Origin of the sequence: Paenibacillus sp. FJAT-27812 (assembly GCF_001273905.1) — a bacterium.
In the GTDB taxonomy this organism is placed as follows: Bacteria; Bacillota; Bacilli; order Paenibacillales; family Paenibacillaceae; genus Pristimantibacillus.
In genome coordinates this window covers 3,885,306-4,000,648 of the sequence record NZ_LIGH01000001.1, presented here as the reverse complement: position 1 = coordinate 4,000,648, position 115,343 = coordinate 3,885,306, and the positions used below count along the sequence as shown (strand labels likewise).

The 115,343-nt window shown below is 49.8% G+C and carries 95 protein-coding genes, 1 tRNA gene, 1 pseudogene and 2 other annotated features (2 of these 99 cut by a window edge); of the genes and pseudogenes, 18 read left to right on the top strand and 79 right to left on the bottom strand.

The features are described 5' to 3' along the window. From obgE to ADU23_RS16720, 41 genes are all read right to left on the bottom strand, one after another. Positions 1–1,217, bottom strand: partial view of a GTPase ObgE gene (obgE, locus tag ADU23_RS16920; RefSeq protein WP_053374802.1) — the 5' portion only. It extends 109 nt beyond the left edge of the window; 1,217 of the gene's 1,326 nt are visible here — the first part of the coding sequence; it begins with the start codon at positions 1,215–1,217; the stop codon falls past the left edge of the window. A 13-nt stretch (positions 1,218–1,230) separates the two neighbouring features. After that, positions 1,231–1,953 (bottom strand): Spo0B domain-containing protein, encoded by a 723-nt coding sequence (locus ADU23_RS16915; RefSeq protein ID WP_053374801.1) that lies wholly within the window; start codon positions 1,951–1,953, stop codon positions 1,231–1,233. Positions 1,954–2,103: 150 nt separating this feature from the next. Next, on the bottom strand, positions 2,104–2,415 hold the full coding sequence (gene rpmA / locus ADU23_RS16910) for a 50S ribosomal protein L27 (protein WP_053374800.1): 312 nt from the start codon (positions 2,413–2,415) through the stop codon (positions 2,104–2,106). A gap of 128 nt (positions 2,416–2,543) precedes the next feature. Further along, complete coding sequence (locus ADU23_RS16905) at positions 2,544–2,882, bottom strand: ribosomal-processing cysteine protease Prp (protein ID WP_053374799.1); 339 nt, start codon at positions 2,880–2,882, stop codon at positions 2,544–2,546. An 11-nt stretch (positions 2,883–2,893) separates the two neighbouring features. Continuing rightward, positions 2,894–3,205 carry a 50S ribosomal protein L21 gene (gene rplU, locus ADU23_RS16900; protein ID WP_053374798.1) on the bottom strand — a complete coding sequence of 104 codons (312 nt, stop codon included), beginning with the start codon at positions 3,203–3,205 and terminating at the stop codon, positions 2,894–2,896. A 15-nt stretch (positions 3,206–3,220) separates the two neighbouring features. Continuing rightward, positions 3,221–3,310, bottom strand: a sequence feature (ribosomal protein L21 leader region). Positions 3,311–3,394: 84 nt separating this feature from the next. Next, positions 3,395–4,642 (bottom strand): Rne/Rng family ribonuclease, encoded by a 1,248-nt coding sequence (locus ADU23_RS16895; protein WP_053374797.1) that lies wholly within the window; start codon positions 4,640–4,642, stop codon positions 3,395–3,397. A gap of 37 nt (positions 4,643–4,679) precedes the next feature. Then, positions 4,680–5,561 (bottom strand): M50 family metallopeptidase, encoded by an 882-nt coding sequence (locus tag ADU23_RS16890; RefSeq protein WP_053374796.1) that lies wholly within the window; start codon positions 5,559–5,561, stop codon positions 4,680–4,682. Then, positions 5,554–6,471 (bottom strand): M23 family metallopeptidase, encoded by a 918-nt coding sequence (locus tag ADU23_RS16885; RefSeq protein WP_053374795.1) that lies wholly within the window; start codon positions 6,469–6,471, stop codon positions 5,554–5,556. The genes ADU23_RS16890 and ADU23_RS16885 overlap by 8 nt, the downstream gene beginning before the upstream one ends. Before the next feature lie 168 nt (positions 6,472–6,639). Further along, a complete protein-coding gene (locus tag ADU23_RS16880; protein WP_053374794.1) occupies positions 6,640–7,785 on the bottom strand; it encodes an FtsW/RodA/SpoVE family cell cycle protein in 1,146 nt (381 codons plus the stop codon). Positions 7,786–7,792: 7 nt separating this feature from the next. Continuing rightward, positions 7,793–8,584: a septum site-determining protein MinD gene (gene minD, locus ADU23_RS16875; RefSeq protein ID WP_053374793.1), complete on the bottom strand. Its 792-nt coding sequence runs from the start codon at positions 8,582–8,584 to the stop codon at positions 7,793–7,795. A gap of 3 nt (positions 8,585–8,587) precedes the next feature. Beyond that, on the bottom strand, positions 8,588–9,253 hold the full coding sequence (locus ADU23_RS16870) for a septum site-determining protein MinC (protein WP_053374792.1): 666 nt from the start codon (positions 9,251–9,253) through the stop codon (positions 8,588–8,590). 65 nt (positions 9,254–9,318) lie between these two features. Then, a complete protein-coding gene (mreD, locus tag ADU23_RS16865; protein ID WP_053374791.1) occupies positions 9,319–9,843 on the bottom strand; it encodes a rod shape-determining protein MreD in 525 nt (174 codons plus the stop codon). Then, the gene (mreC, locus tag ADU23_RS16860; protein ID WP_053377680.1) at positions 9,840–10,703 is read right to left on the bottom strand and encodes a rod shape-determining protein MreC; all 864 of its coding nucleotides are present in this window, start codon (positions 10,701–10,703) and stop codon (positions 9,840–9,842) included. Before mreC ends, mreD begins: the two co-directional genes overlap by 4 nt. A 58-nt stretch (positions 10,704–10,761) precedes the next feature. After that, positions 10,762–11,790, bottom strand: coding sequence for a rod shape-determining protein (locus tag ADU23_RS16855; protein ID WP_053374790.1), 1,029 nt, complete (start codon positions 11,788–11,790; stop codon positions 10,762–10,764). Positions 11,791–11,829: 39 nt separating this feature from the next. Continuing rightward, complete coding sequence (radC, locus tag ADU23_RS16850) at positions 11,830–12,519, bottom strand: RadC family protein (protein ID WP_053374789.1); 690 nt, start codon at positions 12,517–12,519, stop codon at positions 11,830–11,832. Positions 12,520–12,611: 92 nt separating this feature from the next. Then, complete coding sequence (locus ADU23_RS16845; RefSeq protein ID WP_053377679.1) at positions 12,612–13,241, bottom strand: Maf family protein; 630 nt, start codon at positions 13,239–13,241, stop codon at positions 12,612–12,614. Positions 13,242–13,295: 54 nt separating this feature from the next. Then, positions 13,296–13,538, bottom strand: coding sequence for a DUF4321 domain-containing protein (locus tag ADU23_RS16840; RefSeq protein ID WP_053374788.1), 243 nt, complete (start codon positions 13,536–13,538; stop codon positions 13,296–13,298). Positions 13,539–13,599: 61 nt separating this feature from the next. Then, a complete protein-coding gene (locus ADU23_RS16835) occupies positions 13,600–15,030 on the bottom strand; it encodes an SPOR domain-containing protein (RefSeq protein WP_053374787.1) in 1,431 nt (476 codons plus the stop codon). A 655-nt stretch (positions 15,031–15,685) separates the two neighbouring features. Then, positions 15,686–17,080 (bottom strand): UDP-N-acetylmuramate--L-alanine ligase, encoded by a 1,395-nt coding sequence (murC, locus tag ADU23_RS16830; RefSeq protein WP_053374786.1) that lies wholly within the window; start codon positions 17,078–17,080, stop codon positions 15,686–15,688. Positions 17,081–17,087: 7 nt separating this feature from the next. Further along, complete coding sequence (locus tag ADU23_RS16825; RefSeq protein WP_053374785.1) at positions 17,088–18,473, bottom strand: bifunctional folylpolyglutamate synthase/dihydrofolate synthase; 1,386 nt, start codon at positions 18,471–18,473, stop codon at positions 17,088–17,090. Positions 18,474–18,504: 31 nt separating this feature from the next. After that, a complete protein-coding gene (locus ADU23_RS16820; RefSeq protein ID WP_082198299.1) occupies positions 18,505–21,147 on the bottom strand; it encodes a valine--tRNA ligase in 2,643 nt (880 codons plus the stop codon). Between the two features lie 57 nt (positions 21,148–21,204). Further along, positions 21,205–21,445 (bottom strand) — a binding site (T-box leader). Positions 21,446–21,563: 118 nt separating this feature from the next. Then, positions 21,564–22,877, bottom strand: coding sequence for a LysM peptidoglycan-binding domain-containing protein (locus ADU23_RS16815; protein WP_053374783.1), 1,314 nt, complete (start codon positions 22,875–22,877; stop codon positions 21,564–21,566). Between the two features lie 86 nt (positions 22,878–22,963). After that, positions 22,964–23,971, bottom strand: a complete 1,008-nt coding sequence (locus tag ADU23_RS16810) for an RluA family pseudouridine synthase (protein WP_082311120.1) — start codon at positions 23,969–23,971, stop codon at positions 22,964–22,966. A 12-nt stretch (positions 23,972–23,983) separates the two neighbouring features. Next, entirely contained in the window at positions 23,984–25,285 is a 1,302-nt protein-coding gene (hemL, locus tag ADU23_RS16805; RefSeq protein ID WP_053374782.1) for a glutamate-1-semialdehyde 2,1-aminomutase, read from the bottom strand. A gap of 4 nt (positions 25,286–25,289) precedes the next feature. Continuing rightward, positions 25,290–26,288, bottom strand: a complete 999-nt coding sequence (hemB, locus tag ADU23_RS16800; RefSeq protein ID WP_053374781.1) for a porphobilinogen synthase — start codon at positions 26,286–26,288, stop codon at positions 25,290–25,292. A gap of 17 nt (positions 26,289–26,305) precedes the next feature. After that, complete coding sequence (gene cobA / locus ADU23_RS16795; RefSeq protein ID WP_231637424.1) at positions 26,306–27,859, bottom strand: uroporphyrinogen-III C-methyltransferase; 1,554 nt, start codon at positions 27,857–27,859, stop codon at positions 26,306–26,308. Positions 27,860–27,864: 5 nt separating this feature from the next. Beyond that, entirely contained in the window at positions 27,865–28,836 is a 972-nt protein-coding gene (hemC, locus tag ADU23_RS16790; protein WP_053374779.1) for a hydroxymethylbilane synthase, read from the bottom strand. Beyond that, entirely contained in the window at positions 28,836–29,480 is a 645-nt protein-coding gene (locus ADU23_RS16785; RefSeq protein ID WP_053374778.1) for a precorrin-2 dehydrogenase/sirohydrochlorin ferrochelatase family protein, read from the bottom strand. The genes hemC and ADU23_RS16785 overlap by 1 nt, the downstream gene beginning before the upstream one ends. 33 nt (positions 29,481–29,513) lie before the next feature. After that, positions 29,514–30,326: a cytochrome C assembly family protein gene (locus ADU23_RS16780; RefSeq protein ID WP_053374777.1), complete on the bottom strand. Its 813-nt coding sequence runs from the start codon at positions 30,324–30,326 to the stop codon at positions 29,514–29,516. A gap of 22 nt (positions 30,327–30,348) precedes the next feature. Beyond that, entirely contained in the window at positions 30,349–31,731 is a 1,383-nt protein-coding gene (gene hemA, locus ADU23_RS16775) for a glutamyl-tRNA reductase (protein WP_053374776.1), read from the bottom strand. A gap of 199 nt (positions 31,732–31,930) precedes the next feature. Next, complete coding sequence (gene speD / locus ADU23_RS16770; RefSeq protein WP_053374775.1) at positions 31,931–32,329, bottom strand: adenosylmethionine decarboxylase; 399 nt, start codon at positions 32,327–32,329, stop codon at positions 31,931–31,933. Between the two features lie 279 nt (positions 32,330–32,608). Further along, positions 32,609–33,259, bottom strand: a complete 651-nt coding sequence (locus ADU23_RS16765; RefSeq protein WP_053374774.1) for a YjgB family protein — start codon at positions 33,257–33,259, stop codon at positions 32,609–32,611. 170 nt (positions 33,260–33,429) lie between these two features. Next, positions 33,430–34,020 (bottom strand): non-ribosomal peptide synthetase module, encoded by a 591-nt coding sequence (locus tag ADU23_RS16760; RefSeq protein WP_053374773.1) that lies wholly within the window; start codon positions 34,018–34,020, stop codon positions 33,430–33,432. Between the two features lie 213 nt (positions 34,021–34,233). Continuing rightward, positions 34,234–34,821 (bottom strand): ribosome biogenesis GTP-binding protein YihA/YsxC, encoded by a 588-nt coding sequence (gene yihA, locus ADU23_RS16755; protein ID WP_053374772.1) that lies wholly within the window; start codon positions 34,819–34,821, stop codon positions 34,234–34,236. Further along, positions 34,818–37,187, bottom strand: a complete 2,370-nt coding sequence (lon, locus tag ADU23_RS16750) for an endopeptidase La (RefSeq protein WP_053374771.1) — start codon at positions 37,185–37,187, stop codon at positions 34,818–34,820. The genes yihA and lon overlap by 4 nt, the downstream gene beginning before the upstream one ends. A gap of 37 nt (positions 37,188–37,224) precedes the next feature. Then, positions 37,225–38,928 (bottom strand): ATP-dependent protease LonB, encoded by a 1,704-nt coding sequence (gene lonB / locus ADU23_RS16745; RefSeq protein ID WP_053374770.1) that lies wholly within the window; start codon positions 38,926–38,928, stop codon positions 37,225–37,227. A 289-nt stretch (positions 38,929–39,217) separates the two neighbouring features. Next, positions 39,218–40,327: a flavodoxin-dependent (E)-4-hydroxy-3-methylbut-2-enyl-diphosphate synthase gene (gene ispG / locus ADU23_RS16740; RefSeq protein WP_053374769.1), complete on the bottom strand. Its 1,110-nt coding sequence runs from the start codon at positions 40,325–40,327 to the stop codon at positions 39,218–39,220. A gap of 195 nt (positions 40,328–40,522) precedes the next feature. Next, positions 40,523–41,779, bottom strand: a complete 1,257-nt coding sequence (clpX, locus tag ADU23_RS16735) for an ATP-dependent protease ATP-binding subunit ClpX (protein WP_053374768.1) — start codon at positions 41,777–41,779, stop codon at positions 40,523–40,525. A 16-nt stretch (positions 41,780–41,795) separates the two neighbouring features. Then, positions 41,796–42,389 carry an ATP-dependent Clp endopeptidase proteolytic subunit ClpP gene (gene clpP / locus ADU23_RS16730; RefSeq protein WP_053374767.1) on the bottom strand — a complete coding sequence of 198 codons (594 nt, stop codon included), beginning with the start codon at positions 42,387–42,389 and terminating at the stop codon, positions 41,796–41,798. A 230-nt stretch (positions 42,390–42,619) separates the two neighbouring features. After that, a complete protein-coding gene (tig, locus tag ADU23_RS16725; RefSeq protein ID WP_053374766.1) occupies positions 42,620–43,909 on the bottom strand; it encodes a trigger factor in 1,290 nt (429 codons plus the stop codon). 88 nt (positions 43,910–43,997) lie between these two features. After that, positions 43,998–44,903, bottom strand: a complete 906-nt coding sequence (locus ADU23_RS16720; RefSeq protein WP_231637422.1) for a hypothetical protein — start codon at positions 44,901–44,903, stop codon at positions 43,998–44,000. 239 nt (positions 44,904–45,142) lie between these two features. Here ADU23_RS16720 and ADU23_RS16715 point away from each other — a divergent pair. Then, a tRNA-Arg gene (locus ADU23_RS16715) sits at positions 45,143–45,219 on the top strand. Between the two features lie 106 nt (positions 45,220–45,325). Here ADU23_RS16715 and ADU23_RS16710 read toward each other — a convergent pair. Further along, positions 45,326–45,790: an HPP family protein gene (locus ADU23_RS16710; protein ID WP_053374765.1), complete on the bottom strand. Its 465-nt coding sequence runs from the start codon at positions 45,788–45,790 to the stop codon at positions 45,326–45,328. A gap of 117 nt (positions 45,791–45,907) precedes the next feature. Between ADU23_RS16710 and ADU23_RS16705 the strand changes: the two genes are divergently transcribed. Beyond that, positions 45,908–46,801, top strand: a complete 894-nt coding sequence (locus tag ADU23_RS16705) for a LysR family transcriptional regulator (RefSeq protein ID WP_053374764.1) — start codon at positions 45,908–45,910, stop codon at positions 46,799–46,801. Between the two features lie 92 nt (positions 46,802–46,893). On the opposite strand, the gene ADU23_RS16700 is transcribed toward ADU23_RS16705, so the two are convergent. The 9 genes from ADU23_RS16700 to ADU23_RS16660 all read right to left on the bottom strand — a co-directional run bounded on the left by ADU23_RS16700 (position 46,894) and on the right by ADU23_RS16660 (position 57,027). Then, complete coding sequence (locus ADU23_RS16700) at positions 46,894–47,502, bottom strand: AAA family ATPase (protein WP_053374763.1); 609 nt, start codon at positions 47,500–47,502, stop codon at positions 46,894–46,896. A 134-nt stretch (positions 47,503–47,636) separates the two neighbouring features. After that, complete coding sequence (locus ADU23_RS16695) at positions 47,637–48,365, bottom strand: ThuA domain-containing protein (RefSeq protein ID WP_053374762.1); 729 nt, start codon at positions 48,363–48,365, stop codon at positions 47,637–47,639. Next, positions 48,366–49,466: a Gfo/Idh/MocA family protein gene (locus tag ADU23_RS16690; protein WP_063846028.1), complete on the bottom strand. Its 1,101-nt coding sequence runs from the start codon at positions 49,464–49,466 to the stop codon at positions 48,366–48,368. A gap of 32 nt (positions 49,467–49,498) precedes the next feature. Beyond that, positions 49,499–51,031, bottom strand: a complete 1,533-nt coding sequence (locus ADU23_RS16685) for an ABC transporter substrate-binding protein (RefSeq protein ID WP_053374761.1) — start codon at positions 51,029–51,031, stop codon at positions 49,499–49,501. A 64-nt stretch (positions 51,032–51,095) separates the two neighbouring features. Beyond that, entirely contained in the window at positions 51,096–51,983 is an 888-nt protein-coding gene (locus ADU23_RS16680) for a carbohydrate ABC transporter permease (RefSeq protein WP_053374760.1), read from the bottom strand. A gap of 18 nt (positions 51,984–52,001) precedes the next feature. Beyond that, on the bottom strand, positions 52,002–52,901 hold the full coding sequence (locus tag ADU23_RS16675) for an ABC transporter permease (RefSeq protein ID WP_053377677.1): 900 nt from the start codon (positions 52,899–52,901) through the stop codon (positions 52,002–52,004). 236 nt (positions 52,902–53,137) lie between these two features. Continuing rightward, positions 53,138–54,751 carry a response regulator transcription factor gene (locus tag ADU23_RS16670; protein WP_053374759.1) on the bottom strand — a complete coding sequence of 538 codons (1,614 nt, stop codon included), beginning with the start codon at positions 54,749–54,751 and terminating at the stop codon, positions 53,138–53,140. Positions 54,752–54,770: 19 nt separating this feature from the next. Then, positions 54,771–56,513: a cache domain-containing sensor histidine kinase gene (locus tag ADU23_RS16665; protein WP_053374758.1), complete on the bottom strand. Its 1,743-nt coding sequence runs from the start codon at positions 56,511–56,513 to the stop codon at positions 54,771–54,773. Between the two features lie 181 nt (positions 56,514–56,694). Then, positions 56,695–57,027, bottom strand: coding sequence for a hypothetical protein (locus ADU23_RS16660; RefSeq protein WP_053374757.1), 333 nt, complete (start codon positions 57,025–57,027; stop codon positions 56,695–56,697). Positions 57,028–57,167: 140 nt separating this feature from the next. Here ADU23_RS16660 and asnB point away from each other — a divergent pair, with 140 nt between their 5' ends. Next, a complete protein-coding gene (asnB, locus tag ADU23_RS16655) occupies positions 57,168–59,012 on the top strand; it encodes an asparagine synthase (glutamine-hydrolyzing) (RefSeq protein WP_053374756.1) in 1,845 nt (614 codons plus the stop codon). 76 nt (positions 59,013–59,088) lie between these two features. On the opposite strand, the gene rdgB is transcribed toward asnB, so the two are convergent. The 3 genes from rdgB to ADU23_RS16640 all read right to left on the bottom strand — a co-directional run bounded on the left by rdgB (position 59,089) and on the right by ADU23_RS16640 (position 61,748). Further along, complete coding sequence (gene rdgB, locus ADU23_RS16650) at positions 59,089–59,751, bottom strand: RdgB/HAM1 family non-canonical purine NTP pyrophosphatase (RefSeq protein WP_053374755.1); 663 nt, start codon at positions 59,749–59,751, stop codon at positions 59,089–59,091. 5 nt (positions 59,752–59,756) lie between these two features. Further along, positions 59,757–60,494 (bottom strand): ribonuclease PH, encoded by a 738-nt coding sequence (rph, locus tag ADU23_RS16645; protein ID WP_053374754.1) that lies wholly within the window; start codon positions 60,492–60,494, stop codon positions 59,757–59,759. 201 nt (positions 60,495–60,695) lie between these two features. Beyond that, positions 60,696–61,748 (bottom strand): GerMN domain-containing protein, encoded by a 1,053-nt coding sequence (locus ADU23_RS16640; RefSeq protein ID WP_053374753.1) that lies wholly within the window; start codon positions 61,746–61,748, stop codon positions 60,696–60,698. Positions 61,749–61,879: 131 nt separating this feature from the next. Between ADU23_RS16640 and ADU23_RS16635 the strand changes: the two genes are divergently transcribed. The 4 genes and pseudogenes from ADU23_RS16635 to ADU23_RS34240 form a co-directional block, all read left to right on the top strand. Further along, positions 61,880–62,419 (top strand): phosphatidylglycerophosphatase A family protein, encoded by a 540-nt coding sequence (locus tag ADU23_RS16635; RefSeq protein ID WP_053374752.1) that lies wholly within the window; start codon positions 61,880–61,882, stop codon positions 62,417–62,419. A 202-nt stretch (positions 62,420–62,621) separates the two neighbouring features. Continuing rightward, complete coding sequence (locus ADU23_RS16630; RefSeq protein ID WP_053374751.1) at positions 62,622–63,302, top strand: TIGR00266 family protein; 681 nt, start codon at positions 62,622–62,624, stop codon at positions 63,300–63,302. 190 nt (positions 63,303–63,492) lie between these two features. After that, positions 63,493–63,798, top strand: coding sequence for a transposase (locus tag ADU23_RS16625; RefSeq protein WP_053374750.1), 306 nt, complete (start codon positions 63,493–63,495; stop codon positions 63,796–63,798). Positions 63,799–63,809: 11 nt separating this feature from the next. Next, a pseudogene (locus ADU23_RS34240) lies at positions 63,810–64,665 on the top strand (transposase); the annotation flags it as partial. A 251-nt stretch (positions 64,666–64,916) separates the two neighbouring features. Here ADU23_RS34240 and glpX read toward each other — a convergent pair. The 5 genes from glpX to ADU23_RS16595 all read right to left on the bottom strand — a co-directional run bounded on the left by glpX (position 64,917) and on the right by ADU23_RS16595 (position 78,513). Then, positions 64,917–65,888, bottom strand: coding sequence for a class II fructose-bisphosphatase (gene glpX / locus ADU23_RS16615; RefSeq protein ID WP_053374748.1), 972 nt, complete (start codon positions 65,886–65,888; stop codon positions 64,917–64,919). 266 nt (positions 65,889–66,154) lie between these two features. Further along, complete coding sequence (locus ADU23_RS16610; protein ID WP_197286072.1) at positions 66,155–74,725, bottom strand: carbohydrate binding domain-containing protein; 8,571 nt, start codon at positions 74,723–74,725, stop codon at positions 66,155–66,157. Between the two features lie 171 nt (positions 74,726–74,896). After that, entirely contained in the window at positions 74,897–76,627 is a 1,731-nt protein-coding gene (locus tag ADU23_RS16605) for an extracellular solute-binding protein (RefSeq protein ID WP_053374746.1), read from the bottom strand. Positions 76,628–76,755: 128 nt separating this feature from the next. Then, positions 76,756–77,634, bottom strand: coding sequence for a carbohydrate ABC transporter permease (locus tag ADU23_RS16600; RefSeq protein WP_053374745.1), 879 nt, complete (start codon positions 77,632–77,634; stop codon positions 76,756–76,758). A gap of 24 nt (positions 77,635–77,658) precedes the next feature. Continuing rightward, entirely contained in the window at positions 77,659–78,513 is an 855-nt protein-coding gene (locus tag ADU23_RS16595) for an ABC transporter permease (RefSeq protein ID WP_053377676.1), read from the bottom strand. A gap of 268 nt (positions 78,514–78,781) precedes the next feature. Here ADU23_RS16595 and ADU23_RS16590 point away from each other — a divergent pair, with 268 nt between their 5' ends. Beyond that, positions 78,782–80,515, top strand: coding sequence for a sensor histidine kinase (locus ADU23_RS16590; RefSeq protein WP_053374744.1), 1,734 nt, complete (start codon positions 78,782–78,784; stop codon positions 80,513–80,515). Positions 80,516–80,539: 24 nt separating this feature from the next. Further along, entirely contained in the window at positions 80,540–82,153 is a 1,614-nt protein-coding gene (locus ADU23_RS16585) for a response regulator (protein WP_053374743.1), read from the top strand. On the opposite strand, the gene ADU23_RS16580 is transcribed toward ADU23_RS16585, so the two are convergent. Together ADU23_RS16580 and ADU23_RS16575 are read right to left on the bottom strand one after the other, a co-directional pair. Next, a complete protein-coding gene (locus ADU23_RS16580) occupies positions 82,150–83,175 on the bottom strand; it encodes an MBL fold metallo-hydrolase (protein WP_063846026.1) in 1,026 nt (341 codons plus the stop codon). The genes ADU23_RS16585 and ADU23_RS16580 overlap by 4 nt on opposite strands. Before the next feature lie 2 nt (positions 83,176–83,177). After that, positions 83,178–83,924 carry a class I SAM-dependent methyltransferase gene (locus ADU23_RS16575; RefSeq protein ID WP_053374742.1) on the bottom strand — a complete coding sequence of 249 codons (747 nt, stop codon included), beginning with the start codon at positions 83,922–83,924 and terminating at the stop codon, positions 83,178–83,180. Positions 83,925–84,109: 185 nt separating this feature from the next. Between ADU23_RS16575 and ADU23_RS16570 the strand changes: the two genes are divergently transcribed. Genes ADU23_RS16570 through ADU23_RS16560 form a run of 3 tightly spaced genes read left to right on the top strand, consistent with a single transcriptional unit; the run spans position 84,110 to position 87,629 of the window. After that, positions 84,110–85,441, top strand: coding sequence for a spore germination protein (locus tag ADU23_RS16570; protein WP_053374741.1), 1,332 nt, complete (start codon positions 84,110–84,112; stop codon positions 85,439–85,441). Beyond that, on the top strand, positions 85,438–86,538 hold the full coding sequence (locus tag ADU23_RS16565) for a GerAB/ArcD/ProY family transporter (RefSeq protein WP_053374740.1): 1,101 nt from the start codon (positions 85,438–85,440) through the stop codon (positions 86,536–86,538). The genes ADU23_RS16570 and ADU23_RS16565 overlap by 4 nt, the downstream gene beginning before the upstream one ends. After that, the gene (locus ADU23_RS16560) at positions 86,535–87,629 is read left to right on the top strand and encodes a Ger(x)C family spore germination protein (RefSeq protein ID WP_053374739.1); all 1,095 of its coding nucleotides are present in this window, start codon (positions 86,535–86,537) and stop codon (positions 87,627–87,629) included. Before ADU23_RS16565 ends, ADU23_RS16560 begins: the two co-directional genes overlap by 4 nt. 83 nt (positions 87,630–87,712) lie before the next feature. Here the strand turns inward: ADU23_RS16560 and fni are convergent, their stop codons facing one another. Beyond that, entirely contained in the window at positions 87,713–88,768 is a 1,056-nt protein-coding gene (fni, locus tag ADU23_RS16555) for a type 2 isopentenyl-diphosphate Delta-isomerase (protein WP_053374738.1), read from the bottom strand. Between the two features lie 393 nt (positions 88,769–89,161). Between fni and nagB the strand changes: the two genes are divergently transcribed. Further along, on the top strand, positions 89,162–89,887 hold the full coding sequence (gene nagB / locus ADU23_RS16550; RefSeq protein WP_053374737.1) for a glucosamine-6-phosphate deaminase: 726 nt from the start codon (positions 89,162–89,164) through the stop codon (positions 89,885–89,887). Next, positions 89,888–91,084: an N-acetylglucosamine-6-phosphate deacetylase gene (gene nagA, locus ADU23_RS16545; protein ID WP_053374736.1), complete on the top strand. Its 1,197-nt coding sequence runs from the start codon at positions 89,888–89,890 to the stop codon at positions 91,082–91,084. 96 nt (positions 91,085–91,180) lie between these two features. Here nagA and ADU23_RS16540 read toward each other — a convergent pair whose 3' ends face one another. From ADU23_RS16540 to citZ, 7 genes are all read right to left on the bottom strand, one after another. Then, entirely contained in the window at positions 91,181–91,963 is a 783-nt protein-coding gene (locus ADU23_RS16540; protein ID WP_053374735.1) for a DeoR/GlpR family DNA-binding transcription regulator, read from the bottom strand. A 2-nt stretch (positions 91,964–91,965) separates the two neighbouring features. Further along, complete coding sequence (locus tag ADU23_RS16535) at positions 91,966–92,922, bottom strand: sugar kinase (protein WP_053374734.1); 957 nt, start codon at positions 92,920–92,922, stop codon at positions 91,966–91,968. A gap of 43 nt (positions 92,923–92,965) precedes the next feature. Then, positions 92,966–93,394, bottom strand: a complete 429-nt coding sequence (locus tag ADU23_RS16530; protein ID WP_053374733.1) for a hypothetical protein — start codon at positions 93,392–93,394, stop codon at positions 92,966–92,968. 214 nt (positions 93,395–93,608) lie between these two features. Continuing rightward, on the bottom strand, positions 93,609–95,762 hold the full coding sequence (gene recQ / locus ADU23_RS16525; RefSeq protein ID WP_053374732.1) for a DNA helicase RecQ: 2,154 nt from the start codon (positions 95,760–95,762) through the stop codon (positions 93,609–93,611). A gap of 99 nt (positions 95,763–95,861) precedes the next feature. Beyond that, a complete protein-coding gene (gene mdh, locus ADU23_RS16520; protein WP_053374731.1) occupies positions 95,862–96,806 on the bottom strand; it encodes a malate dehydrogenase in 945 nt (314 codons plus the stop codon). Between the two features lie 435 nt (positions 96,807–97,241). Further along, on the bottom strand, positions 97,242–98,537 hold the full coding sequence (gene icd / locus ADU23_RS16510; protein WP_053374729.1) for an NADP-dependent isocitrate dehydrogenase: 1,296 nt from the start codon (positions 98,535–98,537) through the stop codon (positions 97,242–97,244). 128 nt (positions 98,538–98,665) lie between these two features. Then, on the bottom strand, positions 98,666–99,778 hold the full coding sequence (gene citZ / locus ADU23_RS16505) for a citrate synthase (RefSeq protein WP_053374728.1): 1,113 nt from the start codon (positions 99,776–99,778) through the stop codon (positions 98,666–98,668). 310 nt (positions 99,779–100,088) lie between these two features. On the opposite strand from citZ, the gene ADU23_RS16500 reads away from it, so the two are divergent. After that, positions 100,089–101,636, top strand: coding sequence for a Ppx/GppA phosphatase family protein (locus ADU23_RS16500; protein WP_053374727.1), 1,548 nt, complete (start codon positions 100,089–100,091; stop codon positions 101,634–101,636). On the opposite strand, the gene ppk1 is transcribed toward ADU23_RS16500, so the two are convergent. The 9 genes from ppk1 to ADU23_RS16455 all read right to left on the bottom strand — a co-directional run bounded on the left by ppk1 (position 101,608) and on the right by ADU23_RS16455 (position 113,524). Beyond that, on the bottom strand, positions 101,608–103,674 hold the full coding sequence (gene ppk1, locus ADU23_RS16495; RefSeq protein WP_053374726.1) for a polyphosphate kinase 1: 2,067 nt from the start codon (positions 103,672–103,674) through the stop codon (positions 101,608–101,610). The genes ADU23_RS16500 and ppk1 overlap by 29 nt on opposite strands. Positions 103,675–103,879: 205 nt before the next feature. Beyond that, the gene (locus tag ADU23_RS16490; RefSeq protein ID WP_053374725.1) at positions 103,880–104,272 is read right to left on the bottom strand and encodes an FxsA family protein; all 393 of its coding nucleotides are present in this window, start codon (positions 104,270–104,272) and stop codon (positions 103,880–103,882) included. A gap of 65 nt (positions 104,273–104,337) precedes the next feature. Then, positions 104,338–104,820 (bottom strand): acyl-CoA thioesterase, encoded by a 483-nt coding sequence (locus ADU23_RS16485; RefSeq protein ID WP_053374724.1) that lies wholly within the window; start codon positions 104,818–104,820, stop codon positions 104,338–104,340. Between the two features lie 128 nt (positions 104,821–104,948). Continuing rightward, positions 104,949–106,703 (bottom strand): pyruvate kinase, encoded by a 1,755-nt coding sequence (gene pyk / locus ADU23_RS16480; protein ID WP_053374723.1) that lies wholly within the window; start codon positions 106,701–106,703, stop codon positions 104,949–104,951. A gap of 93 nt (positions 106,704–106,796) precedes the next feature. After that, the gene (locus tag ADU23_RS16475) at positions 106,797–107,867 is read right to left on the bottom strand and encodes an acetyl-CoA carboxylase carboxyltransferase subunit alpha (RefSeq protein WP_053374722.1); all 1,071 of its coding nucleotides are present in this window, start codon (positions 107,865–107,867) and stop codon (positions 106,797–106,799) included. Continuing rightward, positions 107,857–108,726 carry an acetyl-CoA carboxylase, carboxyltransferase subunit beta gene (gene accD, locus ADU23_RS16470; RefSeq protein WP_053374721.1) on the bottom strand — a complete coding sequence of 290 codons (870 nt, stop codon included), beginning with the start codon at positions 108,724–108,726 and terminating at the stop codon, positions 107,857–107,859. The genes ADU23_RS16475 and accD overlap by 11 nt, the downstream gene beginning before the upstream one ends. Positions 108,727–108,766: 40 nt before the next feature. Next, the gene (locus ADU23_RS16465) at positions 108,767–108,958 is read right to left on the bottom strand and encodes a hypothetical protein (RefSeq protein ID WP_053374720.1); all 192 of its coding nucleotides are present in this window, start codon (positions 108,956–108,958) and stop codon (positions 108,767–108,769) included. A 95-nt stretch (positions 108,959–109,053) separates the two neighbouring features. Beyond that, entirely contained in the window at positions 109,054–109,545 is a 492-nt protein-coding gene (locus ADU23_RS16460; RefSeq protein ID WP_053374719.1) for a phosphatidylglycerophosphatase A family protein, read from the bottom strand. A 319-nt stretch (positions 109,546–109,864) separates the two neighbouring features. Beyond that, complete coding sequence (locus ADU23_RS16455) at positions 109,865–113,524, bottom strand: DNA polymerase III subunit alpha (RefSeq protein ID WP_053374718.1); 3,660 nt, start codon at positions 113,522–113,524, stop codon at positions 109,865–109,867. Positions 113,525–113,706: 182 nt separating this feature from the next. Here ADU23_RS16455 and ADU23_RS16450 point away from each other — a divergent pair, with 182 nt between their 5' ends. From ADU23_RS16450 to ADU23_RS16440, 3 genes are all read left to right on the top strand, one after another. Next, on the top strand, positions 113,707–114,033 hold the full coding sequence (locus ADU23_RS16450; protein ID WP_053374717.1) for a YtrH family sporulation protein: 327 nt from the start codon (positions 113,707–113,709) through the stop codon (positions 114,031–114,033). Positions 114,034–114,078: 45 nt separating this feature from the next. Beyond that, positions 114,079–114,552, top strand: coding sequence for a hypothetical protein (locus tag ADU23_RS16445; RefSeq protein ID WP_231637418.1), 474 nt, complete (start codon positions 114,079–114,081; stop codon positions 114,550–114,552). Between the two features lie 88 nt (positions 114,553–114,640). Then, positions 114,641–114,937, top strand: coding sequence for a YtpI family protein (locus ADU23_RS16440; RefSeq protein ID WP_053374715.1), 297 nt, complete (start codon positions 114,641–114,643; stop codon positions 114,935–114,937). A gap of 8 nt (positions 114,938–114,945) precedes the next feature. Here ADU23_RS16440 and ADU23_RS16435 read toward each other — a convergent pair whose 3' ends face one another. Next, positions 114,946–115,343, bottom strand: partial view of a DRTGG domain-containing protein gene (locus ADU23_RS16435; protein ID WP_053377674.1) — the end only. The gene runs 955 nt beyond the window's last position; only the last 398 of its 1,353 coding nucleotides appear in the window; its start codon lies off the right edge, out of view; the stop codon is at positions 114,946–114,948.

Here is a 115,343-nt window from a genome sequence, read left to right as displayed (position 1 = left end):
CCCATTTTGCGCATCGTACGCGCAAAGCGCATAACCGCATCATAGGAAGTCAAATTCATCCGCTTCATATATTTATCAATTCCTTCGCTGACGATAACGTAAACTTCATCTTCCTTATGAATCGTGAAGGTTGTTTCTTCACGCTTCTCATAAGTGTAGACCTTACGCTCAGCGACATCCTTAACGTCTTCGATCTCAACCTGCTCGGATACCGTATCAAGGACATCAGCCGCTTTGTACAGAAGCTCCTGAATACCTTGCTTCGTGAGCGAGGAAATAGGCAAAATCTCGTAATTGCGATCGCCGCTTACCTCTGCAAGCTGCTGCTTGAACAGCTCAAGCTGCTCCTCGGAATCCGGCATGTCCATTTTGTTTGCGGCAATAATTTGAGGACGGTCTGCCAGCTTCTCGTTGTAGAGAACCAGCTCCTCGTTGATTTTTACCCAATCTTCGAATGGATCGCGTCCTTCGGAAGCGGACATATCGATAACATGGATAATAACCCGAGTCCGTTCAACGTGGCGAAGAAACTCATGGCCGAGTCCAACGCCTTCATGCGCGCCTTCGATCAAGCCCGGCAAATCTGCCATTACGAAGCTGCGGCCATCTCCAACGTCAACAACGCCGAGATTTGGCGTAATCGTCGTGAAGTGATAAGCGCCAATTTTGGGCTTAGCCCCTGAAACGACAGATAGCAAGGTCGACTTGCCTACGCTTGGAAAGCCTACAAGACCAACATCCGCCATTACTTTAAGCTCAAGCACTACCCAGCGCTCTTGCCCTTCTTCACCATTCTCCGAAATATATGGAGCAGGGTTGTTTTGCGTTGCGAAGCGGATGTTGCCTCTTCCGCCTCTTCCGCCTTTTGCGATGACGATCTGCTGCCCGTGGCGCGTCATATCCGCGATGATTTCCTGCGTATCATCATCGACGATGACAGTGCCTGGCGGAATGCGAACGATCGTATCCTCCGCGCCAGCCCCGTGCATGCTTTTTACTTTTCCGCGCTCTCCGCGATTAGCCTTAAAATGCTTCTGATAGCGGAAATCCATCAATGTGCGAAGCCCTTCGTCAACTTGAAAAATCAAGTCGCCGCCGCGGCCGCCATCGCCGCCTGCTGGACCGCCTTGCTCTACGTATTTCTCGCGGCGAAACGATACGATACCATCGCCTCCGTCGCCGCCTTTTACAAATATCTTCGCTTTATCGACAAACATGTTGTGCCCCCGTTCATGCGCGCATTTCCGCCCTCAGCAGCACTTTTGCATACGGCTGCTCGAAGTTGATCGGCTGCATTGGCGCGCCTTCCAACTGCTGTTGTATTTTTTGCTTCCATTGCTGTTCGTTCATCAGCTCGCCATCATAATAGAAGGTTGCATACAGCGCTTCCTCATCTCTTGACAGCTCCAGCTTAAGAACGGCAGCATGACCATAGTTAGGCTTCGCCGCAAACCGATATGCGTTAATCGTATGAATGAGCGTTTCGGCTATTTGATCGGCATCTGCCGTTATTTCGTTTAAGTGAATATCGCCTTTTATATCCAGCTGCAGTTCCAGCGAGTTGGATATCGTACGAAACGATTGTATATAACTGATTAAGGATGGAACGCCAAGCTTGGATATGCTGCTCTCCACAGCCATCCGTTCACTTATTTTCTCCACATACTCAGCTGCTTTATCCAGCTTCTTGAGCCGAATGTAGCCAAACACCACTTGCAGATCGTTCATCCAGTCATGACGGTGATGATTGAGAGTCCGTATAGCAGAATTTTGCAACGATTGAATCGTTCGCGTAGTCCGCTCTGCATGCTCTTTCCGTTCCGTTCGTACAAAGTAAGTCGCAACAGCTATAAGCCAAACGAGAAAGACAGCAGTTAACCACACTTTAGCGGGCCAAATAAGTACAGCGGCACATGGCAATACAATCGTTGCCGCCGCGTAATATTTCGCCATTGTTAAGCGTCCCATCGATTAAACCTACTTTCTTCGTATTTCCTAGCTTATCCAGTATATCACGCGACAGTCCTACGGTCACCAGCCTTGACATAAAAAAGACCCGGCCAAGCGATGCAGGCCGGGTCTTGGTGCATATATAAGATTGTATTAAGCTTCTACTGCAGCAGCTACCGGAGCAAGAACAGCTGGATATACGCTCACTTTTTTGCGATCGCGTCCCCAACGTTCGAACTTCACTACGCCTTCTACTTTTGCATAAAGCGTATCGTCTTTCCCGATGCCTACGTTAGTACCTGGGTGAATTTTTGTTCCGCGTTGGCGAAACAAAATGCTTCCAGCGGATACGGTTTGACCGTCAGCACGTTTAGCGCCAAGGCGCTTCGACTGCGAGTCACGTCCGTTCTTCGTGGAACCAACACCTTTCTTCGAAGCGAAAAGCTGAAGATTCAGTTTCAACATAGTTATTCCCTCCTTCTTAAAGGTTTGTGGAGCAAACCTACTTCGTAAGCATAAGCTTTTAGGTTTGTGGAGCAAACCTGCTCGGAAGCATGAACATTAAGGTTTAAAAGAAAACCTACTTCAAAAGCTTACGCATTAAGAAGTTCATGAATGACGACATGCTTGCCGTATGATTTTGCGATAGTGTCAAGCATAACTGCCATCGATTCCAGCAGCAGCTGCATCCTGCTATCCGAAGCCTCGTCTGCGAGCGTCGGAATATCCGACGATAGCCAGCCGTTCTTCATCTTAGCGGGTAGCTCTTCTCCTGCCAAAGCTTCGATCGCGTTAACGGTACCGACCGAAATGGCCGATACGCCCGCGCAAACGATATCTTTGCCGGGCTTCGCATATTTAGCATGTCCTTCGACTGCAAAAGATACGATACGTCTGTCAGCGGCTCTTCGTACAAATGTAACGGTTATCATAGAAATTCCTCTTACGCTTGGATTTTCTCGATTGTTACTTTTGTGAACGGTTGACGATGACCTTGCTTACGACGATAGTTCTTTTTGGCTTTGTATTTGTAAACGATGATTTTTTGGCCTTTGCCTTGTTTCTCGACTTTGCCTGTTACTGTAGCGCCGGAAACAACCGGAGTTCCAGTTACAAGACCGTCACCTTTAGAAACCGCCAAAACACGATCAAACGTTACGCTCTCGCCTGCTTCAGAATCCAGTTTTTCGATGTAGATAACATCGCCTTCCTGAACTTTGTATTGCTTTCCGCCTGTTACGATGATTGCAAACATTGTTGGTGCACCTCCTTATTTTCGAAGACTCGCCTAATTCAGGTGGCCTGCCGCTTGCGCCGCAAACGCTTATTTACCCAATCGGAGCGGTACTTGTACATCTCATTCCTCACGAGGTACGAGACACACACCCAAAGAGTATACCACACTATGCAAGCTATATCAATTCTTCTACGAAGAAAAAATAATCTATTTAAGCAATTCGTTCCTTTTATTATGCGCTCCACAGCTCTCGCAGCGCTCCGTTAGCTGGCGGACCGCGTTCTCACGGGCTTTTTTTCGAGTCATCTCAATTAATCCGAGCTTCGTCCAGCCTAAAATCGTACATTTCGTTTGATCGTTGCGCGATCTCTCCGTCAGCCTTTGCATGACAAGCTCGCGATGTTCTTCCTGCTCCATATCGATAAAATCAATAATAATAATGCCGCCGACATCCCTTACCCGAAGCAATCTCGCAATCTCGTCCGCCGCTTCCATGTTCGTGCGAAATACCGTATCCTCAAGGCCGGAGGTGCCTGTAAACTTGCCTGTATTCACATCGATAACGGTAAGCGCCTCTGTCTCTTCCCATATGAGATAACCTCCGCTTACAAGCGGGATTTTTCGCTCGAACGCGCCCGTTACCTGCTCGGTCACCAGATACGCATCGAACAGAGACAAACCTTGCTTTTGCTTGTACGGCTTCAAGCGCTCGCGCAGCTGCGGGGTCATCTCATCCAGCAGTGCCGATGCTTCCTCGAACCTCGCCTCATCGTCGATCCATATTTCATCCATGTCGATCGTCAGCGTGTCGCGAACGGCGCGCCGCATTAGCCCTGCCTCTCGGTGCAGCTCGGACGGCGCATGCGCATGCTGGCTCCGCTCGGCAATGCCATGCCAGATTTCCCTCAGCTGCACGACGTCGGCAGACAAGGACAGCTCGCTTTCCCCTCCAGCCGCAGTGCGCAGTATAATGCCCTCCTCCTGCTCCCTGAGCTTCTCGCCGATCATTCGCAGGCGCGCTCGCTCGCCTTCCGTGCTGATTTTTTTGGAAACGCCCACATAATCAGCATTTGGCATATAGACTAGCCAGCGGCCGGGCAGCGTGAAATGCGTCGTCACGCGGGCGCCTTTGCCCCCCAAAGGCTCCTTCATCACCTGTACGATGAGCTCCTGCCCCGGCTTGATCAGCTCCTGAATAAGCGGCTTTTGCGCGGGCTGTTTTTCTAAATGCGGGTGAAGCAGCTCATCAATATACAAAAAAGCATTTTTGGTCAGCCCAACATCAACGAAAGCTGCCTGCATCCCAGGCAGCACATTCACGACTCGTCCTTTATAGACATTGCCAACCAAACTGCTTGCTTTTGTTTTCTCCATAAAAAATTCCACTAAGCGGCCATTTTCAAGTACAGCGGTTTGCAGCATCTCACCATGTACATGCATCAGCATTTGCTTCATTCCCGTTTATCACCTGCCAGTACGCTTTTCATCTATTTTAACTGAAAAGTTCCGACACTGCACGATTGGGATTTTTTTCGGACAAGCAGCCTTCGACAATTTTCTGTTCCGGCAGCACCTTTACTTCCTTGCTGCTTCCCTCTATCAAATAAATCAAATGGTATTGCTCCCTGCGAAACAACCTTGCAACGGAGAGAATCGACTGCTTGCCATTGACGATGATCGGGCTTGCGATATGCCCCCTTGTCAGCGCTTGAATCGATACGCGGTCGCGATACATGAGAAAACGGTAAAATAAAAAGGGAACGTTCCGATAATAAGTCCAATTGGTCATAATAAGAAATAGGCCAACGATGAGCAGATTAAGCTGAATGCCATCCTTATAGATTAGCCATGGGAGCAGCGCGCCAATAAGCATCATGACGCTAAATAACAGGCTGATTCGAGCTGACCATATGAGCATTTTATAATAATTGACGGTATAGCTCAGTGCTGCCTGAAGCAGCTTCCCGCCGTCAAGCGGATGAATAGGAAGCAGGTTAAATAAACCGATCATCAGGTTCGCCTTCCACACATACTCCGCCCACTCCGCGTCCCATATCCCCAGCTGTCCGCAGCCCCAAGCGGCAAGACCCATCCATACATTTTGCAGAGGGCCTGCAATCGCTACGATCGCTTCCTCCCTCGCAGGTACGCCCCCAGCCTCTTCCACCTCTACGACGCCGCCAAAAGGAAGCAGCTTTACTTCCCTTACCGTCCAGCCGAAGCTTAGCGCCATGACAACATGGCCGATTTCATGCACCAGCACGAGCAGGAACAACGTAAATAGCTCGGCAAAATATCCTGTCATGACCGATCCAAGCATTATGATGACAAAGAGCGGGTGGATCGACCATACGATGCCCTTCCATTTAATCAATCGGTATCACACCCACAGGATCGATATACAGCTCGTTTTGCTTCACTGCAAAATAAAGCAAGCTCGGCTGCGTGCCTTCCGCCTTCCGCAGATTGCCGATCGGATCACCCGCTTCTACCCAGTCATTCACCTGTACGTTCGTTTTCCCTAGCTGCCCATATATCGTTACGCGCTTGTTGGCATGTTGAATAATTACCGTTGAGCCCTTCTCGTTCTGATCGGTCATCAGCAGCACGCGGCCTGTCTCGGAAGCTACGACTTGCTCCTCGGATTTTCCTGCGAGCTCTATCCCGTTCAGCAGCTCGGCAAATGTGCGAACTAACAAGCCTCCTTGCAGCGGCGCTACGACTGGCAGCTTGACCGTGCCGTCTGCACCGACCGCGTCGGGTGTCTTGTCCTCAAAAATCGGAATAAAGGAAGGAGCGCCCGCGAACGTTTCCTTATACCAGGCGGCGGCAGCGGCAAAATCAATCTCGTCGGTAAGCGCCTGCTTGACCACGGCTTGTCCTTTTAGCGTATACTCCGTATCATATCGGAACATCGCCCATACTGCGCCAAATACCAATATAGCGATAACAAACTTCCATTTCAGCTCCTTGCGAAAAGGATGCTTGCCGCGTCCGAAGCGCGGATCTATTTTGTCCGTAAGGTCAGGCCCTTTAACATAACTTCTCTTATGGCTAAAACCGTTATCCTCGCCCCAGCTTGCCCAAGGATTCGGATTCGTTTTCCACACGACCTCAGGATCAAGCTCCATCTCTTCCCTCTCGTCCTGATGGAAATATTCATGCTTATAAGGGACAAGCGCTTCAGGGTCATGCTCCTTCATTTGGCCTGCTGTCGGTTGCCGATTTTGCTGGCTGTTCTTTTTCTGCTTATTGCGCTGGTTCATGTCATCCTTCATTTGCATCTCTAGTTCCTCCCCGCTTCCATCGTCGTTACGACAGCTTGTTCCTTAATAAATGGATATGTGGGGGATGAGACAAGTATGCGGGTATGCGGTATGATGGGCACAAAAAAAAGCCATCCTCATTTGGATGACCTTCCGTCTTGGAACCTTCTTCAACGCTCGCCTTATTTAATCGGCCAGCTCATATTTTTCTTGATGCGCCTTTATGCTGAACACGAGTCCGATAGACAGCATATTAAGCAGGAGAGAAGTTCCCCCGTAGCTTATAAACGGCAGCGTAATACCTGTGATCGGCATGATTCCAATCATCATCCCAATATTCTGGAACACTTGGAACACATACATGGATACAATTCCGATTACGATAAATGAGGCTCGCAAATCATAACATTTGAAAGCAATGATGATCATCCGATAAATAAGCAAGAAATACAGCAGCAGCAATATGGCGGCTCCTTGGAAGCCAAATTCCTCGCCGATGACGACAAAAATCGAATCAGAGTACGGATATGGAATGAAACCGCGATTTTTCATATCGCCCTGCATATATCCGTCGCCGTTTAAGCCGCCTGAGCCGATGGCGATTTGCGCATTATCCGATTGATGCTTATCGTCTGAATTGGCTAGATCCGGGTTAAGGAACGTGTTGATCCGCTTATGCCAGTGTCCCATTTCATGCTTGTTCAAGTAATCAAAGATTTCCTGATTGAAAGTATTAAATAAGGATACGAACAAAACTAATCCTACAACGACGACGCCAAGACCTGCAATAACATGCGAGTACTTCACATTCCCGATCCACAGCATCCCAAGTACGATAACGAGGTAAATGATTGCATTGCCTAGATCCGGTTGAATCATAACGAGCATGAACGGCAAAAAAGCGAATGCCGCTATCGGGATCAAATCCTGCGTTAACGTCAGCCGGTCGCCTTGGCGACGACCCATTAAGTGGGCGATTCCGATGATGAGTATGATTTTGACGATTTCTGCTGGTTGAAACGACATGCTCCCCAGCTGGAACCAGCCTCTCGCACCATTGATGACCGCGCCAAAAAAATAAACGAGAATCAGCATGGCAACGCCTACTCCGTAAAGAACGTGCCAGCTCTTCAGCACAATTCGGTAATCAAACAAGGTTGCCGCGATAGCGACGAAGAAGCCGATGCCGTAAAACAATAGCTGTTTTGTATCGGACCCTGAGTATTTCGGAAAATTTGCAGTGGCGCTATGGATAACAATTGTGCTGATAATCATGAGGAATATTAATATGATCAAGATTCCCCAATCCAGCTTTTTTAATTTGTTAAGCAAGTTGTAATCATCCTATTCCAAGGAACTTACGGAAACGCTTGAATGCTCCCGCCTTCTCATCGAGAAGCATGAGCGGAACCATATCGCCGAGTATGCGGCGCGCAATGTTCCGGTAGGCGATAGCGGCGCGCGAAGCCGGATTCATAACCGTCGGCTCTCCGCTGTTTGCAGCAGAAATTACTTTCTCATCATCAGGCACGATCCCAACCAGATCAACAGCTAAAACTTGACAAATTTCATCAATATCGAGCATCTCGCCGGTTTTCATCATATTTTGACGAATGCGGTTGATGATTAGCTTGCTAGGTATTTTCTCTTGCTCAAGCAAGCCGATGACACGGTCAGCATCACGCACTGCGGCGTTCTCAGGCGTCGTAATAACGATAGCCCGGTCAGCACCCGCAATCGCGTTGCGAAAGCCATGCTCGATTCCAGCGGGGCAATCGATAATGACATAGTCATGCTCCTTCTTAAGCTCCAAAATCATATTGCGAACCTGCTCAGGCGTTACGGAATCTTTATCCTTCGTCTGTGCGGCAGGCAGCATATATAGTTCGTCGAAGCGCTTGTCCTTCACGAGCGCTTGATTTAAACGGCAGCGGCCTTCGGCTACGTCTACCAGATCATAAATGATCCGGTTTTCCAGTCCCATAACCACGTCTAGATTGCGGAGTCCAATATCTGTATCAACCATACATACTTTCTTGCCAAGCAAAGCTAGCGCGGTACCCAGGTTTGCCGAGGTCGTCGTCTTGCCGACGCCGCCCTTTCCTGATGTCACAACAATCGCTTCTCCCATGTTCTACACTCCTTTAAACATTATAGGATTATGCCGTATGCGGAATAATTGCGCTAGCTTATCGATTTGCATTCGGCCATCGCTTAAGAAGGCGAATTCCATTGACGCGTCGCCGGTCATCCATTCCTCTGGCGGTCTGCTGATTACATCAGCAATACGAAGCTGTGTAGGCCGCATGAGCGATGTTGCAATAATCACATCTGTCCGCCCGCCTACGCCCGCATGAGCAGTGCCGCGCAAAGCCCCCAGCACATATATATCGCCCGTGCATATTAAAGTACCGCCTGGGTTCAAATCGCCGATTAAAAGTAAATCCCCATCATGCTCAAAGGTTTGGCCTGAGCGGATAATAGACGTGAGTACTTGCAGGTTAGGCTGCTGCCCTTGCTGTGAATCGACTTTAGGCGCTTCGGATTCAACGGATTGCACCATTAAATTCCCTTGCGACCTTATGACGTTTTTGATTCGATCCTTATCGTCATCCGTCACTTGCCTCGCGCCCAGCTTCACTTGAACATGAACAAGCGGGCCTGTGAGAAGCTGCTGATGCGTTTTTTCCAGCTTGTACTGCAGTTCGTCCAGAAGCGTCGCGAATTCACATTTATCGTCGAGAAGGAACACGAGACCTTCTTTTACGCCCTTAATTATAATATGCTGCTTATCGGTCACGTTCGTCCCTCCCCAACCTAATGGATTCTTGCTCCACCTAACAAATTCCTGCATGCATCCTTATTTTATTCCTCATCCTTCTCTGATTTCGCTTTTGACTGGCCTTCAAACAACTTTCTTACAGGCACGTAGCATGCGAGGGCAAACACCAGCTGAAGGAATAAACTAGGTAGGATGTAATCGATAAGTGCCCATGCGTAGCTCTCATTCGTAATCCGAAACACGCGGTAAATGAAATAAATAACGCTGTCATACAAGATGCAAGCAAAGCCGATAATCGAGATCGCCATCATGATCGTTGAACGGCGGCGCTCCAGTAGAACGCCCGTAAAATAACCCATTAAACCCATAATGAAAGCATTTATACCTAGCAAGTGGCCAAAATAGACAATGTCCTGCAGCAAACCGAAGCTTACTCCAAGCATTAGCGCTAAATGCCGTCTGCTGTAGAGTCCTGAGAAAATGACAATTACAAATACGAAGTGAGGAATGATCCGATGGCCGAAGCCAGCAGGAATGATCCATGGCATTACAGCTCCCTCCAAGATGAACAGGAGAACCATAAGCAGGATGATTCGGTTCATACTCATTGCTCGGTATCCTCCAATTCAGGAACTTGAACGACGAACACCTCAGTCAAATGATCAAAGCTCGCCGAGAGCTTAACCGATGCCGTATAGGTAAGGCCAAAATCGCCAAGCTGCTTCGATTCAACCGTTCCAACAATCAGTCCTCTTGGATAAACATTGCCATTACCCGATGTAATGACCGTATCTTGTATGTCCATTTTATCTTTCTCGGCAATCTTCGACATGATTACTCTGGATGATTCCTTGTTGTAGCTGCTTAAAATACCAAACGACTCTTCCTCGCGCCCCAAAATGGTAACGGCAATGGAATTGAACGTTGGCGATGCTTCATCAAGCTCTGTAATCGGTGTTACAGCTGCTGTAAGAGGCGTTACCGAACTAACAAGCCCGATCAAGCCATCGATGGTTGTTACTGCCATATTCGGCTTAATGCCATTTTTTGATCCCAAATTAATCGTTAACGTCCGATTGTTTGCATCGTTGCTGACGGATATGACCTGAGCGATCAAGTAATTATAATTATACATTTCCTTTTGCCGTTTCGTAAAAGACAGTTCTTCCTTGTACCTTTTGTTTTCATTCTCTATGAAGTTGTAGTTGACTTTATCCCGGGCATACGCCGCAGCCGTAATGCGAAGCTGCTCGTTCTCCTCATAAATGGTGCGCAAATTTCTAATATCCTCAAAGAAGCCCGCTATAGAACCAGCGGGCTTGTAAAACCATTGCTGCACAAACGCGGATGAATCTTTAAGAAACTTCTCCGGTAAAGACAATTCCTTGCGATCACTCAGTGAATAGCCGATGACCGCTATAAACAAAATAAACCCGATCATAAGCATAAACATGCGCTTATTTCGCATTAGCTTAAACAGCTCGATCACCTGCCCATTTCATATCCGTTTTCCCATTAAACGTTATTTAGCGTCTCGAACGAGATGAACTTCTAGCTTTGAACAAATGGATGTTGTCCAGTGAACGGCCTGTGCCGATCGCTACGCAGTCAAGCGGATTGTCCGCAACAATGACCGGCATGCCAGTCTCACGCTGCAGCAGCTTGTCCAAGTTGCGAAGCAAAGCGCCGCCGCCTGTCAGTACAATTCCCCGGTCCATAATGTCAGCAGAAAGCTCTGGCGGGCATTTCTCAAGCGTTACTTTAACGGCGTCAACAATGGCGTTAACCGTGTCTGCTAATGCTTCCGTGATCTCGTCAGATGTGATCGCAAGCGTCTTAGGCAAGCCCGATACGAGATCGCGGCCGCGAATTTCGATTGTTTCAGGACGGTCAAACGGCAGCGCAGAGCCGATTTCCATTTTCAGCTGCTCAGCAGTCCGCTCACCAATCATAAGATTGTATTGACGCTTGATGTACTGGATAACTGCTTCATCCATCTCATCGCCAGCTACTCGAATCGAACGTGCGGTAACGATACCGCCTAGCGAGATAACGGCAACCTCTGTCGTTCCGCCGCCGATATCAACAACCATGCTGCCTGTTGGCTCCCAAACCGGAAGATCAGCGCCAATAGCCGCCGCAAACGGTTCTTCGATCGTATAAGCCTCGCGTGCTCCCGCTTGCTTCGTCGCATCTTCAACCGCGCGTTTTTCAACCGCAGTAATGCCTGAAGGTACGCAAACCATAACATTTGGATGGCGCGGGAATAAAGAGCGCTGCTTCTGCGCTTGGCGAATGAAATATTTAATCATCGTTGCTGTCGTTTCGAAATCGGCGATAACGCCATCCTTCATTGGACGAACTGCTCGAATGTTGCCTGGCGTTCTACCGATCATCTTTTTGGCTTGCTCGCCTACTGCCTCGATTGTTTTTGTATCAGTACGAAGGGCAACCACAGACGGTTCCCTCACCACAATTCCTTTACCTTTAACGAATACAAGCGTATTAGCTGTTCCTAAGTCGATACCCAAATCTTTCGAAAAACCACCAAACATGTTCTTGCTCCCTTCTAATTGCCACATCACTTTATTATATTACATATAGCCTTGTTCCTTCAAACTAACGAACTGTCCGTCTCCGATAACTAAATGGTCAAGCAATTCTATTCCGACTAGCTGTCCGGCTTCAGCCAAACGCTCCGTTAATGCAATGTCCTCTGGACTTGGAGTAGGATCGCCGCTAGGGTGATTATGAACACAGATGATGGATGCGCTATTACGCTGAATAGCTGCACGAAATACTTCACGGGGATGTACGAGCGACGCATTGAGTGTCCCGACCGATAAGGTTTCACGAGCGATAATATGATTTTTGGTGTTTAGAAACAAACATACGAAGTGCTCCTTCTTCAAATACCGGAGCTCCTCCATCACATAATCAGCAGCATCCTGCGGCCTCTGAACGACAACCGCATCGCCAAGCCTGCTGCGAGTAATTCTTCTCCCAAGCTCTATGCCTGCGCGAAGCTGCAGCGCCTTGGCAGGACCAATGCCTCGTATAGCGGTCAACTCTTCCATGCTCATATCCATCAAATTGCGCAAACTTCCGCATTGCTTGAGCACAGCGCCCGCCAGATGTACGGCGGATTGGCTCTGTGTTCCTGTTCGCAGCAGTATGGCAAGCAATTCAGCATGGCTAAGAGCTTCTGCCCCATATTTCATCATGCGCTCTCTAGGACGTTCCTCATGGGGGACTTCACGCAAAATCATCGATCGCGATTCCATGTCCCAATTCCGCCTTTTCCAAAAAAATAGGGTTCAATGATATACTGCCTAATTCATGAAAAATAATCCGACGAATAGCTTTACGCTCACCGTTACATTACAGCAATGTCATAAGCAGCCAGCATGTCCGATAGCAGCGAAAGCGGCAAACCGACGACATTAAAATAACAGCCCTCGATTTGGTCAACAAGCGTTGATCCAAGGCCCTGAATGCCATAAGATCCTGCTTTGTCCCGCGGCTCGCCAGTAGCAACGTATCTTGCAATTTGCTCATCGCTCAATGATTTCATCTTCACTTTGGTCATCCGATGTGCAATCGATGCTTCTCCGCTTGGGGAGAGCACGCAGGCAATGCCTGTATACACCTCGTGAGTACGCCCTTGAAGCCGCCCTAGCATAACCTTCGCTTCCTCATCGTCAACCGGCTTGCCTAACACATCGCCATCTAGTACGACGATGGTGTCAGCACCAATTATTAGTGACGTCTCAACCGCCTGCTTTTGTTGCAGCATTTTTAATGCGGCATTAGCCTTGCGCAGGCTGAGCTGCTCTACGACTTGCTCCGGCGACCAGCTGGCCTCAATCGTTTCATCCGTATCAGTAGACAAAATATAAACCGGCAAAGAAAGGTCCAGCGATGCGACCAGTTCCTTCCGGCGCGGTGACGAAGAGGCCAGCACAAGCTGGCTTATCGCTTCGTTGCGTGATAGTTTTGATTCCATAAAATAATTGCTGCGCTCCTTCTTGCTTGTCTCCATTTTGCTTTGATCTTCGTTTTACATTTTACGGTACAGCCATATCGCAAGAATTGCACCAATCAAGCTGAACATGCTGATTTGTAGATGCAGCGACAGGTTGAAGCTGAGCACGTATAAATCAACAGCGGGAGACCATGTTGCTTCAATCGGTTTCGTCAAAAATGAGATGCCTGAGACTGGTGCGAGCCACCTCGCTACTAGAGCGCCGGCCAGCAATCCAATTATGATAAAAATGAGAAGAAACCAGCCGTTTTTCTTCATCTTTCAACGCCTCTCGCCATGAAATGACACCTACGTCCATTATACGCATGAACCTATTCGTTTACAATGCGCTGATGGAATCAAACCATTCTTTTTGGGAAATGATCGCCTTCATAAGCTGCGATTGAACCGACCATAAATAAGCGCGCGAAGGTTTTTTATCATATTCGATCATCGATTTTGCCGCTGTATTAATCGCTTGAGTAACCTTATCGAAATAGGCCTTGCCTGCCGCATCTTCTATACCTATTCGCATCGCTGCTGCATTTTCAGTCCATTTCTGATGTTCTGCCTGCCATGTCGCAGCGGCGGACTCGCTAAGCGAGGACAATGCGGGCTGCTCCAGCTGCGCGATTGTCAATTCATCCAACATTTGGACGATTTCTTTGGTCTTTGCGAAGAAGCTCTGCGCTGTGGCTTGCTCACCTTTAAAAGGCATTTTACCCGGAGTCGTTAAACTTACCTCCTTAATGTACAGATCCATATCAGGCATTTGCCCGCGGATCGTCTGTGCCTTTGCCTTATCCCCGCCCATGCCCGCATATACGCGGTAGTCGGATGCGCTTGTTAACGCAGCGCCGGCAAGTCCCTTCTCTGCCAACTGAGCCATTGCGGCGTCCCTGCCTTCCGTATTGCTGAAAACGCCAAACTGCAGCATAAAATACGTTTGGTCCAGTCCTTCGAGGCTGACCATCGCCAAATTCGGGTCCGGTTTTGCAGCGGGATTATTATCGGTAACAGGCTTCGTTCCTTCACCTTTGGTACCAGTACCTGCATTACCGGCTTTGTCGCCGGCTGCTTCACCTGTAATTTCATTGCCGGTAACAGGCAGCGATTGCGGCTTGCCGCCTGCTCCTCCGGGCCAAATGCTTGCCCCCGTAAATAAAGACAACAGCAAATAGCCGAACAACGCCCCCGTAGCGAGCGCTGCCGCAACCGACAAAAACACATTAAACCAAGAAGGCGCTCCTGATCTGCGCTTCATTCGCGTATAGTTCGGCTTATTTCTTCTTGGCTCGTCGTACTCTTCGTGCATATTGTCGTAGCGGTGAGCCTGCCCTCGAACAGCCTCCTCTTGAAAAAAGCGTTCCTCTTCGTCAACATCGTCTTCTTCCGGTTGAACAGGAGCCACGGGAGCCTCCATAACGATTGGCTTTGCGACTTTTAGTTTCTCTTTTGGCATAGGCTCTTTTGTATGGACAGTAGGGATAGGCCTAGTATCGGACTCTCTTATGAGCTGCTCCAAAGCACTGATATCCTCTTGGAACGGACTGTTCCAAGGGTTGATCTCGCTGCTGGCTTGCTGCTCCGTGTAAGGATAAAGCGGTATAACGTTCTTTTTAGCCGATTTATTGGCAGTGCTGTTATCGTTAGTTTGAGAGGAAGCGCTATTCGATGGAGCATCATCGTGGTCGTCAGCAGTGCGGTTCTCATTGTTAATAGACTGTCCGTTGCGGTCAAAACGATAAGTGATTCGGTTTTTTTGATTCATAACATTCACTCCTTGTCCCGTTCATCTAGTAATACTCTATGAGAGTTTTAAGAGATTTAGACCGGGAGGCTTTGAGGTTCATGCCCAACCTTTTAAAAGCGTTTTGAATCCTCTCAGCCCAAGGCTTCTTGGCTGCGTTTGAGTAAATGAGGAAAATATTAGATTAATTACATATTGTGGATAAAAAATCGATGAGCGGTCAAGCCTGTATCCAGACTCATCAGGAGTCATTCAGCGGTTCCCTGCAACACTAACCGAGTTTCGTACATTGCACTTTGTGCAATAGAAAGCTGACATAGCAGTCCGAATGAGAAGCTACGCTGTAAAAAATGCAGTGGAAATAGCCCTAAGGTAGAAACCGAGCGGACTGCGGCGATTTCTGTTGCAGAAACTGCAACGTAGCATTGAAATTAGCCGGTAGTGGACCCTTACATTGTACAAATTGCAGTAGAAATCCGGATACCTCCACTAAACGTGGAGTTTTGATCATAAGAGGATATGTGTTGAAAAAATAGTGTGGGGGCGATTGGGATGCGAGTTAGTTGAGCGGTATGGGTTACTTGAATTTTATCTAATTAGAACAGGCTGCTAATCCTATCGTTGCCCAATCAAAAAATGCCCGCCGATTCCAAAGGAACCAACAGGCATTTTGCACTTAGTGGGCTGCTTTGAGCGATTTGGCTAGCGAGTCCGCTACCTTCCAAATGTCGCCTGCTCCCATCGTGATGACAAGGTCGCCTGGTGCGACTCGTTCAGTCAAATAAGCGAGCACTTCCTCTTTCGTTGGGAAATACTCGGTGTTCGCGTTGCTGTTGCTCTTGATCAGCTCAACCAGCTTATGCGAGTTTACTCCTTCGATTTCAAGCTCGCCGGCAGGTGAGTAAATATCGGTGATGATCACCTGATCTGCCTCAGGAAATGCGCGGCTAAACTGATCGAATAAGAAAAACGTCCGCGTATAGCGCTGCGGCTGGAATACCGCAATAATGCGTTTCCCTGTCGCTTTAGCCGCGCTGATCGTCGCTCTGATCTCCGTCGGGTGATGGGCATAGTCATCAATGACCAAAATATCATTAACTTCTCCAAGCACCTGGAAGCGGCGTTTAGCGCCTCTAAACGACTGAATCGCCACCGCGATTTTATCGAAGGACAAGCCCGCTTCTAGACAAGTAATAATCGTGGCCATCGCATTATACACGTTATGGAGCCCCGGAACAGACAACTCCACATCGCCAAGCGACTCGCCGTTATGCGTCATTGCGAAGGATACCTTACGGTCGCCAAGCACAATGTTTTGAGCTTTATATTGCGCATCGCCGTCAATGCCGTAGGTGACAAGCTGCGATGCATCGAAATTGCCTTTGTACACTTGCGGTATCAGTTCGTTAACCGTCTCGTCATCCGCGCAAACAATTGCTTTGCCGCCCTCTTTCACCTGCTGCAAAAACTGGACGTAGGCAGCCTTCAGCTTGCCGAAATCGCCGTCATAATTTTCAAGATGATCCGGCTCGATATTCGTTACGATAGCTAGCGTCGGGTGGTAATGCAGGAACGACCCGTCACTCTCATCCGCTTCCGCAACGACATACTCGCCTTTACCCGCTTTAGCGTTAGTGCCTACATTAACGATCTCCCCGCCGATAATATAGGTAGGGTCCGCATCGCAGGATTCCATAACAAGCGCGATCATGGAAGACGTCGTCGTCTTGCCATGTGCGCCGGCTACTGCGATTCCTTTGCCTGCGTTCATCAATCTAGCCAACATTTGCGAACGATGCAAAACGGGAATGTTAAGCTCCTCTGCCGCTTTCCGTTCTACATTATCCTTTGAAAGCGCAGTCGAATAAACGACCAGGTCCGCTCCCTTTACATGCTCCGGCTGATGACCGATATAGATGCTGGCACCATTTGCAGCAAGCTTCTCTGTTAATTCTTGACGCGCGACATCGGATCCAGTCACCTTATAGCCCATTTCCAGCATGACGCGGGCAATGGCACTCATTCCGTAACCGCCGATTCCGATGAAATGAACGTGTTCTGCCGTATTCAAAGACGGTTCACCAACCTTTTTCAGAATCCGAGTTATACAAGATGCGGGAGCGAACGTCAGCTATTAAATAAAGCGTGCCTGTCACGACCCCAAGGTCTGTTTCCCCGGTTAACTGTTGTAGTTTTTGTAATGCATGTTGCCAATTCTGTTCTACTACCAGCTCGAAAGAGTACTCATCAGGCTGTTTTTCCCGCATTTCCTGTATTAACTCGGCCAAGGCGGGTGCTTCTTTTTTCATCCGAAAATCAGGCTCGGTCACAATAAGCGTATCCACTATTGGTAGTATATGCTTAAGAACATCCTGATGATTCTTATTCTCCAGCATACCCATCATAAGATGCAAACGATCATACTTATACGTTGTTTTTAACGCATCGGCAAGCGATTCTGCACCTTCCGGGTTGTGGGCGCCATCGATCAGTATCCGAGGTTCCTTGGAAACCATTTCGAGACGGCCCGGCCAAGCCGCAGTCCGCAGCCCTTCCGCCAAAATGTCGTCCTCCACCACAAGCGCATTGTATTGACGCAGCACCTCTAGCGTCATTACCGCCACAGCAGCGTTCATCCGTTGATGAGCCCCGTTAAGCGTAATCGTAAGCGGCTCAATGCTCCGGAACAAATTGTTGAAAGCGAAGGTTTGCTCATCCTCACGAACCGACAGCGCCGTTTCATGGAACTGCTCGCCGAGCAAATACAACGTACTTTTCTTCTCGGCTGCGACTCTTTTAATTACCTCGATCGCTTCAGGCTGGGTTACCGCGCTGACTACCGGAATGCCTGCTTTAATAATGCCAGCCTTCTCGCTGGCAACGGCAGCGATCGTGTCGCCAAGCCGGTCCATATGATCATGGCCGATATTCGTAATGACGGAGACGACCGGATGCACGATATTCGTAACGTCAAGCCGGCCGCCAAGTCCTGTCTCCCACACGACATAATCGGGATAAGTAACCTTCGCGTAAAAAAGAATGGCAAGCGCCGTAGACACCTCGAACATCGTCGGCGAACCAAGCTCCGTCTCTGCAATGGCTTCGACATGAGGCTTGAGATCATTGGCGAGCTTTAACAGCGTCTCTTCTTCAATATCGATCCCGTTGTACTGAAACCGGTTCGTAAACTTGGTGATATAAGGCGATGTAAAGGTTCCTACATCATACCCGGCACGAAGCAGCACGCTTGTTAAATAAGCGGAAGTGGACCCTTTGCCATTCGTTCCGGCAATATGAATAAATTTCAATCTGCGATGTGGATGATCAAGCATCTCCATCAGCTTCTCGACCCGGTCAAGACCAGGTCGGATGCCAAAGGGAATAAGCCCCGTAATCCAATCTACCGCTTCTTTATAGGATTGCAGCGGCCCTGCCGGCCGCTGCTCTATATTATGCTCTGTCATACTATTCGAACCTTCTTCCGTTTTTGCAGCGTTATCCGCGCAATTCCGCAATTCTAGCTAGCACCTTATCGCGTTTTTCTGCATAATCATTCATTTTGGCGCGTTCCTCATCGATAACCTTAGCCGGCGCTTTCGCTACGAAGCCCTCGTTGCCAAGCTTCTTCTCAACCCGCTCAACCTCGGTATTCAAATGCTGATGTTCCTTCTCCAGCCTTGCAATCTCCTGAGCGATATCGATTAAGCCTGCAAGCGGCAAATAAAGCTCAGCGCCTGTTAGGATAGCCGTCATCGCTTTGTCAGGCGCGCTGATATGCAAGCCTGTTTCAAGCATGGACGTACCGCAGAAACGTTTAATGAATTCTTCGTTGCGAAGCAGGATCGCCGCTTCAGCCTCGCCTGACGGCTTGATAAGCATTTCGATCTTTTTGCTCATCGGCACATTCACTTCCGCACGGATATTGCGTACCGCACGAATCATTTCCATAAGAAGCTCCATCTCTTTGACAGCTTCCGGCGCTTCGAGCGCTGTGTCGTATACCGGCCATTCAGCGAGCGTAATCGTCTCGCCTACATGCGGCAAATGCTGCCAGATCTCTTCGCTGATATATGGCATGAATGGGTGGATGAGGCGCTGCGTCCGGTCAAGCACATACGCCAGAACGGATTGCGTTGCTTTTTTCGCTGTTTCATCCGTGCTGTATAGGCTGAGCTTAGCGAACTCGATATACCAGTCGCATAGATCATCCCAAATGAAATTATACAATAAACGTCCGGTTTCACCGAACTCGTAGCTGTCGATTAGACGGGTTACGTCACGAACCGTTTCGTTCAGGCGATGCAAAATCCAGCGATCCGCCGTTCCCAAGTTAACGGTAATATCAATGTCCTTCGCTTCCACGCCTTCCAAATTCATAAGCGCAAAACGCGAGGCATTCCAAATTTTATTAGCGAAGTTGCGTGCTTGCTCCACCTTCTCCCAGCGGAAACGCAAATCCTGTCCAGGCGTGCTGCTGGTAGAGATCATGTAACGCATCGCATCAGCGCCGTATTTCTCAATCACTTCAAGCGGATCAACGCCGTTGCCCTTCGACTTGGACATTTTTTGTCCTTCGGAGTCGCGAACGAGGCCGTGGATCAGCACGTCCTTAAATGGCGACTGCTCCGTAAACTCAAGCGCCGTAAAGATCATCCGCGCAACCCAGAAGTAAATGATATCGTATCCCGTAACGAGCACATCAGTTGGGTAGAAACGCTTCAGGTCCTCGGTCTGATCCGGCCAGCCAAGCGTTGAGAACGGCCATAGCGCGGAGCTGAACCAAGTATCAAGCACGTCATTGTCTTGGCTCAGGTGGTCTCCTGCCATATCCTCGCGGGATACATGCATCTCGCCTGTCGCCTCGTCATACCAAGCCGGAATACGGTGGCCCCACCACAATTGACGGGAAATACACCAGTCGCGAACGTTCTCGATCCAGTGCAAATAGATTTTCTCAAAGCGCTCCGGTACAAAATTCACGCCTTTGCCTGCTTTTTGAGCAGCAATTGCCGCTTCAGCCAGCGGCTTCATCGCAACGAACCACTGCGTGGACAAGTAAGGCTCTACAACGGCGCCGCTGCGCTCGCTGTGTCCAACCTGATGCACATGATCTTCTATTTCAATGCAAACGCCTTGCTCTTGCAAATCCTTAACAAGCTGCTTGCGGCAATCGAAGCGGTCGAGGCCTTGATAAGGGCCTGCTTCAGCATTCATCTTGCCTGTCTCGTCCATGACGATAATTTGCGGAAGGCTGTGGCGCTCGCCAACCTCGAAGTCGTTCGGATCATGCGCAGGCGTTATTTTTACAGCGCCTGAACCAAATTCCTTGTCTACGTATTCGTCTGCAATAATCGGAATTTCGCGGCCGACAATCGGAAGCACGATCAATTGTCCGATCAAGTGCTTATAGCGTTCATCCTCAGGATGAACGGCTACCGCCGAATCGCCCAGCATCGTCTCCGGACGAGTCGTTGCGACCGTAATGAAGCCGGAGCCGTCCTTAAGCGGATATTGCAAATGGTACAAATGACCGTTAACTTCTTTATGCTCTACTTCAATATCGGAAAGTGCTGTGCGCGCAGCAGGGTCCCAGTTAATGATTTTTTTGCCGCGGTAGATAAGCCCCTTCTCATAGAGACGAACAAACACCTCACGAACAGCCTTGGATAGGCCCTCATCCAGCGTGAACCGCTCTCTTGAGTAATCAAGGGAAAGACCCATTTTCGCCCATTGCTCGCGAATCGTGTTCGCATACTCTTCCTTCCACTCCCATACCTTCTCAAGGAAAGCTTCCCGCCCCAAATCATAACGAGAGACTCCTTGCTCACGAAGCTTCTGCTCTACTCTTGTCTGAGTTGCGATGCCCGCGTGGTCTGATCCAGGCAGCCAAAGCGCGTCATAACCTTGCATACGCTTCGTTCTAATCAAAATATCCTGTAAGGTAAAATCTAACGCATGCCCGATATGAAGCATTCCGGTCACGTTAGGAGGCGGGATAACAATGGTATACGGCTGAGCGTCCGGGCGTTTGCCCGCCTCGAAAAATTGGCCCTGCATCCAGTAATCGTACCATTTCTGCTCGGCTGCCTTGGGATCATAGGTTGTCGGCATTGCAGTTGTCGTTTGATTTTCTGACATTCGTTCCATCCTCCATAAATCGATCTACAAAAACAAAAAAAACCTTCCGCCCTTATCATAAAGGACGAAAGGTTTAGCTTCCGTGGTACCACCTTTGTTCCATGCGAACAAGATCCGCATGACACTCAAACAGATAACGGCTGCGGCCGGCCTGACTTCGGTAGAGCACAGGTTGCTCATACTTGACTCAGGCAACTCCGGGGCGACTCGTAGCAGTCACTTCCTGCAGAACCTCTCAGCGTAACGGTTCCACTCTCTGAAGGCTTTGCTGCGTACTATTCCCCTTCAACGTCGTTATAACGCATATATGTTTAATCATACCTTTGTTGCGCCGCCGAGTCAACCAAACTTGCATAACAAATGCCCCTATTGCTCAAAATAATGAGCAATAGGGGCATTTTTGTCATAATTAACCATCAAGGAATGTAAATCAGTTGCCCTTCGGACACGCTGGAATCATCCAATCGGTTATAGATGATGATTTCTCTCGGGTTCAAGCTGTAACGGGAGGCAATAACGTCAAGCGTCTCATCCCTCTGCACGATGCACATCCGAATTCTACGGAATTCCGTATCCTCCGAACGTTTGCCGAGAAATAAGTTTTTCCACTCGATCTCATCGCCTGACGCTTGTACTCTTGCAACCTCATCCGCCCGCTGCTGGGCCACAACCTCTTCAGCCGCCTGACGAGCCGCTTGCTCCCGTCTGCTCGTCTGAAGCAGCGTAAGAATGCCCACATCAGGAGCCAATCCGCTTCCCTCTTGAGGCTGGGGCTGCTTGCCCCCAACTGCGATGCGCAGCTCCGGTTTTTCCTGATCTGGCTCCTGCCTCTGCGGCGGCAAAGCATCCGGAATGAATGATTGCGGCTCCTGTGCTTCAAACTCCTCGCGCTCCTGCTCCAAAGGCTGCTGCGAGCTTTGGAACGGCGATTGATCCTGATCCGGTTCAGATGGGGAATTCGCAAACGATTCAGAATTCGCAAGCCAGCTCTCATGGCTCGCTTGCTGGGAGGATAACGTGATTTCACGCTCTTCCGCTTGGAATTCCTCTTGTTCTTCGGATGGCTGCGCTTCGGTTGCGAACAGCTGCGACGATGACCATCCCGTATCATGAGATACCGATGAGATCATAACCGTAGGCTCCGATTCATTCGGCTGCTCTGATTCATCCGATACATCCGGCCGCTGCTTGAAGGAAAACTCCTCTTGCGCAGCAATGTCATTTTCCTCCGGTATGTACGGCTGCTCGTTGGAAGGAATGCTCTGATTGTTTAGAAACTCAATCGCACGTTCCTCATAGGCATCCCTCTGATGGACGACAGTGAACGGTTCTTCCCGCCAGAGCTCCTCTTGCTCCTGAACAGGCTGAGCGGAGATGCCTCTTAAGGAAAGGACGCCTGTAATGTTTAATGTGCGGGCAGACAATAAGTCGACGTCAAAATTATCAATATCAATCGAAATATCGTCCAGCCGAGAGATGCGGTTCATCGGCAGCGTTATTTCGACCGGTATCCAGTGCTCGAGCGTCAGCGAATTTTCAGGATCATTTTGACTCCTATAAATTCCGCTCAGAAGCAGCTGTCCTCGAAGCACGGCATGGTCCCCCTGATCGATGACTTGGATACGGGGAACAAGCTCAATTTCCTCCAGCTCGTCAATTGCCGCTACATCATCGGGCAAATGGACGCGCTCGTACACGTCAAAGCGTAATCCGTTCGTTTGATCCGACACGCTAAAGTCCTCCCCTCTCATACTGAATGCTTGGGCTAACGTTACATTCACTACTTATCTATATGGGGTGTTGGGCAGGAGCATGACTATCTTTTTGAACGGGAATGTATGTTTTCCGAAAGCTGTTCGAGCCATTGCGGCCAAGGCGCGAGCGCTTCAACGAGCGTGTCATTCCATGGGTGGGGAAAAACGAGCTTCTCCCCATGAAGCGCTTGATGCCCGAGCAGACGCGCATCGCCTCCGTACAAGCCGTCGCCAACAAGCGAATGTCCGATATAGCTCATATGAACGCGTATTTGATGGGTTCGTCCGGTCTCAAGCTTCACGCGAAGCAGCGACAGCTGTGCGCTCGCATCAACCGTCTCGTAGTGCGTAATAGCCTGTTCGCCGCTCTCCGATACGCGGCGTTTCGCACGATGATGCCGATCCTTGCCTATCGGGAGATCGATCGTTCCCGATGGCTTGGACAGCCGTCCATGTACGATGGCAATATATTGCCTGTCGATCGCTTTGGCTCGCATCGCCTCATCCAGCTTCCACTGCGCCAAATCATTTTTCGCATAAAGCACAGGACCGGAAGTGTCATCATCGAGTCTGTGGATATGGCGGACGGTAAGCGGATCGCGCTGGCTCAGCAGATGCCTGGCCGCGGCTTCATCCAAAGTGCCTGTTTGCCCGGCAAACGATTCATGCACGGCCATTCCCGCTGGCTTGTGAAGCACCATGCAAAAATCATCCTCATAGAGAACAGCAGGAGCCTCCACATAAGACGGCTGAGAAGCTTTGCGATACAGCGCGTCTTCTTTCGGATCTACCGGCGGAAAAGCGAGCAGTTGAAGCTTATCCCCGTTCCACTGGATGCCTCCAATCGAAAACAGCCTGTTGATCCACTTTTGCGGAAATAAAGAACGGGCCAGCAGCCACTGCCGCACTGCATGCGGATGGCTGCCAGCCCGCGGCTGTGCAAGCTCCGGCGTATGTGCCGGGTCTTTTTCCGAATCGGGATCAACGGCTGCAGAAACGATAGGCAAGCCCAGAGCTAACCAATCCAGCTCCAGCCACTGTCCATTCCGTTTTGCTTGCCCATTGATCATCATATTTTCCTCCTACAATCGGCTAAACGCAATATCATGCGCTTCAATCGTTGCGTCAATATCCTCATTCGTATGAACCGCTGAGACGAACATCCCCTCGAACTGGGAAGGTGCAACGCTAACGCCTAAATCAAGCATCGATGCAAAATACTTCTTAAACCGTTCGAGATCGGATGTTTTGGCTGTATCGTAGTTAATAACGAACGTGTCGGTAAAGAAAGGACAAACCATTGATCCTACCCGGTTGATCGTGCTTGCAACGCCATGCTTGCGGGCATTGCCTTCAAAGCCGAGCTGCAGTCTAACCGCTTGGCGTTCAAGCTGCTCATAGACCTCATGCGTCAGCAGCTTCAGCGTCGTGTAGCCTGCCGCCATTGCCAGCGGATTGCCGGACAATGTTCCAGCTTGGTATATCGGCCCGCTCGGCGCAATCAGCTCCATCAGCTCGCGTTTGCCGCCGTACGCGCCTACTGGCAAGCCTCCGCCGATTACTTTGCCGAAGCACGTAAGATCCGGCTTAATATCATATAGGCCCTGCGCACAGCTATAGCCGACGCGGAAGCCCGTCATCACCTCGTCAAAAATAAGCACGGTGCCGTATTCTGTCGTTACATCGCGCAGTCCCTGCAGAAAACCAGGCAGCGGCGGTACGACGCCCATATTGCCGGCAACCGGCTCAACGATGACGCAAGCAATCTCCTCGCCAAACTTCTCGAACGCTATCTTCACCGATTCGATATCGTTATAAGGCACCGTAATGGTGTGTGTAGCCACATGCTCCGGCACGCCAGGGCTGTCAGGCAAACCTAACGTTGCCACACCCGAGCCTGCTTTGATGAGCAAGCTGTCGGCATGACCATGATACGAGCCCTCGAATTTCAAAATTTTGTTGCGCTTCGTATATCCCCGCGCTAGGCGCAAAGCGCTCATCGTCGCTTCCGTGCCGGAATTGACCATACGAACAACGTCAACCGAAGGAACACGCTCGCAGACAAGCTCAGCCATCAACGTTTCAAGCTCTGTCGGAGCGCCAAAGCTCGTCCCTTTCTCAGCCGTCCGTTTAATGGCTTCAATAACCTCAGGATGGGCATGTCCCATAATGAGCGGACCCCACGATGCTACATAATCTATATAGCTGTTGCCGTCGATATCATAAATGCGGCTGCCTTCTCCCCGCTCCATATATACGGGATTAAGGCCAACCGATTTGAACGCTCTAACCGGACTGTTCACTCCGCCTGGAATAACCTGCTTCGCTCTCGCGAAAGCAGCTACCGAGCGTGCGTCATTTCTAAGGTTCGACTGATCACTCATCTGCTTACCCCTCTCCTCTTAACCAACGAGCCGCATCCTTTGCGTGGTACGTGATAATAAGATCAGCGCCAGCGCGTTTCATTCCCGTTAAGGTCTCAAGCACGATCAGCTTCTCGTTAATCCAACCATTTGCTGCAGCAGCCTTCACCATCGAGTATTCGGCGCTTACGTTATATGCAGCTACCGGCAGATTGTATTTATCCTTCAGCAAACGCAAGATGTCTAGATAAGCGAGCGCAGGCTTCACCATAAGCATATCAGCGCCCTCAGCAATGTCTGATTCCGCTTCGCGCAGCGCCTCGCGCACATTCGCCGGGTCCATTTGATACGTCTTGCGATCGCCGAACTGCGGCGCTGAATGGACGGCATCACGGAATGGCCCATAATAAGCAGAAGCAAATTTCACCGAATAGGAAAGAATCGGAATATCGCTATAGCCCGCATCGTCCAGTCCTTCGCGAATGGCAAGCACGAAGCCGTCCATCATATTGGAAGGGGCAATAATGTCTGCTCCCGCCTCCGCTTGCGACACGGCCGTCTGTACAAGCAAATCCAAGGAGGAATCGTTGTCGATTTCCGCAACGCCGGTTGCCTCATGGACATGCACGACGCCGCAATGGCCGTGGTCGGTGAATTGGCATAAGCAGGTATCCGCTATAACAACAAGCTCTGGCGCCCATTCCTTGACGGCACGAATCGCCTGCTGAACGATCCCGTTCGCGTCATATGCTGAAGTCCCAATCGCATCCTTTGTCTCTGGAATTCCGAAGAGAAGCACCGACTGAATGCCCAGCGAAACGACCTCGCGAATTTCTTCCTCCAGAAGATCCATTGATAAATGGTAGATGCCCGGCATCGACGGAATCTCATTTCTCACATTCTGACCGTGAGTAACGAAGATCGGATATATAAAATCATTCACGCTAAGAACGGTCTCCCTTACCATGCTCCGAAGAGCGGCCGTTCTGCGTAATCTGCGATTTCTAACTGTTGGAAAAGTCATAGCTGATCATTCCTCCCTTACTGTGATAGCTTGTTGCTTTGCTGATATTGGACCATTGCCTGAAGCAATCCATCGAGCGTTGAATCCTCTGGCTCGATGGCAACCTTCAAGCCCGCTTCAATTGCCGTCTGTGTTGTAATCGGACCTATGCTCGCAATCGGAATATCCGACAGCAGCTCCACAGGATCAGTTACGCCTTTGCGTCTTAATACTTCCAGGAGGTTCGTCACCGTGGACGAGCTTGTGAACGTAATCAAATGGATCTCTTTCTCACGAATCCATTCAAGCGCAAGCTCCTCCTGCTGGTCTGCGAGCACCGTTTCATATACATCTATTTCCGTAGGAATTAGTCCCATAGCCTTCAGCTCGCGCGGCAGCACTTCACGCGCAAGATCGCCTCGCGGCAGCAGGACGCGCTCACCGGCTCTGAGCTGCGGCCCAAGATGCTCAAGCAGCCCTTCCGCATGGAACTTAGCCGGCAGTTCCTCTACCACCAAACCGCGCTTTGCAAGCGCCTCTGCCGTCTTAGGACCGACCGCTGCAATTTTGGCGTCAACAAATCTTCTCATATCAATTCGGAATTTACGAAGCCATCCGAAAAAATAATCTACGCCATTCACGCTAGTGAACATAAGCCATTGATAGTGCTCCGCCTGCTCAAGCTGCTTCCGCAGCGACTCGATCGCTGCCGGGTCAGATGGCTCCACCGTCTCAATGACGGGAAACTCACAGGGCTCTCCGCCGAGCAGTTCAATCTGGTCCGCAAGCTCGCTTGCTTGGGACCTTGCGCGAGTAACAAGCACCCGCATGCCAAATAGCGGCTTATTCTCATACCATCTCAGCTTCTCTCGCTGCAGCACGACCTCGCCGACAACGATAACGGCTGGAGGCTGGAAATTCGCTTCTTTTACAATTCGCTCAATCGTCTCCAGCGTGCCGACAACCGTCCGCTGCTCAACCCTGGTTCCCCAGCGAATAAGGGCAACCGGCGTTTCAGGAGGCTTGCCGTGCTTAATGAGCTGATCCGCTATATATCCGATCTTGGCAACGCCCATCAGAAAAATAAGGGTGCCCGTTGCGTTCGTTACTTTATCCCAATGAATGGAGCGATCAAGCTTGTCCGGACTCTCATGACCCGTAATGATGGATAAGGATGAGGCTAAGTCGCGGTGCGTGACCGGAATGCCCGCATAAGCAGGAACGGCAATCGCCGAAGTTATGCCGGGTACGATTTCGAACTCTATTCCGTTGTCATAGAGCAATTCCGCCTCTTCGCCAACACGTCCAAAAATCGTCGGGTCGCCGCCCTTCAGCCGAGTAACCGTCTTTCCCTGCAGCGCCAAGTCAACAAGAAGCTGATTGATCTCCTCTTGCTTCATCGTATGGCGATCCGGTAGCTTGCCGACATAAATCCTCTCCGTCCCCGGCTTCAAATGCCGAAGCAATCTGGGGCTGGCCAACCGATCGTAGACGACAACCTCACATTCCTCTAAACATTCCAGTCCGCGCACGGTAATCAGCTTCGGATCTCCCGGTCCGGCGCCAACCAAATAAACCTTCCCCTTGTCCAAGCCTTTCATCCCCCAATTTCGGCTAAAATGCGGTCTGCGCCACGTTCGATGAGCGCAGCTGCTACATCCCGTCCAAGCTGCTCAGGGTCCGTTCCCTGCTTCACTTCCTTCAGCAGCGTTGTGCCGTCAGGGGAACCGACCATTCCCGTCATTACGAGGTGGCGTTTGCCGTTTTGGCCTCCGTCTTCTTCGCCGAGAACGCAATAAGCGCCAATCGGCACTTGGCAGCCACCGTTCAGCGTACCCAGGAAGCTGCGCTCCGCACGAACGGTCAGCTCCGTCTCATTATCGTTAATCAAAGACAGCAATTCCCTAACCTGCTCGTCATCCTCGCGGCATTCAATGCCAAGCGCGCCTTGTCCTACAGCAGGCAGACATACATCCACAGGAATGTTCGAGGAGATGTGATCCTGCCAGCCCATCCGCGTAAGGCCTGCGGCAGCGAGCACAACGGCGTCAAATCCCTCGGTTTCGAGCTTGCGCATGCGTGAATCAATGTTGCCGCGAATGGATTCCAGCTGAAGATCGGGTCTTGCGTTTTTGAGCTGGCTGGAGCGGCGCAGGCTGCTAGTGCCTACCCGGGCGCCGCGTGGCAAATCATCCAAGCTGCTTCCTTCACGCATAACCAAGCAATCTCTTGGGTCAACACGTTTTGGAATAGCGCCGTTAATTAGCCCTTCAGGAAGCGCGTAAGGCATGTCCTTCATGCTGTGAACAGCCATGTCGATTTCGCCGTCAACGAGCGCTTGTTCAATTTCTTTAACGAACAGTCCCTTGCCGCCCACCTTGGACAAAGTGACATCAAGAATACGGTCACCCTTCGTTACGATCTTTTTCACTTCGAACGCATAATCGAACCCATGCTTCTCGCTGATCCGCTTTAGCTCCTCAATCACTTGTCCGGTTTGCGTCAACGCGAGCGCGCTTTGCCTTGTTCCAACAACGATGACTCGTTGTCCCTCATTAGTCGTTGCCATTATGTAAGCCCCCTGTCTATCCGATGAAGCAGGCTTTGCAGCCATTCATCGATGTCAAAGCTGGTTCTCCTCTGCTGCACAGCCTCTTCGGCTGCAAGCTTCAAAACGGTCTGCCTATCCTGCTCATCAAGTATCCTGCTTCGCACAAGCTCGCGCAGGCGCCTAAGCCGGGCTGTTATTTCTTCATACTCTGGTCCATACTGCGCTTCCAGTTCCAGCCTGATCTGCTGCGACAATGCCGGACTTGCGCCCGATGCCGTAACGGCAAGCAATAAATCGCCTCTTCGCAAGGTGGAGGGAGAGATAAATGAGCTGCTGCTTGCTTCATCGGCCGCGTTTACCAAAAGGCCAAGCCGTTCCCCAGCAGCAGATACCTCTGCATTCACCCCGGAATCATTGGTTGCGGCAAAAACAAGCCATGCTCCCTGCAAATCAGCCTCGTTATACGCGCGCTGAAAGGCCCGAATCTTACCTTCAGAGGCCCAGCCAGCTATTTTCGGAGTGAACGAGGGGCTTATCACCCATATCTCGTCAGCCCCCGCTTCCAGAAGGCCGCGCAGCTTTCGCTGAGCGATACTTCCGCCTCCGATGACAACGCAGCGTTTGCCTCGTAGCTGCAAGACGACCGGATAAAATCCATTCATCTGGGCTGTGCCTCCCGCCGCCTCGTTCCTTCGCTAGTGAAAGGAAGAAAAATAATTAGAAAATAAATTCAAAAGCAGCAAGCCAAACGAAAATATATACAAACGGGCTAATTGAAGCCCCGGCCTTCTCAGCATCGCTCTCTGATACACATAAATGGCATACATAATCAACGTTCCAAATGAAGACAGCACCTTCCAGTCCAGCAGCAGCTCGGCTCGTCCTTCTACGAGCAAGGAAGTAACCGCAATCGCAAGCGACATTGCAAGCAGCGGAACCCCGATAATAATCGCCCGATCGCCATACCGCTCAATCGTGTCCAAGCTCGGCAGTCTGCGCACAAAGTTCGTCCACCGTTTTCGTTTCAATTGATTATGCAAAAACATATACATGCCAGCGAATAAAGCGCCTAACGTCAGCGCCGCATAAGCGCACAAAATAAGACTGATATGAATATATAATAGCTCTCTCGTCGTTTCCCAAACCGCCAGCGACTCACCATTCCCTGGGCTGCTGTAGAGGTTGAGCGCTAAAACCGCAAAGCCGATTACATTTACAAAAAATACGATAAAATCAATTTTTATAAATCGATTGATAACTAACGATATGGTGACGAGCAACCAGGAAAAACACAGCCAGTATTCAAACGCCGTTATTTCGGTCATCTGCAGATGGGACACGATGCGAGCAACCAAATAACCAGTCTGCAATACCCAAACAAAAATAAGCAGCCCTGTACCCATCCGCTTTGCTCTCCGACTTGCATTCATAAAGTCGGAGAAATAAAACAGGAGGCTCAGGGCGTAAATATAAAGTATCGCATCATATAAAAAGTTTTGCGTCACCATAGTTCCTCCACGTTGCGGCCCTCTATCTTGTAATAGGTGCTAATACCGCCGCGGCTGCATGGGGTTGAACGATTTTCTTTTTTTCTGCAGCGACAGCAGCTGTTGCCGTTTCAAGCTCGGCTTGACGCGTCTTCGTAAGCTCGTCTTCGAGCGCAAACAGTTTGACGAACATATCCATCGCTTCATCCGCTCGTTTCTCGCCGGCCATTTCTTTGATTCGCAAAATCGGGTCCTGCATCATCTGGTTAACGATGCTTTTCGTTAGCTTGCGGATTACTTTGAGCTCATGCTCGCCAAGGTCCGGCAGCTTGTTCGTCAAGCTGTTCATCGTTTCCTCATGGATGCCTGCCGCTTTCGTTTGCAGAGATCTAATAAGCGGAACCACACCAAGCGTTTTATACCATTGCTCGAACAGATCGATCTCCTCGGTGATCATGGCTTCGATTTTGGCGGCTTCTTGGCGGCGATGCTCGAGATTACTCTCTACAATGCCTTCCAAGTCGTCAATATCGTACAAGAACACATTTTCAACCGCTGCAATCGACGGGTCCAAATCACGCGGAACCGCGATGTCAATCATAAAGAGCGGTTTTGCCTTGCGGCGCTGCATCGCTGCTGCCACCTGCTGGCGTGTCAGCACGTAACCGTCCGACCCTGTCGAGCTAATGATAATGTCCGCTTCATGCAGCCGATCAGCCGCTTCTTCCATCGACCAGGCGCAGCCGTTAAACTTATCCGCCAGCTTGGCTGCCCGTTCATAAGTACGGTTTACCACAACTACTCGGTCTGCGCCATTAGCGTACAAATGCTTAGCTGTAAGCTCGCTTGTCTCACCCGCACCGATAACCATCACTGTTTTTTTGTTGAATTGGCCGAAAATACGTTTTCCCAGCTCAACCGCAGCGTAGCTGACGGAAACGGCCGATTCGCCGATCGTTGTCTCGGAATGGGCACGCTTGGCCATTGTAACAGCTTGCTTAAACAGCATGTTAAATACGGTGCCTGTCGTTTTTTGCTGCTGGGCGAGAAGAAATGCATGTTTGACTTGTCCCAATATTTGAGTTTCGCCAATAACCATCGAATCCAGTCCGCTTGTCACATGGAACAGATGATCGATCGCCTTCTCGTCCTCATACATATATAAATGATTCGTAAATTGCTGCCTAGGCAATTTGAACCACTTTTCCATAAAGCTGCGAATGTGATGCCCACATAGATGGTGCCTGTCTACAACTGCATATAGCTCCGTACGATTGCAGGTCGCTACTATGACACATTCCATTATGCTTTGTGTCTGAATGAGCTGTAACAATGCCTCCGGCAAATCCCGTTCCGCGAAAGCAAACTGTTCTCTGACTTCTACGGGAGCCGTTCGATAATTCAGTCCTACTGCGATAATGTGCATGCGCGGTCACCTGCCTCCTTCTCTAGTGCGTCTTAGCCATTGATGTCAACGATTATTATAGCATAGTTGATCATTCAGATAATGTTCATTTATGAATAATATTTGAAAAGTACACACTCATTATTCCCTTTTCATGCAAAGAAATAACCATGGATGAAATCCATGGTTATTTCGCTATGATCGATAAGTTTTAAAGCTCTTAAACGAGCTCAGTTTGTTTCATTTTCGGTTCTTCTACTTGCAGTTCGCCCATACCGCGTACAAGCTTCTTCGCATAAGTCGCTTTTGGCTTCAATACAGCGAGCATGTAGTCGATCGCAAGCTGAGGATCTACAGTTTCACCGCAGGTATAACAGTCTAGCGCGGCAAAGCCTCTCTCTGGATACGTATGAATCGAGAGGTGACTCTCCGACAGCATCACGAGTACAGTTGCGCCTTGAGGATCGAATTGTTTTGCTTGAACGGACAATACAGTAGCACCACATGCTTCAGCAGCCTCTACCATGTGTGATTGCAAAAATTCAGCGCTGTTCAGTAGATCAAAGTCTACACCCCAAGTATCAACAGCAACGTGTCTTCCGAAAGTTGAGTATTCCATCTTTCGGTTCCCCCTTCCTAGGAATAAAATGTTTGAAAAATTTCATCCGCTAGGACCTACGTCATTCACTTCTCGAGGGATTAATCTCTCGCAACATAACTATGTCCTGAGTGAATCCTGGTTCCTATTATTATCTTCAACAATCTTTTCAACGAGAATAAAAATAACATCTATCCGAGATAATTGCAATACTTTTTTTCTAACGGTTTGGAAAAGCGTATGCGCCAGCTCCGTTTTCAATGTATGAAAGGCGAGCTTATCCCGCTACAGCAGCAGCGCTTAACCTGCCATATTATTTTTTGTGTCCGCCGGGCTGTATACCGAGATATGATCCACTTTGCCCGTTGCTTCCGGAATGATGAATTTCAGCTGATACTGTTTGTTAACTTGATACGTATAGATTTCATCCGTCCCGTTAACCGTCTTCTCCTCTGCCGAGCCTAGCGCAATCTCCATGTCCTTAAGTGTAATGGCATGAAGCTCGTCCGCATATGATCTTACATCAAAAACAATCATGCCCTTGTTGTAGCCAAAGGCAAAACCTTTGTCTTTGTAGGTGGCATAGATTCCTTTGCCTGCTGAATCACTGGAATCCGCTTTTCCCCACTTTGCCTCGATATCATCGAATAATGTTTCATGAGCCGCGTAGCTGCTGCCTGGAACCTTGCCTACCTTGGCTGAATCGTATATCGAGCTAATTAATTCACTAACCTTGGTGCCTCCGACTTCTTGGCCGGCATTGCCGCTGCCAGCCGTTTCACTTGGCTGCTGGGAAGGCTTTGGGCTTGGCTGCTCAGAAGGAGCCTCCGTTGCTGGCGGCGGAGTGGGGTCTGCGCTCGTTTCGTTATTACTGCAGGCAGTCAATGATAAGGCAATCGCAAAGGAAATGCCGACTGCGAATTGTTTGAATCGTTTGGTTTGGTTCAGCATAGTCAATCTCCTCTTTATGTCTAGTTTCAATGCAGCATCTAAATCACCATACCCTATTACTAACTGCCAAAGAGCAAAATATGTTGCACTTTTCACCAATGTCACATATTAGGAATAAAAAAAAGAGAAGCCGCAGCAGCGGCCTCCCTATTCGTCTTAAGCTTACGTCATTACGCTTCTAGTGCGAAGAGCTTGCGCGTCAAATCCGTCAAACGCTCATCGATCTTGCTAATTTCTGCCGTGTCCTTCGTTTGGTTGCGAAGATCGAGCAGCTCGTTGACTGCATTGCCCAGAAGGCCGATCTCTCGCTCAATTAGACGACTGCGGAACACCCGCTCTAATTGCCCTAACGTATCCTTAAACTCGAATACGACACGCTCGCCGGTCTTAGAGCTTTCAACAATTTGGTGAACGGAACCATTCTTATAATGATAGATCATCGTATAATGACTGTAGATTCGGTTGACGATCGCGTTGCCGCGGAAAACAGATACTGCTTTTCGCATGGCATTGGTCAGCCTCGGTTGAACAAGACGGCAAGATAGTACGCACACATAATAGTCTTGTTGACGTTCAAAGGTCAGTCGGACTTCTTCCCTCCCTGCTACATCTTCGAGAACGAGCTCCTGATTTCCATTATCGAGCACAAGCACCTGAAGGTGAATTTGCTGCTCTTCAAACAAACGGATAAACTCAGCCATCTCTTCATTCGTCAATTGCAGTTTGGCATTTACATACTCTGTGGCTAGCCGCTTAGCCATAAAAATCTCCTCAATTCTTTGAACTTGCACGGTTTGGTCTTTGTACTCTGGTCTTGTTGCTTAAGTATATTATACGTGATCTGAACATTTTATTCCTGTCGTCCATCCCCGATATTCTCGCATATTCCACAATATAACGGTAGAATTCACGAGGAATGCCGACTTTTTCACTGTATCCTCTGCTTTATATCATAACTTGCTGCACTTGCTACCTCATGTAGCAATCGCTTCGTTGATGATATCCCAAAGCTGCTCGCGACCAAGCCCTAATTCTGAGGAAAATAAGACGACGGAATCGCGCGGATCTGCTTCTAGCGTCTTCTTGATCATCTTGATATGCTTGTCCCATTTAGACTTCGGAATTTTATCCGCCTTCGTTGCGACGATGCAGGTCGGTATTTCATAATGCTTCAGCCATTTGTACATTTGCTGATCCTGCTGCGACGGCTCGTGGCGAATATCGATAACGAGCAGCTGCAGCTTAAGCGGCTCACGATCGCGAATGTAGCGTTCGATCATTTCGCCAAACTGCACGCGCTGCGTCTTTGATACCTTGGCATAGCCGTAGCCCGGAAAATCGACCAAATAGATCAAGTCATTAACCCGGTAGTAGTTGAGCTGCTGCGTTTTGCCTGGCTGCGAGCTCGTACGCGCTAAGTTTTTGCGTAAAATCAGTTTGTTAATCAATGAAGATTTTCCGACATTCGAACGCCCTGCCAGAGCAATCTCTGGCAAGGCGTCCTCTGGGTATTGATGGGGTTTTACCGCACTGATGACGAACTGGGCTTGTGTAATTTTCATAAAATCGATGTACCTGCCTTCTCCTCCGTTTGAATCGGAAGCAACGCATGCTGCAGCACTTCATCCATATGACTGACAGGAAAAAATTGCATATCATTGCGCACGCTATCGGGAATATCCCGTAGATCCCGTTCATTTTCTTTCGGCAACAGCACCTTGCGAATGCCTGCGCGATGCGCGGCAAGCGATTTTTCTTTCAAACCGCCAATCGGAAGCACACGGCCTCTGAGCGTTATTTCGCCTGTCATCGCTACTTCCTTGTTCACATAACGATTCGTAAGGGCGGAAATAAGCGCTGTTGCAATGGTAATGCCCGCAGACGGACCATCCTTAGGAATGGCTCCTTCTGGAATATGGATATGAATATCGTTCTTCTCATGGAAGCTTGGGTCTATGCCCAGCTCGATCGCTTTCGAGCGCGTATAGCTGAACGCGGCTTGCGCGGATTCTTTCATGACATCACCTAGTTTACCAGTTAACGTTAGTTTTCCGCTACCCGGCATTACCGTAACTTCGATGACGAGCGTATCTCCGCCAACCTCTGTCCACGCAAGACCCGTAACCGCACCGATTTGGTTCTCGCTCTCGGCGAGCCCGTAACGGAATTTGGCCGGTCCAAGCCACTCCTTCAGCAGATCGCTCGTAACCTCAAGCGGTTCAGGCGTTTCCTCCTGCTCTTTGGATACAAAATGCTTCGCTGCCTTCCGGCACACGGCTGCAATTTGCTGCTCCAAGTTCCGAACGCCGGATTCCCGCGTATACTCACGAACCAGCTGCAGCAGCACCTCTTCCGAAATAACGAGCTGCTCCTCGGTCAGGCCATGCTCCTTCTTCTGCTTCGGCAGCAAATAACGGTTCCCGATCTGCAGCTTCTCCAGCTCCGTGTAGCCCGGAATGTACAAGACCTCCATCCGGTCAAGCAGCGGACGAGGAATATTGTGCATCGCATTAGCCGTCGTCACGAACATGACATTGGACAAGTTGAAAGGCACCTCGACAAAATGGTCGCTGAACGTATTGTTTTGTTCCGGGTCAAGCACCTCTAGCAGCGCAGAAGCCGGATCGCCGCGAAAGTCCATCGCCATCTTGTCAATCTCATCGAGCAAGAACACGGGATTAAGCGAGCCCGCAGTCTTCATGCCTTGAATGATTCTTCCCGGCATAGCGCCGACATAAGTGCGGCGGTGACCGCGAATTTCCGCTTCGTCACGCACGCCGCCAAGCGAGATGCGAACGAATTTGCGGCCAAGCGACTTGGCGATGGAACGGGCAAGCGACGTTTTACCGACGCCCGGAGGACCGACTAAGCAAAGGATCGGACCCTTTAATTGCTTAACAAGCTGCTGTACCGCCAAATACTCGAGCACACGCTCCTTAGGCTTCTCCAAGCCGTAATGATCATCATTAAGAATCGCTTCTGCCTTGCTGAGGCTTAGATCATCATCCGTCGTTTTGTTCCAAGGCAAAGAAAGCAGCCAATCGATATAATTGCGAATAACGCCGCCCTCTGCAGAGGTAGACGGCATTTTTTCGAGTCGATCGATTTCCTTCTCGATCTTCTCCTTCACCAGCTCCGGCACGCCCGCTTCAGCCAGCTGCGACCGAAGCTCCTCTACCTCGCCTGCGCGGCCTTCCTTCTCGCCAAGCTCCTTCTGGATCGCCTTCATCTGCTCGCGCAAATAATATTCCTTCTGCGTCTTCTCCATTTGCTTCTTGACGCGTTGGTTTATTTTGCGCTCGAGCTCAAGCACCTCGCGCTCGTTGTTCAAAATATCAAGCAGCCGCTCGAGGCGCTCGCCGACATCGACCGTCTCAAGAATGTCTTGTTTATCCTTGATCTTGAGCGATAAATGGCTTGTAATGACATCCGCAAGCCGGCCCGGATCATCGATATCGGATACGGCCGCATACGTCTCCGGCGTAACCTTTTTCGATAATGAAATATAGTGCTCGAATTGATTCAATACGGAGCGCATAAGGGCATCCACTTCTGGATCATCCGTCTCCTGCTCCGGCAATTCCCGAACCGACACCTCATAAAACTCGTCATTCGGCAAATAGTCCAAAATCTCCGCGCGCGTAACGCCTTCCACGAGCACGCGGATTGTCCCGTTAGGCAGCTTAAGCATCTGCCTTACTTTCGCGATGGTGCCGACTTTATAAATATCTTCCTCCGTCGGCTCCTCAATGTTCACTTCAGACTGTGAACAAAGCAATATCATATGATCTTCGACCATCGAACGCTCAAGCGCCCGAACCGATTTGTCCCTACCCACATCAAGGTGAAGCACCATGCTGGGATAAACGAGTAGCCCTCTTAGCGGAAGCAAGGGCAGCCGACGACCTTTCGATTTACTAGGTCCCACACCAGCACCTCCAAATGTTAACGTCTAACCTAGTTTATCATTCTACGGAATCAGCCTGCAAATAAGGAACGGCAGAAGCGATAAAAAGATCCGTCCCAAGCGGAGCATCGACCCGTACAGGGGATACTTCGGCATCCGGGAACACATATTTAAACACTTCTTCCACCTTTTCAACCGGAATGACCTTAAGGCCTTCCAAATCTGCAAATATCGCTTGCCAGTTCTCCCTAGGGATTATAACTGTTTTTGCGCCTGCTTGGAATGCTGCCTCAACTTTAGCTAATACTCCGCCGACGGGCTTCACGTTTCCATGGATGCCAACTTCGCCTGTCATCGCCAGCTTATTGTCGATCGGAATGCCTTTAATCGCCGACGTAATGGCAGTTGCCATCGCAATTCCGGCAGACGGTCCATCGATTGGCGTACCGCCAGGAAAGTTGATATGCAAATCAAAATCCTGCGGATTTAGGCCAATGCGCCGCAAAACGGTAATCACATTTTCCACAGAACCTTTTGCCATGCTTTTTCTTCTAAGCGTCCGTGATCCGCCGCCGAGCTCTTCCTCATCAACGACGCCGGTAATGGTGAACTGGCCCTTGCCTGCAGCTGCAGGAATGGCGCTCACTTCGATTTCGAGCAGCGTTCCCATATTCGGTCCATATACGGCAAGGCCGTTTACGAAGCCGATTTGGGGCGCCTCCGGTACCTTGCGGTCTGGACGCGGCGGAATTTGGCTGCTATTGACCACCCACTCGATATCTCCCGCCGAGATGCTGTCGCGTTTCTCGGATAACGCTACTCCCGCAGCCAGCTGAATAACGTTAACCGCTTCGCGTCCGTTTGTCGCGTACCGCTTCACTACATCGATCGCTTCAGGGCAAGGCGGAAAACCGATTTTTTTGACCGCGTTTTCGGCTACCAGTGCAATTTCATCCGCAAGCAGCGGACGGAAAAAGACCTCCATGCAGCGGGAACGGATCGCAGGCGGAATCTCCTGCGGCGAACGCGTGGTCGCGCCCACAAGGCGGAAGTCGGCCGGCAGCCCATTTTGGAAAATATCATGAATGTACACCGGTATATTCGAATCCTCCGAATTATAATAAGCGCTCTCCAGAAATACTTTACGATCCTCCAGCACTTTTAACAATTTATTCATTTGAACCGGATGCAATTCACCAATTTCATCAATAAACAAAATTCCGCCATGCGCCTTCGTTACAGCGCCCGGCTTTGGCTGCGGAATGCCCGCTACGCCCATCGCCCCCGCCCCCTGATAAATGGGGTCATGCACAGAGCCGATAAGCGGATCGGCAATTCCGCGCTCGTCAAAACGGGCGGTAGTCGCATCGATTTCCGTAAACTTCGCTTCGGGCAGAAACGGCGAGGAAGGATTTTTTTTCGCTTCCTCCAGAACGACGCGTGCCGCAGCCGTCTTCCCGACGCCCGGCGGTCCATAGATAATGACATGCTGAGGGTTTGCGCTGCACAGCGCCGCCTTTAAGGCGCGCAGGCCGTCACGCTGCCCCACGATATCCTGCATCGCTTGCGGTCTTGTCTTCTCCGCTAGAGGCTTCGTTAGCGAAACGCTCCTCAGCTTCCGGAGCTTATCCATCTCCTTGCGCGATTCTCGGTCAACGGCCGAGCGGTTCGTCTTCTGATTACGCAGCAAGTTCCAGAAATACAAGCCAATTACAACAGCAAAAAACACTTGAATCAACATCAATACAACACTTAAACTCATTAGCAATCCGCTCCTCTCAAGCGCAAACGGCTGATGCCGTCTTAGTAGTAAGCTTATATTCAAATAAGCAACCTATCCGTAATAAGCATGCGTATTTGATAGTATTGCCCCTACGAAGTGGTAATAACCGTTAACGCCGTTATTTTTCGCGCGATCGCAAAATTAGCACGGCAAGCCCAGAGAGGTCGTCGGGTCAAATTGTTTTTGAGCAACTTTTTAGCGCATTTATTGCAAAAAAAAGAGACTTATTCGCGTCATTAGATGACGTAAATAAGCCTCTTAATCGGGATTAAGCCGGCGCATGATGCTTCCGACCTGGAATTTCGCCAGTCGCTTCAAACACGCGTACGATTTCGTCGATTTCCTTCTTCAGCTCGTTTAGCAGCTCAGCCTCAGGCACCTTGCGAATCAGCTCTCCGTAACGGAAAAGCATGCCTTCGCCTCTTGCTCCCGCAATGCCGATATCCGCTTCGCGCGCCTCGCCGGGACCGTTAACCGCACAGCCTAACACAGATACTTTAATCGGTACTTTAATTTTTGAAATATAGTCCTCTACCTCATTGGCGATTGAAAACAAATCGATATCCAATCGGCCGCAGGTCGGACAGGATACAAGCGTTGCAGCATTCGTAATGAGTCCGAAAGTTTTGAGCAGCTCGCGAGCTACCTTAACCTCTTCAACGGTGTCCGCGCTGAGGCTGATTCTAAGCGTGTTGCCGATACCAAGCGCCAGCAGCGCACCGATACCTGCCGAGCTCTTGATCGTGCCCGTATGCAGTGTACCCGCTTCCGTAATGCCAAGGTGAAGCGGATATTTGATTACCTTAGCGGCCATGGAGTAGGCAGCGATCGCCATCGGCACATCGGACGCTTTCAACGAAACGATAATATCGTGGAAATCAAGCTCTTCCAAAATACCGATATGGAAAAGCGCGCTCTCTACCATCGCTTCAGGAGTCGGGTAACCGTACTTCTCAAGCAGATGATTTTCCAGCGAACCGGCGTTAACGCCTATCCGAATTGGAATGCCTTTTTCCTTGCATGCCTTTACGACCGCCTCTACCCGTTCCCGGCGGCCGATGTTGCCCGGATTAATCCGAACCTTGTCGATGCCGTTCTCGATAGCAAGCAGCGCCAAACGATAATCAAAATGAATGTCCGCAACAAGCGGAATATGAATCCGTTTCTTAATCTCTTTAATCGCTTCTGCCGCTTCCTTGTTATTGACGGTAACGCGGACAAGCTGGCAGCCCGCTTCCTCAAGTCCCAATATTTCAGCGACAGTCGCTTCTACGTCAGCAGTCTTGGTCGTACACATGCTCTGAATAATCACTTCGTTGCTGCCGCCAATCGTTAGATTGCCGACCTTAACCGGTACCGTATCTTGACGTAAGTACATAAGCTTATCTCTCCCATGAACGGCAAAGTCCACCCTTTGACTGGCGGCAAAAAGCCGCACGGCTGGGTGGAAACAATGACGGTAGTCAAGCGTAAACGACTTTAGCCGTCAAGTGGCGGCTAAAGCTCGTTTCGCGGTGAAATATAAGCTAAGTTATAAGCCTAAACTTATAGCTTCTTATATTCGAACGCTAGATTACGCGCTCTCTTCTTTTTTCTTAGTCTTCTTAGCCGTAAGTTCCGGCATAATTTTTTCTTGAACGGTTTGTTCCGTGATGAGGCAAGTGCTTAGGTCATCGCGTGATGGCACCTCGTACATGACTTCCAGCATGATGCTCTCGATAATCGCTCGCAAGCCGCGGGCGCCAGTGTTGCGCTTGATCGCTTCCTTCGCGATTGCATCAAGGGCAGCCGGTTCGAAATCAAGCTTCACGTTGTCCATTTCAAGCAGCTTTTGATACTGCTTCACGAGGGCATTTTTTGGTTCGGACAAAATCCGAACGAGTGCCGGCTCATCAAGCGGCTCAAGCGTAGAAATGATCGGAAGACGACCGACAAACTCCGGAATAAGACCGAATTTGAGCAGATCCTCAGGCAATACCATCGTTAGGTATTCGCCTGCTTTAAGATCCTTCTGCAATTCGCCTGTGGAGCTGAAGCCGATCACTTTCTTGCCGATACGACGTTTGATCAAAGACTCCAGCCCGTCGAACGCGCCGCCGCAAATGAACAAAATGTTCGTTGTATCGATTTGGATAAACTCTTGATGAGGATGCTTGCGACCACCTTGCGGCGGAACGGATGCAACCGTACCCTCCAAAATTTTCAGAAGCGCTTGTTGAACGCCCTCGCCCGACACGTCGCGCGTAATGGATGGGTTTTCGGATTTGCGTGCCACTTTATCGATTTCATCGATATAGATGATGCCGCGTTCCGCTTTTTCCACATCATAGTCGGCAGCCTGAATGAGCTTAAGCAAAATGTTCTCGACGTCCTCGCCGACATAACCCGCTTCCGTAAGCGAAGTTGCGTCTGCAATGGCAAAAGGAACGTTCAAAATTTTAGCCATCGTTTGCGCAAGCAGCGTTTTACCGGAGCCCGTAGGACCCAGCAGCAAAATGTTGCTCTTCTGCAATTCGACGTCTTCAATTTTGCTTCCGGAATTAATCCGTTTGTAATGGTTGTATACCGCTACAGACAACGATTTTTTGGCAAACTCTTGGCCGATGACATAAGAATCCAGAATAGCCCGGATATCTTTCGGTTTCGGAATATCTTTAAGATCAAGCTCTTCCTCATTGCCGAGTTCTTCCTCAACAATTTCGGTACACAACTCGATGCACTCATCGCATATATAGACGCCGGGACCGGCAACCAATTTACGTACTTGATCCTGCGACTTGCCGCAGAACGAACATTTCAACTGGCCTTTTTCGTCGTTGAATTTAAACATGTAATCACCCCTTCGATTAAATCGTCGATACCGGTGCTGTAATCACCTTGTCAATCAAACCGTAGGCAAGAGCCTCTTCCGCGCTCATGAAATTGTCACGGTCGGTATCGCGGTCGATTTTCTCATAAGGCTGTCCGGTGCGATCTACATAAATTTGATTCAGCTTTTGTTTTGTTTTCAAAATCCAATCCGCATGAATTTTGATATCAGAAGCTTGACCGCGAACGCCGCCAAGCGGCTGGTGAATCATCACTTCTGCGTTTGGAAGCGCAAAACGCTTGCCCTTCGCGCCCGCCGTAAGAAGAAGCGAGCCCATGCTTGCTGCCATGCCCATGCAAATCGTGGACACCTCAGGCTTAATATATTGCATCGTATCAAATATACCCATTCCTGCAGTCACGGAGCCGCCGGGAGAGTTAATGTACAGATGAATGTCTTTCTCTGGATCGTCGGCCGCCAGAAACAGCAGCTGTGCAATGATGGAGTTTGCTACATCATCATCGATTGCGCTCCCAAGGAAAATAATGCGGTCCTTCAGCAAACGGGAGTAAATATCGTAAGAACGTTCCCCGCGATTTGTTTGTTCGACTACGATCGGTACCAGATTCATGCGACCAACCTCTTTTCGTTTATGACTTTGGTTACTTACTTATTGTAACACGTCATCGTAATGATGTCATTTTTCCAATACTACAGTATACGACGACGGCCGTTCGATATGTACGGAGATTAGCCTCCATGGGCAGCACAATTTCATATGTAGGGTCAAAATAAGGCACGTACCAATGACGTGCCTTACCTTGAGACAAACCGTTTATTTAATTTTGCTTATGTGATCTATTAAACCGTTTTGCTGTTATCAAGCAAGAACTTGATTGTTTTGCGAAGAGAAATATCTTCTTGGATGCTGCCTAGGTTGCCGTTTTTCTCGAAAATGTCGCGAAGCTCTTCGGAAGGACGGTTGTAAGCTTTGGACAGCTTCTCAAGCTCTTCGTTCAGATCCTCATCGTTTGCAGTAATGCCTTCTGCTTTAGCGATTGCATCAAGCACAAGGTTGTTGCGAACGCGCTTCTCAGCATCGCTTTTCATTTGCTCGCGAAGAACGGATTCGTTTTGGCCGGAGAACTGGAAGTAAAGCTCCATGTTCATGCCTTGCGCTTTAAGACGGTTTTCGAAATCCTTGATCATGTAATCCGTTTCCGTAACGATCATCGCTTCAGGGATTTCAACATCAGCAGCTGCAGTAGCTTTGTCAATAACAGCTAGCTCACGTGCTTGCTCGCCTTCTTGATCCTTGCGCTCTTTCAGTTTGCTTGTGAGATCCTGCTTGTACTCTTCAAGCGTGTCGAACTCGCTAACGTCTTTAGCAAACTCATCGTCAAGAGCCGGAAGGCTTTTGCGTTTGATTTCATGCAATTTCACTTTGAACACAGCAGGCTTGCCTGCAAGGTGCTCAGCGTGGTAGCTCTCGGGGAACGTTACTTCAACGTCCTTGAAATCGCCGATTTGCATGCCAACCACTTGATCTTCGAAGCCTGGGATGAAGGAATTCGAGCCTAGCTCAAGCGAATAACGCTCGCCTGCTCCGCCTTCGAATGCTTCGCCGTCTACATAGCCGTCGAAGTCAAGAACGGTGATGTCGCCGTTTTCTGCAGCGCCTTCTTCAACAACAGAAAGCTCGGCATGACGCTGTTGCAGACGCTCAAGCTCAGCCGCAACTTCCTCTTCCGTAACTTCGGAAACAACCGCTTCAACTTCCAAGCCTTTGTATTCGCCAAGCGTTACTTCTGGCTTAACGATAACTTTTGCTTTGAATTTGAATGTTTCGCCTTTTGCGAATTGCTCAACATCGATCTCAGGACGGTCAACCGGCTCAAGATTATGTTCTTTTACTGCATCGGAATAAGCGTCTGGCAGCAGGATGTCAATAGCATCCTGGTACAGGCTTTCAATTCCAAAACGGGATTCGAAAATGCCGCGCGGCACTTTACCTTTACGGAATCCAGGTACGTTTACTTTTTGAACCACTTTTTTGAACGCTTGATCAAGAGCACCCGCTACCTTCTCCGCTTCAACCTCCACGTCGATCGATACGATGTTCTTGTCTATTTTTTCCCAAGTTGCTTTCATTTTATGCCTTCCCCTCCGAAAATGCTCATGCATCAGTAGTAGTCACGTTTCATAAACCATTCTATTATAAACAAGCTGGGCCAGATTATCAAGACTCTGGTTCATCTTCCCCCGATTGCTGAAGCACCGCAACCTGCCGCAGTGCCTTGCATGCTTGCTCATAACGGAATCTCAAACCTTCGGTAATGCCGTATGTATCACGAATATCGTCATCGTTCGCCGAGCCGTAAACCGTAAGAAGCAGCGTTAAATGCAGCGCAGCCGCAAAATAATCGACCGTATCCTCGTCTTCTCTCAGCATCCAATGATAAGCAGCCGTACCATACAAAAATTGCAAACTTTCCTTCCAAAGCTCTCTGGCAAAATGCGGCAATGTTGGATCATCAACCTCGGCAACCTGCTCCGTCCGCTCTAAAATCCGAATAACCGGCGATGGAAAATCGTCCATCGATAGTGGCGTAACATCCAGCTCGAATTCCACGGTCTCCCCTAATCTCTCGATTGTCAGCGACCCTGTTGCTCCTCGCTTTCGCAAGCATTGAAGCGCCTTAAATTGAACGACCGGGTGAACCGGCTCAGTTGCAAGCCATGTCTTGATCGATTCGTCCATATCCGGAGATTGAATATAGGCAGCGCGTTCAAGGGCAAGAATCTGCTGATCGATCATTGGATGATTTTGCATGATGTAGAGCACTTGGTTGATATAAGCCTCGTCTTGGTCGGGAGGGTTCAGAAGCTGCTCGCGCATGGTCGCCTCATCCTCTTCCTTCTCTCGCTTGGCTAATACATAAACTGAGCCTTCTTCACCAATGCCGTCTTCAGGGAAAGCCATGTCGAGCCATATCAGAAGACTGTCCCACTCTTCATAATGACGCGCATCCTCGCCTTGGCATTGCAGCAAAAAGCGCAGCAACTCCTTGGCCTCCCCGTATTGCTCCGCTTCTAGCATACGGGTTAACTGTACCTGATAATGGTCCAGCATGCTAGGGAACAAGTAAACGTTATCCTTGTTGTCGCCTTGTGTGTCATTGGGAGTTGTAATGATAACACCGCCTTATGGTCATGCCGTTTGTTCATTCGTTCAATCTTGCGTACGATTATAACATGTACGGGCAAAAGAAAAAACAAATGTAGCATCAAGGGAGCGCATAAAGCAAATATTAGAATAAATTACCGATGATTTAAAAAATGTGCTTGCAATAAAATAATAACATGTGGTATATTATTGCTTGTGTCCCGGTAGCTCAGCTGGATAGAGCAACGCCCTTCTAAGGCGTCGGTCGGGAGTTCGAATCTCTTCCGGGACGCCATTCAATTAAATAATCAAACGCACAAACCCTCCAAATACTGCAAAGTGTTGGAGGGTTTTTTATGGTTAAAACAAAAATAAGGCTGCTCCCCGGAGCAGCCTTATTTTCATTGTCTCGCGGCGGCCGGCTTAGCCGCCAGCATCCTGCGGTAAACATAAGCGGCTAGCGCGATGATGACCGCTCCCAGCAGTACCGGCGTGATCAAAAACGACCAGCTTGCCCCGCTTATAATGACGACGAGCGGATCAGCGCCTGCGGGTGGATGGAGGGTTTTCGTATATTGCATCAGAAGGATCGCTAGCCCGACGGAGAGAGCCAGAGACCATGTCGACGTCCCGAATAGTTGGAGCATCGCAAGGCCTACTCCCGTGCTTATGAGATGCCCTCCTACAATGCTCCTTGGCTTCGCAAGCGGGCTCTCCGGCAAAGCGAAAGCAATCACGCAGCTTGCGCCAAAAGGAGCCATCAGCAGCGTTACGGACGCCGCATCGCCCATGAGCAGCAGCAGCGCAATCACTGCCGTTCCTCCTACGGCTGCCGCCAGAGGCTTCCAGCTTATTTTTCTCAACATATTGTGCACCTCGTTTCACTTGATTCGATTTCATGCTAACATAAGGCTACCTATTTGAATATTGAATGTTTTCGATGATATCTATTTCAATTATCGATACCAAAGGAGGCCCGCGATATGCTCGAATCATGGGAAGGACGTTTCTTCATTACTTTTGCTGCCGTGCTGGAGGAAAAAAGCTTTAGCCGGGCAGCGGAGCGCCTTGGTTATGTGCAATCGACCGTAACCGCGCATGTACGGCATTTGGAGCTGACCAGCGGGAAGAAGCTGTTTCACCGATTGCCGCGCGGCGTTGAGCCGACGGAAGCCGGCTTGCAGCTCGCGCCTTTTGCCTACCAGTTCATCCAGCTCGGACAGTCGCTGCAGGACGCGCTTACGGATACGGACAGCCCTTCCGGCATCGTCCGGCTAGGCGCACTCGAATCGTTTGCGGTGTCGCATCTGCCATTTTTTCTAACAGGCTTTCTTAAGCAGTTCACGAAGATCAAGCTTCATTTGACGCCGGGGCTTATGCATGAGGTTGCCGATCAGGTAGCCAATCACCGCGCCGACCTCGGAATCGTCCCTAAGCCGCCTGAACGCGATGACCTTCTATTTACTCCGCTGCTCGAAGAGAAGCTGGCGCTGGTCTGTGCCCCTGCCCTCCGCGAGCGCTTCGAGCAGCAGGGCTGGCGGTCATTATACGATTCTGCCTTCATCAGCTTTGGAGAGCAGTGCATCTACCACGCATACGGCCGCGATGTGCTGCGTGACGCCGATGTGGAGCTTGCCGATCAATTGTCCTTTCCGAGCGTCGAGCTGATTAAGCAGACCGTCAGCTGCGGCATGGGAATCGCTTTCGTGCCCGAATCCAACGTCGCGCGGGAAATTGCCGCAGGCGCGCTGCTCTCGCTCCCCTACGATAGGGAGCTTACGCTTACGCATGGCGTCATTACGCACAAATCTCGCGAGCCAAAAGCGGCAGACAAGGCGCTCATCCAACATTTAAAAGCTTATTTTGCAGCGAATTGAACGAACTCCAGGCTTCTCGTGCACAAAAAGGCGGCTTCACCGGTTAATAACCGCATGAAGCCGCCTTTACGATTTTCACACAAAAAAAAGCATTAAACCGACAAGGTCGTCTGCTTTTCGTTTACAAATTGGAATAAGTGCTCTGCTTTCTCATCCGTCAGCTCTTCGCTGTTGTCAAATACGAGAACCGAACTGCTTGGAATGTCCCAATTGATTTGCGGCACGAATTCAATCCGCTTCTCAAAGTCGCCCCAATTGTTCAGCTTCCACTGATCGCGCTCGGTTTGACGGCCGACGATACGGTTCTTTTGCAGCTCCATATCAAGAAGCGTGACAACAACCACCTTAACGTCAACTTCCTGCTTCGTTCGACCAGCTGCTGCAAGCACATCCTCGATCCATTGCTTGTTCTTCAGCTCTGCCGTAAAGGGAGAAATCATAAACACGTTTTGTCCAGCCGCAAGATTTTCAATGCAGACATCCTTCGCCGTGTCGTATTCCAAATCACGCAAATGCTTTTTATAATACTCGGAATCCCGATCTCGTTTATCAAAGCCATTCATCTCCAAGATCGCCTCTACAAACCTTCCGCCAATCGTATCGCGATCAAGGAAAGCTGCTGAAATGCGATCCGCTAGCCTTCTAGCTACTGTCGTCTTGCCTGTGCCTGCTACACCCACGAAAAAAACCAACTTTTGCAAACGGAAAACCCTCCACTATTTTTTTGTAGAAGTATATCATTTTTTTTGATATTTTGATAGAATCGCCCTTTACTATTTGTCGAAAAAAAGGACTGCTCCAAGGTCTATAACCTTGAAGCCAGCCCTTAAAAACATTACCGCCTTACAATCTCTTCCAACGGAATGGGTATTTGCCCATAATTCGGCTTAGCTCCTCTTTCCGCACCGCACCACTGCACGGCGTTCGCTATGACGCGCATCACATCCCCATTATGATAGGTCGGATAGGTTTCATGGCCTGGCCGGAAATAGAATACTTTGCCTTGGCCTCTATAGTAAGTGCATCCGCTGCGGAACACTTCCCCGCCCTCAAACCAGCTAACGAACACAAGCTCATCTGGGACCGGGATGTCAAAATGCTCGCCGTACATCTCTTCCTGCTCCAGCTCAATATATTCGCCGATCCCGGCAGCAATCGGATGCGCAGGGTTTACGACCCAAAGCCGCTCCTTCTCATCCGCCTCCCGCCATTTCAATGCGCAGCTGGTGCCCATCAGCCTTTTAAATATTTTTGAATAATGGCCGGAATGAAGCACGATTAGCCCCATCCCCTGCAGGACGCGCTCATGCACCCTCTCGACAATTCGGTCATCCACCTCGTCATGCGCCATATGTCCCCACCAAATCAGCACATCGGTACGGTTCAAGGTGTGCTCGTCAAGCCCATGCTCCGGCTCATCGAGCGTCGCCGCTCTCGTATCGTAACCAAAGCCTGCCAAAGCGCTTGCAAGTACGGCATGGATGCCTTCGGGATATATCGCCTTTGCTTTATCGTTTGTCTGCTCATGCCGGTATTCATTCCAAATCGTAACGCGGGTTTTCATCTATCTGTCTCCTTCTGCTGCTGCTTGCTCATGAGAACGAAAGCGTGCCAAGGATATCGCCTGCTTGCTGATCGCAGCTTGATAAATCGCTTCCAATACCTCTTGATTGGCAAAGCCGTCTTCGATCGTCGGCAGCCCCTCACGCCCATTGCCGCGCACCCCATCGAAAAAATCCTCCAGCTGGGCCAGTTCGTACTCGGCAGGCACTCTTTGCACCTCCGTCACGATTGAAGCAGCATTCTCTTCATTGGGATGAATCCAAGTCAGCTCACTCCCCCGCTCACAGCCGATTGATATCGTTCCCAGCTCGCCGTAAATTTGGAGCTCCAGTTGGTTGCCAGAGCCATAGGCATTTCTAGATGTTTGAAATACCCCTGTAACCTGCGAATCAAGCGTCGCCAGAAATCCGGTAAAATCGTCGACGTCCACCGTTCCCATTTCACCTGTAACAGGATCGCGCCGGCTTGGAATAAAGGTTTTCAATTGCGCCATTACTTCATCAAATTCTCCGATCATATAGCGTGCCGCATCAACCATATGAGAGCCAAGATCGGCGAGTGCGCCCGTTCCTGTTATTTCGCTCCGATAGCGCCAATTCATCGGCGTATCGTATACCGGCACGCCCCATGATTGCAAATACTGGACGAATACATGCCTGATTTGCCCGATCTTCCCTTGCTTAATCAGATCACGGGCATAGCGGAACGATGGCACATAACGATAGGAGAAACCAACCATAGATGGAATGGGATTTTCGACATACAGCTGATGCAATTCATGCGCTTCCTCGAAGGTACGCGTGAAGGGCTTCTCCGTCATAATTGGCTTGCTGTGCAGCAAGCAGCATTTCACGATTTCGTAATGAGCGTCATTTGGCGTAATGGACAGGACGGCATCCACCTCAGCGCATGTTATCAAATCAGCATAATGGGCGAATCTGCGATCAAGCGGAATGCCCAGCTTGTCGCCGGTTCGGTTCACCGCCTCGCCCAAGGAATCGCAAAGGGCAGTAATCCGTATCCCTTCGAGCCTCGCTATACCCTCCATATGCATGTTAGCCATGCCGCCAAGCCCAATAATGCCGACTTTTATTTCTTTCATTGGTTATCACTCCATTTCCGTCGCTCCGGCGCTTATTTATTTGTTTTAGCCCATTCGTCCAGCTGTTTTTGCTTCTCTGCGACGATTTTATCCATCCCTGCCGCTTTCATCTTCTCGATGTAAACGGGAATTTGCTCTTCCGGATCAACAGAGCCGGTAACGATGACGTTTTTAAATTCCTTCTCCACGTTGCTTGTCGCCGCAATTTCCGTTTTGACAGGCTCAGCGTTAAAGGTAAAACCTAAGGCACGCGATTTCTCGGCGCTCTCGTTATAATCCTTATACGCCTGCCATTTGTTCGGATCTTCGTTTGCCCAGATATGAATTAAGGGAAGGTTGCCCAGCATCCAGTTTCTGGTTGGCGGATAACCCGAGCTGCTGCCGTCTACGCCCTCCGGAAAATCAATGATATTATCCGATTTTTTGACATAATGCGTGCCTTCGATTCCGTTAATAAGCAAATTCATGAGCTCGCTGTCCGAGAACAAAAGATTAACGAACATCATGGCGCGCTCTGGATTTTTGGACGTCCGCGAGATGGCAAGCACCGCGCTGGTCGCATCCGTTGTGCTGGTAAATGGCGACATGAGCTGAATCTCTACCAATTCCGTTCCCTGCGAACGGGAATTTTCCAAATTGGAGCCTGGCTTGAACGAGCCGGTTTGCGCAAATGCTTTACCCGAGCCGAGTGCCTTGCCGACGTCCTGCAGCGTAGCCGCATCTTTATTGATATAGCCAGCCAAAAACCATTTGCGCATCAGCTTGGCATATTCCATATACTTGGGATCTTCGATTTTGCTAATCACGTTAAGCCCTTCGCCGGTACGGGCCAGCTCTCCGGGTCCATCGCCAAGCAGGTCATAATAGCCGTAATCGAGAATAGCCGCAGAAGGAGAAGCTCCGCCGTTCACGATAAACGGGGTAACGCCCGGTTCATTGTCTTTGATCGTTTTGAGCAGCGGCTCAAGATCCGAAAGCTCCTTCACCTTCGATAGGTCGAACTTATATTTATCAACCAGGTCCTTGCGCAAAATCAATCCTTTGTCAGCCGCAAACTCCTTGTTGGCGACCATGCCGTACAATTTGCCGTCTACTTTGGCCGCATTGACGATTTCCGGATCAATCGTGTCGAGGAAGGCGCCGCCGTACTCTTTTACCAGACTATCCAAAGGAATGAACTGGCCTTTGCCTACCTGCTGCGAGAAGCCGTTCCAGCCTGCGGAGAATATGAGATCGAACGCTTCATTCGACGTAAACATCAGGTTCGTTTTATCTCCCCATGCGCTCCAATCGATCGAACGGATTTCAAGCGTCGCATTGATCTTTTCTTTTAGGATGACATTTACTTTATCCAGTACGAGCTGCTCGTCCTTAGGCTGCGAGCCTGGGAGCACGAGAACGATTTTGTACGGATCAAGCTTTTTCTCCCCAGTTGCACCGGAGTTCGTCGCTTCGCCTTTATTGCTGTTTGAAGTAGGCGCATTCGAGCTGCCGCAGCCAGAGGAAATAAGTGAAATCACGAGCACCATAAGCAGCCAAACGTAATTGCCCTTTCTTTGTTTCATTGTGATACCCCTCCCGTATTTATATTGATGATAGCTATACTAAACTGGGCCGTTAGCTCCAGCATTAGCCTTTTACAGCGCCAACCGTCATCCCCTGCACAATATAACGTTGGAAAAAGGGATACGCGAGCACAATCGGCCCAAGCCCGACGACTGCCATTGCCATCCTGACCGTTTCCGTCGGAACGCTCGCCAGCAACTGCGATTGAAGCGAGCCGGTTGTCTGATTCAGCACCACTTGAATGTCCGTTAACGTTTTGTTGAGCAAATACTGGATGCTGTACATATCGATGTCATTAATATAGATTAAGCTGTTGTACCAATCGTTCCAGTAGGCAAGCGTCATAAACAAACCAATGGTCGCCATGACGGGAAGGGACAGCCGCAGCACGATTTGAAAAAATATGCGCAGCTCGCCAGCTCCGTCCATCGAGGCTGATTCAATGACCTCCGGCGGAATCGTCGTGGTGAAGAACGTTCGCATAATGAGCACGTTAAAGCCGCCGATGAGCAGATTAGGCACGATTAAAGCGAGCAGCGTGTTATTGATATTCAACAGATTCGTATAAACCAGATACCAAGGCACTAGCCCGCCATTGAAGAGCATCGTGAAAAACACGTAGAAGGTCAGCACCTTCCGCAGCGGAAAGTCTTTGCGCGAGATGGGATAAGCAAACAGCGCTGTTAGCAATAGTCCGCAAAACGTGCCTGCAACCGTCACGAATATAGTCACAGCGTAAGCGTTAACGATCGTCGAGGAATCATAGAACAGGTACGTGTATGCGCTAAAATCGATGATCTCAGGGAAGAAAGAGTAGCCGTTGCGCAGCAATGATTTTTCTTCCGTAATCGACACCATGAATATTAGCAGCAAAGGAAAAACCGTCGCCGCGATGTACAGCACAAAAAACAAATGGATCAAAAACTGCGGGCTCCTTTTTAATAAAAGCATAGCCTTGTTCCCCCTAGCCTAAAATAACGCGTGATCGCTGTTTATTTTTCTAACGATGTAATTCACGCCGAAGATGAGCAAGAAACCAAGCACCGATTGATACAAGCCTGCCGCCGAAGCCATTCCGACATCTCCCATTTGCATCAAAGCCCTGTACACATAGGTGTCAATAACATCCGTAGCAGACATCAATGCTCCCGAATTCATAGGAACCTGATAGAACAAACCAAAATCCGCGTTAAAAATTTTGCCCACCTGCAGCAGCGTCATAATCATGACGACTGGAATGATGAGGGGAAACGTAATCAAGCGTACCTGCTGCCACTTGCTCGCTCCGTCAAGCGTTGCCGCTTCATAATACTCGGCGTCTATGCCTACGATCGCCGCCAAATAGATGATGCTGAAATACCCGACGCTTTTCCACACATTCACGATTGTCAAAATATACGGCCAATACTTGGGCTCGCTATACCACGTAATGCCGTCCAAGCCTAGCGGCTCAAGAATGAGCTTGTTCACGAATCCATACTCCACGCTAAGAAAGCTGAACACCAGATAGCTGACAATGACCGCAGAGAGCAGATAAGGGAGCAAAATAATGCTTTGGTAAAAGCGTGACATCAGCTTTTTCTTAAGCTCATTGAGCAGAATCGCAACGCCGACGCCCAGTATGACGTTGATTACAATAAAGAGAGCATTGTAGAGCACGGTATTGCGCGTGATGAGATAAGCTCGATCCGTCTGAAACAGAAACTCGAAATTTTTAAAGCCGACCCAATCGCTCCCGAGTATGCCCTTTGCGTAATTCAAATCCTTAAATGCGATAATGACGCCAAACATCGGCAAATAATTGTTGATCAAAAAATACAAAATGCCCGGCACCGTCATCAGCAGCAAAACCCGATGTTTTCTCAGCATCCTCCAGAAGGCTGTTCTGCTGCCGTTTCCTGTCTTTGCGGCTTTCAATATGCATCGCTCCAAGTCGTTAGTGTTCTATGAAGCAATCATATCTGGTTCCGCGGATGCGACCTACCTCTTAAATGACTTGCTCGATACGGATTGTGACATTTAATCATACATACAAAAAAAAGAGCCCGCGCTTAGCACATGACTCTCGGTTAAAGCTGAAACGGAAGCCTGCATGTAACCTCCATTTATTGGTTTTTGGAAAACTGCTTGCGGTACTCCTGCGGATTAAGCCCATAATATTTGCGGTACAGCTTGGAGAAATGCGAAAAGTTCGTGTAATGAAACATTTTAGCGATATTGCTTACCGTTTCGCCCGAGTTTAGCAGCAGCTCGTTCACCTTTTTCATTTTTTGCTGAATCATATAGTCAGACAGGCTCATTCCGCTCTCCTTGCGGAACAGCCTTGATAAATAAGCAGGGTTAATATGGACGCTTGCCGCCAAGCTCTCGCGGGACATTTCATCGAATAGATGCGTTTCAATCAATCGCTTGACCTTCTCCACAATCGTCGATTCTTTCTCTATGCTCGAAAAATGGTCGCATACCGCTTCGATAAGCCGCATCGTCCATGCCCGCAAATGAACAAGCGACTTGGTTGCCGTAGCCGAATCTAACGTTACGCCGTTTCCCAGCACCGCATGTGCAGGCACGCCGCGCTTCTGAAGCACATAATAGACGGTTTGCAGCAGCCCATGGTAAATGATGGTCAGCGTCTCTCCTTTTATCCCCGCGTCCGTCCCCAGCTTGTCGAACATGTCTGATGCGATTTTTTGCAATTGATCATCCTTAGCCTGCTCCAGCAGCTCCGCCCATTCAAAAAAAGCAGGCAGTTGGACCTCTTTGCTGGACAACGTCTGTTCCTTATAAAAAAGAACCGCCTGGCTCGCCGTAACATTGTTCAGCTCCATTTGGATCAGCGCGTTGTAAGACTGCGACAACGCGGAGAGAGACGACCATTCGCCGATATAACAGGATACCTTGCAATATAAATAGACGGAGCACGCTTCGATATAGGCTTGGCATCTTTTCTTTATTTGGTCAAAGGATCGCGCATGCTCCTTCGTTCCCTCGTCAAAAAACAGAGCAAACAGCACGCCGTTGCCGTCACGTATCACTTGGCCAGGCTCATTCTGAAGCAACAGCTCCTCGGCTGTCTTGCGCACCGCATACTCCATTACTTCCTCATCCCGCATGCTAAAGGGCTTCTCCCACTTCTCTAAGCTAATTAATAGGGGAAGAACGCTGTAACCCGCCTTAACCGGCATGTCATTAGCTGCTAGCGCCCGTTCAATATGCGAGGGCAAGGGAACGATGCGCTGCCACATCAAATCCTGCCAAAAACGTTCGTAAAGCACCGTTTTGTTCGATTCCCACATTTTGAAGTATTTCTGATAAATCTCGTTTTGCTGCTTATCTCTTTTCGCTTCGAGCTGCTGGTCCAGCGCTTTGCTTACCGTCATTTTTAGGACGTCAAAATCGACCGGCTTCAGCAAATAGTCAAAGCTGCCGAGATGAATCGCTTTTTGCGCATAAGCGAAGTCCGCGTGGCAGGTCAAAAAGATGATGGGCACGGAGGGAAAGTTTTCCCTTGCCCACTCTGCCAGCTCGATCCCGCTCTGCCCAGGCATTTCAATATCGCAAAGAATGACATCCACCTCTGTCTGAGCCAGCTGCAATTTCGCCTGGTCGACATTAAACGCCTCGTAAATGGCCGTGATTCCGAGGCCGCTCCAATCCACGCCAGATTTAATCCCTTCAACAGCAAACCATTCGTCATCGACGATTAACAATTGAAACATCGTTTAGCTCAGCTCCTTCTCACTCGGAAAGTGTCCGGAATGGTATCGTTAGTTTGATGCAGGTCCCTTTTGGCTCGCCGGTGCTCATCGTAAGCTCCGCAGCATCCCCATATTGCAGCTTTAGCCGCTGGCGCACATTCCAAATGCCGAGACTCCCCTCGCCGGAATAAAGATACGAATGCGTATCGTTCAGCTCCGCAAGCTTCTCCTCCGCGATCCCTCTTCCGTTATCGCAAATAATGATCTCATAAGAGCTTATCGGCTCCGCGTCCTTGCTCCCCCATCCCAGATGAACCTTTATTTGGAACGGCTCTGCCCCCATCTCGAAGCCGTGCTTGATCGCATTTTCCACAAAGGGCTGGATCAGCAGCGGTGGTATTGCCGCCTGCTCTAATCCATGCTCCATCGTCAGCTCAAACTTCAAATAGTTCGGAAAACGAAGCTGCTGAATTTCCAAATAGCTTTCGATATGCTCCAGCTCATTAGACACGCTTACAAAGCCGACATTCGTTCGGGTAACGAATCTGAAGTATTTGGAAATATGCGTAGACATCCGTTTAATTAAATCATTTTTGTTCAACTCGGCCAGATTGTAAATAATATTGATCGCATTCAGTAAAAAATGAGGGTTGATTTGCGCTTGCAAATGTTTTAATTCGGCCTGCTGCGTTCGAATCTGCTCTTCGTAGACGTTTATTTTCAGATCCTGAATTTCAGCCGCCATATCGTTAAACGTATCGTTTATTATCGAAAATTCCTTTGATTTCTCATCGCCCAGCCGCGCTTTCAGCTCTCCCCGTTTGATTTGTCTCATCCCTTTAATTAAATCGCTCATCGGCTTCAAAAGGGTCGTCCGCAAAAACAGCAAGTAAATCGCAAGAACGGCTGCTCCTGCTATTGGGATGAGATAAATAAGGCGCTGAAAGTAAGGCAGCTGCTGCAATAGCTTCGATTCCGGCACGAGTACGGACAAGTAGACGTCTGAGAAAAGCGACTTGGTCGCAACGAGGATGTAATCCGCGTCCCCTGCCAGTTCTTTGTAAGGCTCATTGGCTGCCGGCAGCAATAGCCTATTGCCTTGCGCGATCTCTCCAGCCCCCGTGTCGGTCAAAATCGTTCCGTCGTCCGAAGCAAACATCGCTTGTCCGTTTTCCCCGATATCCAAATAAAGAAAAGGGACCATTAATCGGTTCATATCGATCCACATGCCCATGACAAGGCCGTACTCAGTCTTAACCAGCCTGACAATCGCCGATTGGCCATCATACTGGATAACCTTCCACTTTTTCTCCGCAAGCGATGTTTCGTCCTGCTTAGAGAGAAAGTCGCGCAAAGCTGCGCTGGCATGCTCATAATCCGTAAAGTCCCCGCCTTCAAACGCGGTACTAAGGAGCTCATCGTCATTGGGCGAATAAATAAAGATCATATTCACATGATCGAAGCCGCTCATGTCGGCAACCATCTGATTTTGATTCCGTACTTTAGCGAAAAAATAGTTAGCGCTTTCATGTGTGGCAGTCGAGTAAGTCCGCAAATCCGAATTTTTGGCAATATAATTGTAAATATAATTTTCGCCATCCTCAAGGGTCCGGTCAATCTCACCCATATACATGGAAAGCATATTTTTTGTCGATTGGCCTACCTGATTGCGAACGACGTCCATCGCATAATAATTGATAAATATAAGCAGGCAAAACAACGGCACGGTTACCGCCAAAAAACCGACGGTTAATTTAAACTGCAATGAGGCTTTATTTTTCATAGATGGTCTGCCCTTCTCAGTGACATCGTGAACGGGAGCTCTTTTTGTTGTAGAAGTATATCATTTATTTAGGCAATTTAATAGAATGAACACCATTGAAATCGGCGGATTTTTCAGCATGAAAAAAAGGATGCGCCAGCAGCAGCTTCGCTTCCGGCACACCCTCTTCTTATGGCAAAAATTATAGCAGCTGCATCGACTCGATGTGCCGCTTCGTCGCATCCGTGCCATGCTCATACAACTGCTTATAAATGCGTTGAATCAATTCATCATAGCCGCCGTTTATTTCGCTATCGCTTGCAGACCCGTAAGGGTGATGGGAGAAATGAAACATCTCCGCTTCGTCCATGCTGGACAGCTCATCCATGAGTTCCCTAAGCCGCGTATGCTCTTCCTCGTTCACGATAATCTCGAGCTCATATGCTGCCGCCTGCGGGTCCTCTAATATTTGTCCCGCCTGTACCGACACATAATAGGGCTTGCGTTCCTCGCTGCCTGTCTCCCGTTCATCCATGAATTGCATGCTCCTTCCTGCCTCATTAACTTTTACAGACACCTCTAGCATCCCCCGTCGGACAGACATTTTATCCCTTTTTCCGCATATAACTGATATTATCGCTACTTTGAGACCAGCAAAAGAGAGGAATGAGATCGATGTGTGGAATTACCGGCTGGATCGATTGGAACCGTGATCTGACTAAGCAAAGTGAGAGCTTAGAGAAGATGACTGACACCCTTGCACCGCGCGGTCCCGACGCTTCCGGCACGTGGATATCAGCGCACTGCGCTTTAGGGCATCGACGTTTATCCGTCATTGACCCGGAGAATGGCGCACAGCCGATGATCCGCCATACCGGTGATGACAAATATGTCGTCGTCTATAACGGCGAATTGTATAATGCGCCTGAGCTCCGCAAGGAATTGGAAAGCAGAGGCAGAATGTTTACCACAAGCTGTGACACGGAAGTGCTGCTGGTCGCATTTATGGAGTGGGGCAAAGCATGCGTGGAGCGGTTTAACGGCATATTTGCGTTTGCCATTTGGGATGTAGCCCAGCAGGAGCTGTTCCTTGCGCGTGACCGGCTTGGCGTTAAGCCGCTTTTCTACAGCACGCAGGACGGTTTATTTATTTTTGGCTCGGAGCAAAAATGTATATTGGCCCACCCGGCGGTAAAGCCTGAGGTCGGCGCAGAGGGACTTGCAGAGATATTCATACTTGGCCCCGCGCGTACTCCGGGCCATGGCGTATATAAGCAAATTAGCGAGCTAAGGCCTGGCCGCTGCATGACGGTCAATCACGCAGGCATCAAGACGGTTACCTATTGGCAGCTTGAAAGCAGTCCGCATCCGCATGATGTTGCAGGAACGGCGGAGCATGTGCGAGAGCTGCTCAAGGATACGGTTGAGCGCCAGCTCGTCTCCGACGTGCCGGTGTGCACGCTGCTCTCCGGCGGACTTGATTCCAGCGCGCTGACGACGCTTGCGGTCAACTATTACAATGAAAACGGGCAAGGCAATGTCCATACGTATTCGGTCGACTATACCGACAACGACAAGCATTTTAAGGCGCATGCCTTCCAGCCCAATAGCGACGCCCCGTGGATTGAGAGAATGACGACGCATCTTGGCACGATCCATCATCCGATCCAGTTCGATACGCCTGAGCTGGTTGGCGCCTTAAAGGCCGCTACCTTCGCACGCGATCTGCCCGGCATGGCTGATGTTGATGCTTCGCTGCTGCTCTTCTGCCATGAAATCAAGAAAGACGCTACCGTAGCAATATCAGGCGAGGCGGCAGATGAAATATTTGGCGGCTATCCATGGTTTCATCGCGAGGAGGCGCTGAGTGCGAACACCTTCCCGTGGTCGCTTGCCTCCGCGATGCGCGCCGATTTGCTTGCCCCTGACGTTGCCGCTTGGATCAAACCGCTTGATTACATTTGCGACCGATACGCGCAAGCGATAGCCGAGGTTCCGCATCTGGATGGCGAAACCGAGCAGCTCCGCAAAATGCGGCAAATGTCTTATTTGAACATTACCCGCTTCATGCCAACGCTGCTCGACCGCAAGGATCGAATGAGCATGGCTGCCGGTCTAGAGGTTCGGGTCCCGTTCTGCGATCACCGGCTTGTGGAGTATGTTTGGAACATTCCGTGGGAGATCAAAAGCTCCGGCGACAGGGAGAAGGGCATTTTGCGCAAAGCGCTGCGCGGCGTTCTTCCTGAAGACGTATTAACCCGCAAAAAAAGCCCCTATCCAAAAACGCATAACCCGAATTATTTAGCCGCCGTCAAAGGGCTGCTGCTTGACGTGCTGGACGATCCTAACTCCCCGCTGCTTCCGCTGATCAATGTGCAGAAGGTGAGGGAGCTCGCAGAATCGGATTCAGCAAAATCAAACATTCCTTGGTTCGGCCAGCTCATGTCCGGCCCGCAGCTCTTCGCCTACTTGTATCAAGTGAATTTATGGCTCAAGCAATACAAAGTCGTAATTGGCTGATAGGCACAACAAAACAGCCCCATCTGACAGAGCCGGTTCATTCGGCTTGCTGCAGATGGGGCTTCTTTATTTTTTATTAGGCTTGCGCAAGCAGCGGAAGCAGCTGTCTAAGCGCTTCGCCGCGGTGACTGATCTGCTGCTTCTCTTCCTTCGTCAGCTCAGCCATTCCGCGGTTTAGCTCTGGCAGCCAAAAGAACGGATCATAACCAAAGCCGCCGGCGCCATGCGGAATATCTGTAATAACGCCGTCTACCGTGCCTTCTGCTTCCACGAATTCGCCGGTTGCCGGGTCATACAGCGCTAATGCGCATACGAATTGGGCTTTGCTCAGCAACTGCGAACCGTCAGGCAGCTTGCCTAGATGCTGCAGCTCCTTCTTTTCAAACAGACGCCCCAGCTCCTCGATCAGCTTCGCGTTGTTATCGCCGTCGGTCGCATCTTCGCCCGCGTAGCGAGCCGAGAAGACGCCTGGATCACCGCCTAACGCGAAGACGCGCAGCCCGGAATCATCCGCCAGCACGGGAACGCCCAGCGCATCGCCCGTCGTCTTCGCTTTAATTCGCGCATTCGCAGCAAACGTATCGCCGTCTTCCACGATATCTGGAATTTGCGGATAGTCGAGCAGGCTTGCCGTTTCTTTGCCAAGCTTTTGGAGCGCGTGCGCGAACTCCTTCACTTTGCCTGCATTTTTGGTTGCAACTACAATAACCTCATGCGATAAAATGGAGTGCTTCGCCATGGACGTTAACCTCCGATTCGAGCTGCCAAAGGTCCCAGCACATCACGCTGCTTGCTGATCAGCTCCGCAATGCCCTCTTCCCCAAGTGCAAGCAATTGGTTAAGCTCTTCCCTTGAGAAAGGAGCTTCCTCGCCAGTCCCCTGCACCTCAACAAATTTGCCGCTGCCCGTCATAACAACGTTCATATCGACCTTTGCTTTGGAATCCTCTTCATAGTTCAGATCGAGCAATGCCCGCTCCTGAATAACGCCTACGCTTACCGATGCCAGAAAATCAGTAATCGGGTATTTCGCGAACTGCACTCTCTCGGAAAGCTTATTGATCGCAATCGAAAGCGCGATGAACGCCCCGGTAATTGAAGTCGTGCGCGTGCCGCCATCCGCTTGGATAACGTCGCAATCGAGCGTGATTGTCCGCTCTCCAAGCGCCTGCAAATCAACAACCGAACGCAGTGCACGCCCGATCAAGCGTTGAATTTCCATCGTCCGTCCGGTTAGTTTGCCTTTTGCCGCTTCGCGAATGTTGCGCGAGTGGGTAGCGCGCGGAAGCATGGCGTACTCAGCTGTAATCCAGCCCTTGCCTTGTCCCTTCATAAAAGGCGGCACACGGTCCTCAAGGCTTGCCGTACAAATAACCTTCGTATCTCCTACCTCGATAAGGACCGAGCCCTCAGCGTATTTATTGACACCTGTCGTTATGGTTACCGGCCGAAGCTGGTTCGGTTGCCGACCGTCGTTTCTCATGCTAATTTCCTCCTGAGTCCTGCGTTGTATGATTCGTATACAAAACCTTTGCTTAATTGAAGCCAATCGATCCCATCCTACAATCCTTCCTATTTTAACAAAGTAGGCAACGAATTGCATCCGCTGCGCCTGAAAAAGAAAAAAGAGGCTGCTCAAAGGAATTTCCTTTGGAGCAGCCTCTTCATTGCAACGGGTCCAGCATTACGATTTAATGGCATTCACGTGATGCGGTCTGCCTACTGGCTGGCTATAGGATTGGTCAGCCATGTCTACGACGTTGGATTCCCCGTTTACCTTGATTTGAACGGTTGTTGCTTTCGAATTTTCGGTGACGGATAGCACGAGCGCCTGAAGCATTTCAGTCGGCAGCTTTTCTCCATCCTTATACGCCTCATCCTGCAAATCAACCGTGACGACATCGCCTTCCTGCACGACGTTTTTGACTTGAACATCCGGCAAAATGACGCTTGTCAGCTCTTTTTTGTTAAGCGGTCCTGAGATGAGCTGCTCTAGCGCTGCTTGCGTAGGCGAGGCTGAGCGAGCGACTAAGCGGGTAACCGGTACGTAATATTGTTCCTCGTTTAAAGTCTGAGCCGAGAAGTATAGCGTAACAGGCGTAGATTGCGCGTAGTTCACGCCCTCAGCCGCCTCGATATTGATGCCAACCGCCCGCGTCAGCTTATCGTCAAGCGGGTAACCGTCAACCGGCATTTCCGGAAGCTTCGCGCCTTGATACCAGATTTCTACCCCTTCAATCCCTGGCATAGCCGTAAGCGTCCAAGTGATGGCTTCCACGATCGTCCGCTCGTCTTTAGCATTGTAATTGGTGAACGGCTCGGAAAAATCGACGATAGCAAGCTTTTGTTCCTTATCGTATTTGTAGGACTTAATTTGCGTGCCTTGCGGGATAACCGCTCGGAAATCCTCTGGCAGTTGATTCGCGTAAGCGCCGTTCTCCACCATCATTTCTAGCGCCTTCTGCCCGGCTGCCTCGTTCGCGCCAAGTGTTGTTTGAAGCGAGATTGGTGCCAAATAACCATTGCGGTCCTCGAGATAAACCGTCATTTGCGATTCATCGCCAACGCCTACTGCCTGTCCGGTTTCTGCGCCCTCTACCCCTTCTTTCTGCTCGATCTGCGGCGGATCGATTGGCTTGCTTGTCTCTTGCGAGAACAGGCCGCAGCCTGCGGTTAACATAGGCAGAACCAAAACTCCAGAAAGTACAGCACCCCTAATCCATCTTTTTTGAATCATATTGACCTTTCCTCCCTAATCAAGTTTTGCCTGGCGGCTTTGTACAACTCCTTATTTGTAGTACTATGTATACGAGCCCTTCCCTGTTTTAGACCAGTTTTGTCCATAAAATCCTAAGGGGGAACAAAAACATGTCCAATCCCGAAATTTATAGCCTCAATAGCCGCAAAGTGGCTGACGCTACAGACGAATGGCTCATCAAGCGCGGAGTAACAAAACTTGCAATCGCCGAGCTTGTGCATTTTCTGCAAAAGGACTATTTCCCCGGCTTGACGCCTGAGGATTGCATTGTGCATGTGGATGCTGTCTTGTCAAAGCGCGAGGTACAAAATGCCGTATTGACCGGTATTCAGCTCGATATCCTCGCCGAGGAGGGCAAGCTGATGCCACCGCTGCAGGATATGATTAAGCATGACGAGAGCCTTTATGGCTGCGATGAAATTTTGGCGCTGTCGATTGTCAATGTTTATGGAAGCATCGGCTTTACGAATTTTGGATATGTCGACAAGCTGAAGCCGGGCATTTTGGTTAGGCTGAACGATAAAAACAGCGGCGAGATCCACACGTTCCTAGACGATATCGTCGGAGCGATCGCTGCGTCAGCAGCCAGCCGGATGGCACACCGCAGACAAGCCGAGCGCGAAGGCGCGACGCAGCCTCCGCTGGATTAAATATAGTTTAACCGCGGGGTAGGTCGAAAAGGTCGACTTTGCTAATGAGACGTCTTCAGGCCTACCCTTAGAGGGCAGGGTTTTGCTTACGCAAAACCTTTCCTTTTACTCCTACCAAGCTGGGTTTTACTCGCGTAAAACCTTTAGGCATATTCTTACGAAGCAGGATTTTGCTAACGCAAAACCTTTAGGAGGATAACTTATGAATTACGATATTTTTTATAAAGGCTCCTTTGCCATGTTGAAGGTAAGGCTGAACCCGGGCGAGAGCGTGAAAGCTGAAATGGGCGCAATGGTATCCATGTCGCCAACGATCGACCTAAAAGGTACGACTGACGGCGGATTCATGCGAGGACTCGGCAGGATGCTGAGCGGGGAAACCTTCTTTTTCCAAGAAATGACGGCGAATCGAGGACAAGGCGAGGTTCACCTTGCTCCTCCTTCCCTCGGCGATATTGAGGCGATTGAGCTCGATGGATCTTATAAGCTATACGTTCAGAAAGACGGCTTCTTGGCTGGCACCAGCGGCATAGAGGTTAACACAAAAATGCAAAACCTAGGCAAGGGACTCCTGTCCGGCGAAGGTTTCTTTATCGTAGAAATCAGCGGCAAAGGCACCGTGTTCCTTTCCTCCTATGGAGCGATACATGCGCTAAACCTGAGTGCTGGCGAAGAAGTCATCGTCGATAACGGCCACTTGGTCGCCTGGCCTGGTTACATGAATTATACGATTGAAAAAGCGTCGAAGGGCTGGCTGTCCAGCATTACGAGCGGCGAGGGACTTGTATGCCGCTTCCGCGGCGAAGGCGTAGTCCTAATCCAGTCCCGCAACCCGGCAAGCTTCGGCACCTGGGTAAAAAAGTTCATTCCCGGCGGCAGCTAGCCGCTGAATCTTCTTGATCCGGAGCAGCAGCGTCCACGCACTCATACTACCACTATCAACAAGCTGCTTTCAGCAAACTTAGCAGGAAAAACTCCAGCTAATTTTGCTACTTTCTCTTTAGCCCCCTAATTCCATTGGAGTCCGAATTGGAATCCATAGTACACTATGTATATGGATGAGGTGAGGGATAATGAGGAGAAAAAGACAAAGTGAAGCGTACAAAATGAAGGTAGTTGAGGAGGCCCTGCAAKGGGGCAACTTTAGTCATACAGCGAGAAAGCATGATCTGAATCCCGAATCGGTAAGGGTCTGGGTGAGAGAATACCGTGACTCATTAGCAGTTGAGAAGAAGGATATTGCTGAAGGACCACTCCCAGAAGAAGATTATGAGTTAAAGTACAACAGAGCTATGAAGCTTTTAGGTGAAAAGGAARTCGAACTAGAGATCTTGCGTGAGCTCTTAAAAAAGCCCAACCMCGCTTATCCGAAAAGATAGCCATTGCCAACATGTTTATTAAGCGGGGATACGAGRCATCATGGGTACTCTCTATCGTTGGGSTCGCAGCATCAACATACTACGACCGAAAAAAAAGGACGGACAACCAGAAGTCTTCAAACACAAAAGCATTGGCTACAGAGCCAACTCAAAAACGTGGTCGTCCCATCCMAGGCTATTCCTACACGAAGGCTGGAGAAAAGGTTTGTGACGCACAAATYGAAGAATGGCTGCTGGAGCTCATTGCAGGCGAGGAACATATTTACGGCTACGAAAAACTAGCTGTGAGCCTTTGGAATCAACACGACCTGGTCATCAACGACAAGAAAGTATATCGGCTCTGTAAAGAWCTAGATATCCTGCAGCCGCAGAGKGTCAGCCGTCCCAAGTATCCACGAAAGCTCGCAGCTAATCATGAGATTCATGCACCGAACCAGTTATGGCAATGCGATATTAAATATGGTCATATTGCTGGACTAGATCGATTCTTTTTTATCTTAAGCTACATTGATGTATTTGACCGATCCATTGTGGCACAATACMGTGGTCCAACCTGTGAAGGGAAGCATGTCGTRCAAGCTCTTAAGGAGGCACTGAAGACACGCAAGCTTGATCCTAAGAAAGATGGAAAAGGACCTATCATCCGAACGGATAACGGCCCACAGTATATCARTAACGTGTTTGGTGATGCCTGCGAGGAGTTCCATATTCATCACGAGAGGATCCCGCCAAAATCGCCGAATATGAATGCTTACATTGAATCCTATCATAGCCAGTTAGAGCGAGATCTTTTGCAAAAAAATGAGTTTGAAACGTTTGCAGATGCCTACGAAGCGATAGACCGATACTTAGACTTTTATAACAACCNTTTTGAATTCTGGAGCATTTACTCGAAATAAAGTGCAAGCGTAAGAACCGACTATTGAATTCCAATTAAAACTCCAAAATTAAGGGGTCAAACCGATTTTCCTGTTAATAACAAGTTCGTCTATAAATATCTACTTTTGAAGCAATGTGCCAACTGTTCAGCGATAAAAATACGATGCTGCCTTGGCCCCCTCTCTCCCATATAAGACTTTTCAGACATATCAGGCGCTATGAGCAAACCCTGCGTTTGCTTATTTATTTTCGTTCAGGAACGTTTTGTTCGGTAAATAGTGAAGGGCGCGGACGAAGCGTACGGTTTTGGTCTTGGCCCGCATGACGATGGAATGTGTCTCCGCCCGTTGGTCGGGGAAATATTGCACCCCGCCCAAAAACTCGCCTGGCGTAACGCCGGTTGCCGCAAAATAAACGTCCCCCGTCCCGATCATATCCTCCATGGTCAGCACGCGGTACGGATCGTCAATTCCCATCTGCACACATCTGTTGTATTCATTGCCGTCTGCCGGCATCAAGCGAGCCTGCAGCTCTCCGCCTAGACATTTTAGCGCAGCTGCCGCGATCACGCCCTCCGGCGCGCCTCCCGAGCCTACATATAAATCGATGCCCGCCTCGGGAAAAGCCGGTGCCATCGCACCCGCAACGTCGCCATCCGATAGGAACTTAATGCGAACGCCCACCTTGCGCAGCACCTTCACGATTGACTCATGACGCGTCCGGTCCAAAATCATAACCGTTAAATCCGAAACCTTCTTATTTAAAGCGTCAGCCGCTTTACGAAGCGTCACGTCCATAGGGTCCGTAATCGATAGCTTGCCAACTAGCGCTGGGCCAAATGCCAGCTTTTCCATGTACATGTCCGGGGCATGCAGCAGCTGGCCTTTCCCTGCGACTGCGAGAACGGACATCGCGTTGTTTAATCCTTTTGCAACAATTTCCGTTCCTTCCAAAGGATCAACCGCAACGTCCACCTCCGGCCCGTTCAGGCTGCCTACTTCTTCTCCAATGTATAACATTGGCGCTTCATCCATTTCACCCTCGCCTATGACGACCGTTCCCCGAATGGACACCGAATCAAACATATAGCGCATCGCCGACGTTGCCGCTCCATCCGCACTATTCTTATCGCCTCTTCCCATCCATGGTGCGGATGCCAATGCCGCCAATTCCGTTACTCTTACTAGCTCTAATGCCAATTCTCTCTCCATGATCCAGTCTCCCTTTGCTCTCAAATGACGGAATAGATCATTAGCATACAGGTTCAAGTCATTTCCGTTATTTAATATGTATCATATATTTATTTATGTCGCAATATATATTTAATATCCTTCATTAAATCATCATTATTATCATTCCCCATTCCATTATGCATTCGATAAGCAGGAAAATGAACGACAAAAGAGCGTAGCTCACAGGATTGACCTGCAAGGTACGCTCTTTTAGCGATACTCACTAGACGTTCGAAAGGGTTTGGTTATTCATAAATCTCGATTTCAAAAAGCGACGGACCATACGGCGGAAGACCCTTATCCGTAACTAAAATACGTACATATCTTGCGTGGGCACTGCTCGGCAGAGTGATGGCTTCCTCCTGCTTCCCCGCCGCATTTAATGTACGGTTGAGCGAATGCACCGTCTGCCAATCCGCGCTTTCAGCCGATAAATCACTGCCAGGCGCAGCTACTTGAATATCAAGCGCTTTTCCATATGCGGTTTCCCATGTCAAAATGATTTTGCTGATGGAATAGGCGCTATTCAAATCAATATAGAACCACTCTGGCGAATAAGGAGCCGTGTTGTTTGCGGCCCAATTCGCTTCCCATCTTGTGTCTTTATTGCCATCAGTTAGCAAGCTAGACGGAAATACCACGTTATAGCTTGATGCAACGGTCTCTTTGTTAAGCGCCACATTCAACGAGACCGGGTCTGTACCGGGATCTGTACCCGGATCCGTACCGCCTCCGGTACCACCGCCGCCGCCGTTGCCGCCACCGCTAACCCATGAGCCGTAGACCTCAAACTCCCATAAGGAATAACCGTAGGCTGTGCCTCTCGCCGTTCCGTACATCCGAATATGCCTTGCCTCTTGCCCACTTAACGTAATATTGTCGAGCCCGCCATTGCCTGCGGCTTCGGTAAACACTTCTATCCAGTCACTGTCGCCAGGGGCTTCCGCAGAAGAGATCTGCAGCTTGTAGCCTTTGCCAAACGCTCCCTCCCAGTTAAGGACGGCGCTCTCCAGCTTGTATATGCCTCCCAGATCGATCGCTATCCACTGCGGATCAGACGCAGCAGTCTCCCACCTTGTGCTGCCCGCACCGTCAACTGCGTTTGCCGCAGGCTGCGAGACTGATGATGCGGTTGCGGTCTTATGAAGCGCCACGTTCGCGGCAGCCGTCTTCACCTGCTGCTGCACTTCGCTGATGCCGTAGCCTGCTGCCGTAATTGCAATCGCGTAGGTTTTGATTTCGGCAAATAATGCCGCATCCAGCTTGATTTTACCCGCTTCCACCGTATAGCTGCTGCTCTGAACCACTACGCCGTCAATCGTAAGCTGGCCAATCGAGTTACGCCATGCTGGCTGATCGGCAAACGTAAGCTCAATCGGCTGCCCTACCTTGTTATCTGTCGCATCGGCTGTCAGCACTGGCGGAGCCGCCACTTCACGAATCGCGACATTGTCGATGTAGATCGCATGCTCGCCATCCGGTGTCGCAAAATTGCCGTTCACGACGTTGCCAAGCAGGAACTTCAGCGTCAAATTAAGATTGCTCTTCGGCAGCAAGCTGGTCTTATACGTTGTAGATTGTTCTCCCGACAAGTTAAACAGTACCGCTTGAGCGTTGTACCCCGTTAGCTCCACGCCAATCGGACGGTTAACCGTTGACCATGCGTTAAAGCTAAGCTCATAGGCTTTGCCTGCTTCTAGCTTGATCCCGCTTTGATTAAACTGCGTGGACCAGCCGACGGGGACATTCCAAGTAGGGTGCATCCCGCCGTGATAAAAGATATCGATTTGGGCTACTCCGTTTTTGGCTTCATATTTGGAATCTCCTCCATCGCCGAACCAGTGCTCCCAGCTTGCTGCGCCATTGTACATCCCGCCGTTCAACACCAGATTGCCGTCACCCGGTAGCATTAATTGCTTGATGCTCGCATCTGCGAAGCCGGCAGCCTTCACTTGAATGGCGTACAGCTGATCGATCGCAAAAACATCCGCAGCGATCGTTATACTGCCGGGCTGAACCGAATACTGCCCTGCCGTCAATGCTGCACCATTCACTTGGACGGCTTCAATCGCTGTTCTCCATGCTTCATGGTCGGTAAACTTAATTTCAACCGATTCGCCTACATGTTTATCCACCGATTCCTTGATCAAGGTCGGCGGACGATCCACCGGCGCATATTGAACCTCCAGCACCACGTTGTCAATAAACACATCATGGGCACCGGAAGGGCTCTGAGCTGTTTTTCCAAGCAGAAACTTCAGTGTAGTCATCTCGTCAGCCGTCACATGAAAATTGTATTCAAAATGCTTCATTGCAGGCGTCAATACGATCGGCCCTGAATAGAATCGTCTCGCATACGAAATGTTTTCGAGTGCAACCTCAATATCGCGCGTAACAGAGGCGCTTGCGTCAAACGAAACCACGTAGGTCATTCCTTTGGACAATTGAATGTTTGGCTGATTCAACATGACGTTCCAGTTGTCTGCGCCTACATTCGTTACGGTTACTTTAGCCGCGCCACCGGCTTCGCTGAATGCGGCAGCTCCCCCTTGCGTGAACGGCTCCCATCCCGACAAGCCGGCTGCAAAATCACCGTTGCTGAGCGGGAACAATTGGATGCCCGTGTAATCCACATTCAGGTTGCTTGTGCGAATAAGCTTTACGTTGTCGAGCTGGACTGAAGCATCATTGCCGCCTAGCAAAAATACGAGCTGCCCTTCGATATCGCTAACGCCATTTGGCATCGTAAAGATCATATTATGCTTCTCGTACGCCGTGCCTAACGCGATCGTTTGTCCCGCATAGGTTACAGCACCATCCTTGCTCTTAAACTGTACGGCGATATCACGTGAACTTGAAGCTTTTGCATCAAACGTGAATGCATACGTATCCCTTTGCAGCAGGTTAATGCCCTGCTGCTGCACCACAATATCCGAAGCTTCTGCCCCTCCGCTTGCGATCAGGGCATCCAATTCACGGATGCTAGGGTGTACACTAACCGTTGCGCTCGCTGCATCCGATACGAATGTATTCCAGTATTGCAGTCGATCCATCGTACCCACATCAAATCCGCCATTATAAATGTGGTTTCCGTTATTCAGCGGAGCCTTCGCGCCATTTGGCTCGCTCACCATATCAACCGGCTCCAGGCGGACGCCGCCGATCCATACATCATTCGCATTCGAGCCTGCATTAAACTCTATCCGTGCGGCAGCATTTGTTTTGGAGCTCATCAGAAAACGATATTCATAATGACCGACCTGCTCCTTCAAGCCTGCTTCAAAATTATCCGAATAAACCGCCCATCCGCTATTTGCATCGCCGCCTAGCTTAACGCTGATGCTTCTTGGCGCAGACGCCTTCGCATCAAAGCTGAGCTTATACGCTTGCCCCTTGACCAGCGTAACGTATTGAACGAGCTGCAAAGCATGCGGCGCATTGCCGCCGTTTGAAATATCGATTTTCGCAAATGGAGCGCCATCCGCTTCTACAACCGATACGACGCCAGCGCCTCCAAAATCAGCGCCATGCAGGAAGTTCCAATAAACCGGATCAACTTCCGGGCTCGCTAGCGTAACATCCTTGATGCCCTTCGCATAAGCCGTGTCATAGATAAAGCTGCCATTCACAGCATTCTTTCCATTCGCGGGAAAAGCATCCTTCGCAAGCGTCGTATCAACAGGCTCCTTATACGCTCTGCCTGTCAGCTCATAAGCACGGACGTAATCGATCTCCATCGTCGCTGGAAGCAAAGACGCATCGGGCTTGCGGCCGCCGTCATAATTGCCCCCAACCGCCATGTTCAGGATAATATAAAATTCCTTATCGAACGGGGCAGGGTACGCATATTTATCAGGCTGATCCGCTCCCCAGCTGTTCCAATCGGTGATCGTTTGATACAAATTCCCATCTACGTACCAACGCAGCTCCCCCGGCTCCCACTCTAAGGAATAGGAATGATAACCCGTTATATCCTCGCCCTCCGGAAAATGATACTGCGAGCCTGTCGCCTTGTTGTTCGGAGCATTTTTGCCAAAATGAATCGTTCCATCGACTTCGCCCGGAAGCCTGCCGCGCGCCTCCATAATGTCGATTTCGCCGGACGAAGCCCAGCCGCCATATTCACTGTCCTTCGGCATCATCCAAAATGCCGGCCATAACCCTTCGCCCTCGGGAAGCTTCATTCGCGCTTCGAATTTTCCGTAAGCCTTGCTAAAGGTTGGGCTGGTCCATAAGCGTCCTGATGTATAGGGCTTGCCGCCAAAACCGTCATTTTTTGCTTCGATTAACAATTGCCCATTCTCAACCTTAACATTCTCTTTCCGGTAAAATTGCTGCTCGTTATTGCCCCAATCGGCTACGCCATAGTCGCTGCCGTTGCCAAGCTGGTATCCCCATTTATCTAGATTGACGCCGTTCGAGTCTAAGTTGTCCCCGCTGCCGTCAAATTCATCGGACCAGACTAGACTCCACATCACCTCTTGCTGGATGTCTTGGATAACCTGCGCGTTCTCATGCCCCGCCGCTTTAATCAATATGCTATATGCTTTCGCAGAAGCGAATTGCGACTTATCAATCGTCAGCTTTCCTGCAGCAAGCACATACGCACTCTCCGGCAGTATACGGCCATCTACGATGACAGCCGTTACCGCATTTCTCCAAGCTTCATTATCAGCAAAGCTGATGTCGATATCCAGACCTAATGCATTGTCAGAAGCATCCGGGGACAGCACCGGAGGCGAAGTCAGCGTAATGTTGTTCCCGCTGCGCGCCTTCTCGCCTGCTGCTTCTTTTGCCCCTTTGAGCTCTACACGAACATTATCTACAAACACATCATGCGGAACGTTCACCGTTCCCTCCTGGTTGCCCAGCAACAGCTTAAAGGAGGCGGCATCATCCCGATCCATCGTAAATTGGTAGCTGTACGTTTTTGTCACATCATCAAGCTGCACCTTCTCGTTCAAAAAGCGGGAGTAAGAGCTGTTCTCGACAATCGCCTCAATCGTCCGCGGCGTGCTCGCTCTTGCCGCGAATGTAACGATATACGTATTGCCTCTAGCTAGAGCAAACGCTCCTTGCTGCAAAATAATGTCCCAAGCGTTCAAGCCTGTGTGTGCAATAGAAGCTTTTGCGGCACCCTGATCTGCAGAAATTACGGCGCTGGACGGCCCATCATAAACGCCCTGTATGTGCGTGCTCCAATCCTGCATTCCCTCATCAAAATACCCATTTTTGAGCAGGAACGCTTTGCTGCGCGCATCCTTCAGCTCTACTCGAATATTATCGACAAATACATCATGCGCGCCGATTACAGCCGCACCGTCGAGCTTGCCTAGCAGCAGCTTGAACGAAGCGGTAATGTCTCCTTGCGCCTGCAACTCGTAGCTGAACGTCTGCTTCGCTTGCGTCAGCTGTACTTTATCCGATAACAATCGGTTATTTCCTTGATCAATCACGATTTCCATGCCGCGATTTGCCGAGGATCTTACGTCAAGAGAAACGGTATACGTCTTCCCTCTAAAAAGGTTAAAATCCGTCTGCATCAGCATAACGTCCCACGGGTTGTTGCCTTCGCTGGCAATCGCCATCTTCAGCTCCCCATCCTGAGCCGTAAAAGCTGCGCTTGAGCCCCATCCGTCATATCGGCCTTGCACATGCTCGGTCCAACTGGCCTTGCCATTTGAAAAGTCGCCATTTTTCAACGGAAATTGATCCGCAAGCGCTAATTCGCCTACGCGTACCATAGCGATATCATCCAAATAAACATCACCCTGCTGCCCGCCCAGCAAAAAGGCTAAAATGCCGTTTACATCCTTTGGATGCTCCATCGTAAACAAGACCGTATAGTCCTTCATTTCCGCAGTCAGATCGATTTGCTGCGGAGCAGCATAAGGAGTTCCATCCTGTTTAAACAATGCTGCCTGTATCGTTCTCGCAGCCGCTGCTTTTGCCTTAAACGTTATTTTATAATCGTTGCCTTCGATCAAATTAATGCCGGGCTGCTCCAGCTTAATGTCGCCAGGCGCATCTCCGCCATCGCTAACGGCTGCATGAAATTGCCGATGAACGGGATCAACAGACGCAAGCGCTGTTCCGCCTGCCGCGTTAAAATGCCAATACGTCAACCGGTCGATTCTGCCAAGATCAAAACCGCCATTATAAACGTGATTGCCGTTTATCGGCTCCTTTGGCGTATTTTCTTGATACGGATCAGGCGATACCGTCTCCAGCACCTTCACATTGCCAATCCATACCGGGCTCGTGTTAAGACCCATGTTGAACTCAAGACGAGCGAGCGTGTCGGTATTGTCCTTCATTTGGAAAATCAACTCATACGACTGCACCGAGTCTGACAGCTTCGCTTCCAAGCTATCCGAATACGTCGGCCAGCTGCGGCCTTCGCCTCCGCCAAATTTAACCGTCATATTTCGGTTGGCGCTGGACTTCGCGTCAAAGGACAGCTTATACCATCTGCCTTTGCCAAGCGTGACATTTTGGATAAGCTGCACGGCGTGCGCCGCATTGCCTCCTGACGAAATATCTGCCTTGGCGTATTTTGCGCCATTAACCGTATCGACCGAAATCGAGCCGCTGCCTTGGAAGGTGCCGATGCGCACGAAATTCCAAAACTCGCTGTTCAACGTTTGATTAGAATCCGTAACGGATTTAAATGGCTCATTAAAGCTTGAATCATAAATGAAATTGCCGGCAATCGGTTTCTTGTATTGCTCCGGATAAGGCTCCGAGACAATGATTGGCTCAACCGGCGTCTTATAAGGCCTGCCTGTCAGCTCATAAACGCGAACGTAATCGACTTCCATTTTGCCCGGCAGGAGCGAAGGGTCCGGTACGCGACCACCATCATAGCTGCCTCCAACCGCTAAGTTCAAAATCATATAAAAAGGTTTATCGAATGGAGCAGGGTACGCATATTTCGCAGCCTGATCGACGCCCCAGCTATCCCAGTTGTCCAGCTTCTGATACAATTCGCCATCGACGTACCACCGGATCTCACCCGGCTCCCATTCTACGCCGTAAGTGTGGAAATCCGTAATATCCGTATCTTCGCCAAACTCATATGCCGCGCCGGTCATCTTGTTGTTTGGCCAGTTTTTCCCGTAATGGATCGTACCGCCGACCTCTTGCGGCAATCGGCCGCGCGCCTCCATAATGTCGAGCTCGCCAGATGCCGCCCAAACGCCGTACTCGCTGTCCTTTGGCATCATCCAGAACGCAGGCCATATGCCTTCGCCGACCGGCAGCTTCATCCTTGCTTCAAATTTGCCGAACGTTTTATTGAAGGTTGGCTGCGTATAAAGTCTTCCTGATGTGTACGTTTTGCCGCCGAAGCCGTCATCTTTTGCCGTAATCGTCAATTTCCCGTCCGATACTGAAATGTTCTCGGCTCGGTAATATTGCTTCTCGTTATTTCCCCAGCCGTCAAGGCCATACTGCGAGCCCGTTCCAAGCTGATAACCCCATTTATCAAGGTTTACCCCGTTAAAATCAACATTTTCGCCGCTGCCGTCAAATTCGTCATTCCAAACCAGCTCCCAATCATCCTCAGGAGCGGGCGTTGGTGCTGTTGTTGGTGCGGGTGTTGGTTCATCCGTCGGTTGAGGAGTTGCCGTTGGTGCGGGCGTTGGTGTAGCCGTCGAGCCGCCTCCGCTATCTCCGCCGCCTCCGCTGCTCTGTCCAGGCGTCGTAGGCTGACCGGACGTAACCTCGCCTTTCTGAACAGAAGCTCCGCTGCCTTTCTCAAGTTTCTTGTCGTTAATGATGATGTCACCGCTCTCATTATGAATCTTAGCGATCGTGCCCTTCGCCTTCAGCTTCGTGCCTGCTGCTTTCTCCATAATCGTCAGCTCTGCGACATTCGCGTCTCCTTCTATTTCAAGCTGAGCTCCGGATTGTACGACAACCTGATCCACAGCTGCTGTCCCTGATAGAACGACGCGAACAGTGCCTCCTGCTTTGTTCACAACCAGCCTGCCAAGCTTCGTATTGATAAAATGAATGCTGTTAACGCCGCCGCCATTAACATAAACCGAACCTTTTACATCAACATCGGTTAAAAAAACATCGCCTTCCCCAATGCCTTGGGTCAGAAACAAATCATGATCGATTACCGCTTTGTTTATTTTAACGTCCGCCGCATTTACGATCGCATTTCCCGCAACACGAAGGTTGCTGTAGCTGCCTGCCGCATTAACGACCTCTGTCGCTAACCTGTCCAACAGCGCAATCGCTTCGGCTCTCGTTATCGCTTTAAGCGGTCGCACGGTCTGATCCGGGTAGCCCTTTATGTACTCGCCGGCCAATAGCTGCTCAAGCGGCGCTTTCGCGTACGCCTGCACCTGATCATTATCCTTGAACGCTGCTAACAGCTGACTATTCACCGCTTGCAGCTTGAACAGCTCCGCTGTTATTTTCGCCGCTTCCTGCCTCGTAATCGGTGAATCCGGCTTAAACGTTCCGTCCGGATAACCTGTTAAGTAACCCGCCTCCTTCACTGCACCGATATCATTGTAGTACCAGGCGCCCTCCCGGACATCCGTAAAGGTATTTGTTTCTGCTGCATTTAAGCGAAACACCGCATTCACAAGCCTCGTAAATTCAGCTCGCGTAACGGGACGGTCCGGCTGAATGCTGCCGTCGGGGTATCCTCCCAGCATTCCTTTAGAGATCCACTTTTGCAGCGATTTCTCGCCCCAATGGGCTGCGTCGCCATCCGTTGATACTTCAGCGCTTACGGCCGGCAAGCTGCTCATCAGCATCATGAGCACCAGTACAATTGAAATAAACCGTTTATTCATGCGTCTCCTACTTCCTTCCCAAATGGATTCCATTCGAATGATAACGCTTACTTATTCCCTCAAAAAAACAGCCTGCTCCTTACAGCTCATGATGAAACTGCAACGTGACAGGCTGCTTGCTTAGTCTGTTCAGGGGCTTCCTTTACAAGAGGCCCCTTCCGATAAAAGTGTTTATTTAACGCTGTTGTACCAATCGTTAACTTCCTTCGTAATTTGCTCGCCGCCTGATTTTTTCCAATTGTCAACCATCGTATCGAACGTATCTACCGGCTGTTGGCCGTATACGATCTTATTGAACGTTTCGTTAAGCAGCTTGTTCAGAAGCTCGTTTTTACTTTGCATCGTTTCAGTCAATGGACCCATATAGTAGTTTTTCATACGGATATCTTTTTGGTCCATAACAACCTTCATCGCATCGGTATTCTCTTTCAGGCGAGTATTAAATTCTTGCTTCTCGTAAGGCGTTACCGGCTCTGCGCCGTCAGCAAGCTTAACATGCGTTTCTGCATATAAAGTTGGGATACGAGCGCCTTCAAAAGTCAGCGTGTAGAATAGCGGCGGTGCTGTTTGATCCTTAAGGCCTGGGAACAGATCCGGATATTTCCCGATATCTGCTGTAATCGAACCGTCAGGAAGCGTTGCATAGTCATAGCCTTCTGCGAAGCCCTTCTCGAATTCGCTGCCTGGCTGCGGGTTCGCCATATTATCGAAGAACCAGTTATAGTAGTGTACAATCGCTTCTGGGTTTTTTGCTTTTTTGTTTACGAATACATAACCGTTAGCCGGCGGGTTGCCGCCTGCGGAGCCGATTTTGCCATCTGGACCGGCAGGAACCGGATAAGCTTTGTATTTTGCGGCAGGAACGTTGTTAAGCAGATCCGGGAATGGCCATGCTGGAAGCCAGTTAGGTCCAAACATAATGCCCGCTTCGCCTTTTGTAAACAGCTCGGAGCCAGTTGTTTCATCAAGCAATGCAGAATCTTGCGAAATGTAGCCTTTATCGAGCCATTCCTTCAATTTGGACAATGCGTTTTTGGCAGCAGGATTGATAGAGCCATGCTCGAGCGTTCCATCTGCTGTCAAATTCCATTGACCAGGCATCGTGCCGTGAGCGCCAAAGATGAAGCCGATGTCCGTCATCCAGTTAGCGAATCCGTTTTTGAAGCCGGTTGCAAGTCCAAGCGTGTTCGGCTTGCCGTCGCCATCCGGATCATTTTTCACGAATGCATCCATAACCGTTTCCATCTCTGCAAGCGTCGTTGGCGCTTTCAGATTAAGCTTTTGCAGCCAATCCTCACGAATCCACATCACATGGTCCGCATTGTAAGCGTAATCTAGAATCGGCAATGCCATTTTCTCGCCATTACGGGTAATCGGCAGCCAGATCGTTGGATCAAGATCCAAGCCCGCTTTGTAAGTATCATTCGCATATTTGTCGACCAAATCGCCAACCGGCATAAATTGTCCGGAGTCGATCAACATATTCACCGTTTCCATATCGCCGCGGTAAGTAACGACATCCGGCATTTCCTCGCCCGATGACAACATGAGGCGCAGCTTTGTTTTGTAGGCGTCGTTCGTATTTGTTACAACCCAGTTGTACTTGATATCGATGCCAAGTCTTTCTTTGACCAGGCGGGTATGCACGTTGTCTTCAATCGATTCGCCTTCTTTGAAGATGGAGCCGTTTTGGTTAAGTCCCCAAACCGTCGTTAAAGTAACTGGTGTAGCGTACTTCCCATTCTCAAAGCCGTCGGTGCTTCCCTCAACCTTGGCTGGCTCGTTGCTCGCTTTGTTTGTTGCGCCCGCATTGTTTGTTCCCTTGTTAGCACTATTGCCGGAACAAGCTGCGATTGCGAGCATAAATGATAGTACCAATAAGACCGAAAGCCATTTCTTCATGCCTTTACCCCCGTAAGTTATATTTTGTTATTAATTACGATATTTGTCATACCGCTTGTTTCCAATCATACAGCCCGGCTTCAAGCACCGAAAGACCATTATTTTGTTATTGATGCCTTTTTCTTGCGCTATTCCTTTACGGCTCCCATTATAATGCCTTTTACGAAATATCGCTGTAAAAATGGGTATACAAGCAGGATCGGCAGCGTTCCGATGAAGATTTGCGCAGATTTTACAGTACGCTGGGAAATATGCTTCAGCTCATTGACGTCGGGATTTATTTTATTAAAATCCTGCTGTACAATAATCGTTTGCAAAAAGGTTGATAATGGGTATTTTCTATAATCTGTAATATATAACAGACCATCAAACCATGAATTCCAGTGTGTAACCATTGTAAATAATGATATTGTGGCGAGCGCAGGCATCGATATGGGCAAAAAGATACTCCAAAGCGTTCGGAATTGCCCCGCTCCATCCATCAGCGACGCCTCCTCCAGCTCCTTAGGCACTGCCCGGAAGAAGTTCATAAGCAGCACCATATTAAATACGTTGATCGCCCCCGGAAGAACGAGCGCCCATATCGAGTTCATCAAATCCAAATTGCGGATAAGCATGTACGAAGGGACAATGCCTCCGCTGAACAGCATCGTAAAGAGGAAGTACCAGGTATAGACCGAACGGCTTTTAAACACCCGTCCATCCTTGGATAACGCGTAGCCTGCAAGAATCATCAGCGACATGCCGACGATTGTGCCAAGCGCCGTACGCTGAAGCCCAACGAGCAGCGCATTATGAAAGTTATCGTTATTAAGCGTTTTCGCATAAGCGTCAAAGTTGAACCCGATCGGCCACAGCTTGACCAGATTGGCGTTAGCCGGCGAGCTTGCGCTTAAGCTAACCGCGAGAATATGGACGAGCGGAATAACGCAGGACACGCAAATGACGGCAAGCAAAATATAATTAAAAACCGAAAAGACTTTATACCCTGATGTTTTGTGATACATGCTCTCTCTCCTTCCTCCGTTCCCCTAGAAAATTCGGTATCCAGCGTATTTGTAAGCCATTCGGTAAGAGAACACGATCATAACCAAACCGATAATGGATTTGAACAATCCGACTGCCGTTCCGAAGCTGTATTGCCCATTCAAGATCGCAGTGCGATAAACGAACGTATCGATGATATCGCCCTTATCGTAGACAAGCGCATTGTATAGGTTGAAAATTTGATCGAAGCCGCCGTTCAAAATATTGCCGAGCGACAGCGTCCCTACCACAACGGCAATCGGTATCATCGAAGGCACCGTAATGTGCAGCGTCTGCTTCCAGCGCGTTGCCCCGTCTACCTCCGCCGCCTCGTAAAGAGAAGGATTCACGCCGGAGAGGGCAGCTAGAAACACGATCGTGTTAAAGCCGAAGTTCTGCCAAATATCGCTGACGACTACGGTGAAGCGGAACCAATTGCCATCGCCAAGCCAAAATACCGACTCCAGCCCAAGGCTGTTGAGCAGCTGATTCACGATTCCTTTGCTGCCGAGCATATCGGTCAGGATCGCGCCGAGAATGACCCATGATATAAAGTGCGGCAAGTATACGAGCGTTTGAACGACACGCTTGAACAGCATTTTGCGAATCTCATTTAGCAAAATCGCAAACGTAAACGGCACCACTAATCCGAATACGATTTTTAGACCGGATATAATTAAGGTGTTCAGGATGACCTGCTTGCTGTCCGGATACTCGAACATAAAGCGGAAATGCTCCAGCCCAACGAGCTTCGAGTGAAAAATGCCGTTATAGGGCTTAAAATCCTGAAACGCCATAATTAATCCGCTCATCGGCACATAGGCGAATATGAACGTAATAATGGCTGCTGGCAGCAGCATGAGATGCAAGGGCCAAGTGCGGCTAAATATTTCTCTTGATCCATTATCCTTTTTTCGTGTTTGTTTTGTTTCTTCCTGCAGCGGTTTTTTTAGCGCACTTTCCACTGTTCTGCCCCTTTCCAAACAAAATTTGATTTGTGTTTTATCAGCTCTCCTGTATGATTAATTTTATCAGCAGTCTCTCCTGTTCTATAGACCACGATCTTTGGAAGCATGCCATTTTGTAGACTTATGTATCATTATTTTCACAAAAAGAGAGGATTCCAGCATGCGCTTACGAGAAAACACGTTTGCCAAAATGATCACGCTAATCGTTCTTTTACTCATCCCGATCATCGTTTTGTATACGCTTTCTATTCGGACGAGCATCGGCGTCATCAAGGAAGAAATGACGTCTCTCAAGCAGAAGGACATTACGTTTCTTGCCAGTGAAATCGACAAGAGCGTGACTACGCTCTCAACGCTTGGCTCGCTGCTCAGCGAGGATATTCATATTCAGCAGCTGCAAAATTTGCATCTTATTGAAAGCGCCTACCAGCGCAATGACGAGAAGCTGCGCATTCTCGAGCGGCTGCGGCTGCTTAACGTCGCGCAGCGCTGGGATACGCAGTATAGCATCACGGCTCCGGCCAGCAAGCAGCTCGTTTCTACGAATACATACCTGTCCTACGATCTCGATTCGATCAAAAAAATATTTACGCCCTCTTGGAAATACGAAGAGATGACGATCCAGAGCATGAAACAAAACCGGTTCGTCCGCCATATCGTCAAGCCCAAAAGCAAAACGACCAATTTAGATAAAGCCGGCATCATCGTCGAAATCTCTTTTCCGGAGGAGCATTTGATCAAAGATTTGGACACGTTTAAATTAGCCGGCAAGGGTGATCCCTTTCTCGTGCATGCGGATGGGCGCACCATTAAAAACCGGACATCAGACAAAGAAATGACGGACAGCATCAAGGCGCTGATCCAGCAAAAGACGGTCCAAGAGGCATCCAACCAGATCGTCACGATCAGCGGCAATGATTTTCTCGTCACCTCCGCCCATGTCAAAACGCTGGATTGGTATTTGGTTGACTATGTGCCGATTGCGAATGTGCTGAAGCCTATCGTCAAAAGCCAAAATTTATTTTACGGCTCCGTCGGATTGCTGCTTATCATGAGCCTCCTTGCCGGATATTTGCTTTACCGCAACGTCCAGCGCCCAATCGGCCTGCTGATCCGCAGCGTCAAGCGGCTTCAAGAAGGCAATTATTCGACCCGGATAACCGCTAATCCAAGAAATGAATTTACGTATTTATTTCAGCGCTTCAATGATATGGCCGCCAATACCGAGCAGCTTATACAGAAGGTTTATGTCGAGGAGCTTAGGCGGCGCGAGGCGAACGTGAAGCAGCTGCAATCGCAAATCAACCCGCATTTTTTATACAATTGCTTCGCGCTTATCCGAAGTCTTGCAAGGCTTGGCAAGAAGGAATCCGTCATGCGGCTCGCTATGCATTTATCTACCTACTACCGTTATACGACGCGGGTCGAGAAGCTGACGGCTACCGTTAAGGAGGAGCTGCAGCTCGTTGAAAGCTATTTGGAAATCCAGCAATTCCACATTCAGCATCTCTCTTATCGCATTGAGGTTCCCGAGGTGATGCAGCATTCTCAAATTCCGCGCCTGCTGCTTCAGCCTATTATCGAAAATGCCGTTTTGCACGGAATTGAACGCTTTGACGGTGACGGCCTGATTACGATTTCCGGCGAGAGCAATGACCGCTATCATACGATTATTGTGGAGGATAACGGTATTGGAATGACGGAGGAAGAGCTGCGGAAGCTGGAGAAAAAAATTATGAATCCGCCCGACGATACGAGCGGCTGCGCGCTTTGGAACATCCGTCAGCGCATGCTGTTCCAGTTCGGCCCGGAAGCTTCGATCAGCTTCCGCATTCGAGCCGAGGGCGGGGTCGCCGTTTATCTCACTTGGCCCCACGAAAATTACTCCACCTAGATTAAAATATAGGAGCTGTTCATCATGTATCAATTGTTAATCGTAGACGATCAACCTGATCTCGTAGAGGATTTGGCAAGCAATTTGCCTTGGGGTACGGTCGGCATCGCTTCGGTCTATCAAGCGCATTCCGGGCAGGAGGCGCTGGAGATCATGAACGCCACCCCGATCGATATCGTCATTACGGACATCCATATGCCTGGACTGTCCGGTCTTGATTTGATCGAGCAAATTCGGGCTTCGTGGAGCAATGTGAAATGCATATTATTGTCCGGCTACAATGATTTTGAATACGCCCAAAAAGCGCTTCAGCATCAAGCCAGCGATTACTTGCTAAAGCCCGCCGAGGATGAGGAGCTGCTGCTTGCGGTCAAGAAGGCCGCCTCGCAGCTGGAGGAGCACTGGAATGAAATCAGCTCGCATCAAAGCGCGCTAACCTCCTTGAAAGATAATTTGCCTATTTTGCGAAATCATCTGCTGCTCTCCCTTCTGCAAGGCCAAGCCTATAGCGAGGCTAAGCTTAAGGAGCGGCTCGACATGCTCGATCTTTCCTTTCGGCAGCGCGAGCCATACGGCTTGATGCTGCTGCGCATGGAGGATTATTTTGACGAGCAGACCGAACGGGACGGCGCCTTGCTTGAATATGCGGTGTGCAATATCGCGGAGGAAATCTTCTCGGAAGAATACCGGCTCTGGCATACGAAGGATGAGCATGGCTATTTTGTTTTTCTCATTATGAGCAAAGAGAGCAGCCGCCATGAGCAATCGCAGCTTTTGCATCTTATTGAGCAAAAAGCGGCTCAGTTTCAGCATTACGTGAAGCTTTACTTAAAGGGAACGGTATCGCTTGTCCTTACGAAGCAGGATTCATTCCCGCTCGAGATGCGCGAGACTTACGATTTCTCGCTCGTCAGCTTTAGGCACCGGATTGGCAGCGAGCGCGGTTTTCTGTTGACCTTGACGGAGGAAGCGCAGCACGGGGAAGCGAATTCTCTCTCCCATTTGTACAATCCGCCGCTGCTTATTCATTTGCTCGAGGCTGGACAATGGGACGTAATCGCGGAGAAGCTGGCACTTGTCTTTGAAGAGCTAGAGGTGAAATGGGGCGAATCGCATGAGCATATATTGGAGACTTACTTCATGATTGCAAGCTCGCTTAGCTTCTCGATTCACAAAAACAAGCTTTGGATGGCAGATATTATGGGCGCCGAGTTCAACCAGCTGCTGAGCGGCCCCCACTTTCATACGATTAAGCAGCTCCGCTCTTGGACGACGGCTGTGCTTGATGCCTACCGAAGCCATATGAGCAGCAAGGTGCAGCATTCTCGTTCGACTACGGTTCAGAAGGTTCAGGAATATGTTGCAAGCCATTTGGAGGACGCATCGCTGCAATCGATCGCCTCCCATGTTTTTTTGAATCCGTCCTATTTGTCGAAGATTTACAAGCTGGAGACAGGCGAGGGCATCAGCGATTATTTATCCCGTTTAAAAATGGAGACGGCAGCGCATATGCTCCGTACGACACCGGACAAAATTTACGAAATTGCGGCTAAGGTCGGTTATTTGAAAACGAGCTATTTCATCAAGGTGTTCAAGGATCGTTATGGGATTACGCCGCAGGAGTTCCGCGACCGCTAAGGCGTGAGCGCCGCGTAACGATAGATGCCATCCACGGCAGCGGAAGCGATTCTAGCTTTCCGCTCCAAATGAACCAAATGAGCAAGCGTCTCCGACATCGCGAATCGCAATTGGTGGGCGTTGCCGCTGAGCCGACTGCCGAATAATGCCTCGCACATGCCATAAGCGGAGCGGGGCTCTTCGGCTAGCATGGCCGCCATCTTGTCCAGCCTGCGAACGTGATGCTGCTGCAGCTCCACGATCCTTCCGCCAAAATCAGGGAATGGGTCACGATGCCCCGGGAACGCAAGCTTAACCTCAAATGACCTTAGCTCCTCCAAGCTGTTCATAAAATCCGCTAACGGATCGCCATCCTCGCCAGGCACGACGCTTACGTTCGGCGTAATATGAGGCAGCACCTGATCGCCGCACAGCATCCATTGCCGCTCCTTCTGATAGAAGCAGACCTGCCCTCTCGCATGTCCGGGCGCGTCGATTAAGAGCCAGCTTCGTCCGCCGAGCATGATATTGCTTCCAGCCTCGAAATAGGTTACCTCGGGCTGCGGCGATACCATGCTCACAAACGTTTCCAAATTTTCCGCAATAGCCTCCCTCAGCTCCGCCGGCATACCGTGCTCAGCGTACAGCGTTAGCAGCTGCTGGGAGAAATCGCTAGTGTCTCCCCATAACCGCAGCGCATAGGCATGCGCTTCACGGGTCATAAACACAGGAGCACCGCTTCTTTCCTGCACGTAACCAGCTAGTCCGTAATGATCGGGATGCTGATGCGTCAGGACTATCCGCGTAATGGCGTTCCACTGCAAGCCCTGCTGCTGCAGAACCTCCTCCCACACCTGAATGGCTTCATCGGTCCGCAGGCCTGGATCAATTAGCGTGAAGCCTCGATCATCAGGAATCAGGTAACTATTCACCCATTTCAGCGAGAACGGGACGGGCACCTTAACCTGCAGCCATCCCTCCTGCCAGCCTATTGTATGCAAAGCTTGTTCCGTCAAGCTTGTTATGCTATTGTGCTTTGTCATTATCATTTCGCCCTTCCTGCCATAATCATGCGTGGGGAGGTTGCCGAATCGTAAGCTGACCCATTGTAATTGCCGTACAGCTGCTCCATGTCAAGGCCGCAAGCCGCAAGATGCTTATCGAACCAACCGAGATCGTACAGCCTTACACGCTCCAAATACTGCCTTGGCTCGTCATTCGACTGGGAACTGGACACCGTAATCTCTTTTTGCACCCACCCGTCGCGAATGGATCGAACCTCTTCTATAAGTACGCCGCACTCCTCATCCCTTCGCTCCGAATAAGGCACTAATGTTTGTTCCACATAAGTAGGATTAAGGAAATCAATCAGAAACGAGCCGCCGGTGCGCAGCACTCTCCGGATATGCCTTATAACGCTCACATTGTCCTCTTCCGCAGTAAAGTAACCGAAGGAAGTAAATAAATTGACCGTTGCATCAAAGCAGCCTTCCTCGAACGGCAGCTCGCGCATATCGCCCTGCACCCACTTTACAAGCCCGCTCCCGTCGTGGCGGTCGGCTTCCTCCAGCAAAATAGGCGACAAATCCATCCCCGTCACCGTGTAGCCGAAGTCAGCGAGCGCAAGCGCATGCCTGCCCATTCCGCAGCCAATATCCAGCACGTTGGCACCCTCTTTCAGCTTCAGCCATGCGATCATTTTACGAACCTCTTTATTTGCATCCTCATAATTGCGATGTTTATAAACGAGCATATAATCGGAGCCAAAGCTCTGTTCGTACCATGGTTTCATATATTGCTCTCCTTCGTCATGAACATGCGCCTAGCAAAAATAGATATTGGATTAATTGTACTTGAATTCCATCCCGCTCGCAAAACAGTTTCACTCAGGCATAGTTTTTGGCTTTTAGTGCAAACTATGGAAGTTCATCCGGTTGGTCGGCCGATTTTGATCATCTTAAAGAAGGGGGTATCGCCATGATAGAACGCATTCGCTTATTGTTCGCCGAAGCAATCGATATCAAGCTGGAAACGTTGCAAAATAGCGAAATGACCATTGAGATCGCTTATATTGCACCTCTATGCGAAGAAAAGAAAATAAGCGATTTCATCATCGTCCCTTTCACGAAAGAGGAATATTCGTTCCAGAATCAATTAAACACGAACCCCGATTACCGGGTAATAGAGGACGTCGCAAGATGGCAGGAGCTTCTGCTTCGCGGCAATGTGCTGATTGAAGCGAATTGCACCATTTACTCGTTCGAGGTTGCCCGCATCATCAGCATTGAAAACCCGCAAACGCAGGTAGAGAGCGCCATTCAAGGTCCTCAGCTCGCGCTGAGTGAAAATATAAATATTTCGCTCAACCTGGTCCGCAGCATGTATCCGTCTCCGGATCTGTCCGTAGAGGAGCATACGATTGGCTCTTTGTCCAAGACGCCCGTGTTCGCCCTGTACGATCAGCGCCGGGTCGATCCTACCGTGCTCGAAAGCCTTCGTACGAAACTCACGACAATTAATGTGGAAATGCTCCAAGCGGCTGGGGATTTGGAGAAGCTACTCGTCGGCAAACGCAAGCATTTGTTTCCTACGCTTCTTATTACGGAACGTCCAGACCGAATAACCAAAGCGTTGTCCAAAGGTAAAATCATTATTCTCCTAAAAGGAAATATGTTCGCAATCATTTTGCCTGCTACCTTTTTCGATTTCATGCATGCGATGGAGGATGATTACGACGCGTATTGGATGACCCGTTTTCTTATCTTTCTAAGATACGCCTCCATTGTGCTGACGATCACGCTGCCGGCGCTCTATATCTCGGTCGTCTCCTACAACCCGGAGCTTTTTCGCGTGCAGCTTGCCTTCTCCATTGCGGGCAGCCGCTCTGCCGTTCCATACCCCTCGTTTGTTGAAGTGTTTATTATGCTCTTCATGATCGAGACGCTCATTGAGGCCAGCATCCGCTTGCCGCGTTACATAGGTTCTACAGCTACAACCGTAGGAGGGCTTATTCTCGGACAAGCTGCGCAGCAGGCTGGGCTCGTGAGCAGCATCATGATCATCGTGACCTCGGTCGTTGCGATATCCAATTTCGTCATTCCCGTAAATTCGCTTTCGTTTGCAGTCCGTTTTTTGAAATATCCGCTCATCGCCGTCTCCATTTTTTTTGGCATCACAGGCGTTGCGGTCGGTATGTTCATCTATCTCACTTATCTTTGCAATCTTAGAAGCTTCGGAAAACCGTATATGCGTATATTCGGAAAATTAAGGCCATTAGAAGGCGATGTCGGGCAGGTGAAAATCAAGTGAATCGGTATGTCTTTTACAATTTCATACTCGTCAGCTTCATTAACTTGATGCTGTTCGTTCCGCATATTTTAATTCAGGCCCGTTATAACGGTGCTGTAGCTTCTATCCCTGTCGGCATTGTCATCGGCACGATTTTGGTCTATATGTACACGAGCGCCATGGCTAGGTTTCCCGGCAAAGGCTTGCCGGAAATATTAAAGCAGCATTGCCCTAAGTGGCTCGTCGTCATCTCCATGTACTCTTTTGCCATGATGTGGTGGATGGGAACGACGATCGTTGTTATCGCCTACGCCATGGTCATCAATCGGTTCTTTAATCCCGATGCGAACACGATCGTTATTTTGGTTATGCTAATTCTTGCGTGCGGCTACGCGGCGACCCGTTCCACGCTCTCCGTCATATTTGTCATCGAGATCGGGCTTATCGTCAATGCGCCGATCATTATCTTTATTTTGTTCAAGGCGGTGAGGAGTCCTCAATTAAATTGGGATGCCATTCGAGTCGTCGCCAATTACGTCACCCATATGCCCACCTTGACCTCCGTTGCGGCTGCTTCTTTTATTTTTACCGGATATATTAATCTATCCATATTTAATAGGCTCTTTTCGCCAAACTTCCGCTTCAAATTCCGCTGGATATACCCGGTCTTCGGTAGCGTAATTTTGCTTATTACGTTTTTTGTCCCGATCGGATTTCACGGTACGGAAGGCGTTAACCAATATATTTATATTTGGAGCGTTACCGCCGACTCCATGCTCATGCAGTATGGGTTCATTGAGCGCGTATTGTTTCTTTTTCTTATTGTTTTTTTAAATTTGACGCTCATTTATACGATGGCCGGCTGGCATCAAGCGATGGAATTTATTAAAAGCTGCTTCAAAAATTATAAGCCGGAAATCGACAGTCCAAAAACGCCGGCATCCAACTACGTGATCGCCAGCATTTTCGCAGCGCTTACGATCCTTTATCTTGTGCTGACTAACGAGAAGATGAATGTGTTTATTACAACTTATTGGCTTGCGCTACGCATGTTTGTTGAAGCCCTTATCGTTGTATGGGTATTCATCTTGAGTCGAAAGGGGTCCAAAGCGGCATGAGCAGCGCAATTCGAGCTATCCTGACGATTGCCGTATTTGGTTTGCTTATCAGCGGATGCGGCTTCAAGGACATCGACAAACGTTTTTTTGTCGTCGCGCTTGGCATTGATTTATCCGAAAACGAAAAAAAACCGTATCGCCTCACGCTTCAGCTTGCCGTACCCTCGCCGAAAATCGAGCCGGGCGCATCGAAAACGCAAATAGAAACGATTGATACCCAAAGTGTTGCCGAGGGCGTCCGAATGATGAAAGCCTATGTAGACAAAGAGCTCGATTTCGGGCATTGCAAAGTATTCCTTATAGGCGAGAAGCTGGCACGGCAAGACTATCAGAACCTGCTGGAATGGATGACAAGAAGAAGGGATATCCAAAGCGTAGCTGATATCGCAATAGGCAAACCGGACGCTGAGAGCCTGCTTAAAGTGAAGCCGGTCTCCGAGCGCTATCCAGGCAATACGCTGTTTCTTAGCTTCGGCTCCGACGGCACCGAATCATCCTACACTTACGTGGAATCGTTATCGGATTTCTCAAGGCGGGCCTCGGAGCAGGGACTCGACCCGTTGATGCCTGTTATCGCCAAAGATAAACGGGAAAGCTACGTAATCAATCGGACGGCGCTGCTGAATAAGAAACGGGTTAAGCTCATGCTCACTCCTGCGGAATCCCAGCTCTACAATCAGCTAGCCAGCGATTTCACAAAGTCATCCATGCATGGCATGTTTCAAGGAATGGATCTTGTCGTTGCTCTGACAGAAATTCACTCTAAGTATCGCATCGGGAAGCATGATGGCGAAGAAACGGTTATGATGGATATCAAAATGAAGGTTGTATTCGAGGAAGCTCCAAAAGGGATTTACAATGATCAATGGAGACCCATCGAAAAAAAGCTAAGCGAGGAATATGCCAAATCCTGCGTGGCCCTTCTGCGAAAAATCCAAAAGGCAGGCGTTGATCCCGTTGGATTTGGGCTTCGTTATCGCGCCACCCATCCCGGCAAGGATGCATGGAAACAATGGCAGAAGATTTATCCAACGATCAAATTCGTTGTACATGCGAACATCATAATTGAAGGCACCGGGCTCATCAAATAAAGCAATAAGATCAAGTCCCCATTCTGCATAACAAAGGGTTGTCTTCGTGGTCACAAGACCTGCGAAGACAACCCTTTTTCGCTTTATTTAAGAACCAGTCTATTCGTTTGACGCAGCGCTTGAATTGATCCTGCTCCGATGCCGAACATCGCCGTCCGCAGTTCAAATTCGATCCGCTCAAATTGCTGAAGCAGCTGCTCTTGCGATACTTGATTGGTGCCGTTAGCGGCTTGCGGCAGCAGCACTCGTCCAAAGCCCGCTAGGTTAGCTCCCAGCGCGATAGCCTTTGCTGCATCAACGCCGGTTCGAAGGCCGCCGCTTGCAATGATATTCGCATGCGGCAGCCGATCGCGAATTTCTATGATGCTCTCTGCCGTTGGTATTCCCCAATCTGCGAAAGCCTCTGCTGCCTGCCTTCTCATCTCGTCTTGCGAGCGAAACTTTTCTACCTGGCTCCAAGAAGTGCCGCCAGCTCCAGCCGCATCAATGAAGGCAACTCCGACACCGGCAAGCGCTTCCGCCGTATCGGCATCGATTCCCCATCCGACCTCTTTAATGCCAACCGGCACCTGCAAGTATTTGCAAACCTGTTCGATCGACTGCAGCAAATTGCGGAAATCCGTATCACCCTCCGGCTGGAACACCTCCTGCATGCTGTTTAGATGCAGAACGAGCGCGTCCGCCTCCGCAATATCGACCGCTTTGCGGCAAGAGTCCACGCCAAACCCATAATTAAGCTGAACCGCGCCAATATTGGCGATAACAGGCACGGTAGGCGCATCCTTACGGATGGAGAAAGAGGCCGCAAGCTGCTCATTTTCAATAGCGGCGCGCATCGAGCCAAGGCCGATTGCCCAGCCTCTTGCCTCTGCAACCACAGCCAAGCGGCGATTAATCGCACCTGCTTCATCCGTTCCTCCCGTCATGGAGCTGACGAGCAGCGGAGCACCGAGCTTTTTGCCAAACCATTCCGTATCCAGCCTTACCTCGCTGAAGGAAACCTCAGGCAGCGCATTATGCTTAAAGCGGTATTGCTCCAACCCCGTTTGTATGCCAACGCTGTTTACTTGCTCCTGCAGGCAAATGCGTATATGCTCCCCCTTGCGCTTTGCGGTTGCTGCTTGCTGATCTACTGTCATGCTTGTTCCTCCCAAGCGCGAACGGCTAACGCCTTTTATGGCGGCGCAGCGCAATTTTCGCTTCTCTATCTTCTAATGTTAATATGCTGCTTTGTTCATACTCAATCCCGCAAAAACGACTACCTACTAGCATAGCATAATTTTCTCATTCACGCTCCTAGCTCCACGACATTGACACATAAGCCGCAGAATAGAATAGTTCCTCCAATCAGTGTGACATAATAAGGAAGGCACTAGTTCTAACTTCTACCCGCATAGCCATGACATGAAACGTCTTCCTTCATATTTATGATTTTTACAATCATTAAATTGATTTTTACAATCATTTTATATTGTTAATCCGTCGGAACTCATATAAAATAAAAGTAACGAATCCACCAAGGAGGCACACAAATGGAAATTATTAAATTTGATACACAGCAGGAATTGGACGCTTATGCAGCAGGGCTTTTTATTAACACCGTAAACGAGAAACCAAGCGCAGTGCTTGGGCTGGCAACGGGATCGACACCTATCGGAATTTATGACAAAATAGTAGAGTCATACAATCAAAAAAAGGTTAGCTTCAAGAATGTTACGACGTTCAATTTGGACGAGTACGTTGGCCTGACGGCTGAAAACGACCAAAGCTACGCTTACTATATGAACAAGCATTTATTCTCGCATATCGATATCCCGTCAGCTCAAACCCATTTGCCTAACGGCATGGCTGAGAATCTTGATGCGGAAACCGCTCGTTACGATGCTATGCTTGAAGCGCAGCCGGTTGATATCCAACTGCTTGGTCTTGGCCACAACGGTCATATCGGCTTTAACGAGCCCGATGTCAACCTATCAGGCGGCACTCACGCAGTGAAGCTGAAGCAAGAAACCCTTGAGGCGAATGCACGTTTCTTCGCTTCTATGGACGAAGTGCCTAAATATGCGATTACAATGGGCGTTGGCTCGATTTTGAAGGCGAACACAATCGTACTCGCCGTCCGCGGTGCGGACAAAGCAAGTATTGTTAAAGAAGCATTGACTGGTCCGATCACCACCAGCGTTCCAGCCTCATTGCTGCAAACACATGCGCGCGTAATCGTTCTGCTCGATCGCGAGGCAGGAAGGATGTTGGATTAAATGACAGTAAGCTCTGCTAACTGGCTCATTCATAATGTGAATATCGTACTGGAGAACCGAGTCGTTACCGGAAGTGTTGTCGTTCAAGATGGTAAAATAGCCCAGGTCATTTCGGAGGACGACAACGAAGCAGCAGGAGCCGTGACGAAAGAGCTTCCTTCTATAGATGGTCAAGGCGGCTGGCTGCTGCCAGGCTTCATTGACGTTCACGTCCACGGCGGTTTTGGCGCTGATTTCATGGATGCCAGCCGTGAAAGCTTTGACACGATTACTAAGTTTCACGCCTCTCAAGGGACAACGGGCATGCTGGCTACAACGATGACTGCTGCGAAGGACGCAATCGAGAATGTCTTGCAGGCAGTAGCGAAGTACCGCAGCGAAGAAATGCCTTATGCCGCTTTGTACGGCGTTCATTTGGAAGGCCCCTTCATTAGTGAAAAATGGCCTGGTGCGCAAAACCCGATCTTTATTAAAGATCCGCAGCTAGAGTGGATGAAGCAGTGGCATTCAGAGTGGCCAGACCTCATCCGCCAGCTCACGCTGGCGCCAGAGAAAAACGGCGCAATCGAGACGATTGCTTGGCTTGCTGAGCAAGGCATTAATACGGCATGCGGACATACCGATGCCGTTTACGATGAAGTCATCGCCGCCGCCAATGCCGGCCTGTCGCAGGCTGTTCATACGTTTAACGCGATGCGCGGTCTTCATCATCGCGAGCCCGGAACGCTAGGCGCCGTTTTAACCGATGATCGCATTGCTGCTGAGCTCATTGCGGACGGCATTCATGTGCATCCGGCGGCGATCCGCCTCGTGCTTGCCGCGAAGCCGCAAGACAAGGTCATTCTCATTACTGATGCGATGGCAGCAGCGGGCATGCCGGACGGCGAATATAGTCTGGGCGGCTTAGCCGTTATCGTGAAGGACGGCGAAGCGCGTTTGCGCGAAGGCAATGCGCTTGCAGGCAGCTGCTTGACGATGATTGGCGCCGTTCGCTTTATTCTTGAAAACTCAAGCTTAACGATTGCTGAGGTCAGCAGGCTAGCGAGCGGCAACGCAGCGAAGCAGCTCGGCATTAGCGACCGTACCGGCTCCATTGCAAGCGGCAAGCAAGCCGACCTTGTATGGACCGATGCATCGCTGAACGTACGGCAGACGTGGGTGCAAGGCCGCTCCGTGTACGAAGCGAGCCAAGGCTAATGCAAAAATCCCCTTAAGGTCGGTTGACCTTAAGGGGATTTTTTGTGCAAAGACGGAATGTCCTGCAAGGAGGACATTCCGTCTTTATTCACGATATTAGCCCGTCACATGCACGGAAATGCCATACTGCTCAACCGCTGCTTCCAGCTCCTCCGTCAGCGGAACGTCGGTAATGACGCCGCGAAGCTCCGTTAAAGAAGCGATGGAGAACAGCGAGGTACGGCCTGTTTTGGTATGATCGAATACGGCATACGCCGCTTGCGAACGCTTAATGAGTGCTTTGGCGATTTGCGCTTCCTGCTCCGAGTAGGTCGTAATGCCGCCGGCGGCAGAGATGCCGTCAACGCCGATGAACATTTTGCCGATATGCAAATGGGATACCATGCCCTCGCCTAGCGGTCCGCAAAGCTCGAAGCTGTTATGGCGCATAATGCCCCCGGTTACGACGACTTGAATGTCGCTTCCCGCCAGCTCCATCGCAATGTTAACCGCATTGGTTACGACCGTTATGCCCTTGCGGGATTTTAAAATCTTCGCGATCAAGAAGTTCGTTGTGCCCCCGGAGAGCGCGATGACGTCGCCTTCGTAGATTAAGGAAGCAGCCAGCTCGGCGATCCGCTCCTTCTCCAAAATCGACAATCCTTCCTTCTCGGCAAAAGGCAGATCCCGCACGGAATTCATTCCGTCGTACATCGCTCCGCCAATCGTTCGGATAACGGGAAATTCCGTCTCCATTTGCTCCAAATCACGACGCGCTGTCGCTTCAGAGCAGCCGAAACGTTCAACCATCTCCGCTATCGTCACTCGTCCCTGCTGCTTCAGCAGCAGCAGTACAGCCTCCCGGCGGCGCTGCCCCTTGGAACCGTTCACATCAGCCATTGTCAGCGCTCCACCCAAGCTTTAGCGGACATCCGCTGCTGGACGACATCCCACTCCGGCAGCGCTTCCCAGTCTCCACGCATTTGTACGACTAACGATCCATTGATGCTGGCAAGGCGCACCGCTTCAACAGGGGATAGTCCCTTCATAATGCCAGCTAAGAAGCCCGCACAGAAGCCATCTCCCGCGCCTACCGTATCCACAACCTGTTCAGCAGGATAAAATGGCAGGCTTTCCTCTTGGCCGTTATTTAATACAACTGTCGTATCGCCTCTGCCTTTGATGATCGAGACTGCCTTCAATTTATTCAGCTCGCCTTTGACATACTCATAGTCATCCGTGTTATACAATAGCTTAAGCTCATCCCAGCCCGGCAAAAAATAATCCGCATCCGCAGCAAGCGGCAGAAGCGTCTCGCGCGCTTCCTCAATGGACCACAGCTTTAGGCGCAAATTCGGATCAAAGCTGACGAGCACGCCCGCGTCTTTGGCGATATCGACTGCGCGGCGCAGCGTCCTGCGGCAATCCTCGCTGAGCGCTGCGGTAATGCCGGTGACATGAAGCAGCTTTGCTCCGCGGATATAGTTTTCGTCAAGCTGCTCCGGAAGCATGCGGCTTGCGGCCGAATGCTTCCGGAAATAATGGACGGCCAGCCGGCCCGCAACATGCTCGCGGAACATCATGCCCGTTGGCGCCTCGGCGCTAAGCTGGGCACGGGACACGTCTACACCTTCACCGCGCAGCGTTTTTAAAATGATTTTGCCGAATGGATCGTCGCCAAGTGCTCCAAACCAGCCTACGGACGTGCCAAGACGGGCAAGTCCAATTGCGACATTGCTTTCCGCTCCGCCGAAGCTTTGCTCAAGCGTCGCAGCGCGTTCGATTGACTTATGCTCCTGTGGCATAAATAGAGCCATTGATTCGCCAAACGTTACAATTTGCGGCGATGATTCATGCACGTTGCAATCCCCCTACAGCGTTTTATAATCTAAGTATTTACGATTAGCCTTGAAGCATCGGAAACTTCATGAAGTAGATAATAGCGATATACAGCACCAAAACGATGATGCTCATAACGCGTGCTTTGTTAATATGTGCGGTTGCGCTTTTCCCGTCTTGAATCGAAGCAACGACGAGCTTAAGCGGTTTGGAAATGATCCCGCCAAGTGCGGCAATGCCAAGGAAAAGCACGATAATAATAACCATCCATGCTACGCTGTAATCAGCCTGCGACATCAAGTAACCGCCAGTTAGCAGCTGCAAAACAAGGAAATACTGGGCAATGCGATTAGCTGACAGCAAACCGTCCGCAAGGCCGCCTTGTCCGACTCCAGCAAGCTTGGATGCTCTTCCAACCATGATCGGAAGCACGATATAGAATCCCATCCCAACTGCTCCTAACACATGCAAAAACAACATTACTTTAAACATGATTAACTCCTCCTGTTTTGGTACAGCGTAATCAACGACCCGCTATTGCCAAAATCGTATCTAACAAATAGTTTATCAGAAACGAGATTTTTTTCAAATGATCACGCTATCAATCCGTTGATTTATAGCCTTTTTTGCTGATTTCATGGCGATTCGTTCCCGAAGTTTTCACACTTTGCCATTTCTGCTGTCTGACAAGCTGTTCCGAGCCGCTTTAGGCTTTAAATCCATATTTACTCATAACCCCATGAATGGCGAAATAAGTCACGTCCTCAGGCAATGCGTCTTTAATTGGCCGCAGCTTTTCATTCCCAAGCTCTCCGATCGCTTCTACGATCAGCTGCTCGTATTCGGCAGGAATAATGCGGCTCCAATCAATCTCTTCTCCCTCGTCGGCGCAGCGAATTAAATGCCCCTCTACCGTTACCTTGCTCAGCCCTCGCTCCTTGGCAATCTCATCGGGCTCCAAGCCGGCTTGAAACCGGGCAAGCGTAGTCAAATAACTAGGCTCCTCGTCGCTTGATGACCGTTTACCGGAAGCGGCAGTCTCCTTGGATGCTGCCGCAACGTTTGCGGCCGGCTGCCCCTCGCCGCCAAACGAACGAATGACGGCAAGCAAGCCTTCGCCGTATTTCTCCGCTTTCGCGGATCCAATCCCTTTCACCCCTAACAGCTGATCCACCGTTTGCGGCTGTACATTGGCAATTTCTCGAAGCGTCGCGTCAAAAAACAGCATGAACGGCGGCACGCCTTCCACCGCTGCTTTCTCTTTGCGCCACTGCTTAAGCGCATCGAATAGCGGAGAAGCATTCGCGTAATCGGCTGATGCCGTTTGCCGGACAGTCGCACGCACTCTTTGCATAATCGGTTCGCGGCCTTCTAAGACCGGCAGGGCATTGGCGGTTAACGATACGACTGGATATTGCCCGTCGCTTAGCTTTAAGTAACCTTCCGAGACGAGCCAATAAAGCCAGTCCGCGATTTCCTTCTCCGGCAAATGGCGCATCAGTCCGTAGGTCGACAAGCGGTCAAGCCCGAATTCAAGCAATCGTTTGTCGCGCGAGCCTTTGAGCACCTTCGCTGCCATCGTAACGCCGAAGCGGCCTTTCATTCGCCCGACACAGGAGAGCGCCATCTTCGCCTCCTCCGTCCGGTTAACCGGCTCGCTCTTATCCAGGCAGCTGCTGCATTTGTCGCAAGCCTCTACGCCGGTCTCGCCAAAATAATCGACGATAAACTGCTGCAAGCAGCGCTGCGTTCGGCTGTAATTCATCATCGTATGCAGCTTGGAGAGCTGAATCGACTTGCGGTCCGTATCCCCGGTCCCTTGCTCAATCAGGAAGCGTTGAACCTGCATATCGGCTGGCTCGAACAGGAGAATACATTCACTTTCCTCTCCGTCCCGTCCCGCGCGGCCCGCCTCTTGGTAGTACGATTCAATATCGCTGGTCATTTGCCAATGCAGCACGTAGCGGACGTTCGGTTTATCGATTCCCATGCCAAAAGCGTTCGTCGCGACCATGACGCGAATATCATCAAACCTAAACTTCTCTTGCGTATCGGCACGCTCTACATCGGAGAGACCTCCGTGGTATTTCCCAGCTTGTATGCCTCTGCGCGTAAGCTGCTCATATACATTCTCGACTTCTTTTCTTGTAGCCGCATAAATAATGCCCGATTGCTCCTTGCGCTCCGCTACATAACTCTCAAGAAATTTTTTCTTGTCTACGCCCGTTACGACGGAGAGCGATAGGTTCGGCCTAGCAAAACCGGTTACGAAAACGCTTGGATCACGAAGCTTGAGCATTTCTGAAATATCGAGCGCAACCTCGTTGGTTGCCGTAGCCGTAAAAGCAGCCACAAGCGGCCGATCCTTCATTCTCGCAATCCAGCCTGCTAGTTGCCGGTAGCTTGGCCTAAAGTCATGTCCCCATTGAGATACGCAGTGGGCCTCGTCTATGGCGATAAGAGGGATCTGCAACTGCTCGGATAGCGACTGGAACATCGGCGCATCAAGCCGCTCAGGCGCTACGTAAAGCAGCTTATATTCGCCCTGCATCGCGCTTCGCATCACATCCCGGTATTCCGCCGCTCCGAGCGAGCTGTTTAGAAACGCTGCAGATACCCCGACACGCCTTAGCGCATCCACCTGATCCTTCATGAGCGATATGAGCGGGGATATAACAAGCGACGTTCCCGGCAGCAGCATCGAAGGAATTTGATAACAGATCGATTTACCTCCGCCTGTCGGCAAAATAGCCAGCGTATCTCGTCCGTTCAATATGCCCCCTATTATATCCTCTTGTCCCTTGCGGAAGGAGTCATAGCCGTATACTCTTTTTAAAGCTTGCCTCGCTTGTTCGATCACTGTTCATCCCTCCTCTGTAAAAATAAACAAGAGGACCCTGGCAGCATTCTGTCAGGGTCCTCCCAAACGCATTCATTTATAAACAGCGAGCAAGCCCGCTTATTCGCCTGTTACGATTTGAATAACGCTGCGAACGGATTGAGCGGATTTATCAAGCGCAGCTTTCTCTTCGGCTGTCAGATCAAGCTCAAGCACTTTCTCGATGCCGTCGCCGCCAATGATTGTTGGAACGCCCATAAACAGGTTTTCATAGCCGTACTCGCCTTCAAGCAAAGCGATAACCGGTATGATCCGTTTTTTGTCTTTCAGGATCGCTTCAGTCATTTGAACAAGCGAAGCTGCAGGCGCATAATAAGCGCTGCCGTTGCCAAGCAAGTTTACGATTTCGCCGCCGCCAACGCGAGCGCGCTGTACGATTGCTTCAATTCGTTCAGCAGAGATAAGCTTCTCGATTGGAATGCCGCCAACGTTCGAATAACGAACGAGCGGAACCATATCGTCGCCATGTCCGCCAAGCACGAAGCCGCGAACGTCTTCAACCGATACGTTAAGCTCTTGCGCAATAAATGTGCAGTAGCGAGCCGTATCAAGAACGCCGGATTGGCCGATTACGCGGTTTTTTGGGAAACCAAGCGTTTGGAATGCCGCGTAAGTCATAGCGTCAACCGGGTTGCTCAGGATGATGACATAAGCGTTAGGGCTCGTCGCTTTGATGTTTTCGCATACGGATTTCACGATGCCAGCGTTAGTGCTGACAAGGTCGTCACGGCTCATGCCCGGTTTACGGGCAATACCCGCTGTGATGATGACAACATCGGAATCCTTTGCATCTTCATAGTTGGAAGTACCGATGATGTTAGCGTCTACTCCAAGTACCGGAGTTGCTTCAAGCATATCAAGCGCTTTACCTTTTGTTGGGTTTTCAAGCGGCGCGATATCAACAAGAACAACATCGCCAAGTTCTTTTTGAGCAAGCATTAATGCCGTAGTAGCGCCTGTGAAGCCAGCTCCTACGACGGTAATCTTTTTACGCTTAATAGCCATCTTGTAATTCCTCCCGTATCATTGCTTATTTTAAAGGGGAGACCCCTTTGACCCCCTTTTTTTAAGGGAGCCAAAACTCCAAAGTGCGTTTTCGAACCCTCCTAAATCCTCCCTTCCAAGGGAGGACCCCAAGGCGCTGCGCCCTCTGGACACCCGCAAATTGGACTAACGTAGGAGAAAGACCGGTGCGTTTGCGCTGCTTTGGAGCATGGATCGCTTTCGTCCCTGCTGGACACGCTTTACGATTGTGCGTGGAGGGGAATCTGTCCCTGCGGGACGCGATTCCAAAACCTGAGGGACGCGATACCAAGACCTGCGGGATACGATTGCAAGACCTGAGGGACGCGATACCACTAAGACCAACACATAAAGAAAAAGCAAGCCATACAAAGATTATGGGGATCAAACGGTTCCCTTATTCAGCGGAAGATCAAACTACATGTTTTTGATGATTTCGTCTGCGAAAGCGGAACATTTAACTTCTGTTGCGCCTTCCATCAAGCGAGCGAAGTCATAAGTTACGGTTTTGTTGTTGATCGAAGCTTCCATACCTTTATAGATAAGGTCAGCCGCTTCTTGCCAGCCTAGGTGCTCAAGAAGCATTACGCCGGAAAGGATTACGGAACCTGGGTTTACTACGTCAAGGTCAGCGTATTTAGGAGCTGTGCCGTGTGTAGCTTCGAAGATTGCATGACCAGTCAAGTAGTTGATGTTAGCGCCTGGAGCGATACCGATACCGCCAACTTGTGCAGCTAGTGCATCGGACAGGTAGTCGCCGTTCAAGTTCAATGTTGCGATAACATCGAAGTCAGTTGGACGTGTAAGCACTTGTTGCAAAGCGATGTCTGCAATAGCGTCTTTAACGATTAGCTTGCCTGCAGCTTCTGCATCTTTTTGTGCTTGGTTAGCAGCGTCAGTGCCTTGAGCTTCTTTAATGCGGTCGTATTCGCCCCATGTGAAAGTCTCGTTAGCGAATTCTTGCTCAGCCACTTCGTAGCCCCAGTTTTTGAACGCGCCTTCTGTATATTTCATGATGTTGCCTTTGTGTACAAGCGTAACGGATTTTTTGCCGTGTTTGATCGCATACTCGATCGCTGCGCGAACAAGACGTTGCGAGCCTTCTTTGGATACTGGCTTGATGCCGATACCGGAAGTTTCAGGGAAGCGGATTTTGTTAGCTCCCATTTCTTTTTGAAGGAACTCGATTACTTTTTTCACTTCTGCGGAACCTTCTTGGTACTCGATGCCCGCGTAGATGTCCTCTGTGTTTTCACGGAAGATAACCATGTCAACCAGCTCAGGACGTTTTACTGGGGAAGGAACGCCAGTGAAGTAACGTACTGGACGCAGGCAAGTGTAAAGATCAAGCTCTTGACGAAGGGCAACGTTCAAAGAACGGATACCGCCGCCGATAGGCGTCGTCAAAGGACCTTTAATGGCTACGATATATTCACGGATTGCTGTTAGTGTATCAGCAGGCAACCACTCGCCGTATTCGTTGAATGCTTTTTCGCCGGCAAATACTTCGTACCAAGCGATTTTTTTCTCGCCGTTGTAAGCTTTTTCTACCGCTGCATCAAGCGCGCGCTTCGAAGCTTTCCAGATGTCGCGGCCTGTGCCGTCGCCTTCGATGAAAGGAATGATTGGGTTATTAGGAACCTGTAGTACGCCGTTATCAATTGTGATTTGCTCGCCTTCTGTTGGAAGCGCGAATTTTTCGAACTGTGCCATGAATGAAATCCTCCTTGGAATGGTACCTGCCAGTTGCAGGTATGTATTAGTTTTATATCACACTGGTCGCGGAGAACGACAGCCCGTTCGCGTTCGTCCTCCTTAACCATTGTATCTTAAATGAACGATTAACGCTGCTCGATTGGAATGTACTTCGCGTTAACTGGCCCTACATAGTCCGCACGCGGACGAATCAAGCGGTTATCTTGGTATTGCTCAAGGATATGCGCGCTCCACCCAGATACACGGCTGATCGCAAAGATTGGTGTAAACAGGTCGCGTGGGATTTCAAGCGTCGTGTATACGGAAGCGGAGTAGAAGTCAACGTTTGGCTTCAAGCCCTTTTGCCCAGTTACCAATTCTTCGATTTTGACAGACATTTCGTAAAGCTCCATATTGCCTGTCAGCTTGCCGAGCTCGCGTGACATTTTTTGCAAATGCTTCGCGCGCGGATCGCCGTTTTTGTAAACGCGGTGGCCGAAGCCCATAATTTTAACTTTGTTCGCAAGCGCGTTGTTAATATAGCTCTCAACGTTAGCTGCCGAACCGATTTCTTCCAGCATCACCATAACCGCTTCATTAGCGCCGCCGTGTAGCGGGCCTTTCAAAGCGCCGATCGCGGAAGTTACGCCCGAATAAATGTCCGACAATGTTGCTACAGTAACACGCGCAGCAAATGTCGAAGCGTTCAATTCGTGGTCAGCATGAAGAACAAGCGCTTGATCAAGTGCCTTAACAGCTACTTCAGCAGGCTCGTTCCCAGTAAGCATGTACAAGAAATTATAAGCGATTGATACGCCTTGCTTAGGCGCTACCGGTTCTTTGCCTTGACGAATACGCGCAAAAGCAGCAATAATCGTAGGCAGCTGAGCCTGCAATTTGATTGCTTTCAATTGATTCGCTTCAGGAGTCATATCGTTAGCGGAGCTATCGTACAATGCTAGGCTTGATACTGCTGTGCGCAGTGCAGCCATCGAATTCGTGTCTTTTGGATATAGTTTAATTTGATCAAGTACGCCTTGTGGAACTGCTGCATATTGATCGAGCTGCTTTTGCAGACCATCAAGCTCGGAACGATTAGGTAATTTACCGTACCATAGCAAGTATGCGACCTCTTCAAAAGTAGCGTTTTCTGCAAGATCGTCAATATCGATTCCACGGTATGTCAGTACGCCATCAATAATCGAGCTGATGGACGACGCCGCGGCGACAATTCCTTCCAAGCCTTTAGTTGCTGTCATCGTTCTCTCTCCTTTAACTTGGATATCTTTGTTAACAATAAAAAAGGTTCGTTATTTGTACCATCACCTTTAATCATAAATGATTTTGACAGTGAAGTGAACAAATAGAGACATAAAAATGATTTATCGACATCATTAATAATTTTTTCGATTAGGCTTTTCCTGCTTTGCGTCATATGCTCCAGCTGCATTTTTCCCTATTCGTTCTATTTTTAGCCGCAGCATAAACTATTTTTACAGAAACGAATATAGTGGTAAAATGTCACAAAGAGAACTTTCTGAGCAAAATTTGCCGCATTGGAGGCGCTACATGACTGAACAACGCATCGGAATTATTGACATAGGCTCCAACTCCGTCCGGCTCGTCGTATACGAGAGGACTGCAAATGGTGCTCATCGAGTGGCTGATAGCAGTAAACGGCCAGCTAGGCTAAGCGAACGAATTGATGAAAACGGCGAACTGCCGGGGACAGCAATTGAGGAGCTAATCGACACACTGACCCATTTTACCATGATTTGCACACATAATCATACAAGCAATATTCGCGCGGTCGCCACGGCTGCTATTCGGAATGCCAAAAACCGTGCAGCAATTCTGCATCGCATAAAAGCAGAAACCGGCTTAACCATCGAATTGTTATCCGGCGAAGATGAAGCGTCCTACGGTTTTCTCGGCATGATCAACTCGCTTAATATACGGGACGGGTTTTTAATCGATATCGGCGGCGGAAGCACCGAGCTCTCTTTGTTCCGCAACCGCGCGCTCGTTCGCTCGGTTTCCTTTCCGTTTGGCTGTGTAAGCCTTAACAAGCGCTTTTGCGGGAAAGGATTGCTGCAGGACGATGATTTACGAGCGCTAGAATCACTCGTGACGGATGCCATTCGGAACGAGCCTTGGATCGGTGAAACGCCCGGGCTCCCGCTTGTAGGAGTAGGCGGCACCGTTCGCGCGCTCGGCAAAATGCATCAGGCTGCTTATAAATACCCATTCCCGCAAACGCATAACTATCCCGCGACACATGAGCAGGTCGATGAGCTGTTCCATCAAATGCGCAAGCTGCCGCTTGATAAGAGGCGCAAGCTGCCAGGCTTGTCCAAAGACCGCGCCGACGTCGTAGTGCCTGGCGTTGCTATATTGCGTGTTTTGTTCCGGGCAACAAAATCGGCATACTACCGAATATGCGGTGCCGGCCTGCGCGATGGCTTGTTCCACGCGACTCGTTTTCCGAATCACCCGAAGCAGGATGATGTACTGAAATTCAGCCTAAGAAATTTGAGCGCCCTGCATCCGGCAGCGCCGAAGCAGCATGTGCTGCAGGTTAACCGGATAGCGCTTGAGCTCTTCGATGTGCTGAATTATGTACACCCTTTGCCGCCTCAAACGCGGGTGCTGCTCGATACAGCATCTCAGCTGTTTCGCATCGGCGCTTCCATCGATTATTACGAATATGCGAGACACTCGTTTTATCTCATCATCAATTCCCAGCTAAATGGGCTTACCCACCGGGAAATCATTATGACAGCTGCTATCGCTTCATATAAAAGCAAAGGCCGAGCTCGCCAGCACATATCCGAATACAGGGAGCTGCTTAACGAGAGCGACCTCGAGGTTATCTATAAGCTTGGTTCACTGCTTCAGCTGTCAGCGGCGCTCGATCGAACGGAGACGCAGGCGATCGCACAGCTGAACGTACAACTATCAGGCAACCAGCTGCTGCTGCGGCCCATTCAACCGCGCGGAACGCTCGCTGTCGAGCGCCGCGAGGTCGAGGAGCTAAGCTCCGAATTCAAGAAGCTGTGGAATGTATCGCCGATCCTCGACTATACAGCTATGCATGCCCCTTCCACAACGATATAACCTTCGCCTCAAATTGACTGCGGAACGGCTGCTTATTTTCACTGGAAATGTGTTCATAAGTACCGTTCGACTGCAGCTCGCGAGCCTTCACATTATCATTGATATTAAGCTCGAGCATCTTGATTAAAATTTGCCTAAGCGTCGCATCAAATACAGGGCATATCAGCTCGATCCGCCGCGTTAAGTTGCGAGTCATCCAGTCCGCGCTCGATAAGTAAACTTCCTCTTCCCCGCCATTGTAAAAATACATAATTCTGGCGTGCTCAAGGAAGCGGTCAACGATGCTGATCACTTGGATATTTTCACTGCGTCCTGGCACGCCCGGCCGCAAGCAGCAAACTCCCCTAACGATAAGCACAATTTTCACGCCGGCTTGTGAGGCATCATACAGCTTGTCGATCATTTCTTGGTTCGATAGCGAATTCATCTTCGCGATAATGCGCGCCGGTTTTCCCTCAATTGCATTCGCTCTTTCCCGGTCAATTAGCCGGTACAGCTTTTCCTTCAAATCCGAAGGCGCAACACCAAAAGCCTTCCACTCATATGGCGTTGAATAGCCGGTTACTTCGTTGAACAGCGCCGATGCGTCCCCGCCAATAATGGGATGGGAAGTAAATAGTCCAATATCCGTATACAGGGTAGCCGTACTGTCATTGTAGTTGCCCGTTCCGACATGGACATAACGCCGAAGCGTGCCTTGCTCACGACGGACGACGAGTAAAATTTTGGCATGCGTCTTTAAACCGACTAATCCATAAACAACATGACAGCCTGCTTTCTCCAGCTGGCGTGCCCATGCGATGTTTCTTTCCTCGTCAAACCTCGCCTTAAGCTCCACGACGACCGTTACCTGCTTGCCTGCTTCGCCAGCCTTGGCAAGCGCTTGGACAAGCGCAGATTGGCCGCTGACGCGGTACAGCGTCATTTTGATCGCAAGCACATCCGGATCATAAGCTGCCTGCATGACAAAATCATTAACGGCATCAAACGACTCGTATGGGTGATACATCAACACATCGCGTTGACGGATAACCTCGAACATATCGTCCGTATCATCAAATTCCCTTGGATAGACAGGCTCCAGCTTCTCATATCGCAAGTTATCATTTCCTGGTACCGCGCCTGCGAACTTCATCAGGAAGCTCAAATCAAGCGGACCGTCAATTTCGAATAAATTATCTTCAATTTCCAGCTCTTCCGTAAGCATGTCGAGCGCATAGGGATGCATGCCCTTCGCCACCTCAAGCCTAACCGGTATGCCCCAACGACGGCGGCGCAGCTCCTTCTCGATCTCCTCTAGCAGATCCTCTGCATCCTCCTCATTCAGCGTAATATCGGCATCGCGAGTCAGCCTGAACGGGTTGACGGAAAACGGAATATAACCATTGAATAACGTATCAATGAATTGTTCGATTAAATCCTCAAGCAGGACAAACTCCGTCTTTTTGCTGTTAATTCTTCCCGGAACGGGAACGAACCTCGGCAAAATGGATGGTACCTGCACGATAGCAAAGAGCGGCTCCTCCTCAGAAGGATCATCCTCTCGCCTCAGCAGCACAGCTAAATAAAGCTCTTTCGTATGTACGAGCGGGAACGGCCTGCTCTGATCAACAGCCATCGGCGTAAGCACAGGAAATACAATTTCGTGAAAATAATCCGAGACCGCCTTCGTTTGCGTTGCATTCAGCTCATCGATCGAACGGATAAAAATCCCTTCGCGGCTTAAGCTGCGAAATACTTCTCTGTAAGTACGGTATTGATCATGAACCATTTGCGTAGCTCGCTTAATCAATCTTTTCCATAGGCCCGACGGCGTGTAGCCGGTAAAATCGGTTTTCGATAAACCTGCTCTCATCTGCATTTGTATGCCTGCAACCCGCACGCTCATGAATTCGTCCAAATTGCTGGATACAATCGCCAAAAACTTAGCTCGCTCCAGCAAAGGATTGCTGAGATCCTGGGCCTCTTGAAGAACTCTTCGGTTGAACTCGATCCAACTTAAGTCACGGTTTACATAGTTGGACAAAAGCTTGGTCATTTCTCACGCCTCCTATGTAATTATGCGAAATAATCACGGTTCTAATGTGTACGTTTCTTTTTGCAGATCCATTCCGCTTCGCAAGCTTTAATACGAGGCAGCGTTAAACATATCTTCAAAAGTGACAAGAAACGACATATATCTATTTTATTATGAAGCATGACTATTATTGCCATGTTAGCCTTTTGTAAAGGTAACGTAAATATTAGAATCGGCCGATTTTAAAATTGCCGTTTCTCATTCTTTTTTCCAGCCAATGCAGCATCATTTGCCTATAAAAGACACGTGTTGCCGGAATGAGCAGCGTGACGCCCATGATATCGGAAATAAACCCGGGCATGAGCAGCAATAATCCACCTGCCAGCACACACAAGCCGTCCAAAATCGACTGGCCCGGAATTTGTCCCGCTTGCATTTGACGCTGAGCCTCGACCCATACTCGCCGCCCTTCCGCGCGAGCCAGATATGCGCCTGCCAGTCCCATCACGATGAGTATAAAAAAAGTGTTCCAACCGCCGATCCAGTTGCCAACCGTAAAAATACCAATCAGCTCAACGAGCGGAACGACAATAAAGACAGCGAGCAGCCATTTATACATGATTTGACCTCCTAAAAGTTTGCGATGCAAACTTACTTCGTAAGCATAGACATTGCGGAGCAACCTTACTTCGCAAGCGAGCTCTTCGTTTGCAGCAGCCCATAGAGCTCCGGCATCACCTTATTTAGGCGTGCAGGCTGCCACTCCGTGTTTACCCATACATGCTTAGTGCCGCCCTCGACTAACAGTTCTCCTGGCAGCTGTGCGTTTGCTTCAAGCTCAAAAGCATGGAACTCCGATGGCGTGACCCTTCTAATTTGCGACTCAAAAGTAAGTCGCACGGGAGAGAAGTCGGCTACCCGTGTACATACAAGAACCGTATCGTCATAACGCGCGGGCAGCAAATAACGGCAATGCAAATCCACGACAGGCAGCAGCAATCCGCGTTCCTCGATCGCTTTGTAATGGTAACCAGCATTCCTTATCCATTCCGTACGTCCAATTTCAAACCAAGTTACATAATTTCCATGAAAAACGACACCCATTTGATCGGTTTCCTGATAGCGAACGCGAATGGGATGCATAAACCAGCCAGAAGCAGCAACCATGACAGATCCTCCCAAATTCCATATACAATAAGCTTACATAAATCCTATGTAATTAGCAAAAAGCGAGGGTGTAAGCACCCCCGCTTCAAGCTTCTATCCATTATAGTTGGTGAAAAAGCGCTGTTTAATTACAGTACTTTTGATTGGCCGTGATAAATGACGCCAGTTTCGCCATAGATGGTTACTTCCATGCCATCTTTAAGCAATTCTGTCGCATTTGCGATTCCAAGAATAACTGGGATTCCAAGGTTAAGGCCTACTACTGCAGCATGGCTAGTAATGCCGCCTTGCTCTGTAATAACCGCTCCCGCTTTCTCGAATGCAGGCATATATTCTTTGTCTGTAGAGATCGTAACCAAGATAGAGCCTTCAGTCGTTTTCGCGAGTGCCTCTTCTGGCGTACGAGCTACAACGATTTTACCGATTGCCGTTTGGCTGCCGATGCCTTGTCCTTGCGCCAAAAGCTCACCGATATGGTGAATTTTGATCAAGTTCGTCGTGCCGGCGCGGCCAACAGGAACGCCTGCTGTAATGACAACTGTATCGCCAAGGCTTAGGAAGCCTGTGCTCATGCCGCCTTTAACCGCATTTTCAAACATTTCGTCCGTCGTATCAGCATCTGGACCAAGTACCGCGAATACACCCCAAATGAGTGATAGACGACGCAATACTTTCTCATCAGTTGTTACTGCGATGATTGGAGCTTTTGGCTTGTACTTTGATACCATGCGAGCTGTAAAGCCGCTTTGTGTAGAAGTAATGATCGCTTTTGCGCCTAGATCAAGAGCGGAGTTAGCAACAGCTTGGCTGATTGCTTCTGTAACGGATGTTTGTTGTGCATTAGCTTGCTTAGTGAAAATTTCACGGTATTCCAAAGCCGCCTCAGCGCGCTCTGCGATACGTGCCATTGTTTGTACGGATTCAGTTGGGTATCTTCCTGCAGCCGTTTCGCCGGATAGCATGATTGCATCTGTACCGTCAAAAATCGCATTTGCAACGTCACTCGCTTCTGCGCGAGTTGGACGCGGGTTGCGCTGCATGGAATCCAACATTTGTGTAGCCGTGATTACTGGTTTGCCTACACGGTTACCTTTTCTGATCATGTTTTTTTGCACGAGCGGCACTTCTTCGGCTGGAATTTCTACGCCTAGATCGCCACGCGCTACCATTAGGCCGTCGGAAACCTCAAGAATCTCATCAAGATTGTCTACGCCTTCTTGGTTTTCGATTTTGGAGATGATTTGAATATGACCCGCATTGTGACGCTCAAGAAGCTCACGGATTTCAAGCACGTCGCTCGCTTTACGCACGAAAGAAGCTGCGATGAAATCTACGCCCATTTCGATACCGAATACGATATCATTCGCATCCTTCTCTGTAATACCAGGAAGTGAAATTTTCACGCCGGGTACGTTAACGCCTTTTTTGCTTTTAATTGGACCGCTATTTACGATACGGCATACGATTTCAGTTCCGTGAACCTCTTCAACCGTCAATCCGATCAAGCCGTCATCGATCAAAATAGTCGAACCAATTGTTACATCGTTTGGAAGGTTATTGTACGTAATCGGAACACGGTTGCGATCGCCCAAAATATCTTCCGTTGTAAGTGTAACCGTCTCGCCTTGGTTCAATTCGATAGGCTCTTCTTTCAGCTTGCCAAGACGAATCTCAGGACCCTTCGTGTCAAGCAAAACCGCTACAGAAGTGCCAAGCTCGGCATTTGCAATGCGGATATTTTTGATACGATTGCCGTGCTCTTCGAAATCTCCGTGGGAGAAGTTAAGACGGGCTACGTTCATGCCGGCATGAATTAGTTTCTTTGTATTTTCCAACGATTCGCTGGATGGACCGATAGTACAAACGATTTTAGTTTTACGCATGTTAAGTTTCCTCCGTATATTGCCTGAATTCTATTCTATACTGACATGACACCCCACTGCTTGTACAGTGAAATAATCAATTTTACATATAATTTACTGAATCGTAGTAGTTGCTTCAGCCGTTTGCACGGAAGATTGATCCGCAGCATCAGCCGCTTCGCCAATATTGGCGTCACTAACCGGCGCGCTTGGCGCTTCGTGCGGCTCATCAACCACCTTGAACTGGCCGATCTTACGGAATTTATTATAGCGATCCTCGATCAACTGCTCAGCGTTCATTTGCAGGAGCTCTTGAAGATGCACCCATAGCTTTTCCTTAATTTGCTCCGCTTGGAACGCCAAATCCTTATGAGCGCCTCCTTGCGGTTCTGCAACGATATCCTCGATCACGCCAAATTCAAGCAAATCCTTAGCTGTAATCTTCATAGCTTCAGCAGCTTGATCCGCTCTGGAGGCATCCTTCCACAAAATAGAAGCTGCTCCGTTTGGTGAAATGGCGCTGTAAATCGCATTTTCCAACATAAGTACACGGTTGCCCACGCCTAGCGCCAAAGCGCCGCCGCTGCCGCCTTCACCGATAACGATACAAATGATAGGCACGCCGAAGCCGGCCATTTCCCGCAGGTTGCGCGCAATCGCTTCCGATTGGCCGCGTTCCTCTGCAGTTTTGCCCGGATAAGCACCCTTCGTATCAATAAAGGTAATGATTGGCCGCTTGAACTTGTTTGCTTGCTCCATTAGCCGCAAAGCTTTGCGAAAGCCCTCTGGGTGAGGGCTTCCAAAGAAGCGAGCGATGTTCTCGCGCGTATCCTTGCCCCGTTGATGTCCGATTACGGTAACCGGAACACCGTTAAGCTTGGCAAGCCCGCCAACGATGGCAAGATCGTCCGCAAACAGACGATCCCCGTGCAGCTCCATATAATCTGTAAATACCGTTTGAATGTAGTCAAGCGAAGTCGGACGCTGGTGATGACGCGCCATATGCATTTTTTGAGCCGGAGACAGCTCGCTATACAGCTCTTCTTCAAGCTGCTTGCACTTTTGCTCCAGACCTAAAATCTCTTCGGTGAAGTCAATACCCTTCTCCACGCTCAAAGTCTTCAGCTCGGTAACCTTCTGCCGCAAATCATTCAGCGGTTTTTCAAAAGGCAGCTCACCCGCCATAGGATGTTTCCTCCCTTACGCAATGCATATCGAGCAGCTTTGCTAACGTAGGCTTCATATCTTTGCGGTGTACGACTTTGTCCAATTGGCCGTGCTGCAAGTTAAACTCGGCTGTCTGGAAGTCATCCGGCAGCTTCTGGCGAATCGTTTGTTCGATGACAATCCGACCGGCAAAACCGATCAACGCGCCAGGCTCGGCCAAATTGTAGTCGCCCAAGCTCGCAAAGCTTGCCGAAACCCCGCCTGTAGTAGGATCGGTAAAAATTGAAATAAACAAACCACCTGCGCCTTGAAATTTCGAAAGCGCCGCGCTCGTCTTAGCCATTTGCATTAAGCTCAAAATACTTTCCTGCATGCGGGCTCCGCCGGAAGTAGAGAAAATAAGAAGCGGCAGCTGCTTGGCATGAGCCGCTTCGATTGCTCTAGTAATCTTCTCCCCAACTACGGATCCCATACTGCCGGTGAAGAAATCAAAGCTCATTACTGCAACGACAACCGGAAAACCGCCGATCGTTCCTTCCCCTGTTACGACAGCATCGCGAAGATTTGACTTGCTCTTCTGCTGCTCAAGCTTGCCGGCATAACCAGGGAAGTTTAGAGGATCGACGGATTCCATATTCGCATCGTATTCTAACAAATGTCCTTCATCAAGCGTCAATGCTATACGCTCCCATGCGCTTAGCCGGTAATGATGGCCGCAGGAAGAGCATACTTTTAAATTTTTTTCGAGCTCTTTGCTGTACTGAATGGTGCCGCATTTGGAGCACTTATTCATCAAGCCCTCTGGAACTTCCCGCTTGCGGGGTTCCGATGGTATAGTCGCATATTTCTTCTTCGTAAATAAGTCCTTTATTTGCACGTGTGACACCTCTCAAGGCGCAATAGTATAGAGCAGTCCATCATAATGGCCGCATAATGGAGTTGAATACTTCTTGAACTTCCTCCAACTCGCCAGACGGAACTAGTATCTCGTATTGCTGTTTGGACAGATTGACAGAGCGGATTTTCACCAAAAATCCTTCCTCCGTTAGCCGCTTCTTGATGTTATCTGCGATTTTAGCTGTTGGTGCGATATAAATGACCGTCCACATCATGGTACCTCCTGAAAACTTTGCTACCGCAAAGTTCACTTACTAAGCATAGCTATCCCGGTAACAGGCCATATGATGTCATAATGATACCATAGTCATGGGGAATCCGGCAAATCATATCGGATCGCTTTCGGGTCCTGATGCGCAATCCTTGCCGATGCAGCGGCGGCCAAACCAGCGACCAAGTCATCGAGAAACACATGAATGCGTTCGCCTTTTAAATTCAGTTGACGAATAATGCCGGGTTTTACTTTATCTAAATATCCGAAGCTCGTCAATCCAATCATGCCGTAAACATTCGTAATGCCGAGCGCCAGCGTCTCATCGACGCCGTAGAGCGACTCATCGGTTTCCATGATCGATTGCAGCGGTTCCGGCAGCAATCTGCGCTCTGCTAACTCATCAAGGGCAATGCCCGTATACATGACATATTGCACCTCGCGCTTAGCAAGCACCGCTCTTACGCTCTCCTCGCATTCTTCCATCGTCAAATCACCGTTATAGGGACGCTGCAGCGTGTACACGATTTCAGTTACATCGTCGACCGATACCCCGCGTTTTAAGAGCCATTTCTCAATTCCTGTCATAGGACCCATCCTCCCGTAACTGCTTGTACGTTAATCTTGGAAACATTAGCGTGAGCAGATGGCATTGTCCTAAGGCAAACTCCTTATGAGCGAGCTTCATTGCCATCGTCACATGTATCTCTAAACATATGCGCGTACAAGCGTTGACGTGCATACGAAATCCATTTGTTTGCGAGATTTTACGGGAGGCGGGTTCCTTTTGCAGATTCTCACAGCGCTGAACTTCGTGAATCCTATTAAAGATGCTGAAACAGCTTCTATTTCTTGCATGTTTGCAAGCATAGAGCAGCTAGTTTTTTTGTGATTGTCGATTCTCTTGTTATCTCACGATGATCGCGCCTTCCCCCAGCAGCTGCTCTACAGCAGCGATGAGCTGCGGCGAAGGCTTCACGCGATAGCTGTCGCTCAGCGCGATGGACTTCTGGCCTTGCACGTAAAATAATACGGTCGCAAGCTGTCCGGAATGGCCCGCCAGCAAACCCTTAAGTTTCTCAAGCACGGCCGGCTCTTCATTCGCTGATGCGATTTTGATATATACGCGCTGCGGCTTGCGATCAGTTGGCGCCGCTTTCTCCGAAGGAGCATTATTCTGAAGCGCTTGTCCGCTTACGGCCGCATTTGGCCTACGTGCCGGATCAGCCGCAGCTGCCCCGCTTTGCGTCCTCTGCGGACGGCTTTGGGAAGCCGCTCCGCTTGCGGATGCGCCGCCGCTCGTACGGGCAGCCCGAGCCTGCGCCTGCTTTTGCAGCCGTCTAACCTGCTCCGCAAGATCCATATCCGCTTCGCCTATCGGCACACAATCCTCGACAAGCAGCTTATAATCGTCATCCTGCTGTTGAACGGTTGCCTGAATGATCGCTAAGCCGCCCTTCTCAAGCTTGCTCCCAATTCGCTTCCAAACCGTCGGAAACACAACGGCTTCCACTCGCATAATGCGATCCTCCAGCTCCAAGAAGCCCATCGCTAGCCCCTTCTTGTTCGTGAAGGGCTTAAGCGATACGATCATTACGCCTGCAATGGCGATCGCGCCATCCTTTGCATCGCTTAGCTCGACCAAGCGGTCAAGCCCAAGTGATTCAAGCTGCCGATCGACCGCATCAAGCGGATGGCCCGATAAATATAGTCCGAGCAAATCACGTTCAAAGTCAAGCTGTTGACTCGTCGTGAAGGGACGAATTTCCGGAAGTTCCACATCCCAGTTTTGCACCTCGTCGAGACCGAACATTTCGATTTGCAGCTCCTCGCGCTCCTTGCGCCATTTGACTGCAGCCTCTACCGTTTCCTCAAGGGCAGCCAGCAGCTGGGCGCGGTGGCCGGGCATAGAATCCAAAGCCCCCGCTTGAATAAGCGACTCCAATACCCGCTTGTTTACGACGCGTAAATCGACGCGCCTGCATAAATCCAGCAGACTCTCAAAAGGCTGCTCCCCCCGCTCCTTCTGGAGCGCTTCAATCGCTTGTGTACCGACGTTTTTGATCGCCGCAAGTCCGAAGCGGACCGCATACCCCACAGGCGTGAAGGAAACGCTGCTTTCATTCACATCCGGCGGCAGCACGGCGATGCCCATGCGGCGGCATTCATCCACATACTCAGCCGTCTTCCGCTGGTTGCCGGTCACGGAGGCGAGCATCGAAGCCATAAACTCTACCGGATAATTTGCCTTCAGCCAAGCCGTCTGAAAAGCAAGCACGCCATATGCGGCAGCATGCGCCCGCGGGAAGCCATAATCGGCAAAGCGAACGATCATGTCATACACATGATTCGCCTCCGATTCGGAGTAACCCTGCGCAAGGCTGCCCTTCACAAAGTGCGCACGCTCCTCGTCAAGCACCTCGCGTTTCTTCTTCGAAACGGCTCGCCGCAGCAGATCCGCTTCGCCTAGCGAGAACCCTGCCATGAGGGAAGCAATTTGCATAATTTGCTCCTGGTAGACGATAATGCCGTACGTATCCGACAATATAGGCTCTAGCGAGGGATGCGGATATTCGACGGTAACGACCCCATGCTTGCCTTGAATATATTTGGGAATAAACTCCATCGGGCCTGGACGATATAACGCCAGCACCGAGACGATATCCTCAAACTCCGTTGGTTTCATATCCTTCAGCACGCGCCGCACGCCAGCGGATTCCAGTTGGAAAATGCCTGTCGTATCGCCCCGGCTGAGCATCGCATATGTTGCCGGATCATTATCGCTGATCGTATGAAAATCAATCGTTTTGCCGTGCTGCTCCTTCACGGCCTTCAGCGCCCGCTCTAATATGGAAAGCGTCCGCAAGCCGAGAAAATCCATCTTAAGAAGCCCAATTGCTTCTAAATGCTCCATGGAATACTGCGTAAGCGGTATCCGCTCGCTTCCGGCCTGTATAGGCGTATAATGGGTCAGCGGCTCTTGCGAGATTACGACTCCCGCCGCATGCGTGGAAGCATGCCGCGGCATGCCCTCTACCTTCAAAGCCATCTTGAGCATCTCCGCCGTCTTCGGCTGGCGATCGCTTGCATCCTGCAGCTCGCTGCTGATGCGAAGCGCTTCCTCGAGCGTAATGCCAAGCTGGTTCGGAATAAGCTTCGCCGCGCGGTCCACCTCTTGAAACGGAACATTCATCGCCCGCCCTACATCCCGCACCGCAGCTTTAGCTGCCATCGTTCCGAAAGTAATGATCTGCGCGACATGCTCATCGCCGTATTTGGCGGCAACGTAAGCGATAACCTCATCGCGGCGCTCGTCATTAAAGTCAATATCGATATCGGGCATGGAGATACGCTCCGGGTTAAGAAACCGCTCGAACAACAGCTTATATTTGAGCGGGTCAACATCGGTAATGCGCAGCGTGTAAGCAACCAAGCTTCCTGCGGACGATCCCCTTCCGGGGCCTGTGCGAATGCCTCGCTCATGCGCAAAGCGAACAAAATCCCAAACGATCAGGAAATAGTCACTGAATCCCATTTTGTCAATAACAGATAGCTCATACTCCAGTCGCTGCTCCGCCTTCAGCTTGTATTCAGCATCCGTCGCCCATTCAGGTTGTCCGGCATACCTTGCATTCAGGCCGTCGCGGCATAATGTCATTAAATAATCGGACGAGCTCATATCTGCCGGTACCGGCCTGAATACAGGCAGCGCAGCGCGGCCCAACGCTAGCTCTAAATTACATTTGTCCGCAATTTCGCTCGTATTCGCCAGCGCTTCCGGCGCATGCCTATACAAAAGCGCCATCTCGTCCGCGCTTTTCAAATACATCTGGTCCGTCAGCATGCGCAGCCGATCGGTATCTTGAGTCGTTTTGCCTGTTCCGATGCACAGCAGTACATCCTGAACGGCAGCATCCTCCGCGCGGAGGTAGTGGACGTCATTTGTTGCCGCGAGCTTAATGCCCGTCTTGCTCGCGAGCTTTATCATTTCAGCAGCTACCTTCTTCTGGTCAAGCAGACCATGATCCTGCAGCTCCAAATAAAAATCATCGCCAAAAATAGCTTTGTAACGCAAAGCGCTAGCTTCCGCATCATCGAACCGGTCATGCAGCAGATGCTGGGACACTTCGCCGCCGAGGCACGCGCTTAAACAGATAAGTCCCTCTGAATGCTCGCTTAGCACCTCCAGATCGACGCGCGGCTTATAGTGAAAGCCTTCCAAATGGGCGATCGAGCTAAGCTTCATCAGGTTCCGATAGCCTGTTTCATTCTTGGCCAGCACGATCAAATGATAGATCGGATTTTCTTTGCGCGTGCCCTTCTCGAAACGAGATCCGGTCGTCATATAAAGCTCGCAGCCGATAATCGGTTTAATGCCATGCGCCTTGCACGCCCTGTAAAAAGGGATGGCTCCGTACATGACGCCATGATCAGTCAGCGCAAGCGCCTTCATGCCAAGCTCAGAAGCTCTAGCCGTAAGGTCACGGATTCTAGCGGCGCCGTCAAGCAGGCTATATTCGCTGTGGACGTGCAAATGCACGAAAGATTGTTCGTTATGTCCGCTCATCGCAACCGTTCCTTTCCGCGTAGACCAAATAAGTTAAGTCTATTTTATCATAATAGCGTAGGACACGCCCATAGAATGGTAGCAGGGGCATACAAGCGTGTTAAGCCTGATGTTCATAAACCAGCTGTTGGCATCGGCTTCTCGATTCCGTTTCATTTCACTATCCTTTAGGAGGTAAACCTATGAGCTACTATTTGTCCAAAGCGGGGCTTGATTTCTTCATTGCGCTTGGCGTCGTCCTTGGGGGCTCGACGCTAGCGGGGATCGGCTCGGTATTCATGCTGCTGCCGCCCGCGACCACCATGCTTGATACGGCCGCAAGGCTGAAAATATGGGCAATCGTCGCAGCTGTCGGCGGATCGATCGATCCCGTCCGCGTCATTGAAAGCAACATCATGGAGGGATATTTGAATCCGGCGGCGCAGCAAATCAGCTTTATCATCATCGCTTTTCTAGGCGCACATTTAGGTACGGAGCTGGTCAGGCTTATATGCAAGGGAGCCGTTTAAGCGATGCGAGTACCGCCGTTTGGACGTTTTGTGAGAGGCATGCAAATGGGTGGGATGTTGATACTCGGGATGATAATCGGAGCGATCGTCTATAATTCGCTTTATTTGGCGGAGTTCCAAGCTTTGATTATTTTGAAGAGCGAGCTTGAGGTGAAGCTTGAGCAATACGAGCAGGATATCCGGCATTTAAAAGAATTCAAAAATCAGCACACGGTTATTAAAAGCATACTGCCGCGCATCGAGAAAGAGGCCGGACAAAATTCCGGCAGGCCCGACCTTGACCAAGTGACGGAAGCCGAGCTTCTTAAACGTATAAAAAAAGATCTTCAGGGATTCCTCGGCCAAAGTATTTACGTCATCGATTCCGATGCCAAATTCGCCCGAAAGCTCCTTGACAAGAAAGTCTATATGGATGTGTTCAACAAAGATTACACCATTGAGGTGAAGACGATCCTCGTCGTCGAAAATGTCCTTCATGTATGGATCAAGGTTCGGGACTACACGAAGCCTCCTTCCTAAGCACGCTGCCTCATTTCGTGGTACAATAGAGCCTGTCTATTTACGAAATTGATGCTGCAACTACATAACTTAAAGGAGCTACTCTCTTATGGATCAACTTCTGCAATGGCTGCTCATGCCGGGCATCCTTATTTCACTCGTGTTCTCGGCTTTGTTCAGCATCAAATCACGCCGTTCCTCCGATGCGAGAACAAGGGCCATCTTCTCTGCTAGAATGAATATTAGCATGGGGATCATGCTGCTATTTATCGCATTGGTTCAGCTGTTCTTGTCCGGCGAATCCACGCTTCGCATCGTCATTGGCGCGATATTTCTAGTGCTTGGCGTATTCAACCTGTTCGCGGGTCTTCGCAATCTCAGCATCTACAGCTCGCCAAGAAGCTAATACAGCCGTTAATACGGATCAATCATCTGGGCCGTCAGCATCGCTTTGGCGGCCAGACCTTTCGCGTCCTTCACCTCGATCTCCAGCTTCGTAAACTTCCTGCTCATCTCAAGCGCCTTCGGTATGATCGTAATTTCACTATCTATTTGGACGGGACGGACAAAATAAGTGGTCATGCTCTCAAGCAAGTAATCGCGCTTAGCTGTCTCTCGAATCATTCTACGCGCCGCTTGTGTCATAAGCGTAGCAAGAAGTCCCTCGGATACCATTCCCAGCGCACCCGACATTTGCGGCGTAATCGTTCCTTTATACGCGATGCCCAGCTCATCAACGCCAACCGCATTAACGTTAGCGGTAGCCATAAAGCCTGTCCACATCAAGTCTTCAAATGTCTCGCCTGATTCCG

Excerpts from the sequence above, each read along its gene's own strand:
- ADU23_RS16475 (WP_053374722.1), bottom strand. The coding sequence starts at position 107,867 with ATGGCGGGTGAGCTGCCTTTTGAAAAACCGCTGAATGATTTGCGGCAG.
- ADU23_RS16460 (WP_053374719.1), bottom strand. The coding sequence starts at position 109,545 with ATGACAGGAATTGAGAAATGGCTCTTAAAACGCGGGGTATCGGTCGAC.
- ADU23_RS16600 (WP_053374745.1), bottom strand. The coding sequence starts at position 77,634 with ATGTATCACAAAACATCAGGGTATAAAGTCTTTTCGGTTTTTAATTAT.
- mreC (WP_053377680.1), bottom strand. The coding sequence starts at position 10,703 with ATGCGAAATAAGCGCATGTTTATGCTTATGATCGGGTTTATTTTGTTT.
- nagA (WP_053374736.1), top strand. The coding sequence starts at position 89,888 with ATGACAGTAAGCTCTGCTAACTGGCTCATTCATAATGTGAATATCGTA.
- rph (WP_053374754.1), bottom strand. The coding sequence starts at position 60,494 with ATGAGAAACGACGGTCGGCAACCGAACCAGCTTCGGCCGGTAACCATA.
- ADU23_RS16485 (WP_053374724.1), bottom strand. The coding sequence starts at position 104,820 with ATGGTTGCTGCTTCTGGCTGGTTTATGCATCCCATTCGCGTTCGCTAT.
- citZ (WP_053374728.1), bottom strand. The coding sequence starts at position 99,778 with ATGACAGCAACTAAAGGCTTGGAAGGAATTGTCGCCGCGGCGTCGTCC.
- ADU23_RS16885 (WP_053374795.1), bottom strand. The coding sequence starts at position 6,471 with ATGCAAATGAAGGATGACATGAACCAGCGCAATAAGCAGAAAAAGAAC.
- clpX (WP_053374768.1), bottom strand. The coding sequence starts at position 41,779 with ATGTTTAAATTCAACGACGAAAAAGGCCAGTTGAAATGTTCGTTCTGC.
- ADU23_RS16490 (WP_053374725.1), bottom strand. The coding sequence starts at position 104,272 with ATGTATAAATGGCTGCTCGCTGTCTTTATTGTCGTTCCGCTCGTTGAG.
- ADU23_RS16680 (WP_053374760.1), bottom strand. The coding sequence starts at position 51,983 with ATGCTTTTATTAAAAAGGAGCCCGCAGTTTTTGATCCATTTGTTTTTT.
- ADU23_RS16710 (WP_053374765.1), bottom strand. The coding sequence starts at position 45,790 with ATGTTGAGAAAAATAAGCTGGAAGCCTCTGGCGGCAGCCGTAGGAGGA.
- ADU23_RS16915 (WP_053374801.1), bottom strand. The coding sequence starts at position 1,953 with ATGGCGAAATATTACGCGGCGGCAACGATTGTATTGCCATGTGCCGCT.
- ADU23_RS16835 (WP_053374787.1), bottom strand. The coding sequence starts at position 15,030 with ATGAATCAAAAAAACCGAATCACTTATCGTTTTGACCGCAACGGACAG.
- ADU23_RS16685 (WP_053374761.1), bottom strand. The coding sequence starts at position 51,031 with ATGAAACAAAGAAAGGGCAATTACGTTTGGCTGCTTATGGTGCTCGTG.
- ADU23_RS16670 (WP_053374759.1), bottom strand. The coding sequence starts at position 54,751 with ATGTTTCAATTGTTAATCGTCGATGACGAATGGTTTGCTGTTGAAGGG.
- ADU23_RS16820 (WP_082198299.1), bottom strand. The coding sequence starts at position 21,147 with ATGTCAGAAAATCAAACGACAACTGCAATGCCGACAACCTATGATCCC.
- ADU23_RS16905 (WP_053374799.1), bottom strand. The coding sequence starts at position 2,882 with ATGATAACCGTTACATTTGTACGAAGAGCCGCTGACAGACGTATCGTA.
- asnB (WP_053374756.1), top strand. The coding sequence starts at position 57,168 with ATGTGTGGAATTACCGGCTGGATCGATTGGAACCGTGATCTGACTAAG.
- radC (WP_053374789.1), bottom strand. The coding sequence starts at position 12,519 with ATGGAATCGCGATCGATGATTTTGCGTGAAGTCCCCCATGAGGAACGT.
- rpmA (WP_053374800.1), bottom strand. The coding sequence starts at position 2,415 with ATGTTGAAACTGAATCTTCAGCTTTTCGCTTCGAAGAAAGGTGTTGGT.
- ADU23_RS16840 (WP_053374788.1), bottom strand. The coding sequence starts at position 13,538 with ATGAAGAAAAACGGCTGGTTTCTTCTCATTTTTATCATAATTGGATTG.
- hemL (WP_053374782.1), bottom strand. The coding sequence starts at position 25,285 with ATGAGTGATCAGTCGAACCTTAGAAATGACGCACGCTCGGTAGCTGCT.
- ADU23_RS16595 (WP_053377676.1), bottom strand. The coding sequence starts at position 78,513 with ATGCTGCTGCCAGCAGCCATTATTACGTTCATATTCGCCTATGTGCCG.
- ADU23_RS16690 (WP_063846028.1), bottom strand. The coding sequence starts at position 49,466 with ATGAAAGAAATAAAAGTCGGCATTATTGGGCTTGGCGGCATGGCTAAC.
- ADU23_RS16540 (WP_053374735.1), bottom strand. The coding sequence starts at position 91,963 with ATGGCTGATGTGAACGGTTCCAAGGGGCAGCGCCGCCGGGAGGCTGTA.
- ADU23_RS16765 (WP_053374774.1), bottom strand. The coding sequence starts at position 33,259 with ATGCTGAACCAAACCAAACGATTCAAACAATTCGCAGTCGGCATTTCC.
- ADU23_RS16855 (WP_053374790.1), bottom strand. The coding sequence starts at position 11,790 with ATGTTTGGTGGTTTTTCGAAAGATTTGGGTATCGACTTAGGAACAGCT.
- ADU23_RS16465 (WP_053374720.1), bottom strand. The coding sequence starts at position 108,958 with ATGTGGACGGTCATTTATATCGCACCAACAGCTAAAATCGCAGATAAC.
- fni (WP_053374738.1), bottom strand. The coding sequence starts at position 88,768 with ATGACAGTAGATCAGCAAGCAGCAACCGCAAAGCGCAAGGGGGAGCAT.
- ADU23_RS16590 (WP_053374744.1), top strand. The coding sequence starts at position 78,782 with ATGCGCTTACGAGAAAACACGTTTGCCAAAATGATCACGCTAATCGTT.
- ADU23_RS16605 (WP_053374746.1), bottom strand. The coding sequence starts at position 76,627 with ATGAAGAAATGGCTTTCGGTCTTATTGGTACTATCATTTATGCTCGCA.
- ppk1 (WP_053374726.1), bottom strand. The coding sequence starts at position 103,674 with ATGACCAAGCTTTTGTCCAACTATGTAAACCGTGACTTAAGTTGGATC.
- ADU23_RS16660 (WP_053374757.1), bottom strand. The coding sequence starts at position 57,027 with ATGGATGAACGGGAGACAGGCAGCGAGGAACGCAAGCCCTATTATGTG.
- ADU23_RS16665 (WP_053374758.1), bottom strand. The coding sequence starts at position 56,513 with ATGAAAAATAAAGCCTCATTGCAGTTTAAATTAACCGTCGGTTTTTTG.
- ADU23_RS16450 (WP_053374717.1), top strand. The coding sequence starts at position 113,707 with ATGAGCTACTATTTGTCCAAAGCGGGGCTTGATTTCTTCATTGCGCTT.
- ADU23_RS16560 (WP_053374739.1), top strand. The coding sequence starts at position 86,535 with ATGAGCAGCGCAATTCGAGCTATCCTGACGATTGCCGTATTTGGTTTG.
- ADU23_RS16845 (WP_053377679.1), bottom strand. The coding sequence starts at position 13,241 with ATGGAATCAAAACTATCACGCAACGAAGCGATAAGCCAGCTTGTGCTG.
- ADU23_RS16640 (WP_053374753.1), bottom strand. The coding sequence starts at position 61,748 with ATGATTCAAAAAAGATGGATTAGGGGTGCTGTACTTTCTGGAGTTTTG.
- minD (WP_053374793.1), bottom strand. The coding sequence starts at position 8,584 with ATGGGAGAAGCGATTGTTGTGACATCAGGAAAGGGCGGCGTCGGCAAG.
- ADU23_RS16780 (WP_053374777.1), bottom strand. The coding sequence starts at position 30,326 with ATGGTGACGCAAAACTTTTTATATGATGCGATACTTTATATTTACGCC.
- ADU23_RS16895 (WP_053374797.1), bottom strand. The coding sequence starts at position 4,642 with ATGAAGCAAATGCTGATGCATGTACATGGTGAGATGCTGCAAACCGCT.
- ADU23_RS16455 (WP_053374718.1), bottom strand. The coding sequence starts at position 113,524 with ATGAGCGGACATAACGAACAATCTTTCGTGCATTTGCACGTCCACAGC.
- hemB (WP_053374781.1), bottom strand. The coding sequence starts at position 26,288 with ATGACTTTTCCAACAGTTAGAAATCGCAGATTACGCAGAACGGCCGCT.
- ADU23_RS16705 (WP_053374764.1), top strand. The coding sequence starts at position 45,908 with ATGCTCGAATCATGGGAAGGACGTTTCTTCATTACTTTTGCTGCCGTG.
- yihA (WP_053374772.1), bottom strand. The coding sequence starts at position 34,821 with ATGAAAATTACACAAGCCCAGTTCGTCATCAGTGCGGTAAAACCCCAT.
- ADU23_RS16635 (WP_053374752.1), top strand. The coding sequence starts at position 61,880 with ATGTCCAATCCCGAAATTTATAGCCTCAATAGCCGCAAAGTGGCTGAC.
- mreD (WP_053374791.1), bottom strand. The coding sequence starts at position 9,843 with ATGAGTATGAACCGAATCATCCTGCTTATGGTTCTCCTGTTCATCTTG.
- ADU23_RS16445 (WP_231637418.1), top strand. The coding sequence starts at position 114,079 with ATGGGTGGGATGTTGATACTCGGGATGATAATCGGAGCGATCGTCTAT.
- ispG (WP_053374769.1), bottom strand. The coding sequence starts at position 40,327 with ATGTACTTACGTCAAGATACGGTACCGGTTAAGGTCGGCAATCTAACG.
- icd (WP_053374729.1), bottom strand. The coding sequence starts at position 98,537 with ATGGCACAGTTCGAAAAATTCGCGCTTCCAACAGAAGGCGAGCAAATC.
- ADU23_RS16810 (WP_082311120.1), bottom strand. The coding sequence starts at position 23,971 with ATGATCAATGGGCAAGCAAAACGGAATGGACAGTGGCTGGAGCTGGAT.
- ADU23_RS16675 (WP_053377677.1), bottom strand. The coding sequence starts at position 52,901 with ATGCTGAGAAAACATCGGGTTTTGCTGCTGATGACGGTGCCGGGCATT.
- ADU23_RS16500 (WP_053374727.1), top strand. The coding sequence starts at position 100,089 with ATGACTGAACAACGCATCGGAATTATTGACATAGGCTCCAACTCCGTC.
- rplU (WP_053374798.1), bottom strand. The coding sequence starts at position 3,205 with ATGTTTGCAATCATCGTAACAGGCGGAAAGCAATACAAAGTTCAGGAA.
- hemA (WP_053374776.1), bottom strand. The coding sequence starts at position 31,731 with ATGCACATTATCGCAGTAGGACTGAATTATCGAACGGCTCCCGTAGAA.
- hemC (WP_053374779.1), bottom strand. The coding sequence starts at position 28,836 with ATGGCAACGACTAATGAGGGACAACGAGTCATCGTTGTTGGAACAAGG.
- speD (WP_053374775.1), bottom strand. The coding sequence starts at position 32,329 with ATGGAATACTCAACTTTCGGAAGACACGTTGCTGTTGATACTTGGGGT.
- ADU23_RS16630 (WP_053374751.1), top strand. The coding sequence starts at position 62,622 with ATGAATTACGATATTTTTTATAAAGGCTCCTTTGCCATGTTGAAGGTA.
- ADU23_RS16440 (WP_053374715.1), top strand. The coding sequence starts at position 114,641 with ATGGATCAACTTCTGCAATGGCTGCTCATGCCGGGCATCCTTATTTCA.
- mdh (WP_053374731.1), bottom strand. The coding sequence starts at position 96,806 with ATGGCTATTAAGCGTAAAAAGATTACCGTCGTAGGAGCTGGCTTCACA.
- pyk (WP_053374723.1), bottom strand. The coding sequence starts at position 106,703 with ATGCGTAAAACTAAAATCGTTTGTACTATCGGTCCATCCAGCGAATCG.
- ADU23_RS16575 (WP_053374742.1), bottom strand. The coding sequence starts at position 83,924 with ATGAAACCATGGTACGAACAGAGCTTTGGCTCCGATTATATGCTCGTT.
- ADU23_RS16530 (WP_053374733.1), bottom strand. The coding sequence starts at position 93,394 with ATGTTTAAAGTAATGTTGTTTTTGCATGTGTTAGGAGCAGTTGGGATG.
- ADU23_RS16825 (WP_053374785.1), bottom strand. The coding sequence starts at position 18,473 with ATGACAGAGCATAATATAGAGCAGCGGCCGGCAGGGCCGCTGCAATCC.
- nagB (WP_053374737.1), top strand. The coding sequence starts at position 89,162 with ATGGAAATTATTAAATTTGATACACAGCAGGAATTGGACGCTTATGCA.
- ADU23_RS16610 (WP_197286072.1), bottom strand. The coding sequence starts at position 74,725 with ATGAATAAACGGTTTATTTCAATTGTACTGGTGCTCATGATGCTGATG.
- ADU23_RS16785 (WP_053374778.1), bottom strand. The coding sequence starts at position 29,480 with ATGAATGGATTTTATCCGGTCGTCTTGCAGCTACGAGGCAAACGCTGC.
- ADU23_RS16695 (WP_053374762.1), bottom strand. The coding sequence starts at position 48,365 with ATGAAAACCCGCGTTACGATTTGGAATGAATACCGGCATGAGCAGACA.
- clpP (WP_053374767.1), bottom strand. The coding sequence starts at position 42,389 with ATGAATCTGGTACCGATCGTAGTCGAACAAACAAATCGCGGGGAACGT.
- lonB (WP_053374770.1), bottom strand. The coding sequence starts at position 38,928 with ATGAGTTTAAGTGTTGTATTGATGTTGATTCAAGTGTTTTTTGCTGTT.
- ADU23_RS16580 (WP_063846026.1), bottom strand. The coding sequence starts at position 83,175 with ATGACAAAGCACAATAGCATAACAAGCTTGACGGAACAAGCTTTGCAT.
- rdgB (WP_053374755.1), bottom strand. The coding sequence starts at position 59,751 with ATGGCGAAGCACTCCATTTTATCGCATGAGGTTATTGTAGTTGCAACC.
- ADU23_RS16570 (WP_053374741.1), top strand. The coding sequence starts at position 84,110 with ATGATAGAACGCATTCGCTTATTGTTCGCCGAAGCAATCGATATCAAG.
- tig (WP_053374766.1), bottom strand. The coding sequence starts at position 43,909 with ATGAAAGCAACTTGGGAAAAAATAGACAAGAACATCGTATCGATCGAC.
- glpX (WP_053374748.1), bottom strand. The coding sequence starts at position 65,888 with ATGGAGAGAGAATTGGCATTAGAGCTAGTAAGAGTAACGGAATTGGCG.
- ADU23_RS16585 (WP_053374743.1), top strand. The coding sequence starts at position 80,540 with ATGTATCAATTGTTAATCGTAGACGATCAACCTGATCTCGTAGAGGAT.
- ADU23_RS16760 (WP_053374773.1), bottom strand. The coding sequence starts at position 34,020 with ATGGCTAAGCGGCTAGCCACAGAGTATGTAAATGCCAAACTGCAATTG.